86 protein-coding genes and 1 pseudogene are annotated in these 80965 nt (G+C 70.2%); 46 read left to right on the top strand and 41 right to left on the bottom strand.

Annotated features, from left to right (window positions below; all coding sequences use genetic code 11):
- The 16 genes from ND748_RS01320 to ND748_RS01245 all read right to left on the bottom strand — a co-directional run.
- The coding region (locus tag ND748_RS01320; RefSeq protein ID WP_251743468.1) for a Na+/H+ antiporter NhaA at nt 1-347 on the bottom strand (347 nt) is incomplete at its 3' end.
- Nucleotides 326-820 carry a hypothetical protein gene (locus tag ND748_RS01315; RefSeq protein WP_251743467.1) on the bottom strand — a complete coding sequence of 165 codons (495 nt, stop codon included), beginning with the start codon at nt 818-820 and terminating at the stop codon, nt 326-328. The genes ND748_RS01320 and ND748_RS01315, both read right to left, overlap by 22 nt.
- Before the next feature lie 181 nt (nt 821-1001).
- Nucleotides 1002-1787 carry a hypothetical protein gene (locus ND748_RS01310; RefSeq protein WP_251743465.1) on the bottom strand — a complete coding sequence of 262 codons (786 nt, stop codon included), beginning with the start codon at nt 1785-1787 and terminating at the stop codon, nt 1002-1004.
- Nucleotides 1784-2554 carry a hypothetical protein gene (locus ND748_RS01305; RefSeq protein ID WP_251743464.1) on the bottom strand — a complete coding sequence of 257 codons (771 nt, stop codon included), beginning with the start codon at nt 2552-2554 and terminating at the stop codon, nt 1784-1786. The genes ND748_RS01310 and ND748_RS01305 overlap by 4 nt, the downstream gene beginning before the upstream one ends.
- Nucleotides 2551-3807 (bottom strand): Crp/Fnr family transcriptional regulator, encoded by a 1257-nt coding sequence (locus tag ND748_RS34415; protein ID WP_251743463.1) that lies wholly within the window; start codon nt 3805-3807, stop codon nt 2551-2553. Before ND748_RS34415 ends, ND748_RS01305 begins: the two co-directional genes overlap by 4 nt.
- 9 nt (nt 3808-3816) lie before the next feature.
- Nucleotides 3817-4407, bottom strand: coding sequence for an imidazoleglycerol-phosphate dehydratase HisB (gene hisB / locus ND748_RS01295; RefSeq protein ID WP_308205564.1), 591 nt, complete (start codon nt 4405-4407; stop codon nt 3817-3819).
- 97 nt (nt 4408-4504) lie between these two features.
- Nucleotides 4505-5401 carry a hypothetical protein gene (locus ND748_RS01290; protein ID WP_251743460.1) on the bottom strand — a complete coding sequence of 299 codons (897 nt, stop codon included), beginning with the start codon at nt 5399-5401 and terminating at the stop codon, nt 4505-4507.
- A complete protein-coding gene (locus tag ND748_RS01285; protein ID WP_251743459.1) occupies nt 5398-5697 on the bottom strand; it encodes a hypothetical protein in 300 nt (99 codons plus the stop codon). Before ND748_RS01285 ends, ND748_RS01290 begins: the two co-directional genes overlap by 4 nt.
- A complete protein-coding gene (locus ND748_RS01280; protein ID WP_251743458.1) occupies nt 5694-6422 on the bottom strand; it encodes a Crp/Fnr family transcriptional regulator in 729 nt (242 codons plus the stop codon). Before ND748_RS01280 ends, ND748_RS01285 begins: the two co-directional genes overlap by 4 nt.
- 64 nt (nt 6423-6486) lie before the next feature.
- Nucleotides 6487-6648 (bottom strand): hypothetical protein, encoded by a 162-nt coding sequence (locus ND748_RS01275; RefSeq protein ID WP_251743456.1) that lies wholly within the window; start codon nt 6646-6648, stop codon nt 6487-6489.
- Nucleotides 6648-7514 carry a PHP domain-containing protein gene (locus ND748_RS01270; protein ID WP_251743455.1) on the bottom strand — a complete coding sequence of 289 codons (867 nt, stop codon included), beginning with the start codon at nt 7512-7514 and terminating at the stop codon, nt 6648-6650. Before ND748_RS01270 ends, ND748_RS01275 begins: the two co-directional genes overlap by 1 nt.
- Nucleotides 7511-7648, bottom strand: coding sequence for a hypothetical protein (locus ND748_RS01265; protein ID WP_251743454.1), 138 nt, complete (start codon nt 7646-7648; stop codon nt 7511-7513). Before ND748_RS01265 ends, ND748_RS01270 begins: the two co-directional genes overlap by 4 nt.
- A gap of 20 nt (nt 7649-7668) precedes the next feature.
- Nucleotides 7669-8499, bottom strand: a complete 831-nt coding sequence (locus ND748_RS01260) for a hypothetical protein (RefSeq protein WP_251743453.1) — start codon at nt 8497-8499, stop codon at nt 7669-7671.
- Between the two features lie 64 nt (nt 8500-8563).
- Nucleotides 8564-9445: a hypothetical protein gene (locus ND748_RS01255; RefSeq protein WP_251743452.1), complete on the bottom strand. Its 882-nt coding sequence runs from the start codon at nt 9443-9445 to the stop codon at nt 8564-8566.
- Nucleotides 9442-10245, bottom strand: coding sequence for an SAM-dependent methyltransferase (locus tag ND748_RS01250; RefSeq protein WP_251743469.1), 804 nt, complete (start codon nt 10243-10245; stop codon nt 9442-9444). The genes ND748_RS01255 and ND748_RS01250 overlap by 4 nt, the downstream gene beginning before the upstream one ends.
- A gap of 245 nt (nt 10246-10490) precedes the next feature.
- Nucleotides 10491-11018 (bottom strand): hypothetical protein, encoded by a 528-nt coding sequence (locus ND748_RS01245; protein ID WP_251743450.1) that lies wholly within the window; start codon nt 11016-11018, stop codon nt 10491-10493.
- 556 nt (nt 11019-11574) lie between these two features.
- On the opposite strand from ND748_RS01245, the gene ND748_RS01240 reads away from it, so the two are divergent.
- From ND748_RS01240 to ND748_RS01230, 3 genes are all read left to right on the top strand, one after another.
- Nucleotides 11575-12789, top strand: coding sequence for a helix-turn-helix domain-containing protein (locus ND748_RS01240; RefSeq protein ID WP_251743449.1), 1215 nt, complete (start codon nt 11575-11577; stop codon nt 12787-12789).
- Nucleotides 12786-13322, top strand: coding sequence for a flavoprotein (locus ND748_RS01235; RefSeq protein WP_251743448.1), 537 nt, complete (start codon nt 12786-12788; stop codon nt 13320-13322). Before ND748_RS01240 ends, ND748_RS01235 begins: the two co-directional genes overlap by 4 nt.
- 330 nt (nt 13323-13652) lie before the next feature.
- On the top strand, nt 13653-14333 hold the full coding sequence (locus ND748_RS01230) for an HAD-IA family hydrolase (RefSeq protein WP_251743447.1): 681 nt from the start codon (nt 13653-13655) through the stop codon (nt 14331-14333).
- On the opposite strand, the gene ND748_RS01225 is transcribed toward ND748_RS01230, so the two are convergent.
- The gene (locus ND748_RS01225) at nt 14319-15647 is read right to left on the bottom strand and encodes a helix-turn-helix transcriptional regulator (RefSeq protein ID WP_251743446.1); all 1329 of its coding nucleotides are present in this window, start codon (nt 15645-15647) and stop codon (nt 14319-14321) included. The two genes, ND748_RS01230 and ND748_RS01225, sit on opposite strands and share 15 nt — an antisense overlap.
- Nucleotides 15648-15737: 90 nt before the next feature.
- On the opposite strand from ND748_RS01225, the gene ND748_RS01220 reads away from it, so the two are divergent.
- The 13 genes from ND748_RS01220 (at nt 15738) to ND748_RS34870 (ending at nt 25337) form a co-directional block, all read left to right on the top strand.
- Entirely contained in the window at nt 15738-16148 is a 411-nt protein-coding gene (locus ND748_RS01220; RefSeq protein WP_251743445.1) for a 6-carboxytetrahydropterin synthase, read from the top strand.
- Nucleotides 16145-16891, top strand: a complete 747-nt coding sequence (locus tag ND748_RS01215) for a 7-carboxy-7-deazaguanine synthase QueE (protein WP_251743444.1) — start codon at nt 16145-16147, stop codon at nt 16889-16891. Before ND748_RS01220 ends, ND748_RS01215 begins: the two co-directional genes overlap by 4 nt.
- 55 nt (nt 16892-16946) lie before the next feature.
- The gene (gene folE, locus ND748_RS01210) at nt 16947-17588 is read left to right on the top strand and encodes a GTP cyclohydrolase I (RefSeq protein WP_251743442.1); all 642 of its coding nucleotides are present in this window, start codon (nt 16947-16949) and stop codon (nt 17586-17588) included.
- 64 nt (nt 17589-17652) lie between these two features.
- Entirely contained in the window at nt 17653-18207 is a 555-nt protein-coding gene (locus tag ND748_RS01205) for a phosphoribosyltransferase domain-containing protein (protein ID WP_251743441.1), read from the top strand.
- A gap of 47 nt (nt 18208-18254) precedes the next feature.
- Nucleotides 18255-19037: a bifunctional 2-polyprenyl-6-hydroxyphenol methylase/3-demethylubiquinol 3-O-methyltransferase UbiG gene (locus ND748_RS01200; protein ID WP_251743440.1), complete on the top strand. Its 783-nt coding sequence runs from the start codon at nt 18255-18257 to the stop codon at nt 19035-19037.
- Nucleotides 19034-19741 (top strand): hypothetical protein, encoded by a 708-nt coding sequence (locus tag ND748_RS01195; protein ID WP_251743439.1) that lies wholly within the window; start codon nt 19034-19036, stop codon nt 19739-19741. The genes ND748_RS01200 and ND748_RS01195 overlap by 4 nt, the downstream gene beginning before the upstream one ends.
- Nucleotides 19731-20777 carry a radical SAM protein gene (locus tag ND748_RS01190; protein ID WP_251743438.1) on the top strand — a complete coding sequence of 349 codons (1047 nt, stop codon included), beginning with the start codon at nt 19731-19733 and terminating at the stop codon, nt 20775-20777. Before ND748_RS01195 ends, ND748_RS01190 begins: the two co-directional genes overlap by 11 nt.
- Nucleotides 20774-21880 carry a DegT/DnrJ/EryC1/StrS aminotransferase family protein gene (locus ND748_RS01185; protein WP_251743437.1) on the top strand — a complete coding sequence of 369 codons (1107 nt, stop codon included), beginning with the start codon at nt 20774-20776 and terminating at the stop codon, nt 21878-21880. The genes ND748_RS01190 and ND748_RS01185 overlap by 4 nt, the downstream gene beginning before the upstream one ends.
- A 74-nt stretch (nt 21881-21954) precedes the next feature.
- Nucleotides 21955-22725, top strand: coding sequence for a hypothetical protein (locus tag ND748_RS01180; RefSeq protein WP_251743436.1), 771 nt, complete (start codon nt 21955-21957; stop codon nt 22723-22725).
- Entirely contained in the window at nt 22722-23411 is a 690-nt protein-coding gene (locus ND748_RS01175; RefSeq protein ID WP_251743435.1) for an HAD family phosphatase, read from the top strand. Before ND748_RS01180 ends, ND748_RS01175 begins: the two co-directional genes overlap by 4 nt.
- 31 nt (nt 23412-23442) lie before the next feature.
- On the top strand, nt 23443-24408 hold the full coding sequence (locus ND748_RS01170; RefSeq protein WP_251743434.1) for a phosphoribosylaminoimidazolesuccinocarboxamide synthase: 966 nt from the start codon (nt 23443-23445) through the stop codon (nt 24406-24408).
- A 146-nt stretch (nt 24409-24554) separates the two neighbouring features.
- Nucleotides 24555-25214, top strand: a complete 660-nt coding sequence (locus tag ND748_RS01165) for a 3'-5' exonuclease (protein ID WP_251743433.1) — start codon at nt 24555-24557, stop codon at nt 25212-25214.
- A 12-nt stretch (nt 25215-25226) separates the two neighbouring features.
- Nucleotides 25227-25337 carry a hypothetical protein gene (locus tag ND748_RS34870; RefSeq protein ID WP_374215819.1) on the top strand — a complete coding sequence of 37 codons (111 nt, stop codon included), beginning with the start codon at nt 25227-25229 and terminating at the stop codon, nt 25335-25337.
- On the opposite strand, the gene ND748_RS01160 is transcribed toward ND748_RS34870, so the two are convergent.
- From ND748_RS01160 to ND748_RS01145, 4 genes are all read right to left on the bottom strand, one after another.
- Complete coding sequence (locus ND748_RS01160) at nt 25334-25897, bottom strand: NUDIX hydrolase (RefSeq protein WP_374215818.1); 564 nt, start codon at nt 25895-25897, stop codon at nt 25334-25336. The genes ND748_RS34870 and ND748_RS01160 overlap by 4 nt on opposite strands.
- A gap of 416 nt (nt 25898-26313) precedes the next feature.
- Nucleotides 26314-26526, bottom strand: a complete 213-nt coding sequence (locus ND748_RS01155; protein WP_251743431.1) for a hypothetical protein — start codon at nt 26524-26526, stop codon at nt 26314-26316.
- Nucleotides 26527-26972: 446 nt separating this feature from the next.
- Entirely contained in the window at nt 26973-27365 is a 393-nt protein-coding gene (locus ND748_RS01150; RefSeq protein ID WP_251743429.1) for a patatin-like phospholipase family protein, read from the bottom strand.
- Between the two features lie 44 nt (nt 27366-27409).
- Nucleotides 27410-27694: a hypothetical protein gene (locus ND748_RS01145; RefSeq protein WP_251743428.1), complete on the bottom strand. Its 285-nt coding sequence runs from the start codon at nt 27692-27694 to the stop codon at nt 27410-27412.
- 253 nt (nt 27695-27947) lie between these two features.
- On the opposite strand from ND748_RS01145, the gene ND748_RS34410 reads away from it, so the two are divergent.
- The 3 genes from ND748_RS34410 (at nt 27948) to ND748_RS01130 (ending at nt 31421) form a co-directional block, all read left to right on the top strand.
- Nucleotides 27948-28211, top strand: coding sequence for a hypothetical protein (locus tag ND748_RS34410; protein ID WP_251743427.1), 264 nt, complete (start codon nt 27948-27950; stop codon nt 28209-28211).
- A complete protein-coding gene (locus tag ND748_RS01135; RefSeq protein ID WP_251743426.1) occupies nt 28204-28677 on the top strand; it encodes a GNAT family N-acetyltransferase in 474 nt (157 codons plus the stop codon). Before ND748_RS34410 ends, ND748_RS01135 begins: the two co-directional genes overlap by 8 nt.
- Nucleotides 28678-28958: 281 nt before the next feature.
- Nucleotides 28959-31421 (top strand): toll/interleukin-1 receptor domain-containing protein, encoded by a 2463-nt coding sequence (locus tag ND748_RS01130; RefSeq protein ID WP_251743425.1) that lies wholly within the window; start codon nt 28959-28961, stop codon nt 31419-31421.
- Nucleotides 31422-32214: 793 nt separating this feature from the next.
- Here ND748_RS01130 and ND748_RS01125 read toward each other — a convergent pair.
- From ND748_RS01125 to ND748_RS01105, 5 genes are all read right to left on the bottom strand, one after another.
- Nucleotides 32215-33882, bottom strand: coding sequence for a hypothetical protein (locus ND748_RS01125; RefSeq protein WP_251743424.1), 1668 nt, complete (start codon nt 33880-33882; stop codon nt 32215-32217).
- 91 nt (nt 33883-33973) lie between these two features.
- Nucleotides 33974-35275 carry an ATP-binding protein gene (locus tag ND748_RS01120; RefSeq protein WP_251743423.1) on the bottom strand — a complete coding sequence of 434 codons (1302 nt, stop codon included), beginning with the start codon at nt 35273-35275 and terminating at the stop codon, nt 33974-33976.
- A gap of 38 nt (nt 35276-35313) precedes the next feature.
- Complete coding sequence (locus ND748_RS01115) at nt 35314-36855, bottom strand: SCO6880 family protein (protein WP_251743422.1); 1542 nt, start codon at nt 36853-36855, stop codon at nt 35314-35316.
- Nucleotides 36852-38261, bottom strand: a complete 1410-nt coding sequence (locus ND748_RS01110; protein ID WP_251743421.1) for an aminoglycoside adenyltransferase — start codon at nt 38259-38261, stop codon at nt 36852-36854. Before ND748_RS01110 ends, ND748_RS01115 begins: the two co-directional genes overlap by 4 nt.
- A 296-nt stretch (nt 38262-38557) precedes the next feature.
- Nucleotides 38558-38872, bottom strand: coding sequence for a hypothetical protein (locus ND748_RS01105; RefSeq protein ID WP_251743420.1), 315 nt, complete (start codon nt 38870-38872; stop codon nt 38558-38560).
- 335 nt (nt 38873-39207) lie between these two features.
- Between ND748_RS01105 and ND748_RS01100 the strand changes: the two genes are divergently transcribed.
- Nucleotides 39208-39579 (top strand): hypothetical protein, encoded by a 372-nt coding sequence (locus ND748_RS01100; RefSeq protein WP_251743419.1) that lies wholly within the window; start codon nt 39208-39210, stop codon nt 39577-39579.
- Between the two features lie 452 nt (nt 39580-40031).
- Nucleotides 40032-41177, top strand: coding sequence for a DUF6236 family protein (locus tag ND748_RS01095; RefSeq protein WP_251743418.1), 1146 nt, complete (start codon nt 40032-40034; stop codon nt 41175-41177).
- A gap of 250 nt (nt 41178-41427) precedes the next feature.
- On the opposite strand, the gene ND748_RS01090 is transcribed toward ND748_RS01095, so the two are convergent.
- Nucleotides 41428-42288 carry a hypothetical protein gene (locus ND748_RS01090; protein ID WP_251743417.1) on the bottom strand — a complete coding sequence of 287 codons (861 nt, stop codon included), beginning with the start codon at nt 42286-42288 and terminating at the stop codon, nt 41428-41430.
- Between the two features lie 366 nt (nt 42289-42654).
- On the opposite strand from ND748_RS01090, the gene mobF reads away from it, so the two are divergent.
- The 13 genes from mobF (at nt 42655) to ND748_RS01025 (ending at nt 58531) form a co-directional block, all read left to right on the top strand.
- Entirely contained in the window at nt 42655-47028 is a 4374-nt protein-coding gene (gene mobF / locus ND748_RS01085; RefSeq protein WP_251743416.1) for a MobF family relaxase, read from the top strand.
- A 744-nt stretch (nt 47029-47772) separates the two neighbouring features.
- Nucleotides 47773-48348 carry a hypothetical protein gene (locus ND748_RS01080; RefSeq protein ID WP_251743415.1) on the top strand — a complete coding sequence of 192 codons (576 nt, stop codon included), beginning with the start codon at nt 47773-47775 and terminating at the stop codon, nt 48346-48348.
- 116 nt (nt 48349-48464) lie between these two features.
- Entirely contained in the window at nt 48465-49172 is a 708-nt protein-coding gene (locus tag ND748_RS01075; protein ID WP_251743414.1) for a hypothetical protein, read from the top strand.
- Nucleotides 49173-49242: 70 nt separating this feature from the next.
- Nucleotides 49243-49905, top strand: coding sequence for an SAF domain-containing protein (locus tag ND748_RS01070; protein ID WP_251743413.1), 663 nt, complete (start codon nt 49243-49245; stop codon nt 49903-49905).
- Nucleotides 49902-50645 (top strand): hypothetical protein, encoded by a 744-nt coding sequence (locus tag ND748_RS01065; protein WP_251743412.1) that lies wholly within the window; start codon nt 49902-49904, stop codon nt 50643-50645. The genes ND748_RS01070 and ND748_RS01065 overlap by 4 nt, the downstream gene beginning before the upstream one ends.
- The gene (locus tag ND748_RS01060; RefSeq protein ID WP_251743411.1) at nt 50642-51976 is read left to right on the top strand and encodes an ATPase, T2SS/T4P/T4SS family; all 1335 of its coding nucleotides are present in this window, start codon (nt 50642-50644) and stop codon (nt 51974-51976) included. Before ND748_RS01065 ends, ND748_RS01060 begins: the two co-directional genes overlap by 4 nt.
- Nucleotides 51973-52806, top strand: coding sequence for a hypothetical protein (locus tag ND748_RS01055; protein ID WP_251743410.1), 834 nt, complete (start codon nt 51973-51975; stop codon nt 52804-52806). The genes ND748_RS01060 and ND748_RS01055 overlap by 4 nt, the downstream gene beginning before the upstream one ends.
- The gene (locus ND748_RS01050) at nt 52803-53687 is read left to right on the top strand and encodes a type II secretion system F family protein (protein WP_251743409.1); all 885 of its coding nucleotides are present in this window, start codon (nt 52803-52805) and stop codon (nt 53685-53687) included. Before ND748_RS01055 ends, ND748_RS01050 begins: the two co-directional genes overlap by 4 nt.
- A 19-nt stretch (nt 53688-53706) precedes the next feature.
- Nucleotides 53707-53949, top strand: coding sequence for a hypothetical protein (locus ND748_RS01045; protein ID WP_251743408.1), 243 nt, complete (start codon nt 53707-53709; stop codon nt 53947-53949).
- Between the two features lie 17 nt (nt 53950-53966).
- On the top strand, nt 53967-54362 hold the full coding sequence (locus ND748_RS01040) for a hypothetical protein (RefSeq protein WP_251743407.1): 396 nt from the start codon (nt 53967-53969) through the stop codon (nt 54360-54362).
- Nucleotides 54359-54796 (top strand): hypothetical protein, encoded by a 438-nt coding sequence (locus ND748_RS01035; RefSeq protein ID WP_251743406.1) that lies wholly within the window; start codon nt 54359-54361, stop codon nt 54794-54796. The genes ND748_RS01040 and ND748_RS01035 overlap by 4 nt, the downstream gene beginning before the upstream one ends.
- The gene (locus ND748_RS01030) at nt 54793-55245 is read left to right on the top strand and encodes a hypothetical protein (RefSeq protein ID WP_251743405.1); all 453 of its coding nucleotides are present in this window, start codon (nt 54793-54795) and stop codon (nt 55243-55245) included. Before ND748_RS01035 ends, ND748_RS01030 begins: the two co-directional genes overlap by 4 nt.
- A gap of 31 nt (nt 55246-55276) precedes the next feature.
- Nucleotides 55277-58531, top strand: a complete 3255-nt coding sequence (locus ND748_RS01025; RefSeq protein ID WP_251743404.1) for a bacterial transcriptional activator domain-containing protein — start codon at nt 55277-55279, stop codon at nt 58529-58531.
- Nucleotides 58532-58830: 299 nt separating this feature from the next.
- Here the strand turns inward: ND748_RS01025 and ND748_RS01020 are convergent, their stop codons facing one another.
- Nucleotides 58831-59112 carry an SAM-dependent methyltransferase gene (locus tag ND748_RS01020; RefSeq protein ID WP_308205562.1) on the bottom strand — a complete coding sequence of 94 codons (282 nt, stop codon included), beginning with the start codon at nt 59110-59112 and terminating at the stop codon, nt 58831-58833.
- A gap of 449 nt (nt 59113-59561) precedes the next feature.
- Between ND748_RS01020 and ND748_RS01015 the strand changes: the two genes are divergently transcribed.
- The 5 genes from ND748_RS01015 to ND748_RS00995 all read left to right on the top strand — a co-directional run bounded on the left by ND748_RS01015 (nt 59562) and on the right by ND748_RS00995 (nt 63774).
- Entirely contained in the window at nt 59562-59972 is a 411-nt protein-coding gene (locus ND748_RS01015; RefSeq protein ID WP_251743403.1) for a hypothetical protein, read from the top strand.
- Between the two features lie 163 nt (nt 59973-60135).
- A complete protein-coding gene (locus ND748_RS01010) occupies nt 60136-60888 on the top strand; it encodes a hypothetical protein (protein WP_251743402.1) in 753 nt (250 codons plus the stop codon).
- A 100-nt stretch (nt 60889-60988) separates the two neighbouring features.
- On the top strand, nt 60989-61213 hold the full coding sequence (locus ND748_RS01005) for a hypothetical protein (RefSeq protein WP_251743401.1): 225 nt from the start codon (nt 60989-60991) through the stop codon (nt 61211-61213).
- A gap of 35 nt (nt 61214-61248) precedes the next feature.
- Nucleotides 61249-61401 carry a hypothetical protein gene (locus ND748_RS01000; RefSeq protein WP_251743400.1) on the top strand — a complete coding sequence of 51 codons (153 nt, stop codon included), beginning with the start codon at nt 61249-61251 and terminating at the stop codon, nt 61399-61401.
- Between the two features lie 285 nt (nt 61402-61686).
- Nucleotides 61687-63774 (top strand): NACHT domain-containing NTPase, encoded by a 2088-nt coding sequence (locus ND748_RS00995; RefSeq protein ID WP_251743399.1) that lies wholly within the window; start codon nt 61687-61689, stop codon nt 63772-63774.
- Nucleotides 63775-63789: 15 nt separating this feature from the next.
- Here ND748_RS00995 and ND748_RS00990 read toward each other — a convergent pair whose 3' ends face one another.
- Nucleotides 63790-64272: a hypothetical protein gene (locus tag ND748_RS00990; RefSeq protein ID WP_251743398.1), complete on the bottom strand. Its 483-nt coding sequence runs from the start codon at nt 64270-64272 to the stop codon at nt 63790-63792.
- Nucleotides 64273-64691: 419 nt separating this feature from the next.
- Between ND748_RS00990 and ND748_RS00985 the strand changes: the two genes are divergently transcribed.
- A complete protein-coding gene (locus ND748_RS00985; protein WP_251743397.1) occupies nt 64692-65303 on the top strand; it encodes a hypothetical protein in 612 nt (203 codons plus the stop codon).
- 760 nt (nt 65304-66063) lie between these two features.
- Here ND748_RS00985 and ND748_RS00980 read toward each other — a convergent pair.
- The 7 genes from ND748_RS00980 to ND748_RS00950 form a co-directional block, all read right to left on the bottom strand.
- Nucleotides 66064-67245: a transposase gene (locus ND748_RS00980; protein ID WP_251743396.1), complete on the bottom strand. Its 1182-nt coding sequence runs from the start codon at nt 67243-67245 to the stop codon at nt 66064-66066.
- Nucleotides 67193-67639: a hypothetical protein gene (locus tag ND748_RS00975; protein ID WP_251743395.1), complete on the bottom strand. Its 447-nt coding sequence runs from the start codon at nt 67637-67639 to the stop codon at nt 67193-67195. Before ND748_RS00975 ends, ND748_RS00980 begins: the two co-directional genes overlap by 53 nt.
- Before the next feature lie 171 nt (nt 67640-67810).
- Entirely contained in the window at nt 67811-68458 is a 648-nt protein-coding gene (locus ND748_RS00970; protein WP_251743394.1) for a hypothetical protein, read from the bottom strand.
- 145 nt (nt 68459-68603) lie between these two features.
- On the bottom strand, nt 68604-68846 hold the full coding sequence (locus tag ND748_RS00965) for a hypothetical protein (protein ID WP_251743393.1): 243 nt from the start codon (nt 68844-68846) through the stop codon (nt 68604-68606).
- A gap of 130 nt (nt 68847-68976) precedes the next feature.
- Nucleotides 68977-69501 carry a hypothetical protein gene (locus tag ND748_RS00960; protein WP_251743392.1) on the bottom strand — a complete coding sequence of 175 codons (525 nt, stop codon included), beginning with the start codon at nt 69499-69501 and terminating at the stop codon, nt 68977-68979.
- Entirely contained in the window at nt 69498-69839 is a 342-nt protein-coding gene (locus ND748_RS00955) for a PadR family transcriptional regulator (protein WP_251743390.1), read from the bottom strand. Before ND748_RS00955 ends, ND748_RS00960 begins: the two co-directional genes overlap by 4 nt.
- 305 nt (nt 69840-70144) lie before the next feature.
- Nucleotides 70145-70336 (bottom strand): hypothetical protein, encoded by a 192-nt coding sequence (locus tag ND748_RS00950; protein ID WP_251743389.1) that lies wholly within the window; start codon nt 70334-70336, stop codon nt 70145-70147.
- A 716-nt stretch (nt 70337-71052) separates the two neighbouring features.
- Here ND748_RS00950 and ND748_RS33710 point away from each other — a divergent pair.
- Entirely contained in the window at nt 71053-71175 is a 123-nt protein-coding gene (locus ND748_RS33710; protein WP_285901427.1) for a hypothetical protein, read from the top strand.
- Between the two features lie 42 nt (nt 71176-71217).
- Here the strand turns inward: ND748_RS33710 and ND748_RS00945 are convergent, their stop codons facing one another.
- Nucleotides 71218-72480, bottom strand: coding sequence for a helix-turn-helix domain-containing protein (locus ND748_RS00945; protein WP_251743388.1), 1263 nt, complete (start codon nt 72478-72480; stop codon nt 71218-71220).
- 133 nt (nt 72481-72613) lie between these two features.
- Between ND748_RS00945 and ND748_RS34865 the strand changes: the two are divergent.
- Nucleotides 72614-73104, top strand: a pseudogene (locus ND748_RS34865) (IS630 family transposase); the annotation flags it as partial.
- On the opposite strand, the gene ND748_RS00940 reads toward ND748_RS34865, so the two are convergent.
- Nucleotides 73102-73320, bottom strand: coding sequence for a hypothetical protein (locus ND748_RS00940; RefSeq protein ID WP_251743387.1), 219 nt, complete (start codon nt 73318-73320; stop codon nt 73102-73104). The pseudogene ND748_RS34865 and the gene ND748_RS00940 sit on opposite strands and share 3 nt — an antisense overlap.
- Nucleotides 73321-73960: 640 nt before the next feature.
- Here ND748_RS00940 and ND748_RS00935 point away from each other — a divergent pair.
- Nucleotides 73961-74113 carry a hypothetical protein gene (locus ND748_RS00935; protein WP_251743386.1) on the top strand — a complete coding sequence of 51 codons (153 nt, stop codon included), beginning with the start codon at nt 73961-73963 and terminating at the stop codon, nt 74111-74113.
- A 240-nt stretch (nt 74114-74353) separates the two neighbouring features.
- Here the strand turns inward: ND748_RS00935 and ND748_RS00930 are convergent, their stop codons facing one another.
- Complete coding sequence (locus tag ND748_RS00930) at nt 74354-74875, bottom strand: NUDIX hydrolase (RefSeq protein ID WP_251743385.1); 522 nt, start codon at nt 74873-74875, stop codon at nt 74354-74356.
- 9 nt (nt 74876-74884) lie between these two features.
- Nucleotides 74885-75253, bottom strand: coding sequence for a hypothetical protein (locus tag ND748_RS00925; RefSeq protein WP_251743384.1), 369 nt, complete (start codon nt 75251-75253; stop codon nt 74885-74887).
- Between the two features lie 441 nt (nt 75254-75694).
- Here ND748_RS00925 and ND748_RS00920 point away from each other — a divergent pair, with 441 nt between their 5' ends.
- Nucleotides 75695-77593, top strand: a complete 1899-nt coding sequence (locus ND748_RS00920; protein WP_251743383.1) for a hypothetical protein — start codon at nt 75695-75697, stop codon at nt 77591-77593.
- A 78-nt stretch (nt 77594-77671) separates the two neighbouring features.
- The gene (locus ND748_RS00915) at nt 77672-78427 is read left to right on the top strand and encodes a hypothetical protein (RefSeq protein ID WP_251743382.1); all 756 of its coding nucleotides are present in this window, start codon (nt 77672-77674) and stop codon (nt 78425-78427) included.
- 162 nt (nt 78428-78589) lie between these two features.
- Here ND748_RS00915 and ND748_RS00910 read toward each other — a convergent pair whose 3' ends face one another.
- Nucleotides 78590-79693 (bottom strand): hypothetical protein, encoded by a 1104-nt coding sequence (locus ND748_RS00910; protein ID WP_251743381.1) that lies wholly within the window; start codon nt 79691-79693, stop codon nt 78590-78592.
- A gap of 762 nt (nt 79694-80455) precedes the next feature.
- Here ND748_RS00910 and ND748_RS00905 point away from each other — a divergent pair.
- Complete coding sequence (locus ND748_RS00905) at nt 80456-80662, top strand: hypothetical protein (protein WP_251743380.1); 207 nt, start codon at nt 80456-80458, stop codon at nt 80660-80662.
- Nucleotides 80663-80965 lie beyond the last annotated feature (303 nt).

The raw sequence follows: 80965 nt of genomic DNA, 5'->3' as shown, positions 1-80965 counted from the left end.
GCGATCATGCCGCCGGCCGCGGCGGCGACGGGCAGCGCCGCGCTGCGCCGGTCGGCCAGGGCGCCGTCGGTCAGTTCCCGCTTGAGTTCGAGGCCGGCGGTGAAGAAGAAGACGGCGAGCAGGGCGTCGGCGATCCAGTCGGTGACGTGCATGTCGGCCAGGTGCAGCCAGGCCGGGCCGAGGCCGGCCGGGGTGGACCACGCCGCGTGGTAGGCGCCGGGTGCGGCGTTCGCCCAGACCAGCGCGGCCACCGTCGCGCCGACGAGGAGCAGCCCACCGGTGGTCTCCGCCCGCAGGAACACCGCGAACCCGCGGGCCCGGCGGGTCACGATGCTGGCGGCGTCCACGCGCCGGCCGTCCATCCGCCTTCGGTCAGCCGCAGCCCGGTGGGGACCTGCCCGGCGGCGGAGAGGGCCGCGAGCCGCAGCAGGAGATCGACCCGGTCCACCCGACTGCCGGAGGAGTCGAGGAGAGCGGCGATGGCTTCCGCGGTTGCGATGCCTGTCGGGTGCTGTGCTGTGGCTACCGCCGCCCACAGCTCGCTTGGGCTGACCTCGTCGAGCGGGCGGGCGTCTGCGGCGCGTGCCGCGACAAGCGGCGGCTGGCAGGCATAGGCCCGGACCGCCGTGGGGTAGCGGGTGAGTAGGCCCAGCACGGCGAGCAGGTCCAGCCAGCGGCCCACCTGGATGGCCGTCGCCTCCAGGGCAGCTGCAACCGGCCCGGCGGAGAACATCCCGGCGTGGGCCGTGCGGGCCGCCGCGACCAGCAGCGACGTCCGCAGCGCACGGACAGATGCCTGCCCGATGTCCTGGGCCGTCACCAAGCCCGCCGGTGCCAAGACGGCCGGGCCCCGCCGGGGGCTCGGGAGCTGGCGACCCGCCATACGAGCGTCGCCGCTGGCCCACGTTGTGGGTGCGGCACGCGGGCACCACCCCGCGCGCCGCACCCCGGCTCCGTCCCTAGGCGGGAGGGGCCAGCTTGGTGGCGGCAGGGGTGCGGTCTCACTGCCCCGGGCTTTCCCGCACGGCGTTGATTGCCTCCCGGCCGAAGCCGGTGAGCCGCAGCCCCGGGCCGACCCGGGTGAAACGACCGGCGCGGGTGTGCCGGCCCACCCAGCCGTCAAGCCGTTCCCCGGAGACACCGAGGCGGCGGGCGGCGGTGAGGAGGTCCACCTCGGCGTCGACGTTCAGGGGGTTGGCGCCGAGGACCGTCCACACCTCGTGGTCGGTGAGCCCCCGGGCCAGCAGGTCGCGGGACCAGTAGGTGCCGCGGGCGGTCGCCTGCCACTGGCGGTGCGCCGCACCCCGGTCCGGGCCCAGCAGGAGCAGTCCCCGCACGGCCAGCACCGCGAGGCGCAGCGTCACGTCGACCCGATCCACGCGCCGGGCGCCATCCAGCAGTTCGGCGATGGTCTCGCCCGAGGCCAGGCCGGTCTCGGCCTGGGCGATGGTGATCGCGGCCCACAGTTCCCGCGGGAGGATCTCCTCCTGCGGGCGTGCCGCGGGATCGGCGGGCGGCGCCGCGGCGAGCAGCGGGCCGCAGGCATACACCCAGGCATCACTGGGCGCGCGGTACCGCTCGGCCACGCCGAGCAGGGCGAGGTTGTTGAGCAGGGTCGCCGCCTCGTCGACCGGCACCTGCAGACGGTCCGCCAGCAGGTTGGGGGGAAACGTCCCCGTGCGGCTCGCGCGCTGGTGTGCCCAGGCCAGGGCCGCGCGCAGCCGACCCGCCTGCACACCGCCCAGGCCCTGGACCGTCGCGGTCCTCGGCCGGATCGCGGGAATCACGAAGCCTCCGCGGACAGCAACCCCGGCACCGGTGCGACTTGTCTCTTCGCTGGCCTGACGTAGGTGATCGTCCCGGAGGTCTCGGCCGGGGACCGCAGGGCCGTCGCAAGATGCTGCAGGGGGACTGCCCAGTCCCAGCGGGCCGGCGGCCCCGGATCCTGCACCAACGCGTAGCCGCCGATCGTCGCTGTCACCAGGACCATGTGCCCCTCGAACCCGCCCCGGTCCCGGCGGGTGAGGACCGCGGCATCCAGGGACAGCAGCGGCAACCAGCCTGCGTGCAGCCGGTCCGGCAACAGCCGCGGATCAGGGACGCCGGGTACGAAGGACACCTGTCTGGTGGCCAGACAGCGGGTGATCGCCGCACGCTCCCGCTCGAAATCGCTGATCGTCATCAGGTAGGTCAGGGCTTCTTCGTCCAGGCCCGAGCGTCGCAGCTCCGCCTCGGGGTTGCGCGTCAACGCGACAGCGTCGAGGGCGTCCTCGTGCCGGACCTCGTAACCGTTCTCGGCGAGCCAGGCGAGCATCGCGTAGGGCCACGTTTCCACCCCCGGCCGGAAGCCGGTGATCTGTTCGGCCTCGGCGAGGGTCAGCCGCTGCGGATGGCCCAGTCTCTCCACCGCCATGACCAGGCAGGCCTGCGCGCAGTGGAACCCGTCCGGTGACGCCACACGACTCGCCTCCGACGTCACGAGTCGGTGTACCGGCAGATCGCCGGAGTGCTCGTCGTCGCCGAACAGCAGCCGTCGCACGTCCTCGTCGGTCACGGAGCCTCCTCGGTACCACGGTCGAGGGGAGGCCGGCGTGGCTCGTCTCCCCGCTGGGATGAGGCCGGCGGCCTCGGGCAGCCAGGGCAGGCCTCCGGCAGGTCTGCCCCAGGACCGGCCAGCGCGGCGGCCGTCCCGGCCGCCACCATCAACGCGGGCAGGTTGACGATGCTGATGGCTCGGCGCCCCCGGGTGAGGACACCCGTGTCCTGCAGACCGGTCAGCGCACGGTGCACCGAGGGAAGGGAAGCACCCGCGAGCTCCGCCAGCTCGGTCTGGCTCAGTGGGATCACCACCTGTCCCGCCGCGTCGCGCCGGTCCGCGAAGCCGCGGGTCAGGTCGAGCACCGTGCGCGCCACGCGCACAGGGATCGGCGCGAGACCTGTGATCCACTGCCGGGTCGCCTGCCGGAGCAGGCGACACTGCGCGTGGCAGTACGCCTCCGCGGCGGACGGGTGCGCGGCGAGGGCCTCGGCGAATCGGTCGGCCGGGATCCGCCGGACCAGCGTGAGCGCCCCCGCTGTCACCCGCACCCCGCCCACCGCCGCCACCGACTCGGCGTCCACCACCTCACCGCCGTGATGCACGGCAAGCATGGCCGTCGTCCCGTTCTGCGCGGCGGCGGTGACCGTCACCCAGCCGGAGAGCAGCACGACCACGAGCCGGCCCACGTCGGGTTTCGCCAGCACGGGCGCACCCGCGGCGACGACGTCTCCGTGCCCCATGCTCAGGACGGCGGCCCGGGCCGGTGGGTCCAGGGTGCCGAGGAACCGGCCCGCCCACCGCATCTCCGGGCGGCTTGGCCCGCTGACGGCACGGGGGCCGGGGTGAAGGCGTCGTACCTGCGCCGTCTCGCCTCTCCTGGGAGATGCGGGTGTGTCAGCACCAGCAGGATCCGGGCCAGCATCGCGGCCACCGCAACGACGGACGCATTCCGTCACCGGCGGCCCCGCGTTCCCGGGAGCCCGCCCCAGACGCCTCGGCTGCGGCCACCGCGGGCAGACCCGGCAGCTCGGTGTTGGTGGGACGCCGGATTCTCCGTGTAGCCGGTCATCTTTCGACCAGGTCGGTGTGAACACGAACGAGGTCATGTCCAGCCGCAGCGTCAGCCGGTCTCCCTCGACGGCGACGAGGACGGCGGATGCCTGTTGGCTGTCCTCGTCGTCGCACAGGATCACGTCGCCTACCGCGGGCACGCCGCCCGAGAGCCGGCCGACCCCGACGCGGATGAGATCGCGCGGCTCGATGGTCACGCTGGCGGATCACAGAGTTCCCTTGGTGCTGGGCACACCCACGATCCGGGAGTCGAGCGCGCAGGCGGCGCGCAGGGCCCGCGCGACGCCCTTGAACTGGGCCTCGACGACGTGGTGCGCGTTCCTTCCCCGCGTCACCTCGATGTGCAGGCAGATACGGCTGGCCGCCACGAAGGACTCGAAGATGTGCCGGGTGAGCGTCGTGTCGAAGGTGCCGATCATGGGGGCGAGTCCCGCCGGCTCGTCGTGAACCAGGTAGGGCCGGCCGGACAGGTCCACCACGACGTGCGCGCGGGCCTCGTCCAGAGGAACCGTCACATCGGCGAACCGGGTGATGCCGGCCTTGTCGCCGAGAGCCTGCTTGAATGCCTCACCCAGCGCGATGGCCGTGTCCTCGACGGTGTGGTGCGCGTCGATGTGCAGGTCCCCCACCGTCTTGACCGACAGGTCGAAAAGACCGTGCTTGCCGAGCTGCGCAAGCATGTGGTCATAGAAACCCACACCAGTCGAGACATCCACGAGGCCCGAACCATCGAGGTTCACCTCGACCTGCACATCCGTTTCCTTGGTAGAACGCTTCACCGTACCGATTCGAGTCACCTTCATGTCCTTTCACTTTTGATCGGAAGAAGTAGCCGACGCCGACGATCCCGGATTACCAGCGCCCGTCTGAGTTCCAGGCCCACCATCCGGCTTGTCACGGTGCAGATGGCGTGCGGCCGAGGTCACGGGCGAGCAGCGCCCCGCCGGGCTCGCGCAGCACGACGGTGGCCGGTTCGGCCAGCCGCGCCAGGATGCTGTGGGCGGCGTCGGCATGCCCCTGGCCCGGCGGGTCCGCGGCGCGTCTGTGGGCGAGGGCGGTGCACTGGGCGGGGGTGAGGTGCAGCAGGGAGCCGAGTGCGAGCAGTGCGCTCACGGTCGGGTCGGGGCTGGTCGCCCACATCCCCGGATCGACACTGATCATGATGCTGGGCTGGCGGGCGTGGACGGCTCCGAGCAGGTCCAGCAGTGCCGGGGCGGCCTGCGGGCCTGGCACGCCGGTCAGGTGGATGATCCGTGCGCCGGTCAGGTAGTCCACCAGCGCCTCACGCTGGCCGGCCAGATGGTCGGGCAGGGCGGTGGTGGCTCCGGGCTGGGTGAGCAGGGTCTGCTGCCCGTCCGGTCCGGGCAGCGTCAGGCACCTCTGCGCCGGCGCGTCGACGGCGAAGAGAAACCGGGTGTCGACCCGCAGGTCTTCCAGCGTGGTCCGGATCGGGGTCACGCCCGCGGGGACCTGTCCGGCCATCCCGACGACGCCCAGGGTCAGGGTCGAGTCGAGGTGGCGCAGCGCGGCGAGGGTGGAGAACGCGGGCCCGCCGAGGGCGACCGTGTCGACGGTCCCGGCTTCGGCCGGGTCCAGGCGCACCGTGGCGGGCAGCAGGGTCTCCCCGCCGATCGTGACATCGATGCCCGCGCCGGCCAGCGGGCCCCGTAGCCGGCCCCACCCCGTCCCGCCGGCCAGCCGGTAGTCGAGGGGGAACGCGCCGATCCCGACCACAGCCGGTACCGCCGGTACGTCGGCCCGCAGGCCCGCGCGTGCCGCGGGGCCGGTCATGACGCCCCCCGGGACGCGGTCGGCCCTTCGAGCTGCGGGCGGTGGCCGGCGTCGTGGGTGGGCAGCGCGGGCATGCCGGGACGCCGACCGGGACGGTGCAGCTCCGCGGCCGCGTCGGTATACCAGGCGCCGAGCAGGTCCACCCGCCAGGTGCGGGCGCGGAACGCGCCTCCCTGCTCGCGGGTCAGGACGCCGGCCGGCCCCTGCGGTGGGTATGCGGAGAGCCGCAGCAGCGCCGCACGATGCTGCGCGAGGAACCGGTCGCGGCGCCGGCCCGGCTGCGGGCCGGGGGTCACCAGCCCTCCCCGCAGACCACACAGCCCTCTGCCCCCGGAGGGCAGTGCAGGTCGTCCACCGGCGCGGGCTCCCCGGCCAGCAGGCGCAGGGCGGCCACGTCGATGATGTGAATACGGCGGGAGCCGGCGACGACGTCGACGGCCCCCGCCTCGCGCAGGCCGCTGACGGCCGCTTGGACCGTGGACGCCGACCGGCCCAGCATCGCGGCTAGATCACGCCGCACCAGGGGGATCCCGTCCTGGCCGAATGTTCGATGCTCCTCGAGGAGGAGCCTGGCCACCCGGCGTGGGACCGGGAGGTGTGGGGCCATCCACCATGCCCGGCGGGCAGCGCGTCGCTGCGGACACAGGCTCTGCCGCCACGCCGCCCCGGCCCCCGGGTTGGCGGCCAGGAACCCGCGGACGTCGCAGTGCGCGATCCTGCGTAGCCGTACGGTGCTGCCGGCGGTCACCGTCGCGGTCCGCGGGCCGCCCGGCCGTTCCGCCAGGACGTCGCCGGGATGGTGGAGATCGTGGAGCAGCACCCGGCCGGACGGGGTGATGCTGGTGCTACGCGCCCAGCCGGTCACCAGCAACAGCACCTCGTCGGCCGGCTTGTCCTGCCAGACGATCACCGCGTCGGAGTCGAGGACCTGTTCCACGCCGAGGGTGAGGGCCGCCGCCCTGCCCGCAGCATCGAGCAGATCCAACAACTGCCCCGACCACACCCCTGATCCCGCGGCCATCTCCCCCATCTCCCCCACCGGCACTTCCGACCTCTCCGTCTGTATCGGCGACAGCCCACACGATCTACACGACGTACGCCACAACGATGATCAGAAGGCAGGAGACGAAGGCGATCGCGAGGCACACATCCGCCGACCGTGTCGCCTCCTCGATGTCCCGGCGGGTCCGCTCGGGCAGGCCGTCGAGATCCGACCCCCGGACCCACCGCGACCGCAAGAAGCCCATCAGCCGCGGATCGGCGTGGCACCGGAGGCGGCCGCGATGAGCCGCTCCACCACCTCCCGGGAGGTCCGGTACGCGCCCAGCCCCTGGCGTTTGCGGTCGCCGTGATAGTCGCTGCCCCCGGTCGCCTCGACACCGAGATCGGCGGCCAGTCCGCGCAGCCGGCGCTGCTGGTCAGCGTCGTGCTCGGGATGGAAGACCTCAAGTCCGAACAGACCGGCCGCGGCCAACATGGCCAGATGCTGGTCGGTGAGCACCCCGCCGCGGTCCTTACGCAGCGGGTGGGCGAGCACCGCGACCCCACCCGCGGCCCGGACCAACCCGATGGCGTCGACGGCGTCCGGCTGCCATTTCGACACGTGATACCGGCCACCGGAATCGAGCCACTGCGGCGTCCACGCCGCCTCGATCGTGGGCAGGACCTCGGCGTTGACCAGGGCCTGGGCGATGGCCGGCTTCCCGACCGACCCGGTCCCGGCCAGCGCCTCCACCGCATCCCAGGTCACCCGATGGCCGTCCTCTGCCAGCTTCTTCACCATCTCCCGGGCCCGCCGTTCCCGGTCGGCGCGGACGCGGCCCATCACCTCACCCAACGCCCGGTCTTCACGGTCGAACAGGTAGGCCAGTACGTGCACCGTGCGCAGCCTGCCGTTCACCTTCAGCGAGCACGACAGCTCCGCGCCCGGCACCAGCGTCAGCCCACGGGGCAACGCACCGGCGGCCTCGCTGAGGCCACCGATGGTGTCGTGGTCGGTCAACGCGAGGAATGTCAGCCCCGCCTCGGCGGCCAGGCGGACGAGCACCTTCGGGCGGACGGTGCCGTCCGACTCGCTGGAATGGGAATGCAGGTCAGCGTCGTCGTCGCTCACAGGACCCTCGACAGCATGACCGCGATCGAGACGAGCGCGCCGGCACCGAGGCACAGCTTGCCGAAGCGGAAGAATCGCCGGAACTCCGCCAGGATCTGGGCGTTCACGTCGGTCTCACCGTCATCGGGGGGCATCGCGGCTCCAAAGGTCGGTGTCATCGTGGTCCGCCGGGAGTGTGAAAGGGGGTCCACATGGGGGCGACCCTGTTCGGCCAGTGGCAGAGCGGGTCGTTCTCGCGGGCGAGGTGGTTGCCGATCGCCTGCGCGATCTGCCAGGCGGCGGGCGGAATCCCCACGGCGAGGGCCTGGTCAAGCGCCCGCCGGTAGGCCTCGTACCACTCGGGCCAGCTGCCCGGTGGAACGGTACGGTCCGGACGCGGATCGACGCGGACCGCGTCGATCTGCACGACAGGAGTCGCGAGCGTGACGGGCAGGGCCGTAACCGGGCTGCGCACACCGTCGACGGCGCCGACCGGAGCCTCACGGTATTGGAATCCCAGGCCGACCATGACGGGCAGCAGTCCGACGGCGCGCGCCGCCCAGATCACCTCGCCTTCCAGTACCCGCGGCGGGACCGGCCCGTCTTCGGCCAGCGCGGGCGTGAACACCCGGTCATGCGCCGGCTGGATGAGGCTGACCCACCCGCCGCAGCGCACCACCCGGGCGATCTCGGTCAGCGCCGGAACAAGCGGGCCCCGCAGCGCGTCGTTGCCGACGACGAGCCCCACCGCGCCGTCGTCCAGCACCAGCCCGTTCCAGATCGGGACGTCGCCTGCGAGCACCACGACCTCGGCGCCGCCGGCGGCGTGCTCGGCCACCTCCCGGGACAGCTTCGGGTCGCCGCCCAGGTCTAGCACCCGCGCACCGGGCCCCCGCTCGGCCCTCTCGTACACCAGCCCCCGGAAACCCACGCCGCCGACCAGCAGCGGCAGGGGATCCTCCACGGCGAACGTCCACCGCGGCCGGTGGCCGCCCTCGCCGGTCATCGGCCGCGGCCCAGCCCGCTGCCGGGCCCGAGCCCGCCGGCGGCGGTCGACGGCCGGGTGGGCCTCATGTCGACCCCTCCCGTTCCCGCCGGGACCCGCTGCGCGTCCCAGCGACCAGGTCGTCCCAGCGCCGCCGATGTTCACCCAGAGCGTCCATGATCGCCCGCTCTGCTTCCGGGCGAGGGCTGCGAATCGGCTCGGCCAGCGAGGGGAGACGACGCGGGGGCCCGGCGACGGGCGCCGGCGAATCTCCCGCCACCCGTCGCGCGGCCAGGACGACCATCGGCGTGGACACCGTCACCGGACCGGCCGCAGTCGCCTCCAACCACGCCTCGGCGTACCGGTCGGCCAGCTTCACACCGGCTACGGCGGTGATCCGATCCAGCGGGCCGGGTATCCCGGCCGCAGGCCCGTCGCGCAGGTAGTCATCCAGATCCCCGACCCTCACCTGCCGGTGGGCGAATCCCAGATGCAGACGGGTCGGGCGCAGGTCCTGCTCCCGGGCCTCCCAGATCAGCTCCTCGACCACCGCGCCCCGCTGGTGCGGGAACGCTGCAAGCAGCGCCGCGTCGATCTCCCTGCGTTCCCGGTGTGTCCACCCGCCCAGATGCAGGCCCGCGAACGTACAGGTGTGATCCGACTGGGCCAGACCGAACCAGCCCCCGATCCGCAGCACCCGGGCGATCTGGCCCATCCGGGGCCGCACCGGCACCGTGGTGAACCCCTGAACGGCGAGGACACCGTCAACGCAGTCCTCCGGCACCGACTCCAGCGTCTCCACCGGCTGGCCCGCGCTGGCCCACGGGCCCGGCAGGTCCTGGTTGGACAGGGTCAGGACCGAGCCCGCACCGGCCCCCTCCAGCAGCAACTCCCGCACCGTCTCGGAATCGACCGCCCCCTCCACCTCGATAGCGGGCAGGGGATCATCCCAGCTGAACCCGCTCACGGTTTCCGTCCCAGCGCGCCATAGATACTCACCTGCGCATCCGTGATATCGGGGGCCGCTGTCAGGTCGTCGGGACGCCAGCGGTGCACCACCTGCACACCCGGCTCGACCAGCTCCAGACCATCGAAGAAGCGGGTCACCTGCGCGCGGCTGCGCTCGACCGCGGTGATCCCCCGCGCCCGGTATGTCGCCGCCATCTCCTGCGCCGCCGGGTCGAAATCGGCAGTCGCATGGGTCAACGCCAGGTAGCTCCCGGACGGCAACGCCTCCAGCAGCCGGGCGACGACCCCGTACGGGTCGGCGTCGTCGGGGACAAAATGAAGGATCGCGATGACAGACAGCGCGACCGGCTCGGTCAGGTCAAGGGTGCTCTGTAACTCCGCCGCGGTCAGGATCCGCTCGGGGTCGCGCAGATCGGCGTCGAGGTAGGCGGTCCGGCCCTGCGGGGTGCTGGCCAGCAGCGCACGGGCGTGGGTCAGCACGATCGGATCGTTGTCCGCGTACACGACCCTCGCGTCCACGGCGATGCCCTGGGCGACCTCGTGCAGGTTCGGGCTGGTCGGAATCCCGGTACCGACATCGAGGAACTGGCGGACCCCAACCTCACCGGCCAGATACCGCGTCACCCGGACCATGAACGCCCGGTTCTGCTGCGCCATCACCCGAGCCGCAGAAAACACGGCCAGAGCGCGCTCCGCGGCCTCCCGATCCGCCGGGAAATTGTCCTTCCCACCCAGGTAGTAGTCATACATCCGCGCCGAATGCGGCACATCGATCTTCAGGTCGGTCGTAGGCCACATTGAGGAGGTGGAAACCAGGGTGGGCGCGGCACCGCCGCCCCCGTCATCGTCGATCATGTCGTCCCTCGTCCAGGATGGGGCCCGCCCACCCGCGGCCCGGACCCAGGGGTGAGGTCCGACAGCCGCGGATGGGCAGACAGTAGGAAGGCGCCAGCGCAGCCAGGCGTCGGGGCCGGCGGCACCACCCGCCCGCACGAGGCCCTCACCACCCACATAGCTGGTGCCCGCGAGCGGGAGATGCCGGATCAGAGCATCGCGAGAACCCGGCCGTCGACGAGGCGGTAGCCGTCGCCGTCCGGGTCCGGCTCCGCCAGCACGAACCGCGGGCCCACCGCGTCGGCCAGGATCTGCGTCATCTTCTCCAGGTGATCCCGCCGTTCCTCGACGTAGATCTCCATCAGCGTGTCCACCTGAGCCGCGGTGAGGACCGCCATCACCTTCGCGATGTACTCATCACCCCGCGCCTCGAGCGCGGCCAGATACCCACCACGCTGCCCGTAGACGACCTTGCGCGCCTCACGCCCATCCGCCGTCAGCGCCTCGGGCGTAACCGCCACGGCGTGCGCGGCCAGGGCCATGTCAAGCTCGATGTCCCTGCGCCCACGGCGGTACTCGGCCTGGAGATTCAGCAACGACACGATCTGGTCCGCGGTCAGGGCCAGGCGCGCGTGATGGTCCAGGACCCTACCCAACAGCTCCGTGGGAGCCGTGGTCTCAACGGTCTGGTCGAAGATCCCCGTATCATGCGGGCGCATCGAATAGTTCGGGGGCATGACACTTCCCGATCGAATAGAGAGGTTGATGGAAACCTTCCCGCCCGCATCCGAGGACGACGACGGCGCGGACGGGAAGGGGAAAGAGAACCGTCAACTCGGCCAGAGCCGGCGACGATCAAGGGTCGGCGACCTGCCTATTGGGCAAGACCCGGCAACCCGGTACATTCGACAGGGAATGGGCGTATGCCTCGCCGTCCGCCGGTCTTGTCCAGCGATCAGCGTGCCCACCGCGGTCCCGGTTCCATCCGCGGACCCGCTCCGGAGGACCGGCACAGATCAGCGCCAGCACTCCCCAAGCGGATCCACATGAACGGCACTCGGGGAACCGCGGCCTTCATTTGCTTCCCTCCTGCACGGCTGGGTGATGATCGACACATCCGCCGGTAAGCACATGCCTGAACCTAAGGGGCCATCCGGACCCCAGGGTTGGACAAAATGTCCGTGGCCCTAGCTCAGGAAGAGGCCCAGGGCCGGACGGGATCAGCCCGGTCGGGCGATACGATCCGTGGCAGGGTGGATCGTTCCGGTGCGGTGCCTTATCCGTGGAGTGGTTATGGACAGTCGCGGCATCGGCGGGCGGGTGCGCTACTGGCGCACGCGGCGCGGTCTCACCCGCCAGCAGCTCGCTGACCTCTGCGAGCGGTCCGTCAGTTGGGTGGACAAGGTCGAAGCCGGGCAGCGGAATCTTGTGCGCCTGCCGATGCTGGAAAGGGTTGCCGCTGCCCTGGACGTCCCCGAGGCCGCCCTCACCGATGAGGACGCCGCCGAACGCGCCGCCCAGTGCCTCGACGGCACCGAGGTGCAGGCCATCCGTGCAGCGCTCGGTTCCTACGATGCCCTTCTCGACCCTCGGGGCAGCACCCGCAGCCCCGACCTGACCCGGATACGGCAGCAGGTCGACCATGCCTGCGCAGCCTGGCTGTCCTCGCACTTCACCGTCATGGGCCGTGTCCTGCCCGGTCTGATGGGTCAGGCCCAGGCTGCTGTGCGAACCCTCGACGGCGATGACGCCCGCTTGGAGGCCGCTCGCCATCTGGTGATGACCTACCGCCTGGCGTCGTCCACCCTGCTCAAGTTCGAGACCACCGATGTGGCCTGGCTCGCGGCCGACCGGGCCATCAACCTGGCGAGCCAGACCGGCGACACAATCTGTCTGGCGCGGGCCACCCGCAGCGTCGCCCGCGCCATGGCCCAGACCGGCCAGCTTGCCGAAGCCGTGGACCTGCTCATCGCCATGGCCGATCGCATGGAAGGCGAGATCACCGGCGATCCTGAGCTGACCTCCCTCTACGGGATGTTGCTCCTGCCCGCCGAGATTGCCGCCGCATCCCAAGGCGATGCCGCCACCGCGCTGGCCCTCCATGAGCAGGCCGACGCCGTGGCCCGAACCCTCGCGCCGGACTTCAGTCACCGGGTGACCGCCTTCGGCGTCACCAACGTCGAGCTCCACCGCCTGGCGGCGCTCGTCCGGCTGCACGAAGGAGCCGCCGCTGTGGCCTTCGCGCGAACCATTGACCCAGTCCGGTTGAACCGACTTCCCCGCGAGCGCAGGGCCAACTACCTGCTTGATCTAGCAGAAGCCCACCGTCAGGCCGGCGATCCCGCAGGGGCCACTCGGGCCCTGCTCGATGCCGATCGGATCGCCCCCGAAGAAGTACGGTGCCGGCCGGTCGGCAAGCAGCTTGTCGGCGATCTTCTCAAGCGCCCCGACGTCCGTCCCCTCGCCGAACTGCGCCAGTTGGCCCGGCAAATTGGGCTGCCCAGGTGAACCGCCCGAGGCGGGTGTTGTACGTCGTGGTGTGCGGAGCCGGGCCCGCCAGCGAGGTCGGCCGACTCGTGGAGCTGGCCCAGCAGCGCGAGTGGACAGTGCAGCTCATCGCAACCTTTGCAGCCGTTACCCATTTCCTGGACGTACCGGCCCTCGAACAACAGACCGGCCGTCCCGTCCGTACCACCTACCGGCCGGCGGGCGATCCGGCGAAGGTACCCGACGCCGACGCCGTCATCGTGGCTCCCGCTACCTACAACACCATCAACAAATGGGCCTCCGGGGCAGCCGACACATACCCCTTGAGCGTCATGGCCGAGCTCACCGGCCTCGGCCTGCCCATCGCCGTGCTGCCGTTCGTCAACCAGGCACTCGCGGCGAACCGGATCTTCAGCCGAAGCGTCGAGGAGCTACGAGCGGCCGGTGTGACCGTCCTCCTCGGTCCCGATGCCTTCGAGCCCCACCCACCCCGCTCCGGCGGGGCCAAGGTTGCAACTTTTCCCTGGGAACTAGCGGTGGACGCAGTGAGTTAGGTCGGCCCTCTGTTCACCACCTTTCTCACCAAACGAATGACGAGGGACCGCGGCGGCGGCGCCATGATCTCACGGGTCGGTGCGGACAGCTGCTTCACGGCCACGTCCATGATCCACGCTCGTGCGAAGTGGATGCGCGGGCACTTCCCTTGGACGAGCTGGCAGACCAACGCAGAGCAGCCCGGTACCCAGACCGCCGACCCGACCGGCCTACGGACTGGTTCCATGAGGTTCGACATCTGCGCAGCTCATGAGGTCACGCGGGCATAGCCAGATCTGCCCACCAGGGGCCGCCTCTGCTACGAGTGATCGAGCGGGTCGATTTACACCTTGACGGTAGCGAGGTCCAGTCAGATCCGCCGCCTGGCGGCCGGCGCTATGCTCGGCGAGGTGACGGCTTTGGCGCGCGGGTTGATCCTGGACTTCTTCGGCGTGCTGACCAGCAACATGGTCGAGGTCATCGAATACTTCGAGGACCGGGAGAACCTGGCCAGGGGCACGTTCCTGCGGGGGTGGGCGGACCCGGCTGGGAGGGCCCTGTTCGCCGCCCTGGAGCTCGGGCAGATCAGCCAGCGGGACTGGAATGTAGGGTTCGCCAAGCTGATCGGCGTGCAGCCCGACGATCTGATGGCGCGGTACCTCGCCGATGCCTACCCCGCCTACCGGGTCCTCAACGTCGCGAAACAGGCCCGCGCCGCCGGGATCAGGACTGCCGTCCTGTCCAACTCACTAGGACGAACTCCCTACGACCCGTACTCCGGGTGGGACCTGCGCGCGAGCTTCGACGAGGTGGTCTTCTCCACCGATCTCCAGATCCGCAAACCCGACCCTCGGATCTTCGAGATGACCGCCGACAAGCTCGGACTGACGCCTCAGGAGTGCGTGTTCGTCGACGACACCGAGGACAACCTGGTCGCCGCGGCGCGGCTGGGCATGAGGGTGCTGTTGGGGTTGGACGAGGACGCGACTGCTGGTGAGCTGCGGGCGGTCTTCGGTCTACCCGCCCTGTAGGAAGTCACGGACTGTTGGGCTGGCCGAGTACGGCGCCAGTTTCCTGCGCAGCCCCGACAGCGCCGAACCCGACCGCGCTGACTCCACCGTGCTCAGGCAGCGCGTGGCGTGCCGGGCGCAGGTGACAGCGGCGTCGAGGTCACGCGACGCCAGATGAGCTTCGGCGGCTCGCGCCAGGTAGATCGCGTGGCTGCGCGGGAACTGCTCGTCTCCGGGGTAGTCGGCGTCGGAGGCGGCGGTGAAGAAGCGCAGTGCGGCGGCCGGGTCGTGTAGTTCGAGCGCCGACGACCCGGCGATCATCTCGATCTCCGCGAGCGTCACCCAGTACAGGACCGGCGGGTCGTCGTCGTGCGGTCCGCGTTCGAGCAGGTCGCGGGCGTGGTGAAGGGCGCGGGTCACGGCCGCCCGGTCTCCGGTCTTGGACAGGGCGCGGGCCTTCCTCGCCGCGAGCATGGCCCGCATCCGCGGTGTGCTCTGGCCCGCGACGGACTCCTCAGCGAACGTCAGCAGGTTCACCGCGTCGCGCGGGTCGCCGACCGTGTAATGCTGAACGGCCAGGAACGACATGGCGTACGCACCGGCGGTGACATCCCCGGCCGTCGCCGACGCCCGTAACGCGGTCTCGAAGTATCGTTCAGCGGGCCCGTGGCGGTCGGAGTCGAACAGGCTCCACGCCGTCTGCCGCGCCGCCTCGGCCACCAGTGACAACGCGCGTGCCTCGGCACGCTCAGGCAGCCCTCGATCGTTGATCAATTGGGTCACCAGCGCCAGTTCGTTGCGGGCCAGGCGGGCGATCTGGCCGCTTCCGAGCTCGTCGTCCAGGTGCCTCAGATGCTCCAACCGGTCGCCGATGTGGTCGAGTAGCGCCGGGGCGCCGAACGGCGGTCTGCCGCGCAGCATCGCGACCGTACCTGTTGGCCGCTCGGACTGACCAGCGACCGCGGTACGCCAGTGGCCGAGGATCGCGGTCAGGGCCGCGCCCGAGGTGCGGACGAAGCCGCGACGGTCCACACCACCTCCACGGGCTTGATCGCTCAGGACCTCGAGGGTCCCCCGCCTGGTCCACGGCGGTGCCGCCCGCGGACCGTCGACCATCTCGGTGAAGGCCGCACAGGTCCCCAGCACGCGATCGTAGGCCCTGGCGACGTCACTCGTGACGGCACGGTTGCCGTTCTCGACCGCACGCAGGTGCGATCGGGAGAACCCGGCTTCGCGGGCGAACCTATCCCATTCCAGACCGCTGTTCTGGCGGGCCTCGCGCATAGCCGTCCGGACGTCGGCGCCCATCGCCTGCTCCTTCAGAATCTGAATCACCCATGGATCAGCAAAGTTCATTGTTCTCCGGCACCTGCCGGTGTGTGCTTGAAGCGGCACAGATTGCCGACACAGGCCAGGGAGAAGGCTATGACCTTCAGCTCCGTTCCGACGCCGCCGGGCACCTACACCATCAGCAAAACCTTCGACTTCGAGGGGGGTCACCGGCTCCCCGGTCTGCCGTCGGCGCACAAGTGCTCCCGCCAGCACGGGCACAGCTACGAGGTCGAGGTCATCCTCACCGCTCCCCTCCTGGAGGAGCCCGGTTTCGTGACGGACTTCGGCGCGCTGGCTCCCTTCAAGGAGTTCCTGGCCACCGAGCTCGATCACCACAACCTTCACGAGATCCTTCCCTTCGAGCCGACCTCGGAGCTTTTGGCCCGGTTCCTGGCCGGTTGGTTCATCCAAAACGTCCAGCCGACGATCCCCGGGCACTTGGTGGCTGTCGGGGTCCGCGAGACCAGGCGCAGTTGGGCCAGGTTCGATGTGGAGGGGCGGTGACCGCGCTGGGACCGGCCATCGTGGAGCTCTCGGCGAGCGACGCCGGGACCTGGCTGATCATCGCGGAGTGTTTCGGAGTCGAGACCCCGACCCTCCAGGGCGAGGGTCCGAGCTGCGGGCATCCTGCCCTGTTCATCCGCCTGTCCCGGTGCAACCTGACCTGTGCGCGATGCGACACGACGTACACCTGGGACTGGTCTCGGTTCGACCCGCGCACGGAGTCGACGAAACGGCCGGCGGCGGAGCTGGTGGCCTGGGCGGCGTCGTGTCCGGTCGAGCTGGTCGTGATCACCGGCGGTGAGCCGCTGATCCAGCAGCGGAACCTGGTGGCCCTCGTCCAGGGGCTGCTGGCCGCCGGCAAGCGGGTCGAGGTTGAGACGAACGGCACCATCGCGCCCGACCCGGCCCTACTGGTCGAAGGAGTGCGATTCAACGTCTCCCCGAAGATCCAGAGCTTCGGGGTGGCGGAGAGCAGGAGCATCGTGCCCTCCGCGCTGGAGGCCTTCGTGGTGGCGGGCAGCGCGGTGTTCAAGTTCGTCGCTTCGTCAGTCTCCGACCTCGACCGGATCGCCGCGCTGGCCGCAGCCCACCGGCTCGCGCCGGTGTGGGTGATGCCGGAGGGCACCACCGCTGAGGCGATCATCGCGGCAACTCGTGTCCTGGCGGACGCGGTCACGGCCCGGCACTGGCATTTCACCACCCGGCTGCACGTGCTGGCGTTCGCCGACGCCCGAGGCCGCTGACCTGGCCACCGCTCACTCCCTGCTCTGTTCCTCGGCCCGAAAGCGAGAAGGCCCTATGACGAGCACCTCCATCGCCGACCCGACCGCGCCGGAGTGCAGCGCCGCACCCACGCTCTCCGTGCCCGCGCCGTGCATCGACACCGGCCGGGTCTCCGACCTGATCGCCCAGCTCCTGGTCGCGCTGGGTGAGAACCCCGCCCGCGAGGGACTGAGTGGCACTCCGGAGCGAGTCGCGTCCTGGTGGAACACCTTTCTGTCCCCGGACAGCGCCGCGACCGCGACGTGCTTCGCCGAGTCACACGTGAATGGCGAGCTGGTCGTCGTGGGCGGCATGAGCGTGTGGTCGCTGTGCGAGCACCACCTGCTGCCCATGAACCTCCAGGTCACAGCCGGGTACGTGCCCGCGGGACAGCTCCTCGGCCTGTCGAAATTCGGCCGCATCGCTCAGCGGCACGCCGGCCGTCTCCAGGTCCAGGAACGGTTCACCCGCCAGGTCGCCGACGAACTCGCCAGCGTGATCGGCAGTGACGACGTAGCCGTAGCCGTCCGCGGCACGCACCTGTGCATGAGCATGCGGGGTGTCCGGATGGAGGCCGCCCGCACCCGCTCACTGTGCGCCCGCGGCCGGTTCCAGAGCGACCCGGTGCTCTCCCAGCAGTTCCTCGCCCTCGCGCACCCCCACACCCACCCCGAATGAGAGCGGGTATCCCGTGGACACCATGGCAGGCCGCCCTACCGCCCCGCCTGACGATGACGCGGTCGTGGATCGCGTCTTCGAACACCGCCGTATCTGGCGTCTGGCGCAGGACGCTTTCACCTCTGCTGCCGCGCTGATCACCGAGCGGGAGCCGACACCCGACGTGGTGGTCGGGATTGCCCGCGGTGGGGTTCCGCTGGCCCAGTTGCTCTCCGCGCACTACGAAGTGCCGGTTGTGGAGTTGACGGCCCGCCACAATCGCAGCGACGAGGTATACCTTGCCGCGACCGGGCAGGTCGAGCTGCCCCAGGAACCCGATGGAGCCCTGGCGGCGCATCGCGAAGCCCGGATCCTGCTCGTCGACGACATCTGCGGCACCGGCTCCACCTATCGTGCGGCGGTGAGATGGCTGGAAACGCATCTGGTCCCGGCCGCTGTGCGCACCGCGGCGCTATGCCGTAGCGAGGCGGCGGCTTTCACCCCGGACACCTGGGTGTGGGACACACTCGACTGGGTCGTCTTCCCCTGGAATGAGCCGACGCAGACCAGCGAGGACCTGATCGTGCCGGCCTCGCCACGAGTCCGCCTTTCGGACGCGCCGGCCGAGGCGGAAGGATGAATGCTGCGCGGCCGTCGGAGCAGTATGTGACCCGGCCGGGAACTCCGATGGTGGGACCCTACAGCACCAACCAGATGGATGACTTCTACGCGGCGTTGGGCCGCGGTGAGGCCAAGCCGTCGGGTCTGATGAACCTTTTGCAGCACCTGATCGTCGCTGAGCGGTGCGCGCCCGGCTCGCGTGTACTGGATGTGTGCTGCGGCCGGGGCCTGGCGCTGCCGCTGTTGTTCCGCTGCGCCCCGACGATCGCGGGGTATGTCGGGCTGGACATCAGCGCCGCCAATCTCGAGGAGGCCCGGGAGCGGATCGAGGCCCTGCGTTCGACGTACGGCGACCCCTTCCCGGTGGCGCTGGTGGAATGCGACGTCGCCCAGCCCTGGCCTGATCTGCCCTCGCCCAAGCAGGGTTTCGGCATCGCGCTCTACACCTCGGCGCTGGAGCATCTGCCGTTCGAGCTCGGCGTGCAGAGCCTGCGCAGCACCGCCGCGGCGCTGGGACCACAGGGAGTGCTCTTCCTGTCCACCCCGGCGGCCGTCGGGCCCCCGCCTCGTCCGTTGCAGTACCGCGTCCATGTCTATGAGTGGTCGCGCGAGGAGGTCGAGCAGGTGATCGCAGGCGCGGGCCTGATCATTGAGGACGTGATGGGCCTGCTGCCGCCCGCACCGGAGGCAATGGTGGCCGCGCTCACCGACCGGTACGGGCAGGCTGCGGCAGCCTGGTACCGCGATCTCGTCGAACGCGTCCCCAAGGCGTTGCTGGACACGGTCTCCGCCGTCGCCGTTCCCGACGTGGCCACGGAACTGCTCTACGTCTGCCGGAGGCCGGCATGAACGCCTCGACACCGACGGGCAGGCTCGCGCTCGGAGCCACATCGCTGTGGGTGAGCATCGAGGGGATCAACGGTGTCGGGAAGACCAGCGCGGCCCGCTCGGTCGCCGCCGCGCTCGGCGCGCGGTGTCTGCTTCTGGACGAGCTCACCGACTCCGGCGACACACTGACCGGACGGGTGATCGCCGCGTTGAGCGCCGAAGGCGACCCTTTCCTGCGCACGGGTAACCCGGCCGTGGAGACCCTCGCCCTGCTCGCGTTGGAGGTCCGCAAGACCGAGCGACTGGCCACACGGGACCTGACCGGAGTCAGGGTGATCCTGGAGGACCGTGGCGTGGACTCCGTCGCCGTGTGCCAGGCGGCGATCCTGTGCTCCCAGCAACCGGAATCATCGCCCGACGCGGTGGCCCGGCACGTGCTGTCGAGTGCTCGGCGGTGGACGGCGTTGCCAGACGCGACCATCGCGCTCACCGGTGACCCTTGGGTGTGCGCGCGGCGTTTCACCGACCGGATCGGGTGCTCGCTAACGCTGGCGGACGTGCAGGTACTCGAACAGATCGACATCCTCTACCGCGAGGCGGCTGTCCGCGATCCCGGACGGTTCACGCTCCTGGACACGGCCGGCATGTCGCCGGAGGAGACCGCCGCCGCCGTCCAGGAGGTCGTGACCACGCTGCTGGATCGACAGGCCACCCATGCCTCGTGACGTGACCCTGTTATGGGCTCTGCGCTCCCCGTGCGCGTTCGCCTGCCCGCATTGCTACTTCGGCACCATCGAGAAGCACAAGGACGCCCCGCCGGAGCAGGCAGGTGTCCTGTCGCACCTGGCGCGTACCGACCTGCCGGCGAAGGCGCTGACGGACTTCGCGCGGACGCTGGCGGACTCGCCTGTCGAGCGGGTGATCCTCGCTGGTGGGGAGCCGCTGGACTGGCCCCCCGCACTGGAAGTGATCTCCCTCATCAAGGACGGGGGCTGCCAGGTCGTCGTCGCGACGAACGGTGTTCCGCTCACCCGCCCGCACGTGGCCGAGCGCCTGGTCGCGCTCGGAGTCGACGGCGTGTCGGTGTCGCTCGACAGCGCGGACCCCGAGACCAACGACCAGATGCGGCCGTCCCGGTCGGGTCGCTTCGGCTACCACGACGTCCTGGAAGGCATCGGTGCCCTGCTCCAGGCTCGCGACGAAAAGCCCACGCCCAGGGTCGGGATCTACACCGTGGTCACGCGATCACGTCCGCAGGAGATCACCGACGTGGCGCGGCTGGCGGCGGACCTCGGTGTCGACTACTACGTGCCGCAGCCGATCTCCCTCGCCACCGACCACCAGCTCTTCCACCCGATGTGCCACACCCCCGCCGACGTCACCGACGTCGGCGAGTACCTCGACCTCCTCTACAACGACCCCCAGGGGCTGGCTCTGCCCGACCCGTCCTATGTCCAGCGCTTCATCACCGCGATCTCCACCCATGAGGGCGGGCATGTGCCTGACTGCTTCGGCGGCGCGCGCCTGTTCTTCATCCAGCCCGACGGGTCGGTCTGGGACTGCCCGTCCGATCGCCGGATCGCCGCCCAGGTCACGCATACGCCCGCGCTGCTGCGCACCATCGAGGACGGCGACGCGCGCACGCTGTTCGCCGCGCGGCCGACGTGCACGGACTGCACGCTGTTCAGCCGTGACTGTGTGAACATGTGGCCCCTCGTCCTGGACATGCCGCGGCTACTGGACCCGGGGCCGGGGCGATGACACTGCCTGCGCTCCCCGGCGGGACGCAGCCACTCGTGGAGCAGCTCGCCGCGGTTGTCGCGCAGATGCCCGACCCGAGCGGCGGGCCGGACGTCGCGCAACTGGAGCACGACCTCGCCGAGGTCTTCGGCGTGTCGCACGTCGTCGCGGTGTCCTCCGGCACCGCGGCCTTGCACGCTGCGCTGTCGGCCTGCGGCATCGGTCCAGGAGACGAAGTCCTCGTTCCGGCGCTGAGCGTCGTCATGACTGTGGCGCCCCTGGCCGCCCTGAGGGCGGTGCCGGTGTTCGTCGACAGCGACCCGGCCACCCTGGACCTGGACTACGACGACGCAGCCCGCAAGGTCACCTCGCGGACCCGGGCGATCATCCCGGTCCACCTATGGGGCCGGATGGGAGACCCCGCGGCCCTGACGGCCTTCGCGTCCACCCGCGGGCTCGCCGTCATCGAGGACGCCGCACAGGCTGCTGGCACCGCCCGCGACGGTAAGCAAGCCGGCACCGTCGGCGTCGGCTGCTTCAGCATGAAGGACGGCAAGATCCTCTGGAGCGGCGAGGGCGGCTTCCTGCTCACCGCCCAACCCGAGATCGCGCAGCACGCTGCCGCGTTCCGCAACCACTGGCAGCAGGCCCCCGCCGGCGAAGCCCCATTCAGCCGCCTGGCCACCAACTCCCGCCTCGCGGCGCCGCTCGCCGCGATCGCCCTGGCAAACCTTCGCCGGCTCCCCGCGCTGGTTGAACGGCGCCGCGCGCAGACCCGCTACCTGCTGGACACCCTGAAGCAGGCATCCGGCCTGGTAGCCCTGCCATCAGCCACCGGCGAGGAGTGGAACGGCTTCGCCCCGCTGTTGCACATCGACCTGCCCAGCCCCCGTAGGTTCGCGCAGCACCTCGCCCAGCAGGGAGTGCCGAACTCCACCGGCAGCTTCCGACTCGTCCCCTGCGACACCCGGCCCATGTTCACCGGCCACGGCCGTCCGTGCCGTGGTGCCGCCGACATCCTCGACCACACCCTCGCCGTCATCCTCACCGAACGCGACGCCAAGACCACCCTCGACAGGTATGCCGCCGTCATCACCCACGAGGCCGCCGCATGGGCCCCGTGACCGACCAGCACCACACCCCCACCGGAGCGACCCCTTCCGCGGCACCATCCTCGTCCCGGAACGGAACTGCCCACATGACGATCGCCTCGATACGCCCTTCCTGCACCCGCGGCCCACTGATCTCCGTCGACGGTGTCACGGGAGTCGGCAAGACATATCTGACTAGGCGCGCCGTGCACGCCCTCGACGACAGGCCGCTGACACTGGAAGGGTTCTCCCAGCGGGCCGACGGTCGCCCGGGACTGGGTGAAGCCCTGCTGGGCGCGCTGCGCGAGGCCAGCGCAGGTGACCCGTTCCTACGCGGGGGCACGCCCCTGACCGAAACCCTGATCCTGCTGGCGATCAAGCGGCATGACCTGGACGCCGCCGTCGGCGAGCTGTCGCGCGGACGGGCAGTCATCGAGGGCCGCGGCGTCGACACAACAGCGGTGTGCCAGGCGTTGCTGCTGCACCCTGATGACGGCGACGCCGCCCTGGACACGGCGATCGCCCTGCTGGAACTCGCCTCCTCCTACCGGCCGCTGCCCGACCTCACGATCCTGATCACCGACGACGCCTCCGCAGCCATCGGGCGTGCGCAACGCCGCGACCAGCGCGTCTTCACCAGCGAGCAGGCCACGTTCATCCGTGAGGTACGCGAACTCTACGAACGGCTCGCCGCCACCGATCCGGTCCGCTACCGGGTCGTGGACCGGCGCAGCGTCGACGAGGACGAGGCGGCCGAGCTGATCCGGGCGTGGATCCACGACGCTGGGACCGACCTGGGCTGCCTGCGCGAGCCGTGGCAGGACCTCATTGCCCGGTGCATGTGCTGCGGCCACCACGCGAACCCGGCGCCCGCGTGAACGAGACGGCCTCTCCCTCGATCAGCCCCCAGCCGGGCCCAGCGGCCACCTGCCTGCCCGCGATCCCTGCCGGCATCAAGGCCGTTGTGTTCGACTTCGACGGCACCCTCGGCGATACCACACCCAGCCACGAGCAGGCGCTGCGAGCGGCGCTGACGCCACACGGCGTCGGCTTGGACCACGACTGGTATCGCGGACACGTCGGCCTGTCCATCCACGACCTGCTCGACGCGCTACCGGGTGGTCGGCACCTGCCACACGAAAAGATCATCGCCCAGAGCCGCGCGCATCTGCTGGCCACCGTGCACAGCATCACCCCTGTCCCATACGTCATCGCACTCCTGCGCCACGCCCGCCGTGCTGGGCTGCCCTGCGCCGTGGCCTCAGGTGCCAGTCGCCTGCTCGTCCATCCGGGCCTTCACGCCCTCGGCCTGACGCGGGAGTTCGCGGCGGTCGTCGTGCGCGAGGACGTCACGAAGGGCAAGCCGGCCCCCGACCTGTACCTGCTGGCTGCCCGGCGCCTCGAGGTCCCGCCGCGCCACTGCCTGGCCGTCGACGACGCCCGCGACGGCGTCACCTCGGCCCGCACGGCCGGCATGCACGTGATCACGGTCGTCGACGGCCACCTGGCCGACGACGCCGAACCGGCCACCACGCCACCTCGACCAGAAGGTTCCGTCCGATGACGGCGCGAGGCCGTCGCACCCGGGGAGCATGATGCCCGTCCTCCACTCGACCAAGAACCTGGAGATCATCGATCCGCCCACGTCTACGAGAGAGGGCGTCGGAATCTTCGAGTACACCGACCACTACACGGTGTTCCACTACGGCCGGATGCCGGACCCGATCCCCGGAAAAGGTGAGGCGATCGCCCACATGGCCGCCTTCACCTTCACGATGCTGGAAGCAGCAGGCGTGCCCACCCACTTCCGCCGGTTCATCGCCCCCAACCGGATCGAGTTCGACCTCGCCCGCGTGCCAGGCCCCGACACCGGGCCGTTCACGCCGGACGCCGGACCCTACCTCGTCCCCGTGCAGGTCCTCATCCGCACCGAGCTCCCGCCAGGAAGCTCCGTTCACCGCCGGCTCGCAGCAGGCACCCTGACACTGGCCGAGCTCGGCCTCACCAACCTTCCCACGGACGACCAGCGGCTTGAGCGCCCATTCGTCGAGTACGCGACCATGCTGGAGGACGTCAACCGCTACGTCAGCGCGCCCGAGGCCCAGCGCCTCGCCGCTCTGAGCGACGAGCAGTTCCAGACGATGCGCGACACCGCCATCGCGGTCGACCAGGTGCTTACCGAGCACAGCAACGAGGTCGGGCTGAGGCACTGTGACGGCAAGGTCGAGTTCCTGGTGTCGAGCGATGCGCGCCTCGTGGTCGCTGACAGCCCCGGCACACCCGACGAAAGCCGCCTGATGTTCGGCGAAGTCCACTGCGGCAAGCAGATCCTCCGGGACTGGTACGTGGCGAACAGGCTGGAGGTGCCGGTCGACGCTCTGATCAACGACGGTGTGCCCAGAAGCCTATGGTCACAGCCGGCGCCCCTCCCGCCCGAGTTCGTTCCGGTGATGTCAGACCTGTACCGAGCCCTGAGCGAGACCTGGACAGGCGAGCGGCGCTGGAACGCGCCGAGCCTGAAGACCGCCACGCAGGCCGCCTCCAGCCTTATTCAGTGTTGACACATCATGGCAGTGGGCGCCCCGGCACCCTCCATCTCGACACCAGGCGCGGGCGAGCGACCGCCACGACCCGACCTGACGAGGAAGAAAGCGGTGGATGCATGGGGGGTTTGACACAAGATCCCGCCTTTCGAGCGACCACCTTCGTGGTTATCGACTTCGAAGCGACGACCCCTGCGGGCCACCCGGCTCAGCCCACCGAGGTCGCCGCTCTCGCGCTCCGCTACGACGACGGCGGGTGGAGCGAGGCCGGTAGGTACACCTCCCTCATCCGGCCGCCCGCCTTCGCCCCGGTGACGCCGGCCGACACAGCCCAGACCGGCCTCACCCCCGAGCAACTGCGCCAGGCGCCCAGCCCGACCGACGCCCTGGGCGCATTGGACCGGCGGTTCACTGAAGGCATTCAGTACCTGCTGGTCGCTCAACACGCCGCCACCGAAGCCAACATCATCCACAATCAGCGCGAGCACTGCCCGGCGCTGGCCCACATCGACTTTCTCGATACGATCCCGCTCGCCACGCACCTCATCCCAGGTCTGCCGAACTACCGCCTCGACACGCTGCTGGCCCATTTCCAGATCAAGCAGCCGCCAAATCGTCACCGGGCCCCTGCTGACGTTGACGTCACCGCCCAGATGTTCTTCCGGCTCGTCAGCGTCGCGGACGAAGATCCGCAGCTCGGCGATCTCGCGGCCCTGGTAAAGCTCGCGGGACGCACAGCCAAGAGCAACAGGCCCGTCCAGGGTGGCCTGTTCGACATCGAACTCCCGGCGGAAGAAGATCAGGGCACAACCGGCCCGAGATAACCGTGGGCATGGATCACCCCACGTTGGCTATTGGAAGTCGAGCAGGTCGGGCCGAGGCGCCCCGATTGGCAGATCACATGCTGTCGGAGGCATTCAACGAGCCCCGGTCAACAACCGGTCTAGGCCGGTGCACGGACCGCCCGCGCGATGCGGTGGCCGACAAGCCGCTCGGCCACGGCGAGCGGATACCATGCGGCACCGTGCACCTCGGACTCCTGGATGCGCCCCACCTCTGCATACGCCGTGGTGAAGGCGTACCCGATGTCGAGGTGGTAGTGATCCGGCTCGTCCTTCGTCGGGCGCGCCGGAACCTGGCCGTACTCGATGTAGGCGGGGGTCTGCGACGCGGGAATGACCGTGTCGGGGTCAACACCGGTCTCCTCCGTCAACTCGCGCACTGCCGCGCCGATGAGTGTGGTGTCGGTCGGCTCCAGGTGACCGCCAGGCTGCAACGTGATTCCGTACGCGCGGTGCTCGATCAGCAGGATCTCGGCACCTCCGTGGCCGTCGCTACGGACCAGAAGCGCTCCAGCGGTTACATGCATCGGAAGTGTCCGCCTCGAGGCAAAACCCCGTCCTTGAGAAAGTAGTAGCAGCGGCTCAGCCAGGAGCGTGGCCTCGTCGGGGTAACGCTCAATGTAAGTAGAAAGCGCCCTCGCAATGTCCGAATCACTGATCGCCACGAGCTGCCCCCATATCAGCCCGAGAGACCAGCCTTCCGGGATCTCCGGTGTGAAGGTGAACGGCAAGATGCAACACAGACAGCTCCGTAGATAGCGCATAGCGTACCAGGAAGCCCGCATTCTACGCGCGGGGCCTCAGGGGTGCGCGTATGCCACGCCGGGATAGCGACGGGGGCGGGTCTCCGACCAAATCCTTGCAGGTAGACCTGGTCCTTGAGTTGAATTCAACCACCCGGGTCGCTTGGGTGACTGCCGGCGATGTCCTACCGGGTCCCCCTCCGCGAGCCTGTGCGGAGGTGCACGGCAAGCCCGGTCCGATGGCCGCGCAAGCCACGTCGAAGCGGCCGCTGACGCAGATCTCCAAGAGGTGGCATGCCGGGGAGCATCCCGTGACTCCCGGCTCTTCGCTCGAAGACCTACGGCCCCACCGCGGCGACTATCACCCCGGCGACCGCGACGAGCAGACCCAGGGTGGCCAGTGTGGCGCCGGCGCCAGCGAGCAGCACCCGCGGCCACGGGGCGCCGGCGAGCCGGTGCAGGATCCCGACCACCGTTCCTGCGAGGGTGGCGAGGGCGAAGGCGGCGACGACCGCCAAGACGACGAGGACGACCGTGAGGCCGACGGACACCGATGCTCCGTACCGCGCCGCCCGCCCCGGTCGACGCGGCGCTGTAGGCAGCACACGTCCTGAGCCGGCCACGCCCGTCTGCCAACCGACCCCGCAACGCAACGTCGCGGAGGCCACCTCGAAGGAGTTTGCGGCCCGCCAGAACCGGGGTCCGGCGGGCATGGGCGTCCTTCGAGCCGAGCGGGGCCCCGCCAAAATCGGTGGCGGTGCTCGTGATCGAGCCTATCCGATCAGATGACGCCCGCATATCCCGGTGCATCCCAGGCCTGGCCTGTGCGCTGCGGGGCGGGGATGTGTGACGCCGCCACGACCCGGTTCCAGGCACGCAGGGTACGCCACCCCTTTACGCGGCCCTACTCGTCGTCGCCCTCGTTGCGGTCGGCGGCGTCCTGTGCAGTTCTTGGGAGTCGAGGGAGATCCGCGCTGGTGTTGGCGCTCACGCTGATCTACGCGGTCGGACGGATGCGTCGGGCGGCTTCGGAGGCCTGGTCCGCGCCGGCCTGGTGGGCGGACTGCCAGCGGGTCCGGTCACCCAGGTCGGGGCCGAGGCTGTTCTGCGCCGCCTCGTCAGGGACGATCCGTAGCACGGTGGCGGCGCCGGCCGGCTCGGCGGGGGACCCGAATCTGTGCGCCAGTGGTTCGATGATCACGACTGTGTCCGCGCCGGCGGTGAGGTGGGTATGGGATCCTCCGCCCAGAGCGCCGTCCATGTAGCGGCGGCCGTCGATCGTGACCGGCGGGTAGGCGACGGGCATGGCGCAGCTCGCCGCGACGGCTACGGGTAGCGCTATGCCACTGGTGCGGTCCCAGACGACGGGCTGGCCGGTCTCGAGATCCACGGCGGTGATCAGCGGCCGTCGGTCCGGCCAGTCAGGTGTACCGGTCAGGGATCCCATGCTGGCGACGTGTACGTCCTCGGGGACGGTCGGGGCGGGGAGCGCGATCCGGCCCACGTGGCGGCGGGCCTCGGCCGGGTCGAGCCCAGGATCGCCGAGGGTGGTGAAACACCTCTGCCATCAGATGGGGTCGGGCGCCGCTGCGGGCCGGGCAGGCCGGACGGGTTGGGCAAGGTGGCGAGGCGGTGGGGGTCACCACCAGTAGCCAGAATCGCCCCGGCGATCGCACCCGCCGAGGTTCCGGCCACCAGATCGGCGTCGGCGAGGTCCACACCGTCACGGCGCAGTCCGGCGGCTAACCCGAGCAGCCAGGCCGTGCCGATGAGCCCGCCAGGACCCAGGACAACCGCCGCGCGACCGGAGAAGGTGATACCCGCCAGCGTCGGACCTCAAGCCATGGCGAGGTCGAGCCCCAGGTTCTACACGTGACTGCGCCGCTCCGGCCCGGTACGCATCGCCGCCCGCCTCGGCCGGGAGAAGGGCGTCACCGATCTGCTCGCGGCCCTTCCGCCGGGATTCCGCCCGGTGCAGCTCGCCCTCAGCGCAGCAGGCTTCGAGGCCCGACGCGGCAGCCAGACCGCGCTACTTGCCGAAGCCACCGCCCTCGCCGCCCGGACCGGCGTCACCCTACGCACGGCGCTACGCTGGCACGAGGTATCCGGCTGGCTCGCCGGCGCCGCAGTCACCGTCGTGCCCTCCCACCGGGAAACCTTCGGCAACCTCTGGCGGCACAGTCCCGGCGGTGCTGAGGTTCTGGACGCGGGCGGCCGACGGTGCAAGCGTGAGTGACGATCCGGTCGGAGTGGGCCGCCTACTCGCGCACGATCCCGGCGCGCTACTCGTCGCCGATCACAACGGCGACGTGGTCGGCACGGTGGTGGCCGGCTGGGACGGGTGGCGCGGTCACGTCTACCGCCTCGTGGTCGATCCCGAGCATCGCCGTCGAGGAGTGGCTCGGGCGCTGCTGTCCGCCGCCCACGACCGGTTTGCCGCCTTGGGTGCGGTGTTGGCCGATGCGCTGGTCGAGGACGACAACGCCGATGCTCGGGCCACCTATGAAGCTATCGGCACCAGCCCAGCCGGGGCCGGTTGGTATGGGAGCTACCCTGAGCGGACAGTGGCCGACCGAGGGCGCGCGGCAGGCCGGAGCGCCATGACCACAATGCCGCTACCAGTTCTCGTACTGCTGATTGCCGACACGCCGATGAGCGTCGCGCGGATCCAGAGGCCTGTCCCCGCGATCGCGGACTGGTAGCCGGCCTGCCTGCCACTGGCAGTACCGAGCCGCTGCCGGCACTCGGCGCATTCGTGACGACCGTCCTCGCATCCCTGGCCCATTTCGCGGCGCTCGAGCAGGTGGCGCCTCGGTCAGCTCGGACCACCGACACGGACCGTTCTGCCACGCCGGCTCTCAAGCTGAAGGAGTCGCACTCCGGGTAGCGCAGTGCCTGCGACTCCATGCCCGGCAGCGGGATGATGTCCCGCCGCCGGGGTGTGACAGTTCGTCGTGATGCTGGCTGGCTTATGGTGATGGGCATGGGGGTCCCGCCAGCGACCGACACAGCATCGGGTTCGCCGGGGCCGGTGGACTTTTTCGTCTCGTACACGGCGGTAGACGAGGCATGGGCGCAGTGGGTGGCCTGGCAATTGGAAGCCGCCGGCTACACCACGCTGATCCAGGCGTGGGACTTCGGCGCCGGGGCGCATTTCGTCACCGAGATGCACCAGGCCGCGCAGCATGCGGCGCGGACGGTCGCGGTGCTGTCGACGGCGTATCTGTCCTCGGCGTATGCGGCGGCAGAGTGGCAGGCTGCCTGGGAGCGGGATCCGTCCGGTCAGGATCGCAAGCTGCTGGTGTTCCGGATCGAAGACTGCTCCCGCCCAGGACTGCTCGGCCAAGTGGTCGGCGTCGATCTGTTCGACGTCGACCCGGATGCCGCAGCCGCCCGGCTGGTCGCCGCGGCCCGCGGGCAGCGGGGGAAACCGCCGGCCGAACCGTCGTTTCCCGGCGGGCCCGCCCGGCGGGCAGGATTGGTGACGGAGCCGGTGTTCCCGGGCCGGCTGCGGGTCGCCGACGCCGATCCATACCGGCTCGGGGTACACCGGGCGATCCAGCTGTCCGACCTCGGCGACAACACCCCGCCGGTCTACGTGGAACGCGACATCGACCGGGCCCGCAACGGGGTCCGGGCCCAATTACGGACTGCGGCCGGGCGGGGTGGGTTCGTGCTGCTGGTCGGGGGATCCTCGGTCGGCAAGACCCGCTGCGCGGTCGAAGCGGTCAAAGCCGAACTGGCCGACTGGCGACTGATCCACCCCGCCAGCGCCACGCAGATCACTGCCCTCGCCACAGCACCCCCCGCCCAGAGCGTGCTCTGGCTTGATGAGCTCCAGAAATACTTCGACGGTGAACACGGCCTGACCGCGGGTGTTCTACGTGCTCTGCTCGACGCTGCCAGCCCGGTAGTGATCGTGGGCACGCTCTGGCCGGAGTACTTTCGCCACTTCACCGCTCACCCGAAATTTGACGAGCTCGACTCTTCCCGGTGGGAACGCGACGTCCTGCGCCTAGCGGCCGTCGTCGACGTCGACGACCAGTTCAGCACCGCCGAGCAGGAGCGCGCCAGTCACGCCGCCACACAAGACCGGCGGATCCAGGCAGGACTGGACAACAGCGCCGGCTATGGGCTGACCCAGACATTGGCCGCCGCCCCCGAACTCCTCCGACGGTGGACCAGCGCCCACACCGATCGCCCCTACGCCTGGGCGGTCCTCACCGCCGCAGTTGACGCCGCCCGCCTCGGCGCCCGCGCCGCTCTGACCGCCGGCCTGCTGCGCGACGCTGCCCCGGACTACTGCACCCCCCGCCAGCAAGCCACCGCACCAGCCAACTGGTTCGAAAACGCCCTTATCTACGCCACCGAGGAACTCCACGGCGCCGCCGCCGCCCTCGCTCCCACCAGCAACGGCATGGGCATGGGCATGATCGCCGGCTACACCGTCGCCGACTATCTCCTCCAAGAGGCCACCCGCACCCGCCGCGGCGAACGCCCCCCAGCCAGCCTGTGGGCCGCGCTGCGCGACCACCCCACCCACCCTGACGACCTCACCCGCCTCACCGAAACCGCCCTTAACTACCGGGTCTACACACTCGCCGTCCCCCTCCTGCGCCAGCAAGCCGATGCCGGCGATGGGTTCGCCGCGGGCTGCCTAGCCGCCCTGCTCGCCGAGGCTGGGGATCAGCAGGGTGCGATCGACCTCCTACGCCCGCGCGCCGACGCCGGCGACTGGAACGCCGCGATCCGGCTGGCCGACCTGCTGGCCGAGTCGGGGGACTGGGACGAGCTGCGCCGGCGCGCCGACGCCGACGATGTGCTCGCTGCGAGCCGGCTGGCGAAGCTGCTCGCCGAGGCTGGGGATCAGCAGGGTGCGATCGACCTCCTACGCCCGCGCGCCGACGCCGACGGCTGGGACGCCGCAAGCTGGCTGGCCGACCTGCTGGCCGAGCCGCGGGACCGGGACGAGCTGCGCCAGCGCGCCGACGCCGACTATGGGTTCGCCGCAAGCTGGCTGGCCGAGGAGGGGGACCACGACGAGCTGCGCCAGCGCGCCAACGCCGGCGACTGGGAAGCCGCGATCCGGCTGCCCGAGCTGCTCGTTGAGACAAAGGATCGGCAAGGTGCGATCAACGTCCTACGCCCGCGCGCCGACGCCGGCGACTGGGAAGCCGCGGCCCGGCTGGCCGACCTGCTCGCCGAGGAGGGGGACCAGGACAAGCTGCGCCAGCGCGCCGACGCCGGCGACGTGCTCGCCGCGAGCCGGCTGGCCGACCTGCTCGCCGAGGAGGGGGACCAGGACAAGCTGCGCCAGCGCGCCGACGCCGGCGATAGATTCGCCGCGAGCGGGCTTGCCGACATGCTCGCCAAGTCGGGGGACAAGCGGCTGCGGCGTTATGGGTTTGCCTTGGATGGGCGAATCGCCGACGGGCCCACCTGGTAGACGGGAAGGGGCCCGGTGTCGGGCGGGGTCGGATCCGGCCTTTCGCCCGGTAATCTCCGACTTCTCGGACGCGAGACGTTCGATCTGTACGGTGAACACCGGGATGGCTGGGGGCCACCTGGTCCGCTCCAGGTGGGTCCAATGCCTGGTGATCAGACAGCGGTGCCACCGTGCGACCGGGCCGGGAGAATCTTCAATGTACCCTCAGCGTCGTGGGCGGGAGTCTGATGAGCGCGGCGAGGACCGCCCGGTCTACCGAGTCCCACCGGGGCCTGGTCTGGGTGCGGCGCAGCCCCGCGACCTCGTGCCGCGCTGCGAGCAATTCGACGTTCTTGGACCCCGGCGTGCGACCGAGGAACAAGCCAGCTACATACCCGCACGAAGATCTGGTGATGCAGGCGCACTGACATAATCGACCATCAAACCGCCGGAACTATCGGCGAATTTCCCCAGGCCACAGATCCAGGTCGACGTGTGACACTCCAGCATCAATGATCATTGAGATCATGACAAACACGCCGCCCCACGATATGAACCATGACATTCGGCGATCCGGGTTTCTGCCCGAATCCGATCCGGCCTCATATCCGCCGAGGATTAGAAGAATGCACGAGAGATCCATCCTATCCAGGATCCGGCGGCAAAAGAGGCCAAAACAGTAAGCAGGGTCAGTGCGGCGATGAGGCTGAACGGGATCCATCCATCGGGCGATGAGGTCCTGGATTTTCTCCCAGCCATAGTATTCCTCCATCGAATCGAACTGTCGGTGCTCTTTTTGAGGTGCTGTGTACTGTCAGAACGGGGGTTCGAGTTCGGTTGGGATTGCTGCCGGTAGGTCATGCGGTAGCCCGTCTGCCGGTTCCGTCGGGCAGTCCTCGTAGCGGTCCGGGCCGTTAGGTCCCTTCTCCATGAGAACGTCGTGCCTGTATGTAGCCGCGAGGGCGGCGAGTGTGGCGGGGGCCTCGATGCCGGTGACCTCGATCCCGGGCACCTCGTTGACGAGCCGCGTGAGGGTCTCGGCGTCCAGCCGGAGCGCGGCGTCGAAGAGCGGGGGCGCGACCGCGAGGAACCCGTGAACGGGATCGTGCACGACGATGTCCTCTCCTACCTCGAGGTAGGGCGCGCCGGTGGAGGGCTCCAGGTCGTGGTCGGGCAGGCCATCGGTGGACGGTCCGGGGGCCCAGGCCCGGCCAAACATCGGATCCAGAGCCGGAATCCCGTAGCCGGGACGACATACCTGCGGCCCGGCGGGACCGGACTCCACGACTGTGAATTCGTCGAGGCTGACCAGTACCTCACCGACCTCCAGCGGGATGCCGGCCTCGGTGCGCGCCTCGACCAGGGCGTCCAGGGTCTGCCAGGCCGTGCCCGCGAGGGGGACAACGTCGCCTTCGGGTATGCGGACGAGTGGGTGACTGCCGTCGGGCTGCACGTCGTAGAACAGGCCAGCATTCTCGACGGCGATCGCGCGTAGGACGGTTCCGGTCTCGAAGTGCGGGTCGTCGACAGCCCGGACCCGGGCACCGTAGCCGAGGACAGCCACGTCGGCGGGCTCGATCCCGGTGTCCTGGGGACGCAGGGTCGCTCGAGCGGTGAGAGCGGAGAAGATCAGGAAGGCGTCAGGGTGGTTGGCGAGAGGGTGGCCGGGCAGGCTGGCGACGTCGGGGCGCACGCAGTACCGCGGCGGGTCCCCAATGCTGTCTACGACCACGCCGGTGGTCCGCAGGTCTCCCTGGTCTGAGAGCAGGGTGACGCGGGTTCCCACCGGGTACGGCTCCGGTGGGATCGTGAGGACGTCGAGCAGATCGCCGCCGTGGGCGTCGAGCAGTGTCTGTTGGCGCGAGGTGAGCATGCTGCGCGGTCGGCCATGGACGGCGTAGTCGGCGAGGAGTCGAAGGGTGTCGTCGTCGAGGGTCAGCGTGGCCGGTAGCACCGCGTCGTCGGCGACAAGAACCTGGCCGCCGTGCCAGAGTCGGAACGACACCGCGTTAGCGGGATCGCCGCTTCCTGTTCGCGTGGGCGTGATCGCGATGATGTCGACGCGGTGTGGGCCGTTCTCCCAGGTGCGCAGCGGTGGCGTGTCGTGCAGCAGGCGGCCGTAGGACACCGGAGGCTGCGCGCCGATGTGCACCGTGCTGGCCCGCCAGGGCTGATAGCGGGTCTGGTGAACCCACCCGGCTTCGGGCGAGGACGCCCCCCAGGATGAGGTGGCCCTGAGGGGAATGGCACCCAGCGCTTCCATGGCCTGTTCCGGGAACACGAAGCCGAGTTGCTCCTCCAGGCGGCGACGACTGGCCACAGCCCGATGCGCGACAAACAGATCCCCGGACATCGCGGAGGGATGAATCAGCTCTGCGGCGAGAATGTGGGGCTCGCTCGGGCTGGCGCGGGTGAACCGCCAGCTTGCGGCATGCACCTCGATGAACACGGCAAAGGGATGGTCGGGGGAAGATGGATCCATGGTGGTGAGGCTTTCTGCCGCATGTCGTCGGTCCGTGGCCGTCGGCGCCGCATCCGCGGCCGGGAATACGGGACCTCGGTGCCGGGCTCGATCAGGTGGCGCTCATCGCGCGGTCGGTGTCGAGCAGGTCCCATTCCCACGGGGCGATGAGATGGTCGACCAAGGTTGAGGTGTTGCCCACGCGCCACAGGGCCTGAAACGGCTGCAGCGTCCGCAGCAGCGTTGCTTCGGTACCGGTCAGGCCTAGGTCTGCGAGCAGCGTCCGGATCTGCTCAGGATTCTGGTGCAGGAACACCCGCACCGAGGTCGTGGTGAGCAGCCCCTCGGCGATCTTCCCGGCGGCGGCGCCGTCGTCGACCTGGCTGCGCAGGTCGGCCAGGGCGTGGGTGATCAGGATGTTGGCGGTGCCCCACTGCCGGCCCAGGCGCCACTGATCCTGCAGGAACCGGGTGATCGCCAGGTCTTCAAGGGCAATCCATGCCTCGTCGAGAATGACAAGTTTGCGCCGGTCCACCGCGCCGTACATCGCGCCCTGCAACCACCCCGCCGCCGCGGTCAGCACGAGTCGCAGGGTCCGCCGTCGAGCCAGCAGCGCGGATAGGTCCAGCACGAGGCCAGGGGTCTGCGCCCAGTCAAGATCGACACTGGTGGTGGTGTCGCAGATGCCCCGAAGGTCATCGTCGACGAGGATCGCGGCGGCGTCCAGCAACGGCCGTCGCCGCTCGGCGAGGTCCGCGCGGGTGGTGTCGAGGGCGTCAGCAATCACCGCGGGCGGATCGGCGAGCATCCGCTGCAGGTCCGGCAGGGTCGGATTGGCAATGCCGCTGTGGGCGGTGAGATGACGCAGGCATTCATGCAGGATGCGCCGGTCACCGGGAGACAGGTCGGCGCGGCCGAGCGCCAGGGTGAGCAGAGCCGTCGCGACGCCGACCCGGTGAGCGAGCAGGTCCTCGGCTGCGGCACCTGCGCGCGCCGGGCCGAGATCGAACGGGTTCACCCTGACCGTTCCGCCTGGGCTTAGGCGCAGTACCGCCCAGCCAAGGGCCGCGCCGAGCGCGGTCCACTCGCCCTTCGGGTCGATGATCGCGGTGAACCGGGTTGGCGCAAGGACCGTGGACCGGTAGACGAGGGCTTTCGTGAGAGCACTCTTGCCGTAGGCGCCGGCACCGGTGACCAGCATGTTCGGTCCCTGGATGAGGCCGTGGGCATAGGCCTCGTGAAGATCGAAGAAGAAGCCGCCGCCGGCGAGCCGGTCCGCGCCGAGCAGGACGCCGGTGACCCCGGATCCTGCCTGAATCGTGAACGGGTACAGCGTGCACAGGTGCGCGGTGGTAGCAAGGTCGCGCGGCAGCGTGAAGCGCCAGTCCCGCAATGCCTCGATGGTGATGGCCATGGGCCTCTCCGGTCGGATCGTGAGGGTGAGACATGGTGTCAGTGGACAGCGGCGCGCAGTCCACGTCCGGGGCCGCGGCCCACCGGCAGGCTCGCGGCCCAGGCCAGGTCATGCCGGCCGTGCAGGGGACGTAGTTCGGTGATGCCGGTCTGCGCGGCGCGGTCGGCCAGGCGCCGGCTGGCCTGATCGAGCTCGTCGTGGGTGGCCGCGGCGACGTCGACGAGGGCGAGGTAGCCGTACTCGCTATGGCCGCCGTGCAGCTCGATCTCGCGCTGGTCGACGGCGGCCTGTGCGTTGGCGAGGTGCGTCGGGACGCGAAAGCCGTACTTCTCGCGAGCGGCGACGGCGGACTCGACCTGCACGGCATCGGAGGTGATCCGCCGCCGTGCCAGGCGCGCCGAGACTGGTTCGCACAGCAGGCTCAGTGTGCGCATGCCCTCGGCGTGGATCAGCAGAGGATCCAGCCACCCTGGCTGCAGTCCCAAGGCAGGCCACTGCGCGACCCAGAAAAGGCGATGCCAGACGCTGTCCACCTCTACCGCGTCCCAATGGGTGCGTAGTGCCAGCGGGCCTGCGTGGACGCCGGCCAGTGCGCTGGCAAGACCTGCGTGTTCGGCGAGGCTGCGTCGGACTCCGGGCACAGTGGCCGCGGCCGTCGGGTCGGCGCGCAGCCGTAACGCCTGGGCGATCTGCACCGGGGAGTCGGGGACGGCGACGTCCAGTCCCGCGTCCTGGCATTGCTCGAGCACGGCCAGGGCCGTGCGCACCGCGGCGTCCGTCGGATCGGTACGCCGAGGCAGACGCCGGGTGTCGATCGTCAACCACAGACGAAGATCATGCTGGGTGAGGGTGGGGCCGGCATCGTCGAGCAGCGCTCGATAGTCGGCGGCGGCACGTGCATACCCATCGCCTGCAGGCGTCTCGCGCACGCGTTCGGCGAGCCAGCGGTGATGATCGGTCAACGGGGCGGGGGCCGAGCACAGCGTCCAGCCCAGACGGACCAGCGCAGGGTCACGGGCCGCGTGGGAAAGAATCGCCGCCCAGGCGGACAGCCGCTGATGCTGCTCGGCGGGGTCGAGTAACGCGAACGCGCCGCCCCGGGCCGCGAGCACCGCGGTCAGCGTCCCACCACGCCGATCCCGAACCAGCCCGATCGGGGCCACCGTGCCCGCGGCCCCACTGGCCGCCGCACGAGGAACCGCGACGATGTCCAGACCGCGCAGCAGCGGCGGCAACAGTTCCCCATCGTCGGTCGCCCTTCCCGCGCGGACGGCTGCGGTCCCGCTCAGCAAGGGCAGCGACGCGGTCCACCGGTCGCCCCCCACCACCCGCCGAGTCAGATGACGGACGGCCAGCGGCAGCATCTGATACAGCGGGCCACCTGGCGCGGGCAGGATCGCCAGCAGGCCGCAGACGACCGCGACGAGAACACCCACGGCCAAGGCCCCGACCAGCGGCGAGACGATCAGCGTGACGACCCCGACGGTGAGCAGAACCAGCGGAATCGGAGCGAGCCCCAGCAACGCCGCCCCGCCGCGGCGTCGCGTCAGCCGGTACACCGGCGCGGAGGGGTCGCTCACCGGCCACCTCCCGGGGAATCAGGGCGACGGCGCGCCCCCGGGCGGCGAGGAGGCGAGGGTCCCGCCCCGGGCTCGGCAGGCTGATCCGGATCGACCAGTCTGCGGCCCGCTGCGCCCGGTGTCGGTCGTGGACTCGGTGCTGGCGTCCCTTTGCCGCCGGCAGCATCCGGGCGCCGTGCGCCCGCAGCCGGGGTACCGGTGCGGACCAACGGCTTCTCGCTGCCGCTCGACCCGCCATCGAAGCGCGTGGCCAGGCTGCGTGACGCCCCGAGCCCGCCTCCGCTGCCCGCAGCCCCTGCACCGCGTGCCCCAGCACCCCCCGGAGCGCTGCGTCCCCCCGCCCGTGCCAACGACGACGCCAGCGACGAGCCGAAATAGGCCGTCTGCATCGCCTGCATCCCCGCACGGAACGGCGCCCGAGACAGGCCCTGGGTGATGGCCGCCTGCTCCATCGACGGGATCAGCCGCCAGATAATCCACGGCATGAATGCCGCGACCCCGGCGATCCCCATCCCCAGGAAAATACCTCCCCAGTCACTCCCGTCTGTCGAGCTCGGTCCCCGCGCCACACCCGTCAGGTCGATGCCGATCCGCAGCACGAGAAAAATCCCCGGCTTGATCATGACGACGGCGACGACGAGTTCTATGGCCTTGCGCGCGGCCGCCCGGCCCGCCGATGTCGTCATTGTCATGAATGACAACGGCGCGAGCGCCACCGCAACATAAGTCAACGCGGTCCGCACCACCAGCTCCAAATAGATCATCGCGATTGCGAAGAACACCAGCTGGTTCAGCAGCAGAACCCCGATATTCCCACCGGGAGCGGCCGTATACGGCAGGATCGCTTTTCCCACGTTCTCCGCGGCGTATTTCCCCGAGGGCAGCATCCACGTAGACATCACATCCGACAGAATGATCATCTGGTCGGTAATCCAGGGGAATACAAGAATTGCCAGCACGGCCACTGGCACATCACGCACCAGCCGCAGCAGCGCCTGCCCCGGCTCCCCGGACCACATCCCCTGTGCGACACCGAGGCTCACGAAAGCGACGAGGATGAGGCTCGCGAACGACGCCACGTCGCGATAGGCGCCGTCGTGGCCGATGAATGCCGCCGCCGTCACACGCGGATTCGTCGACGCCCCAAGAAGGCCCGTCAGCATCGACCGGGACGACGCCACCAGACTGCTGGCCATCCAGGAGGCGACCGCCTGCGCTGCGGCGGACATCAGCCCCGAGACGCCGCCTCCAACGCCCCGTCCCAGCAGACCGCCCAACGAAGGCGCTGAGATCGCGCGCTGCGCCACAAAACCCGAACCCGCCGCCGGCAAGGCAGGCCCCTCCGTCAGCCCCCCGCCCGCGTCCCCACCGGTCCACGCGCCGGCCGCCGGCTGGAACGCCAGCATCTCCCCTCCCGGACCGGGGGCACAGATCAGCCCCGGCTGCCCGCACCCAGGCGCCACCGGCGGCGGCCCGCCGTTACCAGCGCCGCGCAGGACTATCCACTCCACAACGCCGGCTGCTATCACCAGCACCGCGAGCGCCATCAGCAGCAGAAGCCGCCGACGTTGACGTGTCACCGACGTCGCCTGATCGCGCGGTCCTGGGCTCTGCTCCGCCGCGGCGTCGGTGTCGGTGTGCCGTGCCCGCGGCCTGCACGGCACACGCCACCGAACCGAGGCACGATGACGACCACGCCCTGTCATGCCGGCTGCGACGCGGACGGTGCAACCAGCCAGGCGACCATCTTTGCGCAAACAGCAACGAGCAGGGCTCCACCGCCGCCCCCGAAGATGTAGCTGGCCGCCCGGCTACCCGATCCCATCGAACCGAAAGCCCGGCCCAGGCCGAGAACCCCAGCACCGATGAGAACCGCCAACATGCTCGACACCAGACTCCCCTGCGCCGTGACGTTGAGAATGCGCTGGATCTTGTCGACCTCGGGCATGCCCTCCCAGCTCGGATGGACCTCCACATCGTCGGCCGCGGCCGGCAGCGCCGTCACCGCGACGATCACCAACCCCACCCAACCGACGACGGCTGTGCGGCGCAGCACCTCCCGCCATCTGCCTCGAGTTCGACGTGCTCTCATGGGCTCCTCCAACAGGCCGCCTGGCATCACAGCCCTTGGAGTGCGCGGCGAGCCCGCCGCGGAAGCAGCCGTCGTGATCGGTCACGGCCCATGGGCCGGTGGAGCTCTCCCCCTGCACCGGCAGATCGCGTTGCCCTCACGCGGAGTACGTCTTCGATGCCACAATCAATATATGTGCAGCGAATAACGCAAAGCCAGTCGCTCGTATCCGCCGAGGTATCCTGGAAAAGCCATTCGACCGAAAGAGAGGAGAGGCAGCCATGGACTTTCTCGCCTCCGGATACGACACCCCCGACGGCGCCGCCCGCCGCGCCCACGAAGACGACATCTCAGGACTCATCGCCGTCCACGTCACGAACATCCGCCACGCCGTCGAAGCCGCCGCGCCATCCATGGCGGTAATCGATGTCCATCTCGTTGACCGCAAGGGTCAGCTCACCCTCGGCCTGCGTGCCGTGAACGACTTCTTCGGCGACCCAGCGCTCGACCCCGCGTCAGCAGCCTTCGCCAGCCTCACCGAGCAGATAGCCACCGACCTCGCGGTCATCTACAACTTGACCCCCATGCAGCGATGGACCACTCCCCGTCTCGTCGACCCCCGCCAGCCCCGGACCTGGCACGATATTCAATGACCTGAAACGCGGCTACACAAGAAGCGTGGTGGGTGGGTGCACGTCGAACGCGCTAGGCGGGCGCCGGACGGGGAATCTGCGATCATCGGTCGGCCTCGCAGGGCTGCGACAGCGAGCATTCTGGATGCCTCCGGAGGGTCGGGCGGCCACCGGCAAGATCAGGGGGCGCCCCCAGGAGACCAACGTGGGCCGCCGGAAAGCCGGACAATGCCCAGCCGTCAACCCGCTTGACTCGTGGACTCAACGTGTCGCCATGAGAACAATTTGATCTTGCCTGCAGAGCCCGTGACCATTGCTCGGCTGGTCTCCACGCGGCTCCTGCCCGGAGTCGATGCCCACAAAGATTCGTTTCGTCGTGCCGATACCGGGTTGCGCAGTGTGCGATCATCGATGGGGTAGCGGATGGAGGGATCGGCATGTCTGCCATTGCGTTGTACTACCCATGGACACGCGTGCGCGATGATGTCTGGCTCAAGGCTGCCGCCCTGTACTGGCCCCGCCTCGCGGTGCTGGCCCCGGCCGGTTACCCGCGAGAAGGCCAGTCGCGTACCGCCCGCGTCCTGCGCGACGAGGTGGGATTCCTGGTCGACGCCGACCCCACCTACAGCACGTATGACGTCGCCGAGGAATTCCTCACGTTGATCAGCCGACAGGGCGATGCGCTGGCCGAGCGCTACGCATGGCTGACGGACTTCCCCCGCGTGCAGCAGCCCGCCGTCCTGAACCAGAGCAGGACGGTTCCTGTGGATGACGCTCGGGTCACCTGGGTGCACGTCGGCAAAGTCCCTCCCGCGCTGGTCCGCCGGCTCGTCGACACGCGACTCGGTGTCCGGAGCGTCGACTGGGGATGGCTGGGGATGCATCCCCAGCTCGCCTCGGTGTATCTGACCGCGCTCGCCGACCGGGTCGCACACGCCAATGACCTGGTCCCCGTGACAGATCAGCCAGGACACCTCGGCGTGCTGAACGGCTGGACGGTGGAGACCCTCACCCACGCGCTGCTGTCCGATCAGACCGACCGGCAGCCGACGGGCACCGTCGACGACGTGTCCGCCCTGTATGCGGCGATCGCGATCCAGACGGTGGTCCCCGCTGGCCTCGCTGATATCCCCGTGGCCCAGATCGTCGACGCGCGCCGTACGCTCGCCGCCGAGTTCGACGCCTTCCGGGAGCATCTGGCCTCGTTGAACGACCGGTTCAGCGAGCTCACGCAGACCGAGGACCCCGCAATCCTGCGCGCGCGGTTGGAGGACCTGGTCGAAGGGGACCTCGCTCGCCCCCTCGCCGAGCTGGAACGGGGCCTGCGTCAACTTCGTTGGGAACCGGTGCGGGCCGTGCTCGGCCGGTCGTCTCTGGCGCTGCCAGGCGTGTTCGCCTTACTGCCAGAGACTGCCCGGCTTCCCGTTGTAGTGGGTGCAGGCGGCATGGTCGCTGCCACCCTCATCGGCTCCGGTGCGCGGGTCCGAGAAGAGGCTCGTGACCGCCGCCGTTCCGCGGCGGGCTACCTGCTGGGCCTGCGGGAGGAACTGAACCCGACCGGTGTGGTGGACCGGATTCGCCGTGTGTTCCGTCATGCTTCCGCTCCTGGGAATCCCTAGCACCAGCGCCGCTTGGCCTCCGCTACGCCGCAGGAGCTCGGGGCGGCCGGCCGGGCCGGCCTTCGTCCATCCGACGCCGAACTGGCGTTCGTCCCCCTGGCAGGATCTTGCCGGCCGAAGCAGGCGATGCTCGCCGAGCAGGCTGCGGACCCCGCCAGTCCGTTGTGCCGCTACCTCGCGGATCGTCTTGCCAGGCCCAGCCGCGATGCACGGTCCGTTGGCGCGCGCCGCGGAGGCTGTGAACTACCGCTCACAGTGCGGCGTCCAGGCCCCAGTTCGGGCTCCCTGGCGATGGTTCGGGGACGTCGAGCGGGGCGGGGTCGCTGGCCGGCGCCGGCTCCAGGGGGATCGTGCGTAGGCCGGGCTGGAGCTGGGCTGCAGCGACGACTGTGGGGCCGTGGGAGCCGATGAAGTCGCGTTGGCGATCGTTCAGGTAGTTCCTGTCCCACTGTCCTGCGAGACCGGCGACGACACGCTGCAGTGCCGCGTCCGACCGAGGGGACATCGTCGCGGGGATCGTGACGTCGTCGCCGGCGAACATCACCAGCTCCTGATGAAAGATCCGATAGGACAGCCTCGATCCGGTTGCCGCTCTCAGCTGGCTGACCCCCGCCGTGAGGATGTCGACGCGGACGTCTCCGTGCTCCCAGCGTCGTAGCGGCCGGCCGTCCCGCAGGTCTGCGAATGGGGTGGGCGGACGGCCGTTGATCTGGGTGGCGCTGGTGGGTTGCGGACGCAGCGCGCCGTCGCGCAGAACATCATCAGTGGTGATGATCTGATCGCGACGCGGGTAGAAGGGTTGGGCTGGAGCGCGGCGCAACGCGGCGTGGGCCGCCGCAGGCAGCGGAAAGCCGATCATTTCTTCCACGCGCCAGATGTACCCGCGTGCCTGGAGTTGCGGCCAGCGGGCCTGCGGCTGCGTGAACAGCTCGGCGGCGACGGATCCCGGCACCCCTCTGCGGATGATCGGGTTGATGCGCCACCATCCGCCCGGCACTTCGATCTTCACCGGTGAGCGGTCGGCAAGGAGATTGCTCCATCGACCGCTCGCGAGCTCCGTGGCCGGAGCGGGGGGCGGGTTCGAGGGCCGCGGCCTGGGGGTCGTCGTCATGCGGCTTATACCTCTCCGGAGGCGAACTTCGGGTCGCCTGATGAAGCGCCTCGGACCCCATGGGCGGAAGCGCGCACGCAGCCCGCCCACGGTTGCGGCATGCCGACCACCGTCTGGCGCCTCGCCCCCGGTGGTCCCCTGCGAACACGCCGTCGGGGAAAGCCTCAGAACGGCCGCGCCAGGCCGAGCCGGGAACGTTTCCAGGAGGACTACGGGGAACTCGCCCTCAGCCGATCGCGGGTTCCCAGGGGCCCGGGGATCGACGCCTTCCAGCCCGCTCCGTTCCGTGGATCTTTCCGCGGCCGCTTCCTGGACGAGCAGCAACGCTCCCTCGGCCATCGCGACGCGTCGGGAAGGCAAGGTCGCATGATCGCCACCGTCAAGGTGTTGGGGTTGTCCGCCCGAAGCGCGGCCGCGGTCGACGCGGCGGCCCGGCGGGTCGTCGCCTACGTCGAGGGTGGCCTCGCTCCGGAGTCGGCAGCCCGGGCCACGGCCTACTACACCGACGGGGTGAAAGCACGAGGACGGGCCCGGGGAAGTGGGGCCGCGCTGGTCGGCCTGCGCGGCCCGGTGGCCGCCGAGCAGTTGCAGCGACTCCTGACCGGAGCGCATGCGGTGACCGGCCAGCCGCTGCTGGACGGGGTCGGATCCGCCGGCCGCCTCGACCGGGGCCGGCGGGTCATCCCACCGGATCAGGAGTCGTTCACGCTGAGCGAGGCGGCACGCATCGCCGGCGTCGACGTGTCCTACCTGCGACGGCTCGCCCGCCGCTCCGCCGCGGCCGACACCGCATCAGTGCCCCAGGCCGGCCGCTCGCGGGATGCGGACGGTCCGGCACAACTGCGCGCCGAAAGGGATCCCCGGTCAGGCCAGTGGCTGCTGGCCCGCGCCGAGCTGCTGCGCTTCCTGGCCCGCCGCCAACCGCCCACCGTCGTCATCGGCTACGACGTGGTCTGCAGCGCGCCGAAAAGCGTGTCCATCGCCGACGCCTTCGGCGACGACGACCTGCGCGCCGATCTCACCGCGGCGCTCGACGCCGGCGTCGACGCCCTGGTCGCCTACCTCGAGCGCTACGCCGTCCAGGGCATGGTCGACGGACGCAACCGCCCCGGCCTGGGCCTGGCCGCCGCGTCCTACCGGCACGATATCTCCCGCGCCGACGAAGCACACCTACACATCCACAACATCATCGCCAACGCGGTGGCGCTCCCCCTGCTCGACGACGACGGCCACCCCGACCGCGACCCCGACGGACTCGCACGAGTGGCGTGGCGCGCCCTCGACGGCGAGCTCTTCCTCCAGCATGTACGCACCGCAGGCTTCGTCGGCGCGGCCGCGATGCGCCACGAGCTGACCCGCCGCCGCGATGTCACGTGGGGTCCTGTGCGCAACGGCGTCGCCGAACTCGCCGCGTTCCCCGCCCCCCTGCTCGCCGCGTTCTCCACCCGCCACGGCCAGGTCCACGAGGAGTTCGCCGCGCTCGTCGCCGACGGGCTGTTCCCCGACGGCCGCACCCAGGCCGCCGCGCAACGCCGCTCCCGCGCGAACAAGAAGGTCCGCGCCGACGCCGAGATCCGCGCCATCCAGACGCGTCGGCTCGCCGACGCAGGCTGGACCCCCGCCCAGGTCCGCGCGCTGCTACACCGTCGCGACCGGCCATCGCGGCCTCCGGCGCCGCCGACCCCGAAGGACATCACCGTGCTGATCGACCGGCTCGTCGGACCGCAAGGGCTGACCGCCACCAGCCCGGTGTTCACCCGACGCGAGGTCTACCAGGAAGTCGCCGCCTGGGCGGTGGACCGTCTCGACAGCCCCGCCCTCAGCGGCGTCGTCGACGCGGTGCTGGCCGACCCGCGGATCGTGCTCGTCAACGAGCAGGCCGCGCGGCGCCGGCGACGCGTCGAGCAGTCCTTCACCACCGAGGACCTCCTCGACGTCGAGGACAGCCTGCTCACCCTGTACCGCCAGGGCCGTGTCGAGCTGGGCGGCGCACCCCACGCCCTGCTGCCCGCCGACGCGGTGGACAGCGCGCTGACCGCCGTCCTCCCCCACGCCAACGAAGCCGGCGCCATCCAGTTCAGCGATGAACAGCGCGGCGCCCTGCGTGCCCTGCTCACCGGCGCCGACCTGATGCGACCCCTCGTGGGCCCGGCAGGATCCGGAAAAACCACCGTCATGCGGGCGCTCGCCAGCATCCTCACCGCCCGGGGTTACACCGTGCTCGGCGCGACGCACGGCGGCCGACAGGCCGAACAGCTCGCCGCCGCCGTCGACATCCCCACCCGGGTCGTCAGCGGTTGGAACACGCTGCTCGATGCCGCCGACGATCCGACTGAGCACTGGCCCGCAGACCGCACCGTCCTCATCGTCGACGAAGCCACCCAGATCTCCACCCGCGACGCCGAACGCCTCGCCCGCCACGCCACCCGCACCGCCACCGTGATGATCCTCGTTGGCGATCCCGCGCAGCTCGGCTCTGTCGGCGCCGGCGGATGGTTCCCCCACATCGTCCAGCAAAATCCGCCGATCGCGTTGACCGCCGTGCACCGCCAGCAGGGCCCGGCGATGCGCAGTGTGCGAGCCGCCCTCCACGGCCTACGCTCCGCCATGCCTTCCGAGACGATGGCCGCACTCGCCCGCCTCGCCCGCGACGGCAACGTCCGGCTGTTCGACGACCGGGACGCCCTGCTCACCGCCGCCGTCACCGACTGGTACAGCGAACGGACAACCACCGGCACGGTCGCGGCCATGATGGCCGAACATCAACGCGACGTTGATGCCCTCACCGTCACCGCCCGCGCCACGCTGGTCGCCGACGGCACGCTCACCGGGCCGGTGCTCACCGTCGCCGGCCGCGACTTCCAGACCGGCGACGAGGTGATCACCCTCACGCAAGCCGGCCACACCCTCGTCCCCCAAGGCCGCTCCAAGAGCCGCTACATCCGCACCGGCACCGTCGGCCACGTCACCGCCGTCCACGTCGACCCCACCCGGCCCCATGCCCAGACGATCACCGTGCACTTCCCCGGCAAGGGCACCGTCCGCATCGGCTGGGACTACCTCACCTATGCCTTCCCCGACGGGCGCGCCGGCGGCCTCGCCCACGCCTACGCTCTCACCGCGCACAAAGCCCAAGGCTCGACCATGCCCACCGCCCGGCCTCTGCTCGCCGACGACACCTCCCGCGCCGGCCTGTACGTCATGCTCTCCCGCGCCCAGCGCGACCTCCGCGGCTACCTCATCCGCCGCAGCGACCTCGACGCCGACCTCGATGACGAGGACTGGCTCCCCATCCTGCCCACCGCCGACGCCGTCGACCGCCTCGCCGAGCACCTGCGCACCTCCCGCACCGACCGCCTCGCCGCCGACCTCGACCCCCACGCCCGCGCCGCCCACCACCTCGCCGCCACCCACGCCCTGCCCGCCCTCGCCGGCCTGCGCAGCCACCCACCACATCAACCCGCCTCACCGTCACCCGCCCTCGTGCGGCGCGCCGAACTCGCCGCCGAAGCCGCCCTCATCACCCGCGCCCTGGCCAACCCCCACCCCGCCCTCCTCGCCCGCATCGGGTCCCGGCCGACCGCCGGACCCCACCGAACCCAGTGGGACCAGGCCGTGGCCGCCCTGGCGATCTACCGCGCGCACCGGCCCGACACACTGCCCGACGACGCCGGTCCCTCACCCCCACCAGCGACCTCCGACACCCCCGCCGCCTCCTGGACGCGCCAGCGCCACCACGCCAGCACCCTCGCGGACACCTGGGCCGCCAACCTCACCCGCCGGGCACGGCGCCGCTTCGCCAGCCAGACCGACGCCGTGCCCCGCCAACGGGCCATCGCTGGCATCCACGCCCTTCTCGACGCCGGATGGCAGCCCGTCGACCTCACCGCCCAGCTCACCGCGCAGGAACAGGACACCGCTCGCAGCCCCGCGGCCATCCTCGACCACCGCGTCGCCGCCCTCTGCCAGCAGCACGGCATCAACCCAGACCTCTACCAACTCCCCCCGCCTCGCACCGTCGGCGACCTCTGGCACGACGCCACCACCAAGCTCCACGCCGCCGCCGTCGCCCACCTCACCACCCAACCCACCAGCCAACTCGCTGCCCAGCTGGCCCTGCTGCGCCGCGTCCTCACCCCCGACTCCACCGACCACGATCTACGCAGCGTCCTCACCGAGCACCATTACCGCGCACATCTCACCTATCGCCTCACCGAGGATCACCCCCATCCGGCGACATCCACCGAACCAGCCTCCGAGACCGACCCTGAGCCCGCGCCATTCTCCGGACCACACGACGAGCACCCTCATCCTCGCCATCTTCAACACGCCACCGCGCAGCGCGGGCTGCACCTCAGCACCGCCTTCCTCTCCGCACTCGACGGCGACCCCATCGCCCTCATCGCCGTCCAAGAACATGAACAACACCTCGACGCGGCCCTGACCCAGCACATCGACCACGCCATCCTGCGGCTCGACCAAGAACCCGCCCGCTACCTCACTGATCTGCTCGGTCCCAGACCCACCGCACCCGGTTCAGGCCGTGTCTGGCTCGCCCGCGCTCGCCAGGTCGAGGCCTATCGCCACCGAACCCTCGGTCTCCCCTACGGCCAACCCGCCCAGCCCCACGCCGAACGCCCAGCACATCGGGCCCTCGGAGCTCCCCCCACCGACCCCGACCAGCTACACCTCTACCAGCAGCTGACCACCGATCCCGCCACGCTCGATCTGCCCCTGTAGGCAACTGTTCTTCGAACCGATTCCCTCTGACCGTGGCCGCCGGCACGCCCACCCCGGCTCCTGAGAGCGATGGCGGCCTCCCCGGAGCGGCGGCGGCATCGCTCGCGATCAATCCAACATGCTTCCCCTGGGGCAAGAGATCCCGGGGAACACATCCTCGGAGAGCAGTTCCGAGGATCTTGCCTCCCACACTTCATGTGGGGACGGTTCATGCCGATAGCAGGCGTGCAGTCCGTGCCGTCCGGGAACCGACAAAAAGTCGATCATGAAAGTCGACTTCACGTCCGCGGACGCATATCGATCACCGTCTAGCCACTGCTACTGCAACCAGTCCCCGACCAGCAGGAACGCAGCCTCGGGAGATCGAATTCGCAGACCTCCCGGTAGCAGATCAGAACCTCCACGGACGACCAGCGACCTGCCGTCCCGACCACGATACGGAAAGTGATCTTCGGCTGCGCAGCCGACACGTCTAAAAACACTCAGTATTCCTCTTGACGTATGACCGATGTCGGGCCACGTTGGAGGCATCCGGTAGTAAACGGATGCAAACGTGATCGTAGATGGCCAGTAGGAGGCCAGCGTGGTCAACAGGCACACATCGCTCGCGCTACTTCCGCGATCACGCTCCGATGGCGCTCGTTCCCGTTGGCACGCTTGGCCTGCGCTCCGGCGGCCCGCCACGGCACGATGAGGATCATCTGCCCACGTGGGCTCGCACTCAGCCTGGGGATCATCGTCACCATGAGTACGGCGGCCGCGTGTTCGGACAGCGCCCCTCCCCACCCACTCGCGGCGCCGTCCACCACGGCAGGCACCCGCGGAGCCGTAGGCGGCACGCCGACCACCGACTCCACCGTCGAGGCCGAGATGGCGATCCGAGCTGCCACCCGACGCTACGACCAGGCGTACCGCGACGCTATTGCGAATCCGGGGAACCCTGCCAAGACCCAACCGCTGCTCGTGATGTACACCGCCAACTCACCCGAACGCGACCGCATCGAGAATCTCTTGCAAACCTTCACAAGAAACGGTTGGGCCGGGAGGCCGGGAGGTGCGGGGCATCAGTCAATCGAGAACGTAAAGATAATGAATGCTCCTCCGGACGGCCTTGCAGAGACAACGACCTGCACATATGACGACGGCATCGTTTTTGATGCCGCCAATAAGGCGCCAGGCGGGCACGAAATCATCGTCAATGATGCCACACAATCCTATCGCACTACCTGGACCTGGGTGACCGACGCTGGCACCTGGAAGATATCCGATGCCACAACGGTCAAAACGTGGATGGGCGCGGATCAATGCGCACCTCACTAGGAATACTCCTCACCGCTACCACACTCGGCATCGGAATTACCCTGGCCTTGTCCCCTCCGGCCCAGGCCGCCTATGGAATCGGAGCCGGGGGGACGGCCGGAGGAAGCACAGATCCCGTGCTCTCCCAGATCACGTCGATGGCACAGGTTCGAATACCGGCGCGCCATGACGGCGGCAACGGCGGGACGACGGGCCCGGATCCGTGCACCTGGCAGTCCGGCGATCTGTTCTCCTACCTGCAGCGCAATCCCCAGGAGACCGAGCGCGTCGATGCCGATGGGGTGACAGCCACCCTCTACGCACGGGTGTGCGGGCCGACCGCCATCACTTACTACTGGGTGCGACCGACAGCATCGGCGCAGCAGGTGGCCGAGACCGCAGGAGATCTGGTCCGGCAGAAAGTTCCGGCCCCGGACGGGATTTTCACCCCGAACCTTCAGCAGGGTCACCGGGCCGTGGTGAACACGCCATTGCGAATCGGGGTACGCACGCAGGCGGCGGTGTCCGCCGTCGCATCCGTGCCGGGTGTGACCGCCACGGTGACCGCAGAGCCGCAGACGTTGGAATTCCTGCCCGGGGACGGGGCGCCGCCCGTGCTGTGCGGTATCGCGAGTGCATCCACGCCGGTCTCCTGTTCCTATTCCTACCGGGACGCCTCCTCCATCGCCCCGAACGGCACGAGCTGGCCGGCGCAGCTGCGGATGACGTGGGCGGTGTCATGGACGGCATCGACCGGCGCGACGGGGACTCTTCCCGCGATGACAACCACCGCGGACTATGCGGTACCGGTCGGTGAGGTGCAGGCGCTGGAGCAGGCGCGATGAGGCAATCCGATGGCTCGCCCGTTCATGTGCGGATCGATCCTGCGGAACACGGAGGAGCGGAGGTGATGCTATGACGGCGACGGTAGGAGCGACACCGACCTCGGGCCCGGCGACGGGAAGTCCGTTCCGGCCACGACGCGCGTCGCGGCGCGGGATGGCGGCCGCGGTGCTGCTGATGGTGCTCGGCGCCGGCGGCGCGGTGGGGGCGGCCACCTGGCACGACGATCATGTGGATGCAGTGGTACTGACGCGTCCGATTGCCCGCGGTGAGGTCGTCAACGCGGCCGATCTCGCGGTGGCACGGGTGTCGGTGGAGGGCACGTCGGCGCGGCTGGCCTCCCCGACCGCGGCCAGGGCGGCCATCGTGGGCCGCCAGGCCCTGGTGAACCTCACCGCCGGCACTCTGCTCACCCCGGAGATGGTCGGGTCGGCCCAGCCGCCAGCGGGTTCGGCAAGTGTGGGCATCCGGCTGGCCGTGGAAGCACTGCCGTCCCGGCAGCTGCGGGCCGGGGACTGGGTCCAGGTGGTCGTCGCCGGCGCCACCCAGGGCGACGACAGCCCGACGCTGGTGGGCGGGCCGGTGCAGGTCGCCGACGTGCGAGCGGTGTCCGACCAGGCGACAAGCGGGGACATGGTCGTCTACCTTGACGCGCCGGCCGACGATGCCGCACGGATCGCGTCGGCAGCCGGGACCAGCGGGCAGGGGCTACGGCTGCTGGGGGTCCGCCGGTGAGAGGCTGCTGGGCGGTAGGAACCGCCGGCCCAGGATCTGCCGGCGCGACCACCCTCGCCATGGCGGCGGCCGCCGCCGGCGGCGGGGCAGTCATTGAGGCCGGTGCCGATGGTGGCGTGCTCGCCGCCCGCTGCGCCCTGTCCCTGCACGCCGGAGCCCCGGGGTTGGACAGCCTGGTCGCCGCTGCTGCCAGCGGCCCGGTGCACGTGCTTGACCACACCCAACGCAGCGCTGCCGAGGTTCCCGTGGTGGTGGCAGCAGCGACGGAGGAGACCATCGCCGGGGCACTGCGCAGCCTGGCCACCTGCCTGCCGGGGCTACGCACACAGGCGGAGGTGGAGGTGCCGCTGTTCCTCGACGTCGGCCGAGTACGCCAGAACACCGCCGCGATACTCGGCCCCTGCGACGGGCTGCTACTCGTCACCGGCGCGAGCCGGGAGGCGCTGGCGTGCGCGCTGGTCCGCCTCCCCGGGCTGTTCCTCTGGACACCCAGGATCGTGCTCGCCGTGCACGGACCCGGCCCCTACGCGCTGGCCGACGTACGCCGGCTCGTCGCCGAGCGGATCGGCGCAGCGGCCGTACCGGTCGTGGCGATTCCCGACGACCCATATGGGGCGGTCGCGCTGGTGGAAGGGACGCGTCGGCGCCGCCCGTCGGCACTGCTGCGCGCGGCTGGGCAGGTCTTGGACTGCTGTGCAGCGGTGGACACCGACGGTCTGGTCAGCGAGGGCGCGCGGTGAGCTGGAGACCGCAGGTCGCCGACGATGCCACCGCGAGCGCTGTAGTCGAGGCGCTGCGCCCCTGGTTCCTTGCGAGCCTCGCGGACGCACCAGACGGCGAGGATCGCGCCGCCCGTATCGACGAACTGATCGAGGCCGGGCTACGCCACGAGCAGCACCAGCGCACCCGTGGCGGACAGACCGCGCTGGATGCGGCGACCGAGGGCGAGGTTCGCCGCCGGCTGCGCCTCGACCTGTCGCCGCTGGGCCCCCTGGCCCGCTTCCTGCAGTCCGAGGAGTGGAGCGATGTCGAGGTCAACGGGGCCGCCAACGTGATCTGCACGGAACGGATCACCGGGCATCGCCAGCAGCTCGCCTCCCCGTTCCGCGACGACGACGAGGCGTTCGAGTGGGTCGCTGCCCAAGCCGCCGCTCAGGGCCGCCGCTTCGACGAAGCGGCGCCCAGCGTGCGCTGCCGGCTACCCGGCGGGGCGCGGCTGCACGCCATCGCGGCCGTCACCGGCCGGGTGCACATCTCCTGCCGGCTCTACTCCCCCGACCTCGTCGCCCTAGAGGGATTGGAGTCCGTCGGCATGTTCGGTCCGGACCTGACGGCAGTGTTGACTGCGACGGCCCGAATGGCCGATCCGTTCGGCCTGGTGATCTCCGGGGCGACGACGGCAGGCAAGACGACGCTGCTGCGCGCGTGTCTGAACGCCCACCCCGCCTCGGTGGTCCTCGATCGGACGGTGACTGTCGAAGACGAGATGGAGCTGTTCCTCGACCCCCGCCGCTTCCCCAATTTGGTGGCTTTCGAAGCCCGCGAACCCAATCTGGAGGGGGCCGGCGCGTACACGATGGAACGATTCCTGACTGACGATCTTCGGCGGCTGACTCCAGATCGAGTCGCGCTCGGCGAGCTGAAACCCGACGGCGGGGTCATGCCGCTGCTGCTGGCACTGGGCCAAGGCGTCGCCCGCGGGGTCGCGACCACCATCCACGCCCCGTCCGCCCAGGAAGTGATCTCTCGGATCCGGACCTACGCCGCGTTCGGTGAACATCGCGTCGCCGACAGCGTCGTGCTCGACACGATCGCCACCGCCGTCGACCTGATCGTGCAGGTCGGCCGGGTCGAGCGGCGCCGGGCGGTCACCTCCGTCCTCGAGGTCGCCGGCCGCGGCGAGCACGGGGTGAGCGTCGCCGAACTGTGGCGGTGGAACCCGTCCGCGGGCGCGCCGACCCGCACCGACCTGGCCGCGTCCGAGGAGCTCACCGCGAAGCTGACCGGCGCCGGGCTGGACGCGAACATCCTGGACCGGGATCGCGGGTTCGCGTTGGGCGCCCGCTGGTGAGCGGCCTCGCCCTTGCCGCGGTCGCGCTGGGAGGCGCCGTGGCCGGCCTCGGGGCGTGGCTATTCGTTGCCGCAGCTCACGGCGCCGCGATTCCCACCCGGCTCGCCGGTCGCCACCCCGCGCTACCGGCACGTCGGATCGTGCTCCTGCTCGCCGTCGCCGTTCTCGCCGGTGCCGTCACCCGCGCCCCCGCGCTCAGCCTCGTCATCGCCGCCGTCGGCTACGTCACCTTCGACGCCGGCCGCGGTCCCTCAGTACCAGCCGTCACCCGTCTCGGGGAGGCCGTGGCCACCTGGACCGAGGCGGTCCGCGATGGCCTGGGCGCTGGCCGGCATTTGCGGGCAGCCCTCGTCGCCTCCTGCGACCGGCCTCCCGACGAACTCGCCGAGGCGCTCGGACGCCTCGCGGTACGGCTGGACACCATGTCCGTGCCCGACGCACTGCGCGCGCTGCGGGCTGAGGTCTCCCATCCAGCGCTGGGACCGGTCGCCACCGCCCTCGACGTCGCCTACCAGCGGGGCGCGGGGGACCTGACGCGGCTCATGGCCAGCCAGGTCGAGACGACCCGCGCAGACGTCGCGCGGCTCCGCGACCAGCACGCGTTACGGGCCAAGCACCGGCGGTCCATGACGCTGCTGCTCGTCCTGTTCGCTGCCTCGATCACCGTCGTACTGGCGGTCTCGCCGGCGTTCTTCGCCCCTTACCGCACTCTGACCGGCCAGCTGGTCCTTGCCGCGCTGGGCGCGGCCGTCGTCGGCGCCGTCCACTCGCTGGCCCGGATGAGTCAACCCGACCTTCCCCCCGACTTCTTCACGCCGGAGGTGCCATGACCCGGATGCTGCTTGTCGCCGCCTGCGGTGCGCTCGCCGGTCTTGGCGTCTGGCAGGCGGCGTGGTCCACGCGGGCCGGCAAACCCGATCTCGGCGCCGATCTCGCGGTGCTGTTCACCGCCCCGGCGACCACCCGCGTCGCGCCATTGACCCGCCTGTCCCAGTGGCTGTGCACGCTGATGCGCGATCACGGGCTGGGCGGTCTGCTGCGCGGCGACGATGTGAGGATCGCTGACCGTGGCGTCGAGGCGCACATGGCCGCGCGGCTGCTCCACGTGGTGGCCGGCGCCGCCGGCGGCCTCGGTCTCGCCGCGCTGACGCTCCTGGTCGCCGTGGCGCCGCCGGTCCTGTCCGCGGTGTTCGTCGTCGGCGCGACGCTGGGAGGGCTGGCGCTCGCCGACCGGCCGGTGCGCCGGCTCGCCCGAGCTCGTCGCCGTGACGCCGCGCTGGCCACCGCGGTTTACATCGACCTGGTCCGCATCCTGCTCGTGGGCGGCCTACCGCTGCCCGCCGCGCTGTCCGCCGCCGCCGACAGCGGCCACGGCTGGACCTTCGGTCACCTGCGCCGCGCGCTGACCGGCGCGCGACTGCGCGGGATTCCTCCCGATGTCGCCGTCGCCGAACTCGCCGCCGCCTATCCGCTGCGCGAGTTCACCGACCTGGCCCGCACCCTGGCCGCGGCGCGCGCCGGCGCTTCCCCCGTCCTCGCCCTGGAGTCCCGCGCCGCCGCGATCCGCCAAGCCGAGGGCGCCCGGCTTCGCGGACAGGAGGCCGCTGCCGACGCGCAGATGGACCTGCCTGCCGCCGCCGTGGCCCTCGTCTTCGTCGCCTTCCTCGCCTACCCCCTCCTCTCGATGATCAACAGCACTGTCGGGATCTGACCTGAGAAAGGAGGCCTCCGTGCTCCATGCCGTGGCCGCCCGCCTTCTCCTGCTCCACCTCACCCTCACCGACGCCTACCGGCGTAGCCGGAACCGGGCCGACGCCCGTGACCACGGCGATGCCGGGCTGTCCACCGCGGTCATCGCCGTCGGCCTCGTCCTCATCGCCGGCGTGGTGATCCTCTATCTGCGGCAGAAGGCCACCCAGATCGCCAGCAATGTCTGCACCAGCACCGACCCCACCCAATGCCAGCAGCAATAGACCGGCCATCCCACGCCATGTCCGCTCCCCGCCGCAGCGTCGCGCCCCGCAGCGCTGACGATGCAGGTAACGCCACCGAACTCGCCGCCATCATGATCGCCGTGTTCGCTCTGTTCGTGTTGCTGCTGACGATGAGCGTGCGCTGGGTGACAGCGTCCGCGGCGGAAGCGGCCAGCCAGCGCGCCCTCGAAATCGCCCAGGCCCCCGGCGGCACACCTCCCGCCGTCGACGCGGCCGCGACCCGGCTGGCGACCAGCGTCCTGCTCGTCGACCACGCCGACGTCACCATCAGTCAGCGGGCCGATCAGGTGGCGGTCACCGTCACCGCCCACGGCCGGATCGGCGGCGCCGTCAGCCGCACCGCCACCGGCCCGATGATCCGGTTCATCCCCCAGACCCGCAGCGGCCGATGACCCGCCAACGCTCGCCGTCACCGTCCATCTGCGGCAGGTCCCGCGGCCGCGATGACGGCTCCTACTCGGTGGAGTTCGCCGTCAGCGCCGCCATCGTCCTGCTCGCCGTGCTGCTCGTCGCCGTCGCCTACCAGACAACGCAGAGCAGCGCCACGGTCACCACCGCCGCCCGCGAGGCTGCCCGCGCCGCGTCCCTCGCCCCGACCGCGGCCGACGCGGCCAGCGCCGCCGACCGGCTCGTACACACCCGCATCAGCGCGAGCGCCGGACCCTGCGCCGACGTCACCACCACCACGACCACCGCCACCTTCCGCGCCGCCGGCACCGTCACCGTCACCGTCACCTGCCGGACCGGCAGCCTGCTCGGCCACCACCGCACCCTGCGCGCCACCGCCGACGAGGTCATCGACCGCTACCGCGGCGGACTGCGATGAACCGCAGCATCCTGCGAGCGCCCGTCCGCCGCCTGATCTGGCACGACAACACCGGCGACGACACCGGCTCGATCAGCCTGTTCCTCCTCGGCGCCGTCGCCACCGCCGCCGTCCTGTTCGCCGCGCTGATCACCGACCAGACCCGGATCCTGCACGCCAACGGCGCCGCCTTCGACCTCGCCGGCAAAGCCGCCCGCGTCGGCGCGCAGCAACTCGACACCACCGCACTCGCCGACGGCGTCATCCGCCTCGACCCGACCAGCGCACGCACCGCCGCCCGCGCCTACCTCGACGCCCACGGTGTGGACAACTCCGCGATCGTCGTGGCCGGCGCGACGGTCACCATCACCGTCCACCAGCAGGTCCGCTTCCGCATCCCCGTCCTGGCCACCGGCCCCGGGGCCATCGTCACCCAGACCCGCTCCGCCATCGCCACCCCTGGCCCCTGACCGCATCCCTGCCCCAGACCGCGAGGCCCCCATGGCGCAGACCAGCACCCGCCCCCGCCAGGCCACCGGCCGCCGCAACCGACGCACCGCCACCGGCGCCGTGGTCGCGCTCACCGGCCTGCTGCTATTCGCCGCCGTGCCATGGCTGCTGCTGGCCTGGCGGTCCGATCCCCTCCCCCACACCTGGCAACCCGCCCGCTGGTGGACACTCGCCCGCCGCGGCTACCTCCACCCCGACGTGCTGCCCAACAGCATCGCCGTCCTGGCCTGGCTGGTGTGGACCCAACTCGCCCTGGCACTGGTCCGCGAAACCGCCGCCCGCCTTCGTCGTGGCGCCACCGCCGCGCGCACCGGCCTGCTCCCCGGTGTCGTCCAACACCTCGCCCACACCTGGATCACCAGCCTGTCCCTGCTGCTCACGCTCCTCGCGAGCCGCGCAGGCGCCGCCACCGCCCCGCTACACCTCGCCGCCGCCACCGCCACCCACACCCCCGCCCAGACCGACCCTGCATCCACCTCGCCTTCACCACTCGGCGCCCCTGACGCCGCACCCAGCGCCACCGCCGTCCCCGTCGCAACAACAGGAAGTCTGCCGAGGTACGAGACCTACCGCAGCCAGCCCTACGACACCCTGCGTTCCCTCGCCGCCCGCCGCTACGGCAACCCGGATCTGTGGGCCGTCATCCGCGACGCCAGCATCGGCGTCCCTCAACCCGACGGCACCCGCCTGCCCGCCGGGCTGGTCTCCCTCACCCCCGGCAACATCCTGCACATCCCCGCCCTCCCCGACACCGCGATCACAGTCTCCGCCGAGCCGGTAGCTGACCGCACTCCCGCCAGCCGGACCAGCACCGACCACACCGACGGTGACCGCACCTTCGCCTCCACCACCGCAAGCCACCCGGTCGCACCCCGCGAGAACCTCTGGACCATCGTCGACGCCGCCTACCCCGACCTGCCCGACGCCGACACCCCTGCCGCCGTCGACGCCGTGTTCACCGCGAACCTCGGCACTGCCGACCCGCTTGGCCGCACCCTGCATGATCCCGGGCTGGTCAACCCCGGCATGGTCCTGCGCCTACCGACCCTGCACCTCGCCGCCGACGGCGGATGGACCCCTTCCACCAGGCCGCCGAGCAGCACACCAACCATTCCCACGCCTCTGGAAACGCCGACCCCGCCCACGGACACCGACACTGATGCCGACGGCGCCGCACCCGGGTCGCTAGCGACCCCCGCCGCCCCCTCAGCAACCAGCCTCACATCCCCACCTGCCCCGCCGACCACCCCACCTGCGGCTTCCTCAGCCGCCACCGCTCCCGCCAGCGAGCCTGCCACCACCCCACACCCGGCCACGGCCCCCACCGTGCCGACGCCGCCATCGCACCGCCACACCTCCCAGAGCTTTGTCTGGCTTGGAGCCGCGGGCCTGCTTGCCACCGTCATCGTTGGATCCTGGACCGCCCGACGCCGGCGCCGCGACAACCACACCACCCCGCAGCACGTCGTCCCCGCCACGGAACATGACCGTGCCGCCTTACACACCGCACTCCTCGATGCCGACGACCCCGACCTGCTCGACCGCCTCGACGCCGCGCTGCGCACCATCGCCTCAGCTCACCGCGATCAGCCTGACGGGCCGCACCCCCAGATCCTGCTCGTCCATCCCGACGACCTCATCGAGGTCTTCCTGCACCCCCACGGCACCCACGCTCTGCCGCCGCCATGGACCGAAAGCCCGGACCCGCAGATCTGGACCCTGCCACCTGAGGCCGAACTGCCCGCCCTCGACCACCTCCCCCCACCCTGCCCGGCACTGATCCAACTCGGTGCCACCCCCGACGGATCCGGGGTCTTCGCCGATCTGGAAGCCCTCGGCAGCCTCGGCATCGACACCGGGGGCGATAGCGACACTCTCGGCGACGTCGCCCGCGCCATCCTCACCACCGTCGCCGCCTCCCCCTGGGCCGACCTCACCACCGTGCGCACCCTCGGCCTCGACCCCCACGACCTGGGCGAGGCGGACCGCATCACCGTCAATGACTCCCTCGAGGACCTCGTCGACGCCACCACCGCGGACGCACACACCCTGCACGGGGCCCTCGACCTCGGCGGCTACGCCACCACCCTCACCGCCCGCGTCAACGAACCCGGCGAAGAATTCGACCCCACCATCGCCCTCGTCGCCGAACCCACCAGCGACGACACCGGCGACGCTCTCGCCCGCCTCGCCGACCTCGCCGGCGACGGGCAACGCGGTATCGCCGCCCTCCTACCTGCCCATCCCGACAGCCCCACCCGCTGGGCCCTGCGCCCCGACCCCACCCACGGCCCCACCGCCTGGCGGCTCGACCCCCTCGGCCTCCCTCTCATCCCCTGCGGACTCAGCGAACCCGACGCAGCCGACCTCGCAGACCTCTGGGCCGACGCCGAAGCCCCCCTCGCCGAACAGGAACCCCCGCCCCAGGCCGAAGCACCTCACCCCTTCAACCCACCACCCTGGCGGGTCATGGTCCGACTCCTCGGCCCCGTCGACGTCATCCCCCGCGACGGTCCACCACCCGACCCCACCGCCGCCCGCGACCGCACCGGCGAGGTCCTCGCCTGGCTCGTCACCCACCGCCACGGAACCCGCACCGACCTCGAAACAGCCCTCTGGCCCCGCGGCGCCACCCCCAAAACCATCGCGAACGCCCTCAGCCGCGTTCGTCGCCTCCTCATCGACCTCGCAGGACCCGACGCCGACGGATGGCTGCCCCGCTTCGAACGCAACGGGGCACTCGCCCTCGCCCCCGAGGTGATCTCCGACCTCGACCTCCTCGACGCCCGGATCCGCCACGCCCAGCAACATCACAACCACCCCGACACCGCCATCGCAGCCCTGCAGGGCGCCGTCGACCTCATCCGCGGCATCCCCGCCGGCTACCCCTGGCTCGACGCCCAGATGGGCTCCATCCTCACCACCACACCCGTCAACGCCGTGATCCTTCTCGCCGAACACCACCTCGCCCGCGGCGACACCACCGCCGTGCTCACCACCACCACCCGCGGCCTGGAAATCCTGCCCGCCCACACCGAATTGTTCGCCCTACGCCTCCGCGCCCACGCCGCCACCGGCGACACAGACGCCGTCAAAGCCGAATACCGCGCCTACCTCCGCGCCGAACAAGCCGAGCCCTATTGGGACGGCGACACCGACCGCGACCTCGAAAACCTCTACCGCCAGCTACTCCGGCCCCACCCAGAACAACGAAAAAACAATCGCTACAACGGGATCGCATCCTAACCATGCAACACGGCCACAGCCGACCCGACCAGCAGCACCCCTGCGACAGCGCCCGTACGGCGCGCCCGACCACTCGACAATCCCCGCATACCCATCATCGTCGCCGAACGCTCACCGGCCGCAGCAACCCCCTGGCCGGACTCCTGGCCCTCGCCGGGATCACCGGGCTGTCTGGCCTTCGCCGACCCCGCGCGACCATCCACCGCCGTGAGTCGGCACCTGGCTCACGGCTTGCGCGCGACTCCGCCGTAGATGCCCACCTGTACGTCGAGCAGGTCGACCGCGTCGCCGTCGGGCCGTCAACGGTGCGCGACGACCAGGCCCGAGTCAACCAGCTCCAGTCCGTCGAACAGACGTTCCACCTCGGCGTGGGTCCGAGGCCGGAGCGGCAGACCTCGCTGGCGGTAGGCCGCCGCGAGTTCCTTGGCGCCCGGGTCGAAGTCCGCGGTTCCGTGGCTCAGGACCAGGTAGCTGCCCGAGGGCAGCGCGTCGACGAGGCGGCGCACGATCCCGTACGGATCACCATCGTCGGGCAGGAGATGGAAGATCGCTATGAGCGAGAGTGTGACCGCGCACCACATGAAGTTAAGGCCCGGACTCCCAGCGCGAGACTCCGGACTGGTCCGGCTGGCAACCAGAACGGGAGCTGGCGGGGACCTGGGCGACCGATGCGGGTGGGGCCCGATTTACTCGCCCGGCTACTCGAGCTGCACAGCCGGGCGCTGGGTCACTGGCATGTGCCTCGCGTGCCACGAGGGCGTCCCGGCCACTCTCGCTGACGAGCCCGCGACGGTTGCTCGGCCGGTGATCAGGGCGTGGTGTACCCGCCGGCGCGTTCGGTGGCCGAGGTGAGCCATTGCAGCAAATCGCCCTCGCGGTGCGAATGCAGTCCGCTACGGTCAGATCTGGCGGACCGTGCGGAGTGGGAGGGTCGTTGAGCTACCAGGAACGGACCTATCACGGGCTCCAGAGGCGCGCCGCCCGGCCAGTGGCGCGGAAGGCCAACCGCTGGGGTCGCGTCCAGCCGATTGTGATCGCAGATCCCGACGAGTGGCACCCGAGCCGCATCCTGGTCGAGACCCCGGCCAGCGGGCCCACCCAACGCGAGGACGCGAAAGTCCTGCGCGAGATCGCCGAGCTCGCCGACGGCGGGTTCGGCTGGGGTCACAACGGGTCCAGTACCAGCAGGACAGCCGCCGTCGTGCTCGCCGACGCCCTCGACCTCGACCTTGAAGCCGTCGAGTTCGGCGGCATCCGGGACGGCGACCCGCTGGGGGACCTGCGCGAGGACTTCTGCGCCGAGGTCCTGACCGACCTGTGCGACGAGTGGCGGCTCAACCGGCGCGCCCTCGTGCGCTGGGCCGCCGGCTGGTACCACCAGCGCGGCATCACCGACGCCCCGCCGCTCCTGCGTGACCCGCGCTGGGTCGAGAGCGTCTGAGCCGGCCATGTCGTCGCCGCGCCGGGGGAAGTCCCCGAAGAAGCCACCCGTCGCCCGCCGAACCCCACCTCGGCGCGACCCTGCCCAGACACAGGAGCCGGCGCCCGCCTCGGACGGGCCGACATTCCGGCCGTTCAAGCAGGTACCCGACGACCGCGTCGCGATGATCGTGATGAAGGCGCCACCGGACCGGCTACCGCTGTGGCTGCTGCCGCACCTGTACCGGTCCTACGTCTCCGGCGCGAAGAGCAACATCTGCATCGACGCCTGCCAGACGCTGGCCGCAGCCTTCCGTCAGCTCGGCATCCGGGCCCGCCTCTGGCCGGTCGAGCTCACCATCACGCCCCCGGGGCGGATCCTGCCGGCACGTTACGGCGCGAACCCACGGTGGAACGGCAACGTGTTCCACGGCCACTGCGTGCTGTGGCTACCGGACCACCAGCACTTCATCGACGTCACCTTGGAGCAGTTCGCCGAGACAGCCCACGACGATCCGCTCGTGGGCCGTGCGCTCGTACCCCCCGGGGCGCCAGACTGGGCCGCCAGCGGCGGGGAGTCACTCGTGCCACGTTCGGATGGCACGCTGCTGCACTACCGGGCCGGCACCGCCGACCAGGCCACCGCAATGATGGACGCCGCCGTGGTGCGCAATCTCGTAGCCGCCCACCACCGCGCCGGGACGAACCTGGCCTCCACCGCGGTCGCGATGTGCGGCGCCGATCCGGAGATTCTCGCCCGCGCCCGCTCCGGCCCGTTCCCGCGCTTCCGCGCCCTGCTCGACGCACTCCAGGGCGTGCCCTTCGAAGTCGACGAGGCGGAGGACTGGCGGTTCTCGTGGCCCGCTCCGGACGGCTCCCGGCGCCCGCTCCGGCTCGACGAGATTCCCGTGTCCGTGCCGCCGACAGCAGGGCCCTGACGCAGGACCCGCCGGCCGAGCGGCGCGTGAGACACGCACGGGCTTGCGGGAGCACCGATCTTTCCGCGCCCCGGCGCCTCCGCAGAGAGAGGATCAGTCCATGCCCTCGCGTGAAGCCCCTGAGCCTGACCCGATCGAGATCGCGCAACGGGCCCTGGCGGCCATCAACGCCGGGCAGACCCAGAAGGGACTGGCGCTCGCGCTGGTGTCCATCGCCCTCCAGCTCCCCGAGGCACAGCGCAGCGCAAAGTCGCTGGCGGGCTCTCTGGAGGACAACGCACCGGCATACCGGCGACTCGCGCAGGCACTGAACCGGGACCGGTAGCCCGGAGCGACATCGGGGCGCGAAGAGAGCACGTCATGGGCAAGTCGACGCCGATGGACCGCGAGTCCGCCGACCGGATCAGCAGCAGCGCCGCCGAGCGCGACCCCGACTCGCCGACCGCGCAGAGCGGGTTCGACGAGCGGGCGCAGGACGCGGCCGACCGCAATGACCAGGAGGACGACGAGTAGGGCCCGCGCTTGATCGGCTGAGGCCGGCGGCCACCGTTCGTCGCTGGCCTCAGCCGGAGCCGCGCCCGGCGGACGGCTCGGGGTTGGCACGCCCGCGCGGGTAACGGACAACGCGCCACAGCGCACCCGTCGCGGTGATCCCGGTGAGGACGAGGAGCTCGGCCAGGATCTGTCCGAGCAGGCCCGGCTAGGGGTTGCTGCGGGCGGTGACCGTTCGGCGACGATGATGGGGGTATGCGGGGGTCGTCTGCTGTTCGGGTGCGTCGTACGGGTGTGGTCGCACTCGTGTTGCTGGCCGTTTCGGTGGTGGCCGCGGTGGTGCTGTCCCGGCACTACCACCTGAGCAACGGGGCAGCGCTCGTCGGGCTGGTCGGGGGAGTCACGGGCCTGACGGGGCTTTGGTTGACCTGGGCTGCGTACAAGGCGGACCGCGAGGAAGCCGCGGCAGGAGAGCTGGACCTGGCGGGAGTGGCCGATCAGTTGGCGATCGCGGTCCGTCGCCTGTGGGAGGACGAGGCTGCACTGCGCCGGCTGAACGACCCGTACCCGCTGCCGGTGCGCTGGGACCCGGCCGACAGCAGCCTGGTGGACGACTGGGCGTCGCTGGTCCGCCTGGCAACTAGCGGGGCGGGCTGGCCGACGCCTCCGCCGCCGGGGACCTGGGCGACCGGCCCGGGCGGGCTCGCCGGCAGTGACGCCGAGCTGGCGGGCCTGTTGGATCGGGTGCCGACTGGCCGGCTGGTCGTGCTGGGCGAGCCTGGATCGGGCAAGACCATGCTCATGGTCCGCCTCGTGCTGGACCTACTCGCCCCAGGCCGGCGCGCCCCAGGCGGGCCGATACCGGCCCTGGTCGCGCTGGCCTCCTGGAACCCCTACCAGCAGGGTTTGTACGACTGGCTTGAACGGCGGCTCGTCGCCGTCCATCGCGGCTTGGCCGTGTCCGCCCCGGGCGGTACCGGGGCCAGCCGGGCCAGGGCACTGCTCGACGCCGGGCTGATCCTGGCGATCCTCGACGGCCTCGACGAAATGCCCGACCCGGTCCGCGGCGCCGCGATCGCCCGGATCAACGACGATCTGCGCCCCGGGCAGCGCCTCGTCCTGAGCTCCCGCACGGCGGACTATCAGCAGGCCATCTCCCCAACCGGTGGACCCGAGGTGCGCCTTACCGGGGCCGCCGGCATCGAACTGCTCCCGCTGGAGGCGACGGCGGTCGCTGGCTATCTGCGCGGCTCCGCGGGCGGCCCGGCCGGCGCCGCCCGCTGGGACCCGCTGCTCACCGCCTGGCCGCCGCCGGTCGCGCAGGCGCTCGTGGCCCCGCTGATGGCCAGCCTCGCCCGTACCATCTACAACCTACGCCCCGGCGAACCGCCCCTCGCCGCCGGCCGCTCCCCCGTCGAGCTACTCGACCCGACCCGCTTCCCCACTTCCACCGCCGTCGGAGAGCACCTGTTCGACGCCTTCATCCCCGCCGCCTATCGGCGCTCTGACCCCGCCCAACACCGTCGATGGAAACCGGCCGATGCTGAACGCTGGCTGAGCTATCTTGCCCGACATCTCGACCACACCCTGGGCGGCGCACTCGACCTCTCCTGGTGGCAGCTATCTCTAAGTCTCTCAGCTTTTCGCTTGCAGCAAACACGTGAGCTACTCCGGGCGTCGATCATTTTCGGGCTCGGGCTCGGAGTGGGACTTCCGGTCGGGCTCGCATATGGGTCTAATGCAGGACTTGCCTGGGGCCTTACAAGCGGGCTCGGATCTGCATCAATCATCGTGCCCCCGCGGCGGGGATACCTGGAGCCAAGGCAAGGAGTGCGGAGTGGCGGCCTCATTGGCCGGCTTACGAACTCGCTTATGCCGGAAATTGCCATCTTGCTAGTCGCCATCTTGATGATTCCACTCCTTCTCTTCGGGGGTAGAGGCATATGGATATATGTAGTGGTCGGCGTGCAATTATTCTCATGGCTTCTTGTGGGGGGATTCTCTACTTCGCCGGCGGATCTGACGCAGGCCGTCAACCCAACATTGGTTCTTCGTCAAGATAGAGAGGCATTTATTTCCCTCACGCTTAGGGTGCAATTTCTTGCGGGCTTCATGGGTGTGCTTATAGGAAATTTGGCCGGCGGACCCGTGATTGGACTCGTCGCTGGACTGATGATGGGAGTCGGTTCTGGAATGTTGAATATTCCGTGGGGTGATTTCATGCTGGCGCGAACATGGCTGACCATTCGCGGCCGACTCCCATGGCGCCTGATGGCCTTCCTCGGCGACGCCCACCGCCGCGGCGTACTGCGCCAGGTAGGCGCCGCCTACCAGTTCCGCCACATCGAGCTGCAGCATCGGCTCGCCGGCCGCCAGCCACCCGGCACTCCCTGAAGCCGGGTGGCTGGCCTACTCGTAGCGGCCGAAGTAGTCCTCGCGCTCGGCCACGAGCAGCCGCCAGGCGGTCGCCCTGACATCCTCGGCCCATCGGCGAGCCAGTTCCAGCTCGTCGACGTCGAAGTTGAATCGCAGCGAGGTGCGGATCGTCCGGCCCAGCATGGCCAGCACGTCGTCCGGCAGCTCTTGGACGGCGTAGTAGGCGACGCCGGGAAACTCCCGGGTGTCAAGATCCCTCTTCGCCGGATCGTTGCCGCTCCACACCGCGCCGGTGTACCAGGAGGTCAACGCCCACAGCGAGGTGCGGAGGTCGAGACCTTTGGGCTCAGGCGCGTTCTCGCCGCGTTCGGTCCTGGCCGCCCACGCTCTGCCACCGCCGTACCACTGCTGCTCGTCACTGCTGTTGGCGAACCGCAGGCCGCACTCGTTCGAGTCTCGCTCGCCCGCCCAGGCGACGAGCGAGACGAGACGGAGGAGCCGTTGGCGATCGTCCATGCGCCATCGCTATCACCGGGCGCGGCTGTATGCCTCCGCTTCGTACGAGGTGTGCGTAGCGGGTAACCATCTACTGAGGCGGCCATCCCGCCTCCACGGTGACCTGCCGCGGCCACCGGCGGCCTTTCTCGCCCTCTCGGCGGCTCGGCATCCGGACGGTGATGCCGATCCGGTCCGGGGAGATACGCAGCGCGCGCGGGTGCGGTCCAGTCACGAAACCGCCGCCCTGACGCCGGGCGTGGTGCGACCCGCTCGGCGAGCTCGTACGGCAGGCCCGCAGGGTCGGCGGCCGCGTCGGACGGAACGGCGAGCAGGAGCTGCCGACCTGCCGCGGCCAGGGCTGCGCGGACTGCGTCGTCGGAGGTGTCGGCGAGGTCGGCGGCCAGGCGGGCGGGCAGCGGGAAGTCGCCGTCGACGAGGTGGCGCCGGACCAGCCGGGCCGCACCCCCGAAGTAGGCGGGGTCGGCGCTCCGTTCGGCCTCGACAAGGTCGGCCCGGACTCGACCGATCTCCTCGACGGACAGCGCTCCGGCCGCGATGTCCTCGACGGTCTCGACGACCCCACGCCGCAGGGCGTCGCCCCGGTTTGCCAGGACCGCGGCATCGCAATGGGCCATGACGGTGTGGCCGCCCAGGCGGGATATCTGCAGCCGTATGTCTGTCGCGACGGCGTCGAATTCGACCAGTCGCCGCCGCAGCACTCGGCCCAGGATCGCAAGCGCGATCTGTCCGGCCGGATCATCGCGCATCGCGACGCTGAACAGTTCGCCCTCATGCTGTGTCACGACGCATCCTGGGGCGGAACGCGGCTCACTGGCCAGCAGGAACGCCGGTCGATCCGCGGCCGTGGGCGGCTGACGAGCAGCCAGGTAGTCGGCCAGCTCGACGTCGTTGGTCCAGGAGGCCCGGGGCGCGGCAGCGAAGCGGTCACGTGCGGCCTCGAGATCCTCCGCGCCCAGGGCGTCGAGAGCCAACGGACCCAGGGCGTGCGCCAGCCGACCAACTCCCGGCCAGCGAGCAGCGAGATGTGACCGCCACCGACGCAACTCGGTGCCATGTCCTCGGGCTCGGTCACGCAACCCGTCGCTGACCTCGACGGCGCCGGGGAGCAGAAGCTCGTTGAACAACCGGCCGAGGACGTCGGCCACCGGGCCGGATTCCCCAGCCACCGTCAGCACGCACACGTCCGGCGAAGTGGTGAGACTGACGTACGGCCGCTCCACGCCACCGTCGCCGCCGACGCTCTCGGTCGGCTGGCTCAGGTTCACCACAAGCCACGTACCCAGCAGCTCCACCACCCCGAGCTGGGATGCGGGTTGGTCGGCCAGTCCTGTCCCGAAGCCGACTCCGACCATGGTGGGCTCGCCGTCTGCCCGTCCGGTCACCAGCAGGGGAACAGGTCCTGCTGGTGACCACGACGCCTCGAACACCGCATCCTCACTTCTCGTCGCCGGGCCAGAGCCAGAAGGCGGACCGCACAGTCGGAATGACAGAGATGCGCTCTTGCCGAACCAGAGCATATCTGCGCATATCGGGTGCGCATTACCGAGGCGGTCCCGCTGACGAAAAGCAACCGTCACCAGCAGCTCTCGAGTCCGGGGCGTTCATACGGAGTGGTTATGGCCGGCGAATCGTGGTCATGACCCAATGCCGTCAGGTCGCCGGGGACAACGAGAAGCACCCGACGAGGCACTACTCTCCGCGCGGCCCTCTGCAGCGATCATTTGCCGGTGGGGTCGGAAAAGAAGGTGGCCTTGACGTCCTCCCCCGCCTGAAGGCGGGGGATTCCAACTAGACGAACAGGGGTTCGCGTTGTTGAGGTTCGCGGTTCGCAGGCTCCGGCAATCCGGCGCCTCCCCGCGCAGTCACCGCACGTCCTGCGGCGATATTGCATGCTGCGTTGATGTCGGCGTTGGCCGTGTACCCGCAGGCGGCACATCGGAATCGAGCTTGGCTCTCGCGCGATTCCGACGCCACATGCCCGCAGGCCGAGCACCGCTGACTCGTATAGGCGGCCGGGACCTTCTCCACCCGGCCGGGGGCTTTCTGCTCCAACCGCCGAACGAGGAGACCCCAGCCGCTCGCGAGGATCGCCCGGTTCAGCCCGGCTTTCTGCCGGACATTCTTCCCGGGCGCCTCGACGGTGCCGCGGGCCGACTTCGTCATCTGCCCGATCCGCAGGTCTTCCACGCGGATCAGGTCGTACCGGCGGGCGAGGCTGGTGCTGGTTTTCTCGACCCAGTCCTTGCGCCGGTCGACCTCCCGGGCTTTCAGCCGGCCGATCTGGGAACGGAGCCGTGCCCGCCGGTTCGATCCGCGTTTCGCCTTCGCGATGCGGCGTTGCAGCCGGACCAGCCGGACGGCCTCGGCCGGCCGCAGCCCGGGGCAGGCCAGCAGTTCCCCGGTCGACAGGGCCGCCGACACCGCCACACCACGGTCCACCCCGACGACCTCGCCGGTCCCGGGCGCGCCGATCGGCTCGGGTGCGACGGCGAACGCCACATGCCAGCGGCCCGCCCGATCCCGGGTCGCCCGGTACGACTTGAAGTCCGGGACTTTCCGCGACACACGGAACTTCACCCAGCCGACCTTCGGCACCCAGCACCGGGACCATCGCTGGTTCAGCTTCTCGACCTTCGCCATCTTGCCGACGATCTGGAAACCCTCGGACTGGCCACGTTTCCGAAAGCCCGGCCGCCGGTGAGAACCGGCGAAAAAGTTTCGCATGGCCTGGTCGAAGTCCCGCAGCGCCTGCTGTTGAACCGTCTGCGACCCGGCCCGAAGCCAGTCGAACACGGCCCGCGCGGCGGTCAACTGCCGGCAGCGTTCCAGATGGTTCGGCGCTTTACCCCGGTAGGGCGTCCACCACGATTGCTGTTCGACTGCAAGGTTCCAGACAAAGCGCGCATGCCCGCAGTGCTCATCGAGCCCGGCGACCTGTTCGGGTGTCGGATCGAGCCGGTAGCGGGCCATACCAGAATTCTACGAAATGGATATCAACACATGCCCACCTTGATGGAGCGGCGTTTCCTCCCCGTCGTGAACGGCGGGGTCTCCACGCCGAACACCCGATGACCTCGCCGAGGAGGCCGCGATGGTCGCCGCCGAAGGTGTCCGCCGCGACGTGCAAAGCGGCCGCGGCGGCGCGCAGCGGATCGGTTTTGGTGGCGTTGAACAGCGTCGGGATCGCCACTGCCTGCCGCGAGATGCCCATGAACATCGGCCCGCCGTCGAGCGCCGTCGCCTCGGTCAGCGTGATCCGCTCGTCCTGGACGAAGCAATCCCAGACCCGGGCGGGTTCGTCGAACGGCGCGGGCAGCGGCCGCCCCGCGTCCAGGGCGTCCAGCGCCGGTGCGACCCAGTCCACGCGGTCGAGGCCGGCGTGGGTGTAGGCGCGTCGGACTGCCCAGCGGGCGATCGCCCGCTGCTCCCGCGGCGTGGCCGCGGCGATCTGATCGAGAAGGTCCCGATCCAGCCGGGCCAGGCCGATCGCGTCGCCTCCGACCTCGCGAAGCCGCGGCGTGGGTAGTCGGCCGCCTCACCGCTGCTCCTCCTCGCGTACCGCGGCCCGCTCGCGTTCTTCCTGCGCGGCCCGCTCGGCCTGGCGGGTGGCTTCGGCCTCTGCGGCCTTCTGCGCCGCGGTCGGCGGCGGCGGGAGCGTTCGGGCCCAGTCATGGTGGTGGGCAGCATTGTCGCTGGTCTGGCGGATCACCCGGTCGGGCGCGGGCGGCGCGGGCCACAGCTGCAGCAAATAGCGGTCCACCGGCCCCGCGGCCTCGTCGGAATCGACCTGCTCGACCTCCGCGATCCGGGCGGCGTCCATTCCCGCGGCGCTGTACCGGGCCCGATAGACCCCGACGGCCGGCAGGTCGGCAACTTCGTGACCCTCGCCCATGCAGCTGGCCAGCCACAGCTCTGGTGACACCGGGATGAAGGATGTCTCGACGACGTCTTCCCAGCTGTCGTCGGCCGGCGGGGGCTCGTCGTGCACCTCGATCCGCATCGGAACCTCGGCGGTATGCGGCCCGATTATCAGGAACAGTTCCCCGGGGCACCCCGCCCCGCACAGGCCGTTGGACTGCCCGGCGAATGCTTCGATCATCTCCGGGCCCAACCCGTCGCCGCCGCTGTGCAGGTAGAACTGGCCGTAGCTCGTCCACGCCACGGCGTCGAACAGAATCCGCATCGGTGATCTCCGTACGAGTGGGGCCTTCTTCGTACCAACCGCCACCGACAATTTCGGCCGACGCGGATCCACCCGGACGGTGTAGCTCTCCGCCTGCTCGCGGTCGCCGGCGGCGGCGTGAGCTTCGGTGAAACACCCGATGGGTCTATGCCGTCGGGTCGCCGGGGAGCGCTGGCGGTTCCGGTGAGGTGCGGGGGCGGCCGATGATGACGGCGGCGAGGTCGACGAGGCGGTCGGCGTAGGCCAGGGCATAGGAGCGGCGGCCGGGTTCGCAGGCCAGGCCGGCGAGGGCGAGGATGCCGGCGAACAGCACGATCAGGATCGCGGGGAGGGCTCCGGCGACCGGCTGCACGACGGCGCGTAGGCCGGCGAGCCATGGGGACGGCACGGGCTACATCCTCTATCCGGAACTCTTCATAGGGTGCGGCGGAAGGGCCCAGCGCTCGATCATCATGTGACGATCGATGGTTCTGCTCGTGATCAGGGTGGCGAGAGACGAGACGCAGTGCCGTGCTGGATCACCGATCGGTGTGCGGAAGCTGTGCGCGGCGTAGTTCGCGGGCGGTGCGGGTCGCCGTGGCCCGTACGCACAGCGCCCACCACAGCAGTCGCCAGCCCTGGTAGTGGGCGCGATGGTCCTGCCATTCCTCGGTGAACCGCTCCCGGAACGGCTCCGGGAGCCGGTGGGAGGCCCGAGCCAGCAGGTGGGTGGCGAGCCGGTTCGCGTTCATGTGCACCCGTAGTCGTCTCTCACTGGCGCTGTCAGCCTGGTAAAACCAGCCGCGCCACGACCCGGACGGCATCTCCCGCCGTCGAGCTCCCGAAGCGCGCCGCGACTGCAGAGGCTCGCCGCCGGCGACGGCGAAGACGATGGCGTCGGCGAGGCTGACGTCGGCGAGGCGGGCGACGGCCGCGGCGGAACCCACTAAGGCTGCGACGCCGACGAAGGCGGCGATGACGCCGCAGCCGAAGCCGACGCCGACTGTGTCGCCGCAGCCGGCACCTTCGACGACGACGATGACGGCGGCGAGACAGCGGGTCACGCCGGTCCTGTCTGGGGCAGGACGGTCGGGAGGACGCCGAGGAGGCGCTGGGTGGTGGTGAGCGCCTCACGCGCGGCGAGTGCACCGGAGCCGGTCAGCTTGTACATCCGCCGCCGGGGCCGCTCCAGCTCGGCGGGTTCGCCTTGCTCCCAGTAGCTGGACAGCCAGCCGGCGGCCTCGAGGCGGGCGAGGATCGGGTAGATCGTGCCAGGCGGGAAACCGGAGGCTTCGGCGAGGGCGAAGCCGTAGTAGTCGGCGGTCGGGTTGTCGAGCATGAGCCGCAGGACCGCCGCGGTGGGCAGCGTGATCCGCGGCCCGGCCTGTCGACGTTTACCCATACCGGGCAAGGTACACGAAACTCTGCATAGGGGTGTCGGGGCGGCCACACTCCGCATGATGATCACGGTCGATGCGGGCTACGCGACCGCGCGGGTCAGGCCGTGGCGGCCTGAGTTGGGCTCTGGCCTGGGTGGGCGCAGGCGACCACGCGTAGCCCGGAGGCGGCATCGGTCGGCGCCTCCGGATTCGGTGGCCGCCGATGAGCCCAGAGCCCACACGCGCGTCGGTGGAGGGCGTGGGTCTTCATGCCTGAGCGCGGCGTGACCGCGGTGCCGGCGCCGCCTCGCCTGGGGTAGACCCGGCGTCAGCTTCTACTACCGGCGATCCCCGCCAGCACCGCCCCGGTCCCCGCGGGGGCGGCGAGCCCGGCGCGGGCCTGCGTGACGTGGGCCTCGGCGAGGTAGGCCCGCACCAGCACAACGTCGCGCGGGTACTCGGCCATCGCGGCGACCTTGGGAGTCAGGGCCTCGATCGTCTGGCGCGGGCGGCCGACCATAGTCTTCGACGAGCGGGCGCAGGACGCAGCCGGCCGTAACGAGCAGGACGAGCACCACGACGAGCAGGGCGATCCGCTACGGCGTGGGCGGGGGAACGATGTGGTGGCGGGAGCTGCCACCCACCTGAAGCGCCCAACTGCCCCTTGGGTCTGGGTTGGTGCCAGGCTCCCACCCCTTGTCGATGATCGGTTGAACCACTCCGTCGTCGGTTAGGACCCAGGCCGCGATCGGAGCGGTGAACGGCATGAGGTCGCCGAACATGTCGGCCTCAACCGTCCATCCCGGGGCCGCGGGGACCACCGCGACAACGCCAGTCAGTTTGTGGATTCCGAGGAACCCCGGCTGCTTCCGCGCGGCCACGAGACGCCCTGACTCGTGGCCGATCATGGCGTCGCCATTTGCCGCCCACCGCTCGACGCCGAACCGGGCCGGCTCACCGCCATCCTTGGAGGCGAACTCGGCTATCCATCCGGTTGGGGACCAACGCACATCGGCTCCTCACGTTGGGCAACAGGGGCATCACAACCCTATCGGCGCATGGCAAGCCAGAAGGGCTGTTTCTGGGACGACGCTGCCCCGCGGGTGCACCTCCACCGTGGCGGCCATCCCGATCCCTTCCCCACCCCGCGGGCGCTGGCCCAGCGCTCCGACACGCTGCCCCCGACCGGCGCAGGAAGTCACCCGCTCGTCTACGAGCCGAAATGGGACGGTGTTGGTGCGGCCGGTCGAGCCCGTGCTGGCGGAGTTCCTCGTCGACGGCGCAGTCGAGGGCGGACGGCTGCGGCACCCAGCGCGGTTCGTCCGGCCGCGGCTGGAGGCGGGCCTGATTCGTGGGTAGATCACCGTGGGCACCCCGAGTCAGGGGAGTGCCGTATAACAGCTACGGCGAAGTAGTGAAGCGGTCCCCCAGCCCCATGGAGCGCAGAAGCGGACCCCAAAGTCGGTTCATCGCTGCCGTCGGATCGCCGTCCATCTCCTGCACGGTGATGCGAGTGGTGCGCCGGTAGTCATCCGCACGATACGTGGTGGCGGTACCCCGGTGGAAGAACGCGGAGTCGATTGAGCGCGGGACCACGCCGGTTAGACCATCCACATGAACCCCGACATCGAGCTGGCTATGAAACCCGGCTTCCTGGCGGATCTGGACGAACATACCGATGACATAAACCGTCACAGAAACAATATAGTGCCAGTCCAGTTCTCGACATGTCGAGCCGGAAACACTGGAATACTCACGATTGGGCGTGATGAAATTGTTGACCGCGAGGCGAAGCGCACCTGATTCGTGAAGCTGTAGGTATCCACTCTGTTCAGAGCTCGTTCCTCTCCCCGCTCCTCTTACTTCCACACCTCGCGGCTGGCGCTCTTTCCGTGTGCCTCCGCTGAACATCTGAAGCGGAGAGAACGTGCCGAGGTAAAGACAGCCGGCGAGACCTGAGTCTGAAGATCCATGAAGCTGAACGTATTTCGCGGCGCCATCATCTGCCTCCTGCTGCCAGCGCCACCAGTCGTTCTCGGCGTACACATGACTCATGGCGTCAACTTCTCGAATTGGTGCCGGCTCTGCGATGATGGTGAGTCTTCCGATCTTGCCTTGCGGAAGATCCGCACGCGCTTCCTTGACAGCCACATCAAGCACCTGTTCGGCATGCCTGGATTCGAGCGTGCGGGCCTGGTGTAGACGCACAACCTCGGCGTCGAACAAGCGACGAACACCGCGTTCGCCTCGGCCGAAATAGCGGCCGTCAACCATGATTGGTGCGAGCGGATGAGCGGGAACCTCAACGAGAAGGATACCGGTTGCCTTATCCTCATCTTCCGGATCGAGCAAGGGCGTAATCGTGACCTCCACCGGGGGGTCGCAGCGGTACAAGGCCGCTGAGTCGATGCGCTCGGCAAGCCCCGCAAGGTCAACCGGTACCACTTCGACAGCCCGGCCGAGGTCATCTTCCTCTACGCCAACGACGAGTACGCCGCCGTCGAGCGCGAGAGCTGCCACGTGCTCTGCCATCTTGCGCTTTGCAGCGTCGGTCAAATCGTAAGTGCGTTTCAGCTCGATGTAGTGGTTCTCGGTGACCTTGCGGGCATCGACATCCGAGACAGCACCAGCATAGGTGGTTGGTGTCCACACAGGTCTACTCATGACCCGCAATCTTCGCAGCCACGGCTGAGCGCCTGGCCTACGGGGGTAGGCGACGAATGACGGCTTAGCCGTCGAGCCGTACTCCGCTTGGGCAGGACGCAGTCAAGGATCTGCTCAGCGACCTGTACTTCGACGACGATCAAGTCCTCGTACGGTGTCCAACGAGAAGGTCCACGAGGTGATCACCAGGACCCTGGAGAAGACCGCGGAACCGCGACGCCCACCGGGTGTCGCGGTCGGTAGCCAGGGCCAGTGGTCTGTCCCAGTCGACCGTGTCGCGGATGTGGCGCGCCTTCGGCCTCAAACCGCACCTGGTCGAGACGTGGAAGCTGTCGACCGACACCCAGTTCGTCGAGAAGGTCCGCCACGACGTCGGGGTCTACCTCGACCCGCCCGAGAAGGCGATCGTCCCGTGTGTCGACGAGAGGTCGCAGATCCAGGCGCTGGACCCGACCCGCCCCGGTGCCGCCCCTGATGCCGGACACACCGGAGCGGATGACCCACGACCACGTCCACAACGGCACGACGAGCCTGTTCGCCGCGCTCGACCCGACCCCGGGATCAGTGATCGCCCAGCACTACCGGCAGCACCGTCACCAGGAGTTCCTCCGGTCCCTGAAGCTAGGTGCGTGGGCGCTCGGGCGGATAACCGTGGATGTCGAGCTGCGCGCCGATCGCGACGAGAGCCGCCGCCTGGGCGAAGCCGACCCGGCCGGTGTCGTCGAGGGTTTCGAAGTCGACGCTGTCGAGGACCTGCACTGCGAGTTCCATGTATGCCTCCGGGTTCAGCCGCTTGGGGCCGAACCCGATCAGCGGCGGTGGGAGGGGGATCTGCGCCATCAGGCGATGATGGCGCAGATCCGTTGATTGCGCATCAATGATTACACGGTGTGACTGTGGCTCGGTCGGTCACCCGGCCGGGGCGGAGCGGCGCTCGCCCCTCGAAGTGCTTCCGACAGGCGGTGCGCCTGTGCCTGTCAGCGCACGTCACCGTGCCGTACGGCTGTTGCCGGCAGCGATCACGATCCGGGCGGGGAAACTCACCTTCCGCCGGCAGCAGTACCGCTGGCGGGGTGCACTCCGCCGGCCTGCCGTCCGCGGGATCGTGCACGTGGATGGCCCACTCCCGCGGGTCGAACGGGTGACGCTCCCCATCGTCGGCGACCAGATCCAGCATCGGGTAGGGGAAGGGGTCGCGGAACGCCAGGAGGGTGGGCTGAGAGTCCGCCTGGAATCGCCGTGTGGCCTCCCGTCTGGCCCGGTCGGGCATTCCACGATCTACCGTCGAACCACTCACCTGAAGCGGGCTCACCACCGAGGCACTGCCCAGCCCGGAGCCTGCCGCGACGCCAGCAGGGCGACCCGACCATTCGGGCCGTGGCGTTGACGTATCCCTGGGGGCAGTCGCCTGGTCACGCCGTTCGCGGCCGGGAGCGCCCACCCCGAGCGATACCGGGGTGCGAGATGTAGGGAGTACGCCATGGGCAAGCCGACGCCGATGGACCGTGAGGCCGCCGACCGGATCCGTCGGGCCGCCTGGGACAACCCGGACTCCGCCACCGTGGGGAGCGGCTGGGACGTGCGGGCCCAGGACGCGGCCGACAAGAACGAGGACGAGAAGGACGACGAATAGGTCGCAGGGCCTACTCGGTGTCGGGCCCGGCGGGCGGCACAGGGCTGGCCGGGCCTGACGCCGCGGCTGACGCGCCACAGCGCCCCCGCCGCGGCGATCCCCGCGAGGACGAGCAGCTCGGCGAGACCTGTTCGAGCAGATCCACCCAGGGGACCAGCCCCAGCGCCAGGACCGCGGTGGTCACCGCGCCGCTCGGCTACCTCCTCGCCGCAGCTACCGGAGACCGAATCGCTGTGATGATCAGTCGAGGAGCAGCGCCATGGCGCCTACCAGCGTCGCGCTGCTAACGATCTGACGGCGTCCGATCATGTCCTTGACGCGTTCCAGGGTTATCCACTCGACCCGGTCGGACTCGTTCATCTCGGTCGCGGGACCGGCCAGCAGGCAGTCGTCCGCGCGGAACACGAAATGCCTCGCGTTGGTCACGCCGGCGGCGGGTTCTGCGTAGATCAGAGGAGTCAGCGTTCCCGGCCGCCACCCTGTCTCCTCTTCGAGCTCACGGGCTGCGGCGTCGCGGGGCTTCTCGCCCTCCTCGACGAGTCCCATGGGAAACTCCCAGGCCCAGGTATCCGTGGCGATCCGGTGGCGCCACATCATCAAGACTCGCTGCTGCCCGTCGACCGCTGCGACAACGGCCAGGTCGCGCAGCCTCACGACGTAATAGTCCCCCACCGTGCCGTCGGGCCGTTCGACATCGAGGGCCTGAACGCCAACCCAGGGGGTGGCGAAAACCTCCCGCTCCCCGCGGATCTTCCAGCGCACCGGCTTCCGTCAGACCGCGAAGTCGCGCAGCCCAGCCTGGTAGGAACGCAGACGTTCCTCGATATCGGTCCGCCGGAAACGATCAGGACGCTCGCGGTGTAGTTCCTTGCCGCGCTCCGACGTGAAAGCCTCGACCGGAACCTCGTCGCGGTTCGGCGGTATGAACTTGGCGACCTCGCCCAGAGCCGCGATGGCCCGCTCCATGACCTGCCGGGCGTCGAGCAGTTGCTGCCCTGACATCCCGGACAGGTCGACAGGCACCCCTGACGCCGCGATGTCACTGAGCCACAGGAACTCGCCCGGGTCGATGATCCGAGACGGCTCCGGACCTCCGATCACCCCCGCGGGCAGCAGGTCCGGGGCAAGGGTGAACGTCACCGTCCGCGGCGTCCCACAGGACGGGCAGCTGCCACCGTAAACCGCGACAAGGGAACCCCCTTGCTGCTCGAGATGGTGATCGAAGGGGAAAACGCGCTCCCCGCATTCGCATCCGCGCAGGTCAAGGTACAGGCGGGCCTCTTCCACGGATCGGGCAGGTAGCATGCCCGCCACTCTAGCAGCCCAACTGTCAACGCGTGGCTACTGTGCGCACCAGTGAGCGGCTAGTATCGCCGGGCTGCCGGTATTCGTCGCCCGTGGAAAAGGACATCTGATCGCGTGACACAGCCCGCCGCATCTTCGGCCGAGGCGATCCTCCATGAGGCCGAGCGGCAACTACCGCTGATCATTGGTGACCTGTTCGCTGAAAGGCTGGGATCTTTCGAGGCCATCCCCGAAGATCGACGGCATTTCGCAGGTCAGGACGCACGCGGTCGTGCGATGACGATCAGACTGGACGTGGTTCCGCTACCCCGTATGGAGGTGGCACGCACCTTCGTCAACACCACCTCGGACAATCATGTGATCCAGCTCTCCGAGCTGCTGGATATACCGCTGGTCCGGTACGTGCTCGCGCGGGAGCTCCTCGAGATAGACGCGGTCCGAAGCCGTTCCACGGTGTCCCTGCAGCGCGGCACACCGACGTTCAACCGCCGTAACCTCCTCACCGCCGCCGACCGTGGACCGGATCGGAACCCGCAGGCGAGCTGGGAGGGACTGTCCCGCCACGAGCTGCCCGACGCGGTGCGCCGTGCCGGCGAGGAAAGGGCGGCGGCGAGTAGTCGCACCGTCGCCGAACTCGCGGCCGAGGCAGCCACCCTGCCTCCTGGCCGCTATCCCCGCCGAAAGCTGATGATCGGAGGCGGAGCCGCACTGGCCGGCCGCGACCCGGACATGCTCGTCGTGGACAGCCGGGGGAGGTGGCACGTCGACCCCATCACCGCCATCGTGCAGTCCGCCGACCAGGTCCGTCATCTGGGACCGACCGGATTCGGAGACCCCTACCAGTTCGCCGCACCCCGCGAGCGGGTGCCGATCGACGCGCTGCGTCTGTGGGAGCACAGCGCCGCCGTGCGGGGCCCGGTCGTCGACGGCCAGTGCCACCTCTCCGTCGACGATCACGGCCGTCTTCTGGCCACGGTCGCACCCCTTGACGGCTCCCCCGCCCTGACCGTCGAGGTGCAGGGATCACCCATCGTCGCCACCGGTGTCCCCCCGGAAATCATTCCGGGATGCTCTCGGCAGATCCCCACCCTGCTCGAAGCGCAGCAGCTGCTCAGCGGCCACCTGACATCACTGAACCGCCCGGAACTGGCGACCGTCGCAGGGCACCTGCTCGCCGGCCCGGCCAGGGCCGAGGACACACTCGGCCTTCTCCGCCGGCCCGACGTCGCCGAGGTTCTGGCTCAGGCCGGCGAAGGTCTCGTGCGCGAGGCGCTGCAGACCGTGCGGGCCTCGGCAGCCTGGGAACACGCCCGCGGGCTCGCGCCCGGCCGGGTCTTGTACGGCGACGAGGTCGGCAACGGCCGGTACAACCCCTTCGAGGTAGACCACTGGCTGATCGCGGGTATCGGCGGGGCGGCGCTCGCCAACGCGGAGATCATCCTGCAGGCGAATCCCGGCGCCCGGGTGTCCATGGTCGGCTCCGCGGCGCCCTGGGTGTTGCACAACGACGCCCAGTACAGCGCGCTTCGCCGTCAGCACGACGCCGCACACGGTGGAGACGGCCGTCTGGTCACCCACCCCGACCGGCGTCTCGGGCACATCGAGGTGGCGCGCGACGTCGCCGGGCGAACCACCTTCCACGCCATGGGCGTCCACGGCGACGGCTATGTGGCCTGCCTGGGACGAGTGCCCCGCATGCCCACTGCGGTCGACCCACTGGTCACCTGGGCTCGCCAGCGCGCCGGTGACGTCACCGGCTCCCTGCTGTTCGATGTGGACCGCCAGTACCTGGGCTACCGGCTGGACTTCCAGGCCGGGGGCGTTTCGCGGGCGGTAGAGGTGACCGGCGCTGCCTCCCGGATGCTGCCCACCGAGGTGTTCGACGCGGAGGCCTCCGCCCATGTCGCCGCCGCCGCGGACCGCGACGTTCCAGCCGAAAGCGGAAACGTCGCCGCCGGCTTCATGGCCACCGCGACGCAGGCGGTCCGCTACGCCGACCACCGGGCCGGCGAACGCAACACCAGCCCGCAGGCCCGCACGTCCGGCGGGGGCAGATCCTTCCTCCGTGCCGCGTTTCCCGATCGGAAGCCGCCGTCGAGCACCCCGCGCACCAACAGCCCGCAGGTCTCACCGCCGCAGCCGTCGGAGTCCCGCCGCCAGGGGCCACGCCTGTAGGGCAATGTCATAGGGGGGCGGGTCTCCCGCGCCGGCAACGTGACGTGGCTGCGGGTCGCGCCGTTCCTCGAGGACGCCATGGATCTCGAACCCTGGCAGGGCACCCGGGACGCCGGCGCGCTCACGGGGATCTGCAAGCCGGCGCTGCTGGCCAGCGCGCAGTGGACCCGGCCCGACCCCGTGCCGGTCCCGGTCAGCGCGGAACTGCTCACCTACGTGGCCGAGCCCCCCGCCGCACCCGGCGACCAGTTCCTCACCGGGCCACTCGACCTGTCCCCCACCTGGCTGGCCGACCTGCGGGCCTCCCTGGATGCCCTGGCGGCTCAGCCCACCACGCGGGAGATCTGGGGCAACCGGCCCGAGCGGTACTGGCACCTGCTCGACGCCGTCTACAGCCGGCCGCTGCCCGCCGGGATCGCACCCCGCTGGGGCAGCACCGAACACCTCGACCTGCACTGGGGCAATGTCACCGCCCCGAAGCTCGCGATCCTCGACTGGGAGCACTGGGGCCGCAACATCGCCGGCTACGGCGCGGCCCGCCTGTACTGCACCGCGCTCGCCGCCCCCGAGACCGCGGCGCAGATCCACACCACCTTCGCCGACGTGCTCGATGGCCCCTCCGGGCGCTACGCCCTGCTGGTCGCGGCCGCGGACATCCTCGTCACCGTCGCCTGGTACGAGGCCACACCCGGGCTCTGCCCGGCCCTGCACTGCCTCGCCGACGCCCTGCTGGCAGGCGAACCGGCCCCCATCCGGGGGCGGGATGTAGGTTCCCCCGTCGATCTTCCGGTCCGTGGCGTGCTGCCTGGGCGTTACCAGGCACGGTGTCACTAGGCGCAATGCTGACTTACCAGGTACCGGTGGCAGTTCTGCGTGGGCGCCACTGCCCTGGGGCCTGGCGCCTCCTGCGACTCCTCGTCGGTCCCGACCACAGCCGGCCAGGATCTCCACCCACATCCAGGAACTCAGGAGATCCCGATCGGCACCTCACTTCACTCACGCGAGGCCGGCGCGCTCTGGTGCCGTCGGGAACCGCGCGGCCGGCCCCGAAAGGAGGAGCGTGCCGTCGGCCCCAACGGCCACCGCAAACTGTTCCGAGAGCGCAATCGGCTCGCTCGGCCAGCGTGAGCTTCCCGCGCGAATCCAACGAGGTCCCCGCACCGTCTCGAGTCCGGCGCCGTTTGCGACCGCTAGCAAGCCGGCGAATTCCTTCGCCGCGATGCGTGTCCAGCCTCGGTCGCTAGGGAGCCCGAAGTCGGCCTCGGCGACAGAGACCAATTCCGCCGCCACCGGCGGCTCGGCCCCCGAGACCCAGAGGTCACACGCTGTGATCGCCATTGCCGTCCGGACTGCCGACCACTGGTCGGCCCGATGTAGACCGGGAAGGAGCTCGGCGGATTCCGGACGCTGGAAATTGGCAACCGTCCGGATAAACTGGCGATAGTCACCTTCAAACGACGCCGCGCGGTAAAACTCGCTAGATTCCTTTTCGTACTGCTCGGTCAGTGCCTGGTAGGCGGGCGGGCTCCACTGCCACTCACCGATCATCTCCAACGCGGCAACGACCTCGTCCAGTCGACGTCCGGCGATCTGAACGACATCGATGTCCACGTTGTAGAAGCGGGGAGTCGTCGCGGTCGCGGGAAACACCACCAGCTCCGACTCACCAGCGTGGAAGTAGTCGTAGACGGTGACGTATACTCGGCGCCGCGCCGTGGCGCTGTACGTGCCGGCCAAGCCGGTAAGTACCCGACCGATGCTCGGTAGCCCGGCACGGATGGTGGCGAGGTCTGCGAGCACATCATCTGCGTCGTGGCGCGGAGTAGCCTCATGCTTGTCGCGGTTCGCCGCCCGACGGATTCGATCCAACGCATCCACGATTTCGTCCGAGACACCGCTGGCCCTCAGAAACACTCCGAAGTCGTAGAGAGGCTTGCCCGCCCACTCTGGCTTAGCGGCTTTGAACGTCCGCTCACAGAGTGCGGCCGCATCCCGTACGATGTCGCCGACTTCGAAATCATTGTATTCGCCCTCGAACAGGTCTTGCAGCCGGTACTCATCGGAGTGCAGCTGCTCATCCAGGTGCTCGTCCAGGCGCATGATCCCTCCCGTCGTATTGCGCCGCCAGTGCCGGCGCCACGCCCGAGTCTGACAGGCACGCGTACCGCTCCGCGATCCCCTCTCGCGAAAGACATCCCAGGAGCTGAACGTCAAGCCGCGATTTGCTCGACGTGACGCGACCAGGCGATCGTCCCGTCTTAGGGCGTGGCCGTCCGCAGCCATCGCGGATGCCGCCGATGTGACTTGCGCCATGATTGCAAAGTGATCGACTTGGCTATTTGCCGACGTGCGGGTTCGCCGATCGGAAAAGCTGATCTTGTGCGCTAAGCAAGGGTCGAGGCTAGAATTCGTGGCCTACATGCGTAAGTTACGGACCGCGCCAGGCACGGCCGCCGTGCAGATGGTGCACTCGAAGCGGCGGGATCGCGGGCGATAGACCACCTCGGCTCGGCGCACGACGAGGCCGAGCTGGAGGCGCTCAAGGGGTCGTGTCCCCAGGGCTCGCGGCCCGGCAGGGACGAGCTCAACCTCGTGCACGGCGGGCCGCGTGAGGCATCGAGACCGCGCCTTGCTCGCGGTGGGCGAAGAAGATCACCTTGTTCGGATCTTGTCATGTTCGCCAAAAAAATGACATCCGACCCGGAAAAATGACGCCCACCGCAGGAACCTACACGGGAGAAGGCGGGCGCGCCGCACTGACCCACCGATTCTCGAACTAAAGTTCGAGCGTGTGGGCTGGGCAGGAGGGCAACGCGCCCCCTGCGGGAGTACCTGGCCGCCCACCTGCCGAATCTGCCCGCGATGCACGGGCCGCTCGTGCGCGCCCTGCGGGGCGCCACCACGGTGCGCCCGCCCGGGCTCGGCCCGTCGCCGATGATGCGCCACACCTACGGGGACGACCTCGGGCGGGCGATGACCTACCGGCTGCGGCTCGCGTTCGCCGCGGACGTCGGCCTGGCCCCGGGCCGCGGGGTGAGGTTCCTGCAGCGCACGGCGCCGGGCAGCTAGCCGGTGCTCACCGACGGGGAGTTCCAGTACGCGCTCACCCGCCTGGTCCACGAGGACCGGCCGCACGATCCGACCACTACCCTGCCGCTGCCCGACGCGGACCGCGAGCGGCTGACGTGCGGGCTGGCCTGGTGGCTGGGGGTCTTCGACCGGGTCGCCCACATCGGCCCGCCCCCCGATGGTCCCGGAGACCGGCCGGCGCAGCGTCGAGGGCCTGCTCGACCTGATCGTGCCGCTCGGACTCGACGACATGGCCGGCCTCGTGCGCGCCGCCGGCGAGAGCCCCCTCGCCCGCCTGCGCGC

Source organism: Frankia sp. AiPs1 (genome assembly GCF_023716945.1).
In the GTDB taxonomy this organism is placed as follows: Bacteria; Actinomycetota; Actinomycetes; order Frankiales; family Frankiaceae; genus Frankia.
This window is presented reverse-complemented; position numbering and strand designations above follow the sequence as displayed.

What these genes read in the sequence shown, in the direction of transcription:
- ND748_RS01290 (WP_251743460.1), bottom strand. Translation starts at nt 5,401, where the DNA reads ATGACCGGCCCCGCGGCACGCGCGGGCCTGCGGGCCGACGTACCGGCG.
- ND748_RS01280 (WP_251743458.1), bottom strand. Translation starts at nt 6,422, where the DNA reads ATGGCCGCGGGATCAGGGGTGTGGTCGGGGCAGTTGTTGGATCTGCTC.
- ND748_RS01275 (WP_251743456.1), bottom strand. Translation starts at nt 6,648, where the DNA reads ATGGGCTTCTTGCGGTCGCGGTGGGTCCGGGGGTCGGATCTCGACGGC.
- ND748_RS01265 (WP_251743454.1), bottom strand. Translation starts at nt 7,648, where the DNA reads ATGCCCCCCGATGACGGTGAGACCGACGTGAACGCCCAGATCCTGGCG.
- ND748_RS01260 (WP_251743453.1), bottom strand. Translation starts at nt 8,499, where the DNA reads ATGACCGGCGAGGGCGGCCACCGGCCGCGGTGGACGTTCGCCGTGGAG.
- ND748_RS01250 (WP_251743469.1), bottom strand. Translation starts at nt 10,245, where the DNA reads ATGTGGCCTACGACCGACCTGAAGATCGATGTGCCGCATTCGGCGCGG.
- ND748_RS01245 (WP_251743450.1), bottom strand. Translation starts at nt 11,018, where the DNA reads ATGCCCCCGAACTATTCGATGCGCCCGCATGATACGGGGATCTTCGAC.
- ND748_RS01240 (WP_251743449.1), top strand. Translation starts at nt 11,575, where the DNA reads ATGGACAGTCGCGGCATCGGCGGGCGGGTGCGCTACTGGCGCACGCGG.
- ND748_RS01220 (WP_251743445.1), top strand. Translation starts at nt 15,738, where the DNA reads ATGACCTTCAGCTCCGTTCCGACGCCGCCGGGCACCTACACCATCAGC.
- folE (WP_251743442.1), top strand. Translation starts at nt 16,947, where the DNA reads ATGACGAGCACCTCCATCGCCGACCCGACCGCGCCGGAGTGCAGCGCC.
- ND748_RS01200 (WP_251743440.1), top strand. Translation starts at nt 18,255, where the DNA reads ATGGTGGGACCCTACAGCACCAACCAGATGGATGACTTCTACGCGGCG.
- ND748_RS01195 (WP_251743439.1), top strand. Translation starts at nt 19,034, where the DNA reads ATGAACGCCTCGACACCGACGGGCAGGCTCGCGCTCGGAGCCACATCG.
- ND748_RS01190 (WP_251743438.1), top strand. Translation starts at nt 19,731, where the DNA reads ATGCCTCGTGACGTGACCCTGTTATGGGCTCTGCGCTCCCCGTGCGCG.
- ND748_RS01185 (WP_251743437.1), top strand. Translation starts at nt 20,774, where the DNA reads ATGACACTGCCTGCGCTCCCCGGCGGGACGCAGCCACTCGTGGAGCAG.
- ND748_RS01180 (WP_251743436.1), top strand. Translation starts at nt 21,955, where the DNA reads ATGACGATCGCCTCGATACGCCCTTCCTGCACCCGCGGCCCACTGATC.
- ND748_RS01170 (WP_251743434.1), top strand. Translation starts at nt 23,443, where the DNA reads ATGCCCGTCCTCCACTCGACCAAGAACCTGGAGATCATCGATCCGCCC.
- ND748_RS01130 (WP_251743425.1), top strand. Translation starts at nt 28,959, where the DNA reads ATGGGGGTCCCGCCAGCGACCGACACAGCATCGGGTTCGCCGGGGCCG.
- ND748_RS01125 (WP_251743424.1), bottom strand. Translation starts at nt 33,882, where the DNA reads ATGGATCCATCTTCCCCCGACCATCCCTTTGCCGTGTTCATCGAGGTG.
- ND748_RS01120 (WP_251743423.1), bottom strand. Translation starts at nt 35,275, where the DNA reads ATGGCCATCACCATCGAGGCATTGCGGGACTGGCGCTTCACGCTGCCG.
- ND748_RS01110 (WP_251743421.1), bottom strand. Translation starts at nt 38,261, where the DNA reads ATGCTGGCGTTCCAGCCGGCGGCCGGCGCGTGGACCGGTGGGGACGCG.
- ND748_RS01100 (WP_251743419.1), top strand. Translation starts at nt 39,208, where the DNA reads ATGGACTTTCTCGCCTCCGGATACGACACCCCCGACGGCGCCGCCCGC.
- ND748_RS01090 (WP_251743417.1), bottom strand. Translation starts at nt 42,288, where the DNA reads ATGACGACGACCCCCAGGCCGCGGCCCTCGAACCCGCCCCCCGCTCCG.
- mobF (WP_251743416.1), top strand. Translation starts at nt 42,655, where the DNA reads ATGATCGCCACCGTCAAGGTGTTGGGGTTGTCCGCCCGAAGCGCGGCC.
- ND748_RS01080 (WP_251743415.1), top strand. Translation starts at nt 47,773, where the DNA reads ATGAGTACGGCGGCCGCGTGTTCGGACAGCGCCCCTCCCCACCCACTC.
- ND748_RS01070 (WP_251743413.1), top strand. Translation starts at nt 49,243, where the DNA reads ATGACGGCGACGGTAGGAGCGACACCGACCTCGGGCCCGGCGACGGGA.
- ND748_RS01050 (WP_251743409.1), top strand. Translation starts at nt 52,803, where the DNA reads ATGACCCGGATGCTGCTTGTCGCCGCCTGCGGTGCGCTCGCCGGTCTT.
- ND748_RS01040 (WP_251743407.1), top strand. Translation starts at nt 53,967, where the DNA reads ATGTCCGCTCCCCGCCGCAGCGTCGCGCCCCGCAGCGCTGACGATGCA.
- ND748_RS01035 (WP_251743406.1), top strand. Translation starts at nt 54,359, where the DNA reads ATGACCCGCCAACGCTCGCCGTCACCGTCCATCTGCGGCAGGTCCCGC.
- ND748_RS01030 (WP_251743405.1), top strand. Translation starts at nt 54,793, where the DNA reads ATGAACCGCAGCATCCTGCGAGCGCCCGTCCGCCGCCTGATCTGGCAC.
- ND748_RS01025 (WP_251743404.1), top strand. Translation starts at nt 55,277, where the DNA reads ATGGCGCAGACCAGCACCCGCCCCCGCCAGGCCACCGGCCGCCGCAAC.
- ND748_RS01020 (WP_308205562.1), bottom strand. Translation starts at nt 59,112, where the DNA reads ATGTGGTGCGCGGTCACACTCTCGCTCATAGCGATCTTCCATCTCCTG.
- ND748_RS01010 (WP_251743402.1), top strand. Translation starts at nt 60,136, where the DNA reads ATGATCGTGATGAAGGCGCCACCGGACCGGCTACCGCTGTGGCTGCTG.
- ND748_RS01005 (WP_251743401.1), top strand. Translation starts at nt 60,989, where the DNA reads ATGCCCTCGCGTGAAGCCCCTGAGCCTGACCCGATCGAGATCGCGCAA.
- ND748_RS01000 (WP_251743400.1), top strand. Translation starts at nt 61,249, where the DNA reads ATGGGCAAGTCGACGCCGATGGACCGCGAGTCCGCCGACCGGATCAGC.
- ND748_RS00990 (WP_251743398.1), bottom strand. Translation starts at nt 64,272, where the DNA reads ATGGACGATCGCCAACGGCTCCTCCGTCTCGTCTCGCTCGTCGCCTGG.
- ND748_RS00980 (WP_251743396.1), bottom strand. Translation starts at nt 67,245, where the DNA reads ATGGCCCGCTACCGGCTCGATCCGACACCCGAACAGGTCGCCGGGCTC.
- ND748_RS00970 (WP_251743394.1), bottom strand. Translation starts at nt 68,458, where the DNA reads ATGCGGATTCTGTTCGACGCCGTGGCGTGGACGAGCTACGGCCAGTTC.
- ND748_RS00955 (WP_251743390.1), bottom strand. Translation starts at nt 69,839, where the DNA reads ATGGGTAAACGTCGACAGGCCGGGCCGCGGATCACGCTGCCCACCGCG.
- ND748_RS00950 (WP_251743389.1), bottom strand. Translation starts at nt 70,336, where the DNA reads ATGGTCGGCCGCCCGCGCCAGACGATCGAGGCCCTGACTCCCAAGGTC.
- ND748_RS00945 (WP_251743388.1), bottom strand. Translation starts at nt 72,480, where the DNA reads ATGAGTAGACCTGTGTGGACACCAACCACCTATGCTGGTGCTGTCTCG.
- ND748_RS00940 (WP_251743387.1), bottom strand. Translation starts at nt 73,320, where the DNA reads ATGGCGCAGATCCCCCTCCCACCGCCGCTGATCGGGTTCGGCCCCAAG.
- ND748_RS00935 (WP_251743386.1), top strand. Translation starts at nt 73,961, where the DNA reads ATGGGCAAGCCGACGCCGATGGACCGTGAGGCCGCCGACCGGATCCGT.
- ND748_RS00920 (WP_251743383.1), top strand. Translation starts at nt 75,695, where the DNA reads ATGACGATCAGACTGGACGTGGTTCCGCTACCCCGTATGGAGGTGGCA.
- ND748_RS00915 (WP_251743382.1), top strand. Translation starts at nt 77,672, where the DNA reads ATGGATCTCGAACCCTGGCAGGGCACCCGGGACGCCGGCGCGCTCACG.
- ND748_RS00910 (WP_251743381.1), bottom strand. Translation starts at nt 79,693, where the DNA reads ATGCGCCTGGACGAGCACCTGGATGAGCAGCTGCACTCCGATGAGTAC.
- ND748_RS00905 (WP_251743380.1), top strand. Translation starts at nt 80,456, where the DNA reads ATGCACGGGCCGCTCGTGCGCGCCCTGCGGGGCGCCACCACGGTGCGC.